109 protein-coding genes, 1 tRNA gene and 1 pseudogene (1 of these 111 only partly in view) are annotated in these 111,525 nt (G+C 60.9%); 68 read left to right on the top strand and 43 right to left on the bottom strand.

Translation table 11 applies throughout. From position 1 onward, the window contains the following. The 6 genes from HGP14_RS20600 to HGP14_RS20575 all read left to right on the top strand — a co-directional run. Positions 1 to 977, top strand: the 3' portion of a protein-coding gene (locus HGP14_RS20600; protein WP_168831750.1) for a lysine-2,3-aminomutase-like protein. The gene continues 76 nt to the left of window position 1, outside the view; only the last 977 of its 1,053 coding nucleotides appear in the window; the start codon falls outside the window, past its left edge; it ends in the stop codon at positions 975 to 977. Positions 978 to 1,245: 268 nt separating this feature from the next. After that, entirely contained in the window at positions 1,246 to 1,497 is a 252-nt protein-coding gene (locus HGP14_RS20595) for an acyl carrier protein (protein ID WP_168831749.1), read from the top strand. Beyond that, positions 1,497 to 2,678, top strand: coding sequence for an acyl-CoA dehydrogenase family protein (locus HGP14_RS20590; protein WP_168831748.1), 1,182 nt, complete (start codon positions 1,497 to 1,499; stop codon positions 2,676 to 2,678). Before HGP14_RS20595 ends, HGP14_RS20590 begins: the two co-directional genes overlap by 1 nt. Positions 2,679 to 2,683: 5 nt before the next feature. Then, positions 2,684 to 3,592, top strand: a complete 909-nt coding sequence (locus tag HGP14_RS20585; RefSeq protein ID WP_168831747.1) for an amino acid--[acyl-carrier-protein] ligase — start codon at positions 2,684 to 2,686, stop codon at positions 3,590 to 3,592. An 8-nt stretch (positions 3,593 to 3,600) separates the two neighbouring features. Next, the gene (locus tag HGP14_RS20580) at positions 3,601 to 4,563 is read left to right on the top strand and encodes a DUF1839 family protein (RefSeq protein ID WP_246704518.1); all 963 of its coding nucleotides are present in this window, start codon (positions 3,601 to 3,603) and stop codon (positions 4,561 to 4,563) included. A gap of 16 nt (positions 4,564 to 4,579) precedes the next feature. Further along, positions 4,580 to 7,048, top strand: coding sequence for a beta-mannosidase (locus HGP14_RS20575; RefSeq protein ID WP_168831746.1), 2,469 nt, complete (start codon positions 4,580 to 4,582; stop codon positions 7,046 to 7,048). On the opposite strand, the gene HGP14_RS20570 is transcribed toward HGP14_RS20575, so the two are convergent. Continuing rightward, positions 7,011 to 8,864 (bottom strand): serine aminopeptidase domain-containing protein, encoded by a 1,854-nt coding sequence (locus HGP14_RS20570; protein ID WP_246704517.1) that lies wholly within the window; start codon positions 8,862 to 8,864, stop codon positions 7,011 to 7,013. The genes HGP14_RS20575 and HGP14_RS20570 overlap by 38 nt on opposite strands. 14 nt (positions 8,865 to 8,878) lie before the next feature. Beyond that, positions 8,879 to 10,393, bottom strand: a complete 1,515-nt coding sequence (locus tag HGP14_RS20565; protein WP_168831744.1) for a lipopolysaccharide biosynthesis protein — start codon at positions 10,391 to 10,393, stop codon at positions 8,879 to 8,881. Between the two features lie 142 nt (positions 10,394 to 10,535). Between HGP14_RS20565 and HGP14_RS20560 the strand changes: the two genes are divergently transcribed. After that, a complete protein-coding gene (locus tag HGP14_RS20560; protein WP_168831743.1) occupies positions 10,536 to 11,390 on the top strand; it encodes a glycosyltransferase family 2 protein in 855 nt (284 codons plus the stop codon). Here the strand turns inward: HGP14_RS20560 and HGP14_RS20555 are convergent. From HGP14_RS20555 to HGP14_RS20545, 3 genes are all read right to left on the bottom strand, one after another. Beyond that, a complete protein-coding gene (locus HGP14_RS20555) occupies positions 11,357 to 12,559 on the bottom strand; it encodes a glycosyltransferase family 4 protein (protein ID WP_168831742.1) in 1,203 nt (400 codons plus the stop codon). The genes HGP14_RS20560 and HGP14_RS20555 overlap by 34 nt on opposite strands. A gap of 117 nt (positions 12,560 to 12,676) precedes the next feature. Continuing rightward, positions 12,677 to 12,913 carry an Lrp/AsnC ligand binding domain-containing protein gene (locus tag HGP14_RS20550; RefSeq protein WP_168831741.1) on the bottom strand — a complete coding sequence of 79 codons (237 nt, stop codon included), beginning with the start codon at positions 12,911 to 12,913 and terminating at the stop codon, positions 12,677 to 12,679. A 71-nt stretch (positions 12,914 to 12,984) separates the two neighbouring features. Beyond that, positions 12,985 to 13,878, bottom strand: coding sequence for a LysR family transcriptional regulator (locus HGP14_RS20545; protein WP_168831740.1), 894 nt, complete (start codon positions 13,876 to 13,878; stop codon positions 12,985 to 12,987). 108 nt (positions 13,879 to 13,986) lie between these two features. On the opposite strand from HGP14_RS20545, the gene HGP14_RS20540 reads away from it, so the two are divergent. From HGP14_RS20540 to HGP14_RS20515, 6 genes are all read left to right on the top strand, one after another. Next, the gene (locus tag HGP14_RS20540) at positions 13,987 to 15,399 is read left to right on the top strand and encodes a VOC family protein (RefSeq protein ID WP_168831739.1); all 1,413 of its coding nucleotides are present in this window, start codon (positions 13,987 to 13,989) and stop codon (positions 15,397 to 15,399) included. Positions 15,400 to 15,466: 67 nt separating this feature from the next. Then, on the top strand, positions 15,467 to 16,750 hold the full coding sequence (locus HGP14_RS20535) for an NAD(P)/FAD-dependent oxidoreductase (protein ID WP_168831738.1): 1,284 nt from the start codon (positions 15,467 to 15,469) through the stop codon (positions 16,748 to 16,750). Between the two features lie 21 nt (positions 16,751 to 16,771). Further along, on the top strand, positions 16,772 to 18,310 hold the full coding sequence (locus HGP14_RS20530; protein ID WP_168831737.1) for an aldehyde dehydrogenase family protein: 1,539 nt from the start codon (positions 16,772 to 16,774) through the stop codon (positions 18,308 to 18,310). A 215-nt stretch (positions 18,311 to 18,525) separates the two neighbouring features. Beyond that, entirely contained in the window at positions 18,526 to 19,542 is a 1,017-nt protein-coding gene (locus tag HGP14_RS20525; protein WP_168831736.1) for an iron ABC transporter substrate-binding protein, read from the top strand. A gap of 136 nt (positions 19,543 to 19,678) precedes the next feature. Then, positions 19,679 to 21,277, top strand: a complete 1,599-nt coding sequence (locus tag HGP14_RS20520) for an iron ABC transporter permease (RefSeq protein ID WP_168831735.1) — start codon at positions 19,679 to 19,681, stop codon at positions 21,275 to 21,277. Further along, the gene (locus HGP14_RS20515; RefSeq protein ID WP_168831734.1) at positions 21,274 to 22,314 is read left to right on the top strand and encodes an ABC transporter ATP-binding protein; all 1,041 of its coding nucleotides are present in this window, start codon (positions 21,274 to 21,276) and stop codon (positions 22,312 to 22,314) included. Before HGP14_RS20520 ends, HGP14_RS20515 begins: the two co-directional genes overlap by 4 nt. Here the strand turns inward: HGP14_RS20515 and HGP14_RS20510 are convergent. Continuing rightward, on the bottom strand, positions 22,311 to 23,642 hold the full coding sequence (locus HGP14_RS20510) for a glucoamylase family protein (RefSeq protein WP_168831733.1): 1,332 nt from the start codon (positions 23,640 to 23,642) through the stop codon (positions 22,311 to 22,313). The genes HGP14_RS20515 and HGP14_RS20510 overlap by 4 nt on opposite strands. Before the next feature lie 216 nt (positions 23,643 to 23,858). Beyond that, positions 23,859 to 23,933, bottom strand: a tRNA-Gly gene (locus HGP14_RS20505). 258 nt (positions 23,934 to 24,191) lie between these two features. Here HGP14_RS20505 and HGP14_RS20500 point away from each other — a divergent pair. The 4 genes from HGP14_RS20500 to HGP14_RS20485 all read left to right on the top strand — a co-directional run bounded on the left by HGP14_RS20500 (position 24,192) and on the right by HGP14_RS20485 (position 26,704). After that, on the top strand, positions 24,192 to 24,701 hold the full coding sequence (locus HGP14_RS20500) for a prolyl-tRNA synthetase associated domain-containing protein (protein ID WP_168831732.1): 510 nt from the start codon (positions 24,192 to 24,194) through the stop codon (positions 24,699 to 24,701). Positions 24,702 to 24,756: 55 nt separating this feature from the next. Then, positions 24,757 to 25,731 (top strand): thioredoxin, encoded by a 975-nt coding sequence (trxA, locus tag HGP14_RS20495; protein ID WP_168831731.1) that lies wholly within the window; start codon positions 24,757 to 24,759, stop codon positions 25,729 to 25,731. A gap of 103 nt (positions 25,732 to 25,834) precedes the next feature. Further along, positions 25,835 to 26,506, top strand: coding sequence for an LON peptidase substrate-binding domain-containing protein (locus HGP14_RS20490; protein ID WP_168831730.1), 672 nt, complete (start codon positions 25,835 to 25,837; stop codon positions 26,504 to 26,506). 9 nt (positions 26,507 to 26,515) lie between these two features. After that, on the top strand, positions 26,516 to 26,704 hold the full coding sequence (locus HGP14_RS20485) for a Trm112 family protein (RefSeq protein WP_168831729.1): 189 nt from the start codon (positions 26,516 to 26,518) through the stop codon (positions 26,702 to 26,704). A gap of 10 nt (positions 26,705 to 26,714) precedes the next feature. On the opposite strand, the gene HGP14_RS20480 is transcribed toward HGP14_RS20485, so the two are convergent. Continuing rightward, on the bottom strand, positions 26,715 to 27,929 hold the full coding sequence (locus HGP14_RS20480; protein ID WP_168831728.1) for a ubiquinone biosynthesis hydroxylase: 1,215 nt from the start codon (positions 27,927 to 27,929) through the stop codon (positions 26,715 to 26,717). An 86-nt stretch (positions 27,930 to 28,015) separates the two neighbouring features. Here HGP14_RS20480 and tesB point away from each other — a divergent pair, with 86 nt between their 5' ends. The 6 genes from tesB (at position 28,016) to HGP14_RS20450 (ending at position 35,621) form a co-directional block, all read left to right on the top strand. Next, entirely contained in the window at positions 28,016 to 28,900 is an 885-nt protein-coding gene (tesB, locus tag HGP14_RS20475) for an acyl-CoA thioesterase II (RefSeq protein WP_168831727.1), read from the top strand. Between the two features lie 223 nt (positions 28,901 to 29,123). After that, positions 29,124 to 29,462 carry a P-II family nitrogen regulator gene (locus tag HGP14_RS20470; protein WP_113360322.1) on the top strand — a complete coding sequence of 113 codons (339 nt, stop codon included), beginning with the start codon at positions 29,124 to 29,126 and terminating at the stop codon, positions 29,460 to 29,462. A 28-nt stretch (positions 29,463 to 29,490) separates the two neighbouring features. After that, positions 29,491 to 30,927, top strand: coding sequence for an ammonium transporter (locus HGP14_RS20465; RefSeq protein ID WP_168831726.1), 1,437 nt, complete (start codon positions 29,491 to 29,493; stop codon positions 30,925 to 30,927). 233 nt (positions 30,928 to 31,160) lie between these two features. Next, the gene (locus HGP14_RS20460; protein ID WP_168831725.1) at positions 31,161 to 33,830 is read left to right on the top strand and encodes a DNA translocase FtsK; all 2,670 of its coding nucleotides are present in this window, start codon (positions 31,161 to 31,163) and stop codon (positions 33,828 to 33,830) included. Between the two features lie 126 nt (positions 33,831 to 33,956). Further along, the gene (locus HGP14_RS20455) at positions 33,957 to 34,700 is read left to right on the top strand and encodes an outer membrane lipoprotein carrier protein LolA (protein WP_168831724.1); all 744 of its coding nucleotides are present in this window, start codon (positions 33,957 to 33,959) and stop codon (positions 34,698 to 34,700) included. A 117-nt stretch (positions 34,701 to 34,817) separates the two neighbouring features. Further along, on the top strand, positions 34,818 to 35,621 hold the full coding sequence (locus tag HGP14_RS20450) for an exodeoxyribonuclease III (protein WP_168831723.1): 804 nt from the start codon (positions 34,818 to 34,820) through the stop codon (positions 35,619 to 35,621). A gap of 2 nt (positions 35,622 to 35,623) precedes the next feature. Here HGP14_RS20450 and HGP14_RS20445 read toward each other — a convergent pair whose 3' ends face one another. Together HGP14_RS20445 and HGP14_RS20440 are read right to left on the bottom strand one after the other, a co-directional pair. Continuing rightward, positions 35,624 to 36,079: a cyclic nucleotide-binding domain-containing protein gene (locus tag HGP14_RS20445; RefSeq protein ID WP_168831722.1), complete on the bottom strand. Its 456-nt coding sequence runs from the start codon at positions 36,077 to 36,079 to the stop codon at positions 35,624 to 35,626. A gap of 12 nt (positions 36,080 to 36,091) precedes the next feature. Continuing rightward, positions 36,092 to 36,775, bottom strand: a complete 684-nt coding sequence (locus tag HGP14_RS20440; RefSeq protein ID WP_168831721.1) for a response regulator transcription factor — start codon at positions 36,773 to 36,775, stop codon at positions 36,092 to 36,094. A 142-nt stretch (positions 36,776 to 36,917) separates the two neighbouring features. On the opposite strand from HGP14_RS20440, the gene HGP14_RS20435 reads away from it, so the two are divergent. Both HGP14_RS20435 and HGP14_RS20430 read left to right on the top strand, forming a co-directional pair. Then, positions 36,918 to 37,466: a L,D-transpeptidase gene (locus HGP14_RS20435; protein ID WP_168831720.1), complete on the top strand. Its 549-nt coding sequence runs from the start codon at positions 36,918 to 36,920 to the stop codon at positions 37,464 to 37,466. Positions 37,467 to 37,599: 133 nt separating this feature from the next. Continuing rightward, a complete protein-coding gene (locus HGP14_RS20430) occupies positions 37,600 to 38,430 on the top strand; it encodes an aldo/keto reductase (protein ID WP_168831719.1) in 831 nt (276 codons plus the stop codon). A gap of 59 nt (positions 38,431 to 38,489) precedes the next feature. Here HGP14_RS20430 and HGP14_RS20425 read toward each other — a convergent pair whose 3' ends face one another. From HGP14_RS20425 to rplS, 5 genes are all read right to left on the bottom strand, one after another. Next, the gene (locus HGP14_RS20425; RefSeq protein WP_168831718.1) at positions 38,490 to 39,032 is read right to left on the bottom strand and encodes a SixA phosphatase family protein; all 543 of its coding nucleotides are present in this window, start codon (positions 39,030 to 39,032) and stop codon (positions 38,490 to 38,492) included. Positions 39,033 to 39,145: 113 nt separating this feature from the next. Then, on the bottom strand, positions 39,146 to 40,555 hold the full coding sequence (gene leuC, locus HGP14_RS20420; RefSeq protein WP_168831717.1) for a 3-isopropylmalate dehydratase large subunit: 1,410 nt from the start codon (positions 40,553 to 40,555) through the stop codon (positions 39,146 to 39,148). Positions 40,556 to 40,795: 240 nt separating this feature from the next. Further along, complete coding sequence (locus HGP14_RS20415) at positions 40,796 to 41,617, bottom strand: amino acid ABC transporter permease (RefSeq protein ID WP_168831716.1); 822 nt, start codon at positions 41,615 to 41,617, stop codon at positions 40,796 to 40,798. A 16-nt stretch (positions 41,618 to 41,633) separates the two neighbouring features. Continuing rightward, on the bottom strand, positions 41,634 to 42,431 hold the full coding sequence (locus HGP14_RS20410) for a transporter substrate-binding domain-containing protein (RefSeq protein ID WP_168831715.1): 798 nt from the start codon (positions 42,429 to 42,431) through the stop codon (positions 41,634 to 41,636). A 148-nt stretch (positions 42,432 to 42,579) separates the two neighbouring features. Continuing rightward, positions 42,580 to 43,116, bottom strand: a complete 537-nt coding sequence (gene rplS / locus HGP14_RS20405; RefSeq protein ID WP_168831714.1) for a 50S ribosomal protein L19 — start codon at positions 43,114 to 43,116, stop codon at positions 42,580 to 42,582. 345 nt (positions 43,117 to 43,461) lie between these two features. Here rplS and HGP14_RS20400 point away from each other — a divergent pair, with 345 nt between their 5' ends. Then, entirely contained in the window at positions 43,462 to 44,916 is a 1,455-nt protein-coding gene (locus HGP14_RS20400; protein ID WP_168831713.1) for an NCS1 family nucleobase:cation symporter-1, read from the top strand. Between the two features lie 33 nt (positions 44,917 to 44,949). Here HGP14_RS20400 and trmD read toward each other — a convergent pair whose 3' ends face one another. From trmD to ffh, 5 genes are all read right to left on the bottom strand, one after another. Beyond that, positions 44,950 to 45,630 carry a tRNA (guanosine(37)-N1)-methyltransferase TrmD gene (trmD, locus tag HGP14_RS20395; protein WP_168831712.1) on the bottom strand — a complete coding sequence of 227 codons (681 nt, stop codon included), beginning with the start codon at positions 45,628 to 45,630 and terminating at the stop codon, positions 44,950 to 44,952. A gap of 4 nt (positions 45,631 to 45,634) precedes the next feature. Next, positions 45,635 to 46,204, bottom strand: coding sequence for a ribosome maturation factor RimM (gene rimM / locus HGP14_RS20390; RefSeq protein ID WP_168831711.1), 570 nt, complete (start codon positions 46,202 to 46,204; stop codon positions 45,635 to 45,637). Positions 46,205 to 46,322: 118 nt separating this feature from the next. Beyond that, positions 46,323 to 46,691 carry a 30S ribosomal protein S16 gene (gene rpsP, locus HGP14_RS20385; protein WP_168831710.1) on the bottom strand — a complete coding sequence of 123 codons (369 nt, stop codon included), beginning with the start codon at positions 46,689 to 46,691 and terminating at the stop codon, positions 46,323 to 46,325. Between the two features lie 48 nt (positions 46,692 to 46,739). Further along, entirely contained in the window at positions 46,740 to 47,060 is a 321-nt protein-coding gene (locus HGP14_RS20380) for a chorismate mutase (RefSeq protein WP_168831709.1), read from the bottom strand. Between the two features lie 16 nt (positions 47,061 to 47,076). After that, the gene (gene ffh / locus HGP14_RS20375; protein WP_168831708.1) at positions 47,077 to 48,657 is read right to left on the bottom strand and encodes a signal recognition particle protein; all 1,581 of its coding nucleotides are present in this window, start codon (positions 48,655 to 48,657) and stop codon (positions 47,077 to 47,079) included. Positions 48,658 to 48,974: 317 nt separating this feature from the next. Here ffh and HGP14_RS20370 point away from each other — a divergent pair, with 317 nt between their 5' ends. After that, on the top strand, positions 48,975 to 49,979 hold the full coding sequence (locus HGP14_RS20370) for an MBL fold metallo-hydrolase (RefSeq protein ID WP_168831707.1): 1,005 nt from the start codon (positions 48,975 to 48,977) through the stop codon (positions 49,977 to 49,979). Here HGP14_RS20370 and HGP14_RS20365 read toward each other — a convergent pair whose 3' ends face one another. Then, positions 49,980 to 51,938: an elongation factor G gene (locus tag HGP14_RS20365; RefSeq protein ID WP_168831706.1), complete on the bottom strand. Its 1,959-nt coding sequence runs from the start codon at positions 51,936 to 51,938 to the stop codon at positions 49,980 to 49,982. It abuts the gene before it with no gap. Positions 51,939 to 52,161: 223 nt separating this feature from the next. Here HGP14_RS20365 and dapF point away from each other — a divergent pair, with 223 nt between their 5' ends. From dapF to HGP14_RS20340, 5 genes are all read left to right on the top strand, one after another. Then, positions 52,162 to 53,067: a diaminopimelate epimerase gene (gene dapF, locus HGP14_RS20360; protein ID WP_168831705.1), complete on the top strand. Its 906-nt coding sequence runs from the start codon at positions 52,162 to 52,164 to the stop codon at positions 53,065 to 53,067. Next, positions 53,064 to 54,338: a tRNA (N(6)-L-threonylcarbamoyladenosine(37)-C(2))-methylthiotransferase MtaB gene (mtaB, locus tag HGP14_RS20355; RefSeq protein ID WP_168831704.1), complete on the top strand. Its 1,275-nt coding sequence runs from the start codon at positions 53,064 to 53,066 to the stop codon at positions 54,336 to 54,338. Before dapF ends, mtaB begins: the two co-directional genes overlap by 4 nt. 16 nt (positions 54,339 to 54,354) lie before the next feature. Then, positions 54,355 to 55,989, top strand: a complete 1,635-nt coding sequence (gene ftsY, locus HGP14_RS20350) for a signal recognition particle-docking protein FtsY (protein WP_168831703.1) — start codon at positions 54,355 to 54,357, stop codon at positions 55,987 to 55,989. 63 nt (positions 55,990 to 56,052) lie between these two features. After that, on the top strand, positions 56,053 to 56,697 hold the full coding sequence (locus tag HGP14_RS20345) for a septation protein A (protein WP_168831921.1): 645 nt from the start codon (positions 56,053 to 56,055) through the stop codon (positions 56,695 to 56,697). Next, positions 56,694 to 57,281, top strand: coding sequence for a DUF2585 domain-containing protein (locus HGP14_RS20340; protein ID WP_168831702.1), 588 nt, complete (start codon positions 56,694 to 56,696; stop codon positions 57,279 to 57,281). The genes HGP14_RS20345 and HGP14_RS20340 overlap by 4 nt, the downstream gene beginning before the upstream one ends. On the opposite strand, the gene HGP14_RS20335 is transcribed toward HGP14_RS20340, so the two are convergent. The 5 genes from HGP14_RS20335 to ccmA all read right to left on the bottom strand — a co-directional run bounded on the left by HGP14_RS20335 (position 57,278) and on the right by ccmA (position 60,371). Beyond that, on the bottom strand, positions 57,278 to 57,883 hold the full coding sequence (locus HGP14_RS20335) for a DsbE family thiol:disulfide interchange protein (RefSeq protein ID WP_168831701.1): 606 nt from the start codon (positions 57,881 to 57,883) through the stop codon (positions 57,278 to 57,280). The genes HGP14_RS20340 and HGP14_RS20335 overlap by 4 nt on opposite strands. Next, positions 57,880 to 58,047 carry a heme exporter protein CcmD gene (gene ccmD, locus HGP14_RS20330; RefSeq protein ID WP_168831700.1) on the bottom strand — a complete coding sequence of 56 codons (168 nt, stop codon included), beginning with the start codon at positions 58,045 to 58,047 and terminating at the stop codon, positions 57,880 to 57,882. The genes HGP14_RS20335 and ccmD overlap by 4 nt, the downstream gene beginning before the upstream one ends. Before the next feature lie 3 nt (positions 58,048 to 58,050). After that, entirely contained in the window at positions 58,051 to 58,812 is a 762-nt protein-coding gene (locus tag HGP14_RS20325; RefSeq protein WP_168831699.1) for a heme ABC transporter permease, read from the bottom strand. 58 nt (positions 58,813 to 58,870) lie between these two features. Beyond that, positions 58,871 to 59,530, bottom strand: coding sequence for a heme exporter protein CcmB (gene ccmB, locus HGP14_RS20320; RefSeq protein ID WP_168831698.1), 660 nt, complete (start codon positions 59,528 to 59,530; stop codon positions 58,871 to 58,873). Positions 59,531 to 59,723: 193 nt separating this feature from the next. Then, complete coding sequence (ccmA, locus tag HGP14_RS20315; protein WP_168831920.1) at positions 59,724 to 60,371, bottom strand: heme ABC exporter ATP-binding protein CcmA; 648 nt, start codon at positions 60,369 to 60,371, stop codon at positions 59,724 to 59,726. Between the two features lie 259 nt (positions 60,372 to 60,630). On the opposite strand from ccmA, the gene acnA reads away from it, so the two are divergent. The 3 genes from acnA (at position 60,631) to HGP14_RS20300 (ending at position 64,960) form a co-directional block, all read left to right on the top strand. Further along, entirely contained in the window at positions 60,631 to 63,321 is a 2,691-nt protein-coding gene (gene acnA / locus HGP14_RS20310) for an aconitate hydratase AcnA (RefSeq protein WP_168831697.1), read from the top strand. Between the two features lie 225 nt (positions 63,322 to 63,546). Further along, a complete protein-coding gene (locus tag HGP14_RS20305) occupies positions 63,547 to 64,287 on the top strand; it encodes a DUF1223 domain-containing protein (protein WP_168831696.1) in 741 nt (246 codons plus the stop codon). Between the two features lie 277 nt (positions 64,288 to 64,564). Next, on the top strand, positions 64,565 to 64,960 hold the full coding sequence (locus HGP14_RS20300) for a DUF2794 domain-containing protein (protein ID WP_168831695.1): 396 nt from the start codon (positions 64,565 to 64,567) through the stop codon (positions 64,958 to 64,960). A gap of 5 nt (positions 64,961 to 64,965) precedes the next feature. Here HGP14_RS20300 and HGP14_RS20295 read toward each other — a convergent pair whose 3' ends face one another. The 4 genes from HGP14_RS20295 to HGP14_RS20280 all read right to left on the bottom strand — a co-directional run bounded on the left by HGP14_RS20295 (position 64,966) and on the right by HGP14_RS20280 (position 69,786). Beyond that, positions 64,966 to 65,523, bottom strand: a complete 558-nt coding sequence (locus tag HGP14_RS20295; protein WP_168831694.1) for a GNAT family N-acetyltransferase — start codon at positions 65,521 to 65,523, stop codon at positions 64,966 to 64,968. 104 nt (positions 65,524 to 65,627) lie between these two features. Further along, a complete protein-coding gene (locus tag HGP14_RS20290) occupies positions 65,628 to 66,359 on the bottom strand; it encodes a Bax inhibitor-1/YccA family protein (RefSeq protein ID WP_168831693.1) in 732 nt (243 codons plus the stop codon). A 179-nt stretch (positions 66,360 to 66,538) separates the two neighbouring features. Continuing rightward, on the bottom strand, positions 66,539 to 69,082 hold the full coding sequence (locus HGP14_RS20285) for an ABC transporter permease (RefSeq protein WP_168831692.1): 2,544 nt from the start codon (positions 69,080 to 69,082) through the stop codon (positions 66,539 to 66,541). Beyond that, positions 69,079 to 69,786, bottom strand: coding sequence for an ABC transporter ATP-binding protein (locus HGP14_RS20280; RefSeq protein ID WP_168831691.1), 708 nt, complete (start codon positions 69,784 to 69,786; stop codon positions 69,079 to 69,081). Before HGP14_RS20280 ends, HGP14_RS20285 begins: the two co-directional genes overlap by 4 nt. 54 nt (positions 69,787 to 69,840) lie before the next feature. Here HGP14_RS20280 and HGP14_RS20275 point away from each other — a divergent pair, with 54 nt between their 5' ends. Together HGP14_RS20275 and thpR are read left to right on the top strand one after the other, a co-directional pair. Next, positions 69,841 to 70,485, top strand: coding sequence for an arylesterase (locus HGP14_RS20275; protein ID WP_168831919.1), 645 nt, complete (start codon positions 69,841 to 69,843; stop codon positions 70,483 to 70,485). Positions 70,486 to 70,553: 68 nt separating this feature from the next. Then, complete coding sequence (gene thpR, locus HGP14_RS20270; RefSeq protein WP_168831690.1) at positions 70,554 to 71,147, top strand: RNA 2',3'-cyclic phosphodiesterase; 594 nt, start codon at positions 70,554 to 70,556, stop codon at positions 71,145 to 71,147. On the opposite strand, the gene HGP14_RS20265 is transcribed toward thpR, so the two are convergent. After that, positions 71,054 to 71,554 (bottom strand): low molecular weight protein-tyrosine-phosphatase, encoded by a 501-nt coding sequence (locus HGP14_RS20265; protein ID WP_168831689.1) that lies wholly within the window; start codon positions 71,552 to 71,554, stop codon positions 71,054 to 71,056. The genes thpR and HGP14_RS20265 overlap by 94 nt on opposite strands. A 36-nt stretch (positions 71,555 to 71,590) precedes the next feature. Between HGP14_RS20265 and HGP14_RS20260 the strand changes: the two genes are divergently transcribed. The 9 genes from HGP14_RS20260 to HGP14_RS20220 all read left to right on the top strand — a co-directional run bounded on the left by HGP14_RS20260 (position 71,591) and on the right by HGP14_RS20220 (position 79,192). After that, a complete protein-coding gene (locus HGP14_RS20260) occupies positions 71,591 to 71,893 on the top strand; it encodes a 4a-hydroxytetrahydrobiopterin dehydratase (RefSeq protein ID WP_168831688.1) in 303 nt (100 codons plus the stop codon). Between the two features lie 51 nt (positions 71,894 to 71,944). Continuing rightward, positions 71,945 to 72,334, top strand: coding sequence for a YkvA family protein (locus HGP14_RS20255; protein ID WP_168831687.1), 390 nt, complete (start codon positions 71,945 to 71,947; stop codon positions 72,332 to 72,334). Positions 72,335 to 72,675: 341 nt separating this feature from the next. Then, positions 72,676 to 73,194 carry an invasion associated locus B family protein gene (locus tag HGP14_RS20250; protein WP_168831686.1) on the top strand — a complete coding sequence of 173 codons (519 nt, stop codon included), beginning with the start codon at positions 72,676 to 72,678 and terminating at the stop codon, positions 73,192 to 73,194. A 228-nt stretch (positions 73,195 to 73,422) separates the two neighbouring features. Next, entirely contained in the window at positions 73,423 to 74,652 is a 1,230-nt protein-coding gene (gene rlmN / locus HGP14_RS20245) for a 23S rRNA (adenine(2503)-C(2))-methyltransferase RlmN (protein WP_168831685.1), read from the top strand. Positions 74,653 to 74,741: 89 nt separating this feature from the next. After that, positions 74,742 to 75,695 carry an ABC transporter substrate-binding protein gene (locus HGP14_RS20240; protein ID WP_168831684.1) on the top strand — a complete coding sequence of 318 codons (954 nt, stop codon included), beginning with the start codon at positions 74,742 to 74,744 and terminating at the stop codon, positions 75,693 to 75,695. A gap of 111 nt (positions 75,696 to 75,806) precedes the next feature. Further along, on the top strand, positions 75,807 to 76,688 hold the full coding sequence (locus HGP14_RS20235) for an ABC transporter permease (RefSeq protein ID WP_168831683.1): 882 nt from the start codon (positions 75,807 to 75,809) through the stop codon (positions 76,686 to 76,688). Further along, on the top strand, positions 76,685 to 77,479 hold the full coding sequence (locus HGP14_RS20230) for an ABC transporter ATP-binding protein (protein WP_168831682.1): 795 nt from the start codon (positions 76,685 to 76,687) through the stop codon (positions 77,477 to 77,479). Before HGP14_RS20235 ends, HGP14_RS20230 begins: the two co-directional genes overlap by 4 nt. Positions 77,480 to 77,585: 106 nt before the next feature. Further along, entirely contained in the window at positions 77,586 to 77,939 is a 354-nt protein-coding gene (locus tag HGP14_RS20225; RefSeq protein ID WP_168831681.1) for a YciI family protein, read from the top strand. Beyond that, on the top strand, positions 77,939 to 79,192 hold the full coding sequence (locus HGP14_RS20220) for an RNA polymerase sigma factor (RefSeq protein ID WP_168831680.1): 1,254 nt from the start codon (positions 77,939 to 77,941) through the stop codon (positions 79,190 to 79,192). The genes HGP14_RS20225 and HGP14_RS20220 overlap by 1 nt, the downstream gene beginning before the upstream one ends. Positions 79,193 to 79,195: 3 nt before the next feature. Here HGP14_RS20220 and HGP14_RS20215 read toward each other — a convergent pair whose 3' ends face one another. Then, the gene (locus HGP14_RS20215; protein WP_168831679.1) at positions 79,196 to 79,837 is read right to left on the bottom strand and encodes a LysE family translocator; all 642 of its coding nucleotides are present in this window, start codon (positions 79,835 to 79,837) and stop codon (positions 79,196 to 79,198) included. A gap of 82 nt (positions 79,838 to 79,919) precedes the next feature. After that, positions 79,920 to 80,774 (bottom strand): SDR family NAD(P)-dependent oxidoreductase, encoded by an 855-nt coding sequence (locus HGP14_RS20210; protein WP_168831678.1) that lies wholly within the window; start codon positions 80,772 to 80,774, stop codon positions 79,920 to 79,922. Positions 80,775 to 80,961: 187 nt separating this feature from the next. On the opposite strand from HGP14_RS20210, the gene HGP14_RS20205 reads away from it, so the two are divergent. Together HGP14_RS20205 and HGP14_RS20200 are read left to right on the top strand one after the other, a co-directional pair. Beyond that, on the top strand, positions 80,962 to 82,185 hold the full coding sequence (locus HGP14_RS20205; RefSeq protein ID WP_168831677.1) for an argininosuccinate synthase: 1,224 nt from the start codon (positions 80,962 to 80,964) through the stop codon (positions 82,183 to 82,185). Between the two features lie 128 nt (positions 82,186 to 82,313). Continuing rightward, positions 82,314 to 82,955 (top strand): LysE family translocator, encoded by a 642-nt coding sequence (locus HGP14_RS20200; RefSeq protein ID WP_168831676.1) that lies wholly within the window; start codon positions 82,314 to 82,316, stop codon positions 82,953 to 82,955. Between the two features lie 89 nt (positions 82,956 to 83,044). Here HGP14_RS20200 and HGP14_RS20195 read toward each other — a convergent pair whose 3' ends face one another. Then, the gene (locus HGP14_RS20195) at positions 83,045 to 83,479 is read right to left on the bottom strand and encodes a hypothetical protein (protein WP_168831675.1); all 435 of its coding nucleotides are present in this window, start codon (positions 83,477 to 83,479) and stop codon (positions 83,045 to 83,047) included. 204 nt (positions 83,480 to 83,683) lie between these two features. Here HGP14_RS20195 and HGP14_RS20190 point away from each other — a divergent pair, with 204 nt between their 5' ends. From HGP14_RS20190 to ppa, 8 genes are all read left to right on the top strand, one after another. Then, entirely contained in the window at positions 83,684 to 85,771 is a 2,088-nt protein-coding gene (locus HGP14_RS20190) for a M3 family metallopeptidase (protein ID WP_168831674.1), read from the top strand. A gap of 127 nt (positions 85,772 to 85,898) precedes the next feature. Further along, a complete protein-coding gene (locus HGP14_RS20185) occupies positions 85,899 to 87,014 on the top strand; it encodes an ABC transporter ATP-binding protein (RefSeq protein WP_168831673.1) in 1,116 nt (371 codons plus the stop codon). After that, on the top strand, positions 87,007 to 87,966 hold the full coding sequence (locus tag HGP14_RS20180) for an ABC transporter substrate-binding protein (RefSeq protein ID WP_205927251.1): 960 nt from the start codon (positions 87,007 to 87,009) through the stop codon (positions 87,964 to 87,966). The genes HGP14_RS20185 and HGP14_RS20180 overlap by 8 nt, the downstream gene beginning before the upstream one ends. Before the next feature lie 10 nt (positions 87,967 to 87,976). Further along, positions 87,977 to 89,656: an ABC transporter permease gene (locus HGP14_RS20175; RefSeq protein ID WP_168831672.1), complete on the top strand. Its 1,680-nt coding sequence runs from the start codon at positions 87,977 to 87,979 to the stop codon at positions 89,654 to 89,656. 167 nt (positions 89,657 to 89,823) lie between these two features. Continuing rightward, a complete protein-coding gene (locus HGP14_RS20170) occupies positions 89,824 to 91,401 on the top strand; it encodes an alkaline phosphatase (RefSeq protein WP_168831671.1) in 1,578 nt (525 codons plus the stop codon). A 123-nt stretch (positions 91,402 to 91,524) separates the two neighbouring features. Beyond that, complete coding sequence (gene typA / locus HGP14_RS20165; RefSeq protein WP_168831670.1) at positions 91,525 to 93,345, top strand: translational GTPase TypA; 1,821 nt, start codon at positions 91,525 to 91,527, stop codon at positions 93,343 to 93,345. Between the two features lie 204 nt (positions 93,346 to 93,549). Next, entirely contained in the window at positions 93,550 to 94,056 is a 507-nt protein-coding gene (locus HGP14_RS20160) for a GNAT family N-acetyltransferase (RefSeq protein ID WP_168831669.1), read from the top strand. Between the two features lie 190 nt (positions 94,057 to 94,246). Further along, positions 94,247 to 94,780 (top strand): inorganic diphosphatase, encoded by a 534-nt coding sequence (ppa, locus tag HGP14_RS20155; protein ID WP_168831668.1) that lies wholly within the window; start codon positions 94,247 to 94,249, stop codon positions 94,778 to 94,780. Between the two features lie 5 nt (positions 94,781 to 94,785). Here the strand turns inward: ppa and HGP14_RS20150 are convergent, their stop codons facing one another. The 8 genes and pseudogenes from HGP14_RS20150 to hemC form a co-directional block, all read right to left on the bottom strand. Beyond that, entirely contained in the window at positions 94,786 to 95,100 is a 315-nt protein-coding gene (locus tag HGP14_RS20150; RefSeq protein ID WP_168831667.1) for a DUF167 domain-containing protein, read from the bottom strand. After that, positions 95,097 to 95,387: a YggT family protein gene (locus HGP14_RS20145; protein WP_168831917.1), complete on the bottom strand. Its 291-nt coding sequence runs from the start codon at positions 95,385 to 95,387 to the stop codon at positions 95,097 to 95,099. The genes HGP14_RS20150 and HGP14_RS20145 overlap by 4 nt, the downstream gene beginning before the upstream one ends. Positions 95,388 to 95,580: 193 nt before the next feature. Continuing rightward, positions 95,581 to 96,343 (bottom strand): annotated as a pseudogene (locus HGP14_RS20140) (glutamine amidotransferase). Further along, positions 96,330 to 96,815 (bottom strand): TerB family tellurite resistance protein, encoded by a 486-nt coding sequence (locus tag HGP14_RS20135; RefSeq protein WP_168831666.1) that lies wholly within the window; start codon positions 96,813 to 96,815, stop codon positions 96,330 to 96,332. The pseudogene HGP14_RS20140 and the gene HGP14_RS20135 overlap by 14 nt, the downstream one beginning before the upstream one ends. A gap of 17 nt (positions 96,816 to 96,832) precedes the next feature. Then, a complete protein-coding gene (locus HGP14_RS20130; protein ID WP_168831665.1) occupies positions 96,833 to 98,422 on the bottom strand; it encodes a heme biosynthesis protein HemY in 1,590 nt (529 codons plus the stop codon). A 3-nt stretch (positions 98,423 to 98,425) separates the two neighbouring features. Further along, positions 98,426 to 99,679 carry a COG4223 family protein gene (locus HGP14_RS20125; RefSeq protein ID WP_168831664.1) on the bottom strand — a complete coding sequence of 418 codons (1,254 nt, stop codon included), beginning with the start codon at positions 99,677 to 99,679 and terminating at the stop codon, positions 98,426 to 98,428. Positions 99,680 to 99,768: 89 nt separating this feature from the next. Then, complete coding sequence (locus HGP14_RS20120; RefSeq protein ID WP_168831663.1) at positions 99,769 to 100,473, bottom strand: uroporphyrinogen-III synthase; 705 nt, start codon at positions 100,471 to 100,473, stop codon at positions 99,769 to 99,771. A gap of 6 nt (positions 100,474 to 100,479) precedes the next feature. Continuing rightward, positions 100,480 to 101,409: a hydroxymethylbilane synthase gene (hemC, locus tag HGP14_RS20115; RefSeq protein ID WP_168831662.1), complete on the bottom strand. Its 930-nt coding sequence runs from the start codon at positions 101,407 to 101,409 to the stop codon at positions 100,480 to 100,482. 72 nt (positions 101,410 to 101,481) lie between these two features. On the opposite strand from hemC, the gene tsaD reads away from it, so the two are divergent. From tsaD to HGP14_RS20090, 5 genes are read left to right on the top strand one after another with little or no spacing between them, the layout of a single operon-like run. Further along, entirely contained in the window at positions 101,482 to 102,579 is a 1,098-nt protein-coding gene (tsaD, locus tag HGP14_RS20110) for a tRNA (adenosine(37)-N6)-threonylcarbamoyltransferase complex transferase subunit TsaD (RefSeq protein ID WP_168831661.1), read from the top strand. Continuing rightward, the gene (locus tag HGP14_RS20105) at positions 102,576 to 103,559 is read left to right on the top strand and encodes an NAD(P)H-dependent glycerol-3-phosphate dehydrogenase (RefSeq protein WP_168831660.1); all 984 of its coding nucleotides are present in this window, start codon (positions 102,576 to 102,578) and stop codon (positions 103,557 to 103,559) included. Before tsaD ends, HGP14_RS20105 begins: the two co-directional genes overlap by 4 nt. Before the next feature lie 9 nt (positions 103,560 to 103,568). Beyond that, the gene (locus HGP14_RS20100; RefSeq protein WP_168831659.1) at positions 103,569 to 103,862 is read left to right on the top strand and encodes a YciI-like protein; all 294 of its coding nucleotides are present in this window, start codon (positions 103,569 to 103,571) and stop codon (positions 103,860 to 103,862) included. A gap of 1 nt (position 103,863) precedes the next feature. Beyond that, a complete protein-coding gene (locus tag HGP14_RS20095; protein WP_168831658.1) occupies positions 103,864 to 104,295 on the top strand; it encodes an EVE domain-containing protein in 432 nt (143 codons plus the stop codon). Between the two features lie 6 nt (positions 104,296 to 104,301). Continuing rightward, the gene (locus tag HGP14_RS20090) at positions 104,302 to 104,946 is read left to right on the top strand and encodes a class I SAM-dependent methyltransferase (RefSeq protein ID WP_168831657.1); all 645 of its coding nucleotides are present in this window, start codon (positions 104,302 to 104,304) and stop codon (positions 104,944 to 104,946) included. Here HGP14_RS20090 and HGP14_RS20085 read toward each other — a convergent pair. After that, the gene (locus HGP14_RS20085; RefSeq protein WP_168831656.1) at positions 104,936 to 105,439 is read right to left on the bottom strand and encodes a hypothetical protein; all 504 of its coding nucleotides are present in this window, start codon (positions 105,437 to 105,439) and stop codon (positions 104,936 to 104,938) included. The two genes, HGP14_RS20090 and HGP14_RS20085, sit on opposite strands and share 11 nt — an antisense overlap. Positions 105,440 to 105,753: 314 nt before the next feature. Between HGP14_RS20085 and sdhC the strand changes: the two genes are divergently transcribed. The 7 genes from sdhC to HGP14_RS20050 form a co-directional block, all read left to right on the top strand. After that, the gene (gene sdhC, locus HGP14_RS20080) at positions 105,754 to 106,149 is read left to right on the top strand and encodes a succinate dehydrogenase, cytochrome b556 subunit (protein WP_168831655.1); all 396 of its coding nucleotides are present in this window, start codon (positions 105,754 to 105,756) and stop codon (positions 106,147 to 106,149) included. 11 nt (positions 106,150 to 106,160) lie between these two features. Next, on the top strand, positions 106,161 to 106,541 hold the full coding sequence (gene sdhD, locus HGP14_RS20075) for a succinate dehydrogenase, hydrophobic membrane anchor protein (protein WP_168831654.1): 381 nt from the start codon (positions 106,161 to 106,163) through the stop codon (positions 106,539 to 106,541). Positions 106,542 to 106,548: 7 nt separating this feature from the next. Continuing rightward, positions 106,549 to 108,390, top strand: coding sequence for a succinate dehydrogenase flavoprotein subunit (sdhA, locus tag HGP14_RS20070; RefSeq protein WP_168831653.1), 1,842 nt, complete (start codon positions 106,549 to 106,551; stop codon positions 108,388 to 108,390). Positions 108,391 to 108,402: 12 nt separating this feature from the next. Further along, positions 108,403 to 109,182: a succinate dehydrogenase iron-sulfur subunit gene (locus tag HGP14_RS20065; protein ID WP_168831652.1), complete on the top strand. Its 780-nt coding sequence runs from the start codon at positions 108,403 to 108,405 to the stop codon at positions 109,180 to 109,182. Positions 109,183 to 109,476: 294 nt separating this feature from the next. Next, entirely contained in the window at positions 109,477 to 109,980 is a 504-nt protein-coding gene (locus tag HGP14_RS20060) for a protease inhibitor Inh/omp19 family protein (RefSeq protein ID WP_168831651.1), read from the top strand. A 47-nt stretch (positions 109,981 to 110,027) separates the two neighbouring features. Continuing rightward, positions 110,028 to 111,191: a cell division protein ZapE gene (zapE, locus tag HGP14_RS20055; RefSeq protein WP_168831650.1), complete on the top strand. Its 1,164-nt coding sequence runs from the start codon at positions 110,028 to 110,030 to the stop codon at positions 111,189 to 111,191. Positions 111,192 to 111,368: 177 nt separating this feature from the next. Further along, the coding region (locus HGP14_RS20050; RefSeq protein ID WP_409527092.1) for a lactate/malate family dehydrogenase at positions 111,369 to 111,525 on the top strand (157 nt) is incomplete at its 3' end.

Raw genomic sequence — 111,525 nt, 5'->3', positions numbered from 1 at the left:
CCCTGGAAGAGGTCGCCGCCCGATATGCGATCGGCCTGACGCCAACCGTTGCCAAGCTGATCGATCGCGCCGATCCGGCTGACCCGATAGCGCGTCAGTTCATTCCGGATGCCGCCGAACTTGCCATGACCCCTGAAGAACGCGCCGACCCGATTGGAGATCATGCGCACAGTCCGGTGGAAGGCATTGTGCATCGCTATCCGGACCGCGTGCTCCTGAAGGCCGTGCATGTGTGTCCGGTCTATTGCCGCTTCTGCTTCAGGCGGGAGATGGTTGGCCCCCAGGGGCTCGGGACGCTGGATCCGGCGGCAATGAAGGCGGCTTTCGAGTACATTCGCAGCCACTCCGAAATCTGGGAAGTCATCCTCACCGGCGGCGATCCGCTGATCCTTTCGCCCCGCCGCCTCGAAGAGATCATGTGCCAGCTCGCCGCCATCGATCATGTGAAGATCATCCGCTTCCACACGCGCGTGCCCGTCGTCGATCCGCAGAGGATCGATGCGGCCTTGATCGCATCGCTGAAGGCGAGCGGCAAGACGACGTATATAGCCCTCCATGCCAACCACCCGCGCGAGATGACGAGCGAGGCGCGCGCAGCCTGCGGACGGCTGGTCGATGCCGGAATCGTCATGATCAGCCAGTCCGTGCTTCTGAAGGGCGTCAACGACGATGCGGCCGTTCTTGCGGATTTGATGAAGACCTTTGTCGAGACGCGCATCAAGCCTTACTATTTGCATCATCCCGACCTTGCGCCTGGCACCAGCCATTTCCGGCTGACGATCGAAGAGGGCCAGAGGATCGTCGCTTCGCTGCGCGGCCGTATCTCCGGCCTTTGCCAGCCGACCTATATCCTCGACATCCCCGGTGGTTACGGGAAGGCGGTGATCGGAGAGAGTTCTATCCGCAAGACGGCGGACGGCTGCTTTTCGGTGTCGGATTACGCCGGCGGAGAGCATGTCTATCCGCCCGCCGAATAGCAAGATTCGAGACGGAAACGTATCATTTCCGTACTTTCAGCTCGCAACGGAATCTCGTCGTCTACGGCAGGAGCTAAAGCTAAGTATCTGTAGATCAAAAAATAAAAGCCATCGCCGCCAAGTGCTTGCTACAATTTTAAGCGCGAATCTTCCTCATATTTAACCAGACCAATTAGCGGAATGTTTTGTTTTCCGGCCTAAGAGAATGCCCATGATGAAGGCGAGTCCTCGCCGGCTCGGGATCATGACAATCTTGGAGGTTTTAAGGATGAACAAGACAATCCGCGAACTGCTAGCCAAATTTGGCAAGCTTCCTGTTTCCATCGACCAGGTTGCCGACGATGCCGATCTTTACGCGGCCGGTCTTACTTCCTTTGCCTCTGTGCAGCTCATGCTCGGCATCGAAGAAGCCTTCGATATCGAATTTCCCGACAATCTCCTGAACCGCAAATCCTTTGCCAGCATCTCCGCCATCGAAAAGACGGTCGATCTGATCAAGGATAGCCGGAAGGTCGCGTGATGAACTTCCAGGTCAAGATCAAGGAAGAAAGCTTCGCGGCGAGAGCCGTGCGCGTCGCCGAGATTGCGGCCAAATACGCCGATATCGTCGACGCCGAAGGCCGTTTCCCGCGCGAAGCGGTCGATGCGATGAAGGCCGAACGCTTGCTCGGCATTCAGGTTCCCCGCCACCTGGACGGCGAGGGTGCGACGACAACGGAAATCGCCGAACTCTGCTCCATTCTTGGCCAGGCCTGCGCCGCGAGCGCCATGGTATTCGCCATGCATCACATCAAGCTTTCAAGCCTCGTCGAGCACGGGGTCGAGAGCGCATGGCACGCGAGCTTCATGCAGCGCATCGCGACAGAACAGCTGCTGATCGCCTCGGCAACGACGGAAGGTGGTATCGGCGGCAATCTGCGCAACAGCATCTGCGCTATCGAAGTCGACGGTGACACCTGCCGCCTCGAAAAGGACGCAACGGTCATTTCCTACGGCTCGCATGCCGACGCGATCCTGATCACCTCGCGCAGCCATCCGGAGGCCGCATCCTCGGATCAGGTTTTGACTGCGTTCTTGAAGGACCAGTACACGCTCGAGCGCACGCATGTCTGGAATACGCTCGGCATGCGCGGCACCTGCTCCGATGGCTTCCTGTTCAAGGGCGAGGCGCCTGCTGTTCAGATCCTGCCGAAGCCTTTTGCGGAAATCGCCGCGCAGTCGATGCTTGCTTCTTCGCATCTCCTCTGGAGCGGGGTCTGGTATGGCATTGCTGTCGATGCCGTCTCTCGCGCGCAGGCTTTCGTCCGCGCCGCGGCGCGGAAATCTCCGGGTGCTCCGCCGCCGGGGGCGCTGCGTCTCGCAGAAGTTTCCAACCTGCTGCAGATGGTGAAGTCGAACGTCGTTGCCGGCCTCAAGGCCTATGAAGACGCCAAGACCGATCCCGACAAGTTGTCGTCGATGGGCTTTGCGGTCGCCATGAACAACGTGAAGATCGCCTCGTCGGAAACGATCCTTGAGATCGTCAACCACGTCATGCTGATCTGCGGCATCATGGGCTACAAGAATGGCACGCCCTTCAGCGTCGGCCGCCATCTGCGCGACGCCCATTCCGCGCAGCTGATGATCTCGAATGACCGCATCCTCGGCAACACGTCGAGCATGCTTCTCGTCCACAAGCAGGACACTAGCCTACTGGGGTGACTCACATGGATATGCAGACCTCGTTTCTGGACCGGCTTTTCGAATCCGGCCTGCTGATTGATACCGGCGTTGACGGGCTTTACGGCCGCAGCGGCCAGTTCGAAGACGTGATCACCGCCTTCGAGCGCCTGATCGATAAATTCGGCGGCGCCGATGGCGCGGAAGCCATGCGTTTCCCGCCCGGCATGAACCGCGCGATTTTTGAAAAGAGCGGCTACATGAAGAGCTTCCCGCAGCTCGCAGGGACGGTGCACAGCTTCTGCGGCAGCGAACTCGATCACATGAGCCTGCTGCAGTGCATGGAAGTCGGAGACGACTGGACGAAGGGCCAGGAAGCGACCGAGATCGTGCTGACGCCGGCGGCCTGCTATCCGCTTTATCCGACGATCGCCAAGCGCGGCAACCTGCCGGCCAAGGGCGGTCTCTTCGACCTGCAATCCTATTGCTTCCGCCATGAGCCCTCGAAAGATCCGGCCCGCCAGCAACTCTTCCGCATGCGCGAATATGTCTGCATGGGCACGGAAGGCCACGTCACCGAATTCCGCCAGCGCTGGATGGACCGCGGCGTCGAGATGATGAAACAGGTCGGCCTCGAGGTCATCATCGATGTCGCCAACGACCCGTTCTTCGGCCGCGCCGGCAAGATGATGGTCAACAACCAGCGCGACCAGAACCTGAAGTTCGAGCTCTTGATCCCGATCACCTCGACGGCCAAACCGACCGCCTGCATGAGCTTCAACTATCATCAGGACTCCTTCGGCCAGAAGTGGGGTCTCAATCTCGAAGACGGCAGCGTCGCGCATACGGCCTGCGTCGGCTTCGGCCTCGAGCGCATCGCGCTTGCGCTCTTCCACCATCATGGCCTCGACGTGAAGGAATGGCCGGCCAGCGTGCGCAAGGCGCTCTGGGGCTGAGTCGTTCGATGTCATCCGTCTTCCCGGCCGTCCGTCCCGATGGCTACCGCCAGCATGCGCTCCATTCCAGCGAGCGCATGTGGCCTGAAACCAACTGTTATGCCGATCTCTGGATCGAAGTCCTGAATACGCTCGGGCTGCCGCCGGAAGCGATACTGGGCTTTACGCTGACGCAGGATTTCGAAGGGGATCAGTTCACCTTCTTCAAGGTGCCGCTCGAAGACCTCGAGGCGCTTTACGGCATTCGCGTCAGCGAACTTGCGATCTTTGATCGCGTTGAGCGTCACGTCGAAACGCAGATTGCGCGCGGCCGTCTCTGCCTGATCGAGATGGATTCGTTTTATATGCCCGACACGCAGGGCACGGCGTATCGTAGCGAGCACGGCAAGACGACGGTTGCGATCAACCGTCTGGATGTGGCGGGCAAGCGGGTCGAGTATTTCCACAACGCCGGCTATTTTCAGCTTGAGGGGGAAGATTTCGACGGCCTCTTCCAGATGCATCTGGAAAGGGAAAATCCGCCTTTCCTGCCCTATACCGAATTCGCGAAATTTCCGGAGAGATTTTCTGGCGAGAAGCATATCCGCGACGTGTCGGACCGGCTTTTCAAAGTGCATTTTTCGCGCCGGCCGGCTGAAAATCCAATCCGCGCTTTCGCCAAGCAGTTTCCGCAGCAGGTGGAGGCTATCGCTGATCGCCCCTTCGGTTTCTTCCACAAGTATGCCTTCAACACGCTGCGCCAGTTCGGCGCCAATTTCGAGCTGGCCGCGGACCATCTTGCCTGGCTGTCGTCGGGAAAATTCACCAGGGCGGAGGAAGATGCGCGGCGGATTTCCGAAGTGGCGAAGTCTGTGCAGTTCCAGCTGGCTCGCGCAGTGACGCGCAGAAAGTTCGAGCCGTTGCAGACGGCACTTGATCCCGCGGCGGATGCATGGGATTCCATGATGACTTCGATTTCCGAGCGGCTTTGATACCGGGGGCTTGAGCATGCGGGGGCGATTGGCGAGCGTGGGCGCGGAAGAGGCCCCGCTCACCGAAGGTTGGAATTTGGTTCTGACGGAACCTGGGGCGTGCGCAACTCCGCGCGACATTCCGCCGTCTTCCCAGTTCATTGCCGCGCCCGTTCCGGGAACCGTGGCCGAAGCGCTGGAGCGCGCCGGTCTCTTTGATCGCGAAAATCCCGAATCCCTGGAGACGAAAGATGCCTGGTACGTCTGCAGGCTCTTCGACGCCGAGCCCGGTGATGCCATTCTTCGTTTCGATGGGCTTGCGACGCTCTGCCATGTCTTTCTGAACGGCCAAGAAATCCTCTCTTCCGAGAGCATGTTCACCGCCCATGAAATCCCGGTCACGCTGGCGGGCGGCGATGATCTGGCCCTCTGCTTCCGCGCGCTCGGTCCTCATCTGGCCGATTCTGGCGCTCGCGCTCGCTGGCGTCCGCAGATGATCACGCCACAAGGCCTCAAGAATTTTCGCACGACACTGCTCGGCCATATGCCTGGCTGGTGCCCAGAAATTCATGCCGTCGGTCCATGGAGGCCGATTACGCTCGTCCGCCGCAACGCGGTTTCGATCGACAATGTTTCGATCCGGGCCGTGCTGGAAGAGAGCGGAATTGGCCGACTCAGCGTGTCGCTGCACACGGATGCGGAAGACCCCGTGATGCTGCTTCGCTGCGGCGGGGTCGAGCAGGGCTTCGAGAAAGTCGGTGACAACCACTATTCGGCGATCATCAAGTTGCCGGAAGTTCAGCGGTGGTGGCCGCATACGCATGGCACTCCGCATCTTTACGAGCTGACGCTTGTTTCAGACGGCGTTGAGTATCCGCTCGGAAAGACCGGCTTCCGGTGTATCGAAATCGATCGGGGTGCCGATGGCGAGGGTTTCGGCCTGCTGGTGAATGGCGAGCCCGTCTTCTGCCGAGGTGCGGTCTGGACGACGGCTGATATCGTGCGCCTACCGGGCACGCGGGCAGACTACGAACCCTTCCTGCGTCTCGCCGCCGACGCCGGCATGAACATGATCCGCATCGGCGGGACGATGACATACGAAACGCCTGAGTTCTTCGAGCTTTGCGACGAACTCGGCATCCTCGTGTGGCAGGACTTCATGTTCGCGAATTTCGACTATCCGCGAAACGACAAGGCGTTCACCAGCCATGTCCATGCAGAGGTCGAGCAGTTTCTTCATAGCGTCCAGGCTTGCCCGTCTCTGGCGGTCCTTTGCGGCGGCAGCGAGATCTACCAGCAGGCGGCGATGCTTGGACTGCCGCGGGAATTCTGGAATGGGCCGCTCACGGAGGACGTCATCCCGGCGATCGCGGGGCGCATGCGACCGGACGTTCCTTACGTGCCGAACTCGCCCTGTGGTGGCCCGATGCCGTTCTCGCCGAATGCCGGTGTGACGCATTATTACGGCGTCGGCGCCTATATGCGTCCGCTGGAAGATGCGCGACGTGCCGATATCCGCTTTGCCGCCGAAAGCCTCGCCTTCGCGCATGTGCCGCAACAGAAGACGCTGCAACGGCATCTGGATGTTCCGGCGGTCCATAGTCCGCTATGGAAGGCCCGTGTTCCGCGAGACCGCGGCGCCTCCTGGGATTTCGAGGATGTCCGCGATTTCTATCTGAAGGAACTTTACGACGCCGATCCGGCAGCGTTGCGCCGCGAAAATTCGGAGGGCTATCTCGATCTGTCCCGGGCCGTCACAGGTGAGGTGCTGACGGAGACCTTCGCCGAGTGGCGGCGCAAGGCTTCCAGCTGCAACGGCGCGCTTGTCTGGACGCTGCAAGATCTGCTGCCCGGAGCCGGTTGGGGCGTCATCGATTCCACCGGAGAGCCCAAGCCGGTGTGGTATGCCATGCGCCGGGCCTTCCGTCCGGTCCAGGTGCTGTTGACCGATGAGGGCACGAACGGCCTCGACATCCATGTCATCAATGAAACCCGCGGAACCTTGGAGGTCGAGCTCGAAGTCGTCTGCCTGCGGGACGGCAAGCAGAGGGCTGTCGGCGGTAGCCGCGCGATGAACCTTGCGCCGAGGTCGAACGAAAGGATTCCGGCAACCGACCTCTTCGGTGCTTTCTTCGATACGACCTACGCCTTTCGTTTCGGTCCGCCGTCGCATGACGTGACCGTAGCACGGTTGCGCTCGGCTGACGGCCTGCTTGCCGACGCCTTCCACTTTCCGCTCGGACGATCAAAGGCGTTCCATGACGCGACCGTCGAGGCGAGGGCGGTAGTGGAGGGCGGCCATTGGATACTTGAACTGCAGGCCGATCATTTTGCGCAGTCCGTGCACCTCGATGTGCCGCACTATCGCGCCGCCGATGACTGGTTTCACCTAGCGCCAGGCATGGTCAAGCGCGTCAGATTGCATGCGCTTGCGAGTGCAACGGATGGTGAGGCACCATCCGGCGAAATCAGGACGTTGGGGAGTTCGCGTATTTTCGCGATATGACAGCGCGGCCGCGTTCCTCTTTTGGCGCCGTCTGGCGTGTGCCGACCTTCAGCGACACGGAGCGGACTTCCTGCAGGTAGAAGGTCTGTGCGTGCGCTTGGGTGAGATTATGATCGGCTTCCGGTATGATGCTCAGCCGCACGTTGCTGTAGCGCTTCAGATGCGAGCCTTCCTTGCCAAAGTGATCATTGAACTGCTCAAGTCCGGTATCACGGGCGGTATAGATCAGCGATACATCGACCTTGCGGGCTTTCAGGGACTGGAAAAGCTCGAGAATCGCATTCCTCTCTGGGGAGCGGAAAGGCAAGAAATCCAAGAGGGGGCGGCTGTGACGGATCGCCCGCCGTATGACAGACGTCGTGAAATTCTTGATTGCCCGTGGGCCGTCGATGTCGCCGCGCAGCAACCGCCTCAAGGTCTCAAGCTGCAGCAGCTTTAGGCCATATGTTTCAAGCGAACGCGGCACGTGGCGGAGCGACGCATCGACCGTGAGGCTGCCGTCCCAGTGAAGGACATAGGGGTTGGCGGCAACGAGACCACGGGAGCGTTTGTCCGAAAGGCTTGCCTGGAAAGCGAGATAGCCGCCGCTGCAACGGCCGACGAGCACGGCCGGCAGCAGTTTGCATGATTCGAGGAGATCAAGAGCCGCAGTGATTTCATCGTTCTGGCCCTTGAAATAAAGCACCTGCTCCGGCGCGCCCGGAGTGGGAGGACTATCGGCAACATTCGCGTTGTCGAAGCGCAGCGAGGGGATGCCGTCGCGGGCAAGTTCGCGTGCCATTTTCACGGAGGTGCGGCCCCAGCCCGCAGTCCGGTCGTAAGCGGTCGTCAGGATGATTGCTGTTGCACCGCGCCGCGGAGCCGTTGGCTCGCACAGGATGCCGTAGAGTTCGTTGGCCTTGCCGAAGCGCAGCGGCATCTCGCGGAATTCGGCGGTCGCCAGCGGCACTGGGGCCGGGCGCTGCGGTAGCTTCGACGCGCCGGCAATCGGCTTGGAGATCGATTCAACCCATTCGACAAGAGCATCGCCGGTCTCGGCGGGCATCGTTGCGATCGTCGGATTGAAGACGAGTTCGTCATAGCCGCGATAGACGACTTCCCGTGTGGCCGGCTGCAGTTCTCTTATATGAGCGGCAAAATCCTCGTCGGCGGAACGGTTCGGGCGCGTGAGCACGAGGCAGTTCGCGGCCTCGACCTTCGCGAGGTTCATGAGGTTGAGCTTTCGAACCTCGGCCGCGATCTCCTCCGGCATGCGAAGGCCGGCAATCGATACTCCCTGCGTTTCGCGCTGGCTCTCGGGAACGCCCATTCCATCGTCGATCATCTTCGACCAGACCGAGAGCTCACGCAGATAGAGCCGGCCCGAGATCGCCGGAGCCATCAATGCAACGCCGTCGACGCCGCCGAGCCTTTGCGCGAGCTCGAGAGCGACCGCGCTGCCGAGACCCTGGCTTACAAGAATGATGCTGTCGCAGCGGGAAAGCGACTTCAGCTGGGACGCAGCCTGCTCTGCCGTTTCGAGCCACACGGCCATGCCGCGGCTATGGTCCGTCACATCCAGTGCATCGCCGGTTCCCGCATAGTCGAACCGCAGGTTCGCGACCCCAGCTTCGGCAAACCCTTCCGCCAGGATGCGGAAAAACTTGCGGGTGCACATCTCCTCGAAACCCCAAGGGCTGACGAAGAGAACGGCGGTGGCCTTGCGGGCGGCCTGTCTGGCAGGAGTGTAAAGGCCGATCGTGCCGGCAAAGGTCACCGGCTCGGCTGCGAACACGGCAAGGTGGGTATTGGAGGGATTTTGCTCATTGAAATTCATCGTCATATCCCTCCTCAAGCTCGCCGTGGTGTCAGCAGGGCAAGAGCCTGCAGGACCAAGGGGTGCACGAGTCTTGGCAAACGGCCAGAAAGTTGTTCCATAATAATAATATCTTCTTTCGGCACCGCATTCAGCAGCCTGAGCGCGGCGACATATACAAGAACGGCAAAAGCAATTGCGAGAATAAGACCAGTTGTGCCGCTGATATGATCAACGATCAGATAGGCGGCGGCGGCGCACGCCGCGGAAGCAGCCGCGACCCGCAAGACGTTGATGAACATTCCGCGCATCGAACCATCGAGATCCATTCGCCGCATCATTAGCAGGCACATCAGCGAAAAGGCGACCAAGCGGACGAGAGCTGCCCCTTCTCCGCCATACGCAGGCACAAGGACGAAGCAGCCGGCTACCATCAGCGCGCTTGCAAAGCCGCCGATCATCAGCCTCTCGCGGATACGGTCGACCGAATAAAGGTATTGGGTGCAAATCTGCATGAAGACATAGGGTGTCGCAGTCAATGCCAGCAGCGCGACGGTGCCGCCCGCGGGCCTGAAGGGCTCACCGAAGACAGCCACGATCAGTGGTTCGGAAATCGCGGCAAGCCCGAAGCTCATCGGAAGGGTGATGTAGGAAATGCCGCGCACAACGCCTTCGAATACGCTCACCGGCAGCTTACCGCCGGCGTTCGAATGAATCCGCTCCGAGTAATAGGGGAGAAGGCTGCCGCTTAGCTGGACGGGAAGCTGAAGCGCCAGATTCGCAAGCGTCAGGCCAACCGCATAAAAGCCAACCGCCTCGATACCCCAAAAACGCTGCAGGAACAGAAGCTCGATGCGGTTCAGGAAAATGGAGCTGTTGATGTATTCAAACGACAGCATCAGGGACGAGCTTGCGAGATAACCGACGCTTATGCCGCAAGCGTTCTTCGGAGCGGCGGCAATTCTCAGGGTGTAGAGGAACATCGGCAGCTGGCCGGCCACATAACCAGCCAGGGCGCCGCTAACCCCGAAGAAGATCGCGCCAAGCGTAACGACGGCCAGCTGTATTGCTGAACTGACGATCGTGAGGCGGAAAAACCGGGTGAGATCCTGCTCGCCAATCAAATAGTTCTTCGTATATGCGCCAATCGACTGAAACAGAAACAGGACGCCGGTGACCGCAACAACGGCGGGGGCGCTGTCGATCCAGTGCAGATCCTCGGCCTCCCGGAAAAACAGGCAGTAGCCGACAAGAAGCAGGATGGTGGAGAGAATTGTCGGCCGCACGAGGAAGGCCGCAAAACCGCGCCGCTGGAGCGGGCTGTAGCCCTGGGCAGCGAGCTGCGGCAGAAGCCGCAGGAGAGTGACGCCGGTCCCGAGCTCGGCGACAAGCGCGCCCGTCGTCACGAGCCACAACGAAAAAGCGATCGCACCGCTCGCTTCCGGACCGAGAAGGCGGGCGGCGACGATGGAGCAGGCAAAACCGGTCGCGAGCAGGGACAGCCCCGCCGCCGCGTTGAGTGCCGAATTCGCCATGATGCCCTTCGCCATGAAGACGCTTTCCCCTTTGCGCCGAACCGCCGGACGGCTTCGCGACGGCGCCCAGCCTATTTTTGAACCCTTAACATTTGGCCTTTAGAGTGCGGTTAACGTCGCCTTACGCGGCGCCTTTCCCGATTTGCGGAGGTATCGCTTGTTCAGCCTCGTCGTCTGCACGGTGGATCGTTTCGATCAGCTGGAGCGGCTGTTTTCATCGCTGACGCGGCAGGAGGAGCGCCGCTTTGAGGTGATCCTCGTCGACCAGAACGAGGACGACCGGCTCGGCCCGCTCGTCGACGGCTTCGCCGGCCGGCTGGCGATCCGACGCATCCGCTCGCCGCGCGGCCTTTCGCGGGCGCGCAACCGCGGGATCGATGCGGCGGCCGGCGACATCGTCTGCTTTCCCGACGACGACTGCTGGTACCGGTCCGGCACGTTGAAGACGGCGGCGGCGCTCCTTGCCGCCGATGCGCGGCTTGCGATCGTGACCGGCCGGACGCTCGATGCGGACGGGGCGCCGTCCGTCAGCCCGACGGGCGAGCAGCCGGTGACGATCACCCGGCGCAATTACCTTTCCTGCGGCAATTCCAACGGCATCTTCGTGCGCCGGCAGGCGCTTGCCGCCATCGGCGGCTTCGACGAGGCGCTCGGTGTGGGGGCGGCCTCGCCTTTCCAGAGCGGAGAGGAGGCCGACCTGCTGCTGCGCGCCATCGCCGCCGGGAAGACGCTCGGCTATTTTCCGGAGCTCATCGTCCACCACGACCAGGTGACGGCGGAAATCGGACCGCGGCAGATCGAGCGGGCGCGCAAATACGGGCGGGGCTTTGGGGCGCTTCTGCGCAAGCACCGCTTTCCCTTCGCTTACGTCCTGTGGCGGCTGGCGCGGCCGCTCGCCGGCTGGACTATTGCCGCTCTTCGCCGCGATCGGGCAGCGGCCGACTACAAGCGTGCCTGGCTTGCCGGCATCGCCGAGGGCTACCGCAGTTGGCCGCGCTGGGACGGAGCCTGATCCGGCAGGGCGATGATGCCGGCATAGACCTCGAAATAGCGCTCGGCCGCCGTTTCCCAGGAATAGGCTGAAGCCTCGCGCATCAAGCGGGCGCGCAACACGTCCGCCTCCTGCGTCAGCGCCGCATGGGCGTCCGCGAGCGCCGCCGCAGCAGCCTCAGGGCGAGAGAAATCCGCAATCCGCAGCATGCCGTGCCGCTTGCCCAGCGTGACGAAAGCCTCGTTGGCGTTCAGGACGGGCAGCAGGCCGGCGCTCATCGCCTCGACCGCGACGATGCCGAAGCCTTCGTATTCCGAGGCAGAGGCGAAGAGCGAAGCGCGAGAGAGGATCTCGCGGATCGCGGCGTTTTCCGGCGAGACGTGCAACGTGACGGCCTTGGCGAGGCCGCGTGCCGCGATCTCGCGCTCGAGGTCCGCTCCGCTAAGATCGGACGGCGCGCCGACGATATCGAGGTGCCAGCCGCCACCGTGCGCCTGCAGGGCTGCGACCGCATCGAGAAGCCGGTCGAGCCGCTTGTTCAACGAGAAGCGACCGATGGTGACGATGCGCCGGAGGGGTTCGCGTGCTGCCGCGCCAGCGAATTTGCCGATATCGGCGCCGTTCTCGATCAGCGGCGCGCGCTGTGGCGCGATTTCAGCGAACTGGCGTAGATCCGAGGCGCTGCAGCAGACGACGGTGCGATAGGCGCTGGCGGAAAGGCGCGTCAGCGTACGGAACCAGATCTTTTTGAGGGTTGCGAATTTGCGCGTGTGGAAGAAGCCGCCGTGGGTGGTGGCGACCATCGGCCGGCCGTGCAGCAGCCTGCCCCAGGCGAGCGCGTCGAAGAAGAAATCGACAGCGTGGACATGGACAAGATCGGCATCGGCGACGTGGCGGAAGACCTGCGGGGCGAACGGATATCGCGTGCTGCCCGACCAGGGAATGCGCACGATCTCGATGCCCTCGACGATTTCGCGGGCCGCGAGCTTTTGGCCCGGCGCGGAAAAGAGCGAATCGCAGGTGACGACGCGCACCCGCAGGCCGCGCTTCAGCGACTGCCGGCAGAGATTGGCGACGACATCCTCCAGACCGCCACGATTCGGCAGGAATTGGCGAACGACATGGACGATCAGCGGCGCGGCATCCGCGTGCCGCTCAAATGGGACGGTCTCTGTTTCGACTGCTGACATCTTCCACCTACCGGCCGCACGGCGGCAACTCGCCTAGACCAGATAGTGGATGGCGTTAAGGCGCGGTATACGCGCGAGGCAGGCAGAGCAAATTGTTGCGGAAGAAGGTTAACCGGATCAAAAGGCCCTGAAGGTCAACGTCGTCAGCGAGCGCACGATGCCGGGTATATTGGCGATGTTGTCGTTGATGAACTTACCGATATCCTGGCCTTCCTCGATGTAGACCTTGAGCAGCAGGTCATAGTCACCGCTGGTCGAATAAAGCTCCGAGACCAGTTCGGTCTGATAGATGGCGTCCGCGACCTCGTAGGTCTTGCCGGGGGCGCACTGGAGCTGGACGAAGATCGTCTTCATGGGAATTTCCTGCATCGAATTCTGATGGCGCGCATAATGCGCGAAAGCGCTCTTCCGATGCAAGCGCTCCTTCACTGTGCTTTTGCTTCAGCGACGATCCAGTCGCGAAAGGCGGAAAGGGGCGCATAGTCCGCCCGCTCAGGCGGATAGGCGAGGTAGTAGCGTTCGCTGCTTTCCAATTCCAGGCCGGTCGCGGTCACAAGGTCGCCGCGCTTCAGCTCGTCCTGAATGAGGAACGTCGGCAGAAGTGCGACGCCGAGACCGGCGATCGCAGCCTGTGCCGCTGTGGCAAACTGGTCGAAGAGCATGCCGTGCACGCTCTGGAAGACGACACCATTATCCGCAAACCACCGCTCCCAGGCGTCGGGACGGGTCGTCAGATGCAGGAGCGGAACACCAAGCAGATCGTCAGCTTTCAGGATGCCGTGTTGTTTCAGGAAATCCGGACTGCAGGCGGGAACCGTCGTTTCGGACATGAGGAATGTGAGTTCGGCCCCAGGCCAGTGAGGATGACCGAAATGGATTGCAGCATCGATGGAATCCAGCCGGAAATCGAAGGAGGAGAGCCGGGTGACAAGATTGATGGTAACGCCGGGGTTCCGGCTCAGAAAGCGGCCGAGACGCGGTGCCAGCCAGCGGGTCCCAAAGGTCGGCAGGATCGCGAGGTTCAACGTGCCGCCATGCGGGTTGGCTCGCAGGTTCAGTGATGCGCTGGAGATGCGGCGCAACGCTTCGCGGATCTCACGCGCATAGCTGTCGCCTGCGAGCGTCAGACGCACCGTCTGCCGCTCGCGAACGAAGAGCTCGACATCGAGTTGCTCCTCGAGTGCCTTGATTTGGCGGCTGACGGCGCTCTGCGTCAGGTCCAGTTCGCGCGCGGCAGCCGTCACGCTGCCGGTCCGAGCAACGGCTTCGAAGGCGGCGAGCAATGAAATGGACGGCAGAAGACGTCGGGACGGCAGCATAGTTCATTCCGTTTTAGAATGATCTGTTTCCAAAAGGTCGATATTCATAGCGTGGGTGGCTTTGTAAAGGACATTATCCTGCCAAAGCGGAATGACCCGGAGTTCCTGATGTCGAGCGCCTTCGTTTCCACCGACCGCATCCGTTCGCTTTTCACCGAAGCGATGTCGCAGATGTACCGCACCGAGGTGCCGCAATACGGCACGCTGATCGAGCTTGTGGCGGACGTGAACAGGGAGGTGCTGGCGGCGAACCCCGAATTGCGCGAACGTCTCAACCGTGCAGGTGAACTCGCCCGCATCGATGTCGAACGCCACGGCGCGATCCGCCTCGGAACCGCGGAAGAGCTTTTCACCATCCGCCGTCTCTTCGCGGTCATGGGCATGCAGGCGGTCGGATATTACGATCTTTCGGTTGCCGGCGTACCGGTGCATTCCACCTGTTTCCGGCCGATCGATGAGGCGGCGCTGAGCGTCAATCCGTTCCGCGTCTTCACCTCCCTGCTACGGCTTGAGCTGATCGAGGACGAAACGCTTCGCGCCGAGGCGGAAGCGATCCTGGCGAAGCGCCGGATCTATACGCCGCGCGCCCTTGCGCTGATCGAGCGGCATGAGCAGGCCGGTGGCCTGACGGAGGCCGAAGCGATCGAATTCGTCGGCCAGGCACTCGAGACCTTCCGCTGGCACGGTGAAGCGACCGTCAGCGCCGAAACCTACAAGCGCCTGCATGAAGCCCATCGTTTGATTGCCGACGTCGTCAGCTTCAAGGGGCCGCATATCAACCATTTGACGCCGCGCACGCTCGACATCGATGAAGTCCAGCGCCGCATGCCGGAACGCGGCATCACGCCGAAGGCCGTGATCGAAGGTCCGCCGCGCCGCGACTGCGACATCCTGCTGCGCCAGACGAGCTTCAAGGCGCTGGAAGAGCCGATCGCCTTTGCCGATGAAGCGGGAAGGAAGCAGGGCACGCATACGGCCCGCTTCGGCGAAATCGAGCAGCGCGGCGTTGCGCTGACGGCGAAGGGCCGCGCGCGTTATGATCAGTTGCTTGCTTCTGTTCGCGGCGAGGTGCAGGTGGGCGCCGCAGGCGCCAAGGCAACAGACTACGACAACGAGCTTGCCGAACGCTTCAAGGCCCTGCCGGACAGTTGGGACGCTATGCGCCGCGAAGGTCTTGCCTTCTTCCGCTATTCCGCCGCGCCCGCAGGTCTTGCGGCCGCCGTTCGCGGCAAGTTGCCGAGCGACGTCGAGGCGTTGATCGCTACCGGTTACCTGACGTCCGATCCCATCGTCTATGAAGATTTTCTGCCGGTCAGCGCGGCGGGCATCTTCCAGTCCAACCTCGGCATGGACCAGCAGCAGAACTATGCGACGCGCTCCAACCGGGCGGCTTTCGAAGACGCGCTGGGTGCAAGCGTGCAGGATGAGCTGGAACTTTATGCCGAGCTTCAATCGGGCTCTCTCGACGCCGCCATGACCATGCTGGGCATTGCCGGGCCGCAATTGAAAACCGTCGCTTGATGTCGCTTCCGCAATGCCCTCGGCGGCGCTAAAGTGCCCGCCATATTTGCCCAGAATGGACTGACCGATGCTGGATGATCCCCGCTCCCACGGGCTTTGGGAAAGGACCGCTCCGCAGCCGCCGGAAACACCGGCGCTGGACGGCGCGGTATTGGCCGATGTCGTGGTCGTCGGCGGTGGTTACACAGGGCTTTCGTCCAGTCTTCATCTTGCCGAGGCCGGGTCGAAGGTCGTGCTGCTCGAGGCCAAGGAAATCGGCTTTGGCGGGGCTGGGCGCAATGTCGGGCTTATCAATGCCGGTATGTGGGTGATGCCGGACGATCTGCCGGGCGTGCTCGGTCCGGTCTATGGAGAGCGCCTGCTTGAGCTTCTGGGCAATGCGCCAAGCCTCGTCATGGAGCTCATCGAAAAGCACGGCATTGCATGCGAGCTTGAAAAGAACGGCACGCTCCATTGCGCCGTGGGCGCGGAGGGGCTGAAGGAAATCGAGGCGCGTGCGGCGCAATGGTCGGCGCGCGGAGCCCCGGTCAAGCTTCTGGACGCTGCCGAGACCGCGCGCCGTATCGGCAGCACTGCTTACGCCGGTTCGCTGCTCGATATGCGCGCCGGAACGCTGCAGCCGCTCGCCTATGCCCGCGGCCTGGCGCATGCGGCCGTCAAGGCAGGCGTTTCCATCCATACATCGAGCCCGGTCATCGCGACCGAGCGAAATGGTAGCCGATGGATAGTGAAGACGGCCAAGGGCCAGGTGACCGCCGAGTGGATCATCGTCGCCACCGATGCCTATAGCACCGGGCCTTGGGAGCAGGTGCGCAGCGAGCAGGTGCATCTTCCCTATTTCAATCTAGCGACCGCACCACTCGGTCACAACCTGCAACAGTCCATCCTTCCCGGCCGCGAAGGCGTATGGGACACAAAGGAAATCCTCTCCTCGTTCCGGATGGACCAGGCTGGGCGCCTTGTCTTCGGCAGCGTCGGGGCGCTGCGCAACACCGGCGCCTCGGTTCATAAAGGCTGGGCGAAGCGCTCCCTCAAAAAACTCTTTCCGCAGATCGGCGACGTAGAGTTCGAATACGAGTGGTACGGCAAGATCGGCATGACCGACAATGCACTGCCGCGTTTTCACAAATTCGCGCCGAATGTCGTGGGCTTCTCTGGCTATAATGGCCGCGGCATAGCGCCCGGCACAGTCTTCGGCCGTACGCTGGCGGAGCATATTCTCGGCAAGATCGGTGAAGCCGATCTGCCCTTGCCGTTGACGGACCCGCGCGAGCCAGGGTTCCGCGCCCTCAAGGAAATGTGGTACGAAGCCGGCGCCCAGGTCGCGCACTTCGCCGATGCACGCTTTTAAGAACAAGAAGGTTGGAAACACATGACCATCGCTAGCCTCGATCTCGCAGCTGAAACGAAGAAGCTGCTTTCCGAACTCGGCGTCGATGCCGCCCGCTACACCGGCGGCACGCTGCGCGTCACCTCGCCGGTCACGGGCAAGGAAATCGGCCTGCTCAAGGAGCATTCCGTCGCCGATGCCAAAAAGGCAATTGACGAGGCACACAGGGCTTTCGCCGCATGGCTCGCCGTGCCGGCGCCGAAGCGCGGCGAACTCGTCCGTCTGCTGGGCGAAGAGCTTCGTGCGGCGAAGTCGGCGCTCGGCCGTCTCGTTTCGATCGAAGTTGGGAAGATCACCTCGGAGGGCCTCGGCGAGGTCCAGGAGATGATCGACATCTGCGATTTCGCCGTCGGCCTTTCGCGCCAGCTCTACGGTCTGACGATCGCCACCGAGCGCTCCGAACATCGCATGATGGAAAGCTGGCATCCGCTCGGCGTCGTCGGCATCATTTCCGCCTTCAATTTCCCGGTTGCCGTCTGGTCATGGAATGCGGCGCTGGCGCTCGTCTGCGGCAACTCCACCGTCTGGAAGCCATCGGAAAAGACGCCGCTCACGGCCCTTGCCGTGCAGGCGCTGTTCGAGAAGGCGCTGAAGCGTTTCGTCGCCGAAGGCGGCCAGGCGCCGGCAAACCTCTCGACGCTCTTGATCGGCGGCCGCGATGTCGGTGAAGTGCTCGTCGATCACCCGAAGGTGCCGCTGGTTTCCGCCACCGGCTCCACGGCCATGGGCCGCGCTGTCGGTCCACGGCTGTCGCAGCGTTTCGCGCGCGCAATCCTCGAACTTGGTGGTAACAATGCCGCGATCATCTGCCCGACGGCCGATCTCGATCTGACCCTTCGCGGCGTCGCCTTTTCGGCCATGGGGACTGCCGGCCAGCGCTGCACGACGCTTCGCCGCCTCTTCGTGCACGAGAGCGTCTACGATCAGCTCGTTCCGCGCCTGCAGAAAGCCTATGGATCGGTCACGATCGGCAACCCGCTGGAGAACGGCACGCTGGTTGGTCCGCTGATCGACAAGGCGGCTTTCGACAAGATGCAGTCGGCGCTTTCCGAAGCGAAGTCGTCAGGCGGCAAGGTCACCGGCGGCGACCGTGTTGAGAACGGTTCTGCCGATGCCTTCTATGTGCGTCCGGCGCTGGTCGAAATGCCGTCGCAGACGGGTCCGGTCGAGCACGAGACCTTCGCGCCGATCCTCTATGTCATGAAGTATGCGGATTTCGATGAGGTGCTCGAGCTGCACAATGCCGTGCCGCAGGGCCTTTCATCCTCAATCTTCACGAACGACATGCGCGAAGCCGAAACCTTCGTTTCCGCGCGCGGATCGGACTGCGGTATCGCGAACGTGAACCTTGGGCCGTCGGGCGCTGAAATCGGTGGTGCCTTCGGTGGCGAAAAGGAAACCGGCGGCGGCCGCGAGTCGGGCTCGGATGCGTGGAAGGCCTACATGCGCCGCACGACGAACACGATCAACTACGGCAAGACGCTGCCCCTCGCTCAGGGCGTCAAATTCGACGTTGAGTGATCGATAATCGCATGGAACCTGAAAGGGACGATGGCGTGACGCCGTCGTGCCTTTTTTTGTTCATGGCATTCCTCAATGGAATCGTTCTAAAGTTGATGCGTTTATTCAAGTATTTTTGATCACTTTGCTCTCCTGTAAACTTGAAAAAACCAATCAAGAAAAATATAGGGGGTGCGCGTCACCGAAATGGGGTGACACCGCCATGGAGGGTATCAATGAAAATTTCTCTTTCGCGCTTTTCCGCGCTTGCTTTTGCCGCCTCGCTCCTTGCAGCGACGTCGCTGGCTTCCAGCGCGAATGCGCAGGATTCCGAAGGTATCGTCGTCTACAACGCCCAGCATGAAGGCCTCGGCCGTGAATGGATCGATGCCTTCACCAAGGAAACGGGCATCAAGGTGACCATGCGCCAGGGCAGCGACATGCAGTTCGCCAACCAGATCATCCAGGAAGGCGACGCTTCTCCGGCTGACGTATTCCTGACGGAAAACTCCCCGGCTATGACGCTCGTCGACGGCGCCGGTCTCTTCGCTCCGGTCGACAAGGAAACGCTCGACCTGGTCCCGGCGCAGTACCGCCCGGCCGACGGCATGTGGACGGGCATCGCCGCACGCACCACCGTCTTCGCCTACGACAAGAGCAAGCTGACGGAAGACAAGCTGCCGAAGTCCATGCTTGACCTCGCAGACCCAGCCTGGAAGGGCCGCTGGGGTGCGGCGCCGGCCGGCGCCGATTTCCAGGCGATCGTCGGTGCGCTGCTGCAGCTGAAGGGCGAAGACGCAACGGCCGCCTGGCTGAAGGCGCTCAAGGAAAACGCAACGCCCTACAAGGGTAACAGCGTTGCCATGAAGGCCGTCAATGCCGGTGAAGTCGAAGGTGCGATCATCTATCACTACTACTGGTTCGGCGATCAGGCGAAGACCGGCGAGAACAGCAAGAATGTCGGCCTGCACTACTTCAAGAACCAGGATCCGGGCGCGTTCGTCAGCGTCTCCGGCGGCGGCGTCCTCAAGTCGACGCAGCACATGAAGGAAGCCCAGGCGTTTCTGAAGTTCATCGCCGGCAAGGCCGGTCAGGACATCCTGAAGAACGGCACGTCCTATGAATATGCGGTAAGCGGCGACTCCAACCCGGAGCTCGTTCCGCTCAAGGACCTGAACGCGCCGAAGGTCGAAGCGTCCGAGCTCGACAGCAAGAAGGTGGTCGAGCTGATGACGGCCGCGGGTCTCATCTAAGGCTTTCTGCCGCAGGCTATGTGAGTCAAAACCATTGCTTTTAACTCAAGAAAACCTTAGGGCATGACCCGATCCCTGCCAACCGCTTGAAACAGAAGCGGTTGGCTTCCTTTTTCAGCGACAAAAGGCGTGTGCCTTGCTGCAAGATAACAGACCATTTGCTTCTGAGTTCGCGCCTGTTAATGGCGCGCAGATTGGCGGTGGTTTGCTGCGAAGGCGCATTCCCCACCTCTCCGTCGTTGCCTTTGCCACGCTGATTGCCGCCCTGAGCCTTGTGCCGCTCGGCTTTATCGGCTGGGTCACTGTCGAGGTCGGCTGGCATACCGTCGAGGAGCTGGTGTTCCGGCCGCGCGTCGGCGAACTGCTCGTCAATACCGTCCTCCTCGAAGCGCTTACCATCCCCTTGTCGCTCGCTCTTGCGGTGACGCTCGCTTGGCTGACGGAGCGGACCGACATTCCCTTTCCGCGCATATGGTCGTGGCTCGCCGTGGCACCGCTTGCCGTTCCGGCGTTCGTGCACAGCTATGCCTGGGTCAGCCTCGTTCCCGGCATGCGCGGCCTGCAAAGCGGCGTCTTCGTTTCCGTGCTTGCCTATTATCCTTTTCTCTATCTGCCGGTTGCCGCTGCCCTTCGCCGCCTCGATCCGGCGATCGAGGATGCGGCGGCATCGCTCGGCCTCGGTCCCTGGGGCGTCTTTTTCCGCACGGTGCTGCCGCAGCTGCGGCTTGCGGTCTGCGGGGGCTCGCTGCTGATCGCACTGCACCTGCTTTCCGAATACGGCCTGTTCGTGATGATCCGCTTCGACACGTTTGCGACGGCGATCGTCGATCAGTTCCAGTCGGCCTATAACAGCCCTGCTGCCAATATGCTCGGCGGCGTGCTCGTCGCTTGCTGCCTCTTCCTGCTCGGCCTCGAAATCCTGCTTCGCGGCAACGAGCGGTATGCCCGTGTCGGCTCCGGTTCCGCGCGCCCCGCCGATCGCCGCCGTCTCGGCTGGTTCGTGGTCCCTGCGATCCTGTTGCCGGTCGCGCTTGCGGTCCTGACGCTCGGAGTGCCGCTGGTAACGCTCGGACGGTGGCTCTATCTTGGCGGTGCGGACATCTGGCGGCTGGATACAGTCGGAAATGCTTTCCTACAGACGATTGTCCTTGCGGTCGCAGGCGGCGTGCTGGCGACGATTGCGGCTGCCCCGATGGCCTGGCTTTCGGTTCGCGCACCTGGCCGTTTCCAACGGGTGCTGGAAGCCTGCCACTATTACGTCGGCTCGCTTCCGGGCGTCGTCGTAGCGCTGGCGCTGGTCACGATCACCGTGCGGGTGGCGTTGCCGCTCTACCAGACCTTTGCGACGCTCCTCGTCGCTTATGTCCTGCTCTTCCTGCCGCGCGCCATGGTCGGTCTTCGCGCCAGCATCGCACAGGCGCCGGTGGAGCTGGAGCGGGCGGCGATGGGCCTTGGACGGACCCCAGCGCAGGCCGTGCGCCAGATTACCATGCGGCTTGCCGCCCCCGGCTTTGCTGCGAGCGTTGCGCTATCGGCCCTCGGCATTACCAACGAATTGACGGCAACGCTGATGCTGTCGCCGAATGGGGTCGAGACGCTGGCCACGAAATTCTGGTCTCTTACCAGCGAAATCGACTATGTGTCGGCCGCTCCCTATGCGGTGATGATGATCGTGTTGTCGCTGCCGCTGACGCTTCTTCTCTATGTCCAATCGAAACGGACCGCCGGCCAATGACCCTGCTTACGATCCAGTCCGCCAGCAAACGCTATGGGCCGGTGAAAGCCCTGAACAATGTAACGCTGGAGGTTGCGGCCGGCAGCCGCACCGCGGTCGTCGGTCCCTCGGGCTCCGGCAAGACAACGCTGCTCCGCCTCATTGCCGGCTTCGAGTGGCCGGATGAAGGCCGGATCGTTCTGGATGGCCAGGCGCTCGCCGAAGGTTCGGCAGCGGTTCCCGCCCATAAGCGCGGCATCGGCATCGTTTCGCAGGACGGTTCGCTTTTCCCGCACCTGAGCGTTGCCGACAACATCGGCTTCGGCTTCGAGCGCGGCGCGCCCGATCGCGAAAAGCGGATCATCGAATTGCTGGATATGGTCGAGCTCGACCGCAACATGCTGACGCGCCGCCCTCATCAGCTCTCCGGCGGTCAGCAGCAGCGCGTGGCGTTGGCGAGGGCGCTCGGCCGCAAGCCGCGCCTCATGCTGCTCGACGAGCCTTTTTCAGCGCTCGACACCGGCCTTCGCGAGAATATGCGCAAGGCGGTTGCCCGCGTGCTGCAGGCGGCGGGCATCACGACGATTCTCGTAACCCATGACCAGGCGGAAGCTCTTTCCTTTGCGGATCAGGTCGCGGTGCTGCGGGAAGGCAAGCTGATCCAGGCAGGCACACCGCAATCGCTCTATCTGCATCCGAAGGATCGCGAGACCGCACTGTTCCTCGGCGATGCCGTCATGCTGCCGGCGATCATTCGCAATGGCATTGCCGATTGCGCGCTCGGCCGCGTAGCCGTCGAGGGGCAGCATCAGGGCAAGGCTGAAATCATGCTGCGGCCGGAGCAGATCCGCGTTGTTCGCGACGAAAGCGAACCGGTTCATGGCGGCCGCGTCGTTGAGGTAGAGTTCGGGGGCGCGACCTGCACGGTCGCGGTGTCGCTCGAAGGTGTGGCTCTGCCGCCGATCGTCATCAAGACGTCGAGCGTCGCCCTGCCTGCACGCGGCGATCGCGTTCGCCTCGATATCGCTGGAAAGGCGCATGTCTTCGCCGGCCGTTAAGCCGTCTTTCGCGAGACGCTTGGCGCTTCCTCTTGCTCCAGCCAGCCGCCTGTGAAACCGGCGCGCTCCAGGCCGCGACGGATTATCGGCGATTGCCGCATCAGGTTCCAGATGAAATCCGACCGGTCGTTTTCGATCGTCATCACCAGCAATCCCTGATCGATGCCGACGCAGCGATCGTCCACCCAGCCCTCCGGCCGCGCCGTCTTGACCGTGGGGTTGAAGCCGCCGGGGAAGCGGCCCTCGTAAAGCAGGCTGGGGTAGGTCGCAAGCAGCGCCTCCACGCCATCGAGCGCAGCCTGCCGGTCGTAAGGTAGCGAGGCGAGCGCCGCCCAGGGCGCAATCGTGCCGTCGTCCGGGCCAAGCGGTGCTCCGCGCGCAGCGTAGCCGAGGACCTTTGGATGGCGGCCGCCGCGCATCCGCCGTGTGGGCGGTGGACCATCGGAAGCGGAAAACCCCCAGATATCCTTGTTATAGCCGACGAAATGACCCGGATTGCGCTCGGCATAATCGCGCTGCACAGCGATCGAAACCTGCGTGTTGCGGAAATAATCCCAGTTGTGCGCCACCATCTCCTTGTCCTGGATTCCGCGGAAATCGATCCAGGCATGCGAAAAGAGGTGAATGAAGAGCGGTCCGGCGTAAAGATAGGGCTGCTTGCCGAAGAGCATCCACGAATAGCTTGAGACGAAGGCATCGTAGCTCGACTGTGGAATCGGATGCGTCGGCGAAGCAAGCGCCAGCGTATAGAGCAGGATCGCCTCGTCATAGCCCTGGTAGCGCCAGCGCAGAAAGCCGCTGCCGGGCTTCCAGCCCATGGATACGGCCTGCCCCTTGTTCAGTGCCCAGTGCCAATCGATCCGCTCGTAGATGAGCTTCGCAAGCTCGCGGATTTCTGTCTCGGCCTCGCCGGCACCATCGAAATAGGCGGCAGCCGTCAACATACCGGCGACGAGCAGGGTGGTGTCGATCGTCGAGAGCTCGCTGTTCCATGCACGATGGCCGGTGTCCATGTGCAGAAAATGATAATAGAAGCCGCGATAGCCCGTCGCGTGGCGTTCGCGCCCCTGACGGCTTTCGGCAAAGAAGCGGAGTGTCGCAAGCGTCCTGTCTGCGGCTTCGGCCCGCCGCATCCATCCGCGTTCGACGGCAACCGGATAGCTTGAAAGTGCAAAGCCGACGGCGGCGATGCTGGCCGGAACTCCAGCTATGGATGTATCCGCCACCAGGCCGTTTTCAGTGTTGGAATGTTTCAGAAAATACTCGAATGCGGATCTTTGCAGCCTGTCAATCAGGGCCGCGTCCGTCTCACCAATTCGTTGCAGCATACATCAAACCAACTGTTGCGCCCCGTCTCAACATGGCGATGCGTTGCGCACAAATCAATTGGTTTTCAGACGGCGCGACAAAAAGGCTGCAGCCGGGCACCGGTAAACGCCAGGATACAACACCTGCGAGGTCAACGAAAAAAATGCTGGAGAGCCGAAGAAGACAGCATCGCGCGCATGATCGCATGTGACGGCGCTTCTTCTTTTGAGAGAAACTGGAGCGGGCGAAGGGATTTGAACCCTCGACCCCAACCTTGGCAAGGTTGTGCTCTACCCCTGAGCTACACCCGCTCAATCCGCATCGGTCCGGGGTAGTTGGTGGACCGTGGGCTGCCGCCTTGCGGCGACGGGCGCTATATGGCCTAACCGATTTTCAAATGCAACAGGGAAATGACGGAAAGGCCAAGAAAAATTCGAAGGCTTCGGGAGCGGCTTCCTAAAACGCCGTATTTCCAAGGAAAAGCGCCTAGGGTGAACATTGCAAAACATGTTGCGCCGACTTAATCAGGGCGTCTAACCTCTTTCTTCCAGAGCAAGACGGATGCCGCGATGACCGAAGCCCAGCCGAAAAACAGAGACGATCTTTTTGCCTTTCTCGATGGTCTCGGCATCACGCATAGCACGCAGGATCATGTGCCGGTCTTCACCGTGGCTGAATCGGTATCGCTGCGCGACGCGATGCCGGGCGGCCACACAAAGAACCTTTTCGTGAAAGACAAGAAGGATCAGTTCTACCTTTTGACGGTCGAGGAACACGCCGTCGTCGATCTCAAGACGGTGCATACGCTGATCGGTGCTGCAAGCAAGGTTTCGTTCGGCAAGCCGGAGAAGCTGATGGAATACCTCGGCGTCGTCCCCGGGGCGGTCACTGCCTTCGGCGCCATCAACGACACGGGCAACAATGTGACGTTCGTGCTCGATGCCGACTTGATGAAAGACGAGATCATCAATTGCCATCCGTTGTCCAACGATGCGACCACGTCGATCGCGAGCGCCGATCTTATTCGATTCATGGAAGCGACCGGGCATAAGCCGCTTGTCTTGAAAGTGACAGCCTGAGATACGATTTTAACGCTAGAAAAGAGCCGGGAGACCGGCATGGCGGGAGATAACAATGAGCGGTAGCGACAATCCTTACGCAAATTCCTTCGGCGCACAGATGTCGGCAAAGGCGAGCTTTGGCTCGGCGGCGCCGCAGCCTGCGGCAGCCGGAGACCTCATCAAGGACACGACGACCGCCAACTTTGCGAAGGACGTCATCGAGGAATCGCGCAATCAGCCCGTGCTTGTCGATTTCTGGGCGCCCTGGTGCGGCCCGTGCAAGCAGTTGACGCCGGTGCTGGAAAAGGTGGTCAACGAAGCTCAGGGCCGCGTGAAGCTTGTGAAGATGAATATCGACGACCATCCGTCGATCGCAGGCCAACTCGGGATCCAGTCGATCCCCGCCGTCATCGCCTTCGCGGGCGGCCGTCCCGCCGATGGCTTCATGGGTGCCGTCCCGGAAAGCCAGGTTCGCCAGTTCATCGACCGCCTTGCCGGTCCTGCCGGTGCCGATCAGGCGGCGGAAATCGAAGCGGTGCTCGAGGAGGCAGCCGGGCTTCTGGCGGCGGGCGATGTCAACGGTGCTGCGCAGCTTTATGGGGCTGTGATGCAAGCCGAACCGGAGAATGCCAAGGCGCTTGCCGGCATGGCCGAATGCATGATTGCAGCCAACCAGCATCAGCGCGCTCGGGAAGCGCTGACCGGTCTGCCGGAGGAGCTTGCCAAGGACGCGGCCATTCAGGCGGTCCTCACCAAGCTCGACCAGATCGAAGAGGCCCGCAAGCTTGGCGATCCCGTTCTCCTGGAACAGGATCTCGCACGTGATCCGGACAACCACGAAGCCCGCATGAAGCTTGCGAAGATCCTCAACGTGGAAGGCAAGCGCGACGAGGCGGCCGACCACCTGCTGTACATCATGCGCAAGGACCGCACGTTCGACGACGACGGTGCACGCCGGCAGCTTTTGCAGTTCTTCGATGTCTGGGGTTTCAAGGATCCGGCGACGGTGGCAGCGCGCCGCAAGCTTTCTGCGATGTTGTTCTCATAACTTTACAAGCCCTGCCCTTGCGTTTTTGGGGAAGGGCCCCACATTTCAGAGCCAGGGCAGGAGGATCGTTCCTCCCGGGCGGGCGAATGCGGGACGAGTTTTGATGCAAGTCGGGAATGCCAGATATTTAAAGCCCGGCGATCTGCCAGATTCGATCGCCGTGTTTCCGCTGTCGGGTGCTCTTCTCCTTCCTACGGGGCAGCTTCCGCTGAATATTTTCGAGCCGCGTTACCTGACGATGATCGACGCTGCGCTCGCCGGCAACCGGCTGATCGGAATGGTTCAGCCTGCGCTCAGCGAAGGCGAGGTGAAGGTCAGCGACCCCCAGCTTGCTCCCGTCGGCTGCATCGGCCGGATCACCTCTTTCGCGGAGACGGGCGATGGGCGCTATATCATTTCGCTGACGGGCGTCTGCCGTTTCCGGTTGCTTGGCGAGAAGGTGACGCATGAGCCCTTTAGATGCTTCCGGATCGCTCCCTTCATTTCCGACCTTTCCGCACGCGATGAGGAGGATGCCGTCGATCGCGCCGCTTTGCTGTCGGCTTTCAGGGCTTACCTCGATGCCAACAAGCTGGAAGCCGATTGGGATAGCGTCGAGCGCGCCAGCAATCTGACGCTCGTCAACTCTCTTGCGATGATGTCGCCATTCGGCTCGGCGGAGAAACAGGCGCTGCTCGAGGCTCCGGATCTCAAGACCAGGGCCGAAACACTGATCGCCATTACGGAAATCGTGCTCGCGCGCGTTTTCGGTGACTCCGATACGGTTCTGCAGTAATCATCGGGCATGGACGAAAAACTCAGCCACGTTGATCCCAAACTGCTTGAGCTTTTGGTGTGCCCGCTGACCAAGGGCAGGCTCAGTTATGATCGCGAGCACAATGAGCTTGTCTCGGAAAAGGCGCGCCTTGCCTATCCGATCCGCGACGGCATCCCGATCATGTTGGTGTCAGAGGCCCGGCGGCTGGACGACTAGGTCGCGATTCTTAGATCGCTTCGCCCGCCAGAAGCCGGGGATTGTTCTTCGCCGTCGTGCCGGCTGCCTGGCCGATGAAGAAGGACTTGAGATTTGGCAGCCTGTCGACGATGCCGAGGCCGATGTCACGGACAACGCGCACCGGCGTTATGTCGTTGGAGAACAGCCGGTTCAGCACGTCGGTCGTCACTCCCATGCGAAAGGTGTCGAACCGGCGCCAGGACTGGTAGCGCTCGAGAATGTTGATCGAGCCGATGTCGAGGCCAAGGCGATCGGCCTCGACAATCGTTTCAGCCAGCGCCGCGACGTCCTTGAAGCCGAGATTAAGGCCCTGGCCGGAAATCGGATGAATGCCGTGTGCCGCATCGCCTGCGAGTGCGAAGCGCGGCGCCACGAAGGCGCGGGCGAGCGTAAGGCCCAGCGGAAAGGCGCGCCTTTCGCCGATGACCTTCAGCGCGCCAAGCTTGTGGCCAAAGCGGCGCTCCAGTTCCTCATCGAAGATCAGGTCATCGCCGGCGACAAGCCGGTCGGCATCGTTGGTGAATTCGGTCCACACGAGCGAAGAACGGTTGTTGGTGAGCGGCAGGATCGCAAAGGGGCCGGAGGGAAGGAAGTGTTCTTCGGCGCAGCCGTTGTGGGACCGCTCGTGCTCGACGGTCACCACGATGCCGGACTGGCCATAATTCCAGCTCACCGTTTTTATGCCTGCCAGATCGCGGAGCTTCGACCGCACGCCGTCGCAGGCAACGAGCAGGCGTGACTCCAGCGTACTGCCATCGGACAACGTGACGGAGATATGATTTTCTTCCGTTGTCAGTCCCGTGGCGCTCAGCCCATGCCGGATTTCGACGCCAAGCCGCTGGCAGACGCCGCGAAGCGCGCGAACCATGACGGCATTCGGGATCATGTGCGCAAAGGGACGGCCTTCTTCCACCTCGCCATCGAAGGTGAGAAAAACCGGACGAACCGGGTCGGATGTCCTGGAGTCGGTGACGATCATCTTGGTGATCGGCTGGGCATCCGGCAAGATTTCGTCCCAGATACCAAAGACTTCCAGCATCTTTGACGCCGCGGCAATGATCGCGGAGGCGCGCATATCCTTTTGCCAGATATGCTCGGGCGCTGCCTCAACGACGGTCACATTGAGGTGGGGTGCTGCCTGCTTGACCGCGACCGCTGCTGAAAGGCCGACGTAACCTCCGCCAACAATCAGCATGTCCAGCATCGCCTATTTCCCCGCGCCTTGTGATGACAATCGTGATCTATATAGACCATCGCCTTCTCACTTCCTACAGCCGGGAGCCGAACAAAATGATGAAAGACGCGGCAAAGCCGACCGCCATGGAGACACTGCTCGCCACTCTCGATCTCGAACCGATCGAAGTGGATATTTTTCGCGGCCGCAGTCCGCAGGTCGGCTGGCAACGCGTTTTCGGCGGCCAGGTGATCAGTCAGGCGCTGATGGCGGCCCAGCGAACGATCGAGGCTGAGCGCTTCGTTCACTCGCTGCATGCCTATTTCATGCGTCCGGGGGATCCTTCCGTGCCGATCATCTATCAGGTGGAGCGCATCCGCGACGGATCGAGCTTCAACACGCGCCGGGTTGTCGCGATCCAGCACGGTGAGGCAATTTTCGCCCTCTCATGTTCCTTCCAGGTCGAGGAATCGGGTTTCGACCATCAGATCGTAGTGCCCGAGGTGCCGATGCCGGAAAAGCTGCTTGGCGAGCAGCAGATCAAGGAGCAGTACCTGGCGCACGCGCCGGCGGCCATGCGTAAATATTGGGAACGCGAGCGGCCGATCGAGATCCGGCCTGTTTCGCTGACGCACTACTTTTCCGACAGGAAGCTCGACCCGCGCCAAGACGTCTGGGTGCGCGCGACGGGGCCGGTTCCCGAGGACCGACGCTATCAAGCTGCAGTGCTTGCCTATCTCTCCGACATGACGTTACTCGGTACCTCGCTCTACGCCCATGGAACCTCGATCTTTGACCAGACCCTCCAGGTGGCCAGTCTCGACCATGCGATGTGGTTCCACCGTCCGGACAAACTCGACGACTGGCTGCTTTATACGCAAGACAGCCCGTCCGCTTCCGGCGCTCGCGGTTTAACCCGCGGTAGTCTGTTTACGCGATCCGGTATTCTGGTTGCGTCAGTGGCGCAGGAAGGACTGATCCGGAAAAAGGCAAATGAATAAATAATGTGCATATTTATAAAATTGCGCATTATTTGTTCATTTGCTCGCCGATTATTTGCGGGTTTGTTCGTGCCTTCGATTATAGCTGTTACATTTCAATAGCTTATAAACTGTCGCGAATCTGGCACATCCTTTGAATGTCTATCTTCGGTCGCTGCCCGTGAACGTCAGCGGCAAGGAGAGTCGGCTCCGGGCCGAGGATAACGAAGGATGGGAAAACCAGATGAAAATTGTGATGGCCATTATCAAGCCGTTCAAGCTCGATGAGGTCCGCGAAGCGCTTACGGCGATCGGCATACAGGGCCTGACCGTGACCGAAGTGAAGGGCTACGGGCGCCAAAAGGGACATACCGAAATCTACCGCGGCACGGAATATGCGGTCAGCTTCCTGCCGAAGCTCAAGATCGAAATCGCAGTCGCCTCCGAGCTCGTCGACAAGGCGGTCGAAGCCATCGCGTCGTCGGCCAAGACCGGCCAGATCGGCGACGGCAAGATTTTCGTCTACTCGATCGACCATGCCGTTCGCATCCGCACGGGCGAAACCGATTCAGAAGCGCTCTAAGAACCGCTGAGCAAGGAGCATTATTCCAATGTCAATCTCGAAGTTTTCCTCCATCTTTGCGCGGTTCGGCACTGCGTCGGCTGCGCTTCTTGCGCCTGTCGCCGCCTTCGCACAGGACGCGGCAACGACGGCCGCTCCGGCCGCCGCTGCAGCTGCCTCTGCCATGACCATGGACAAGGGCGACAACACCTGGATGCTGATCTCCACGGTTCTCGTCCTGATGATGACGATTCCGGGCCTCGCGCTGTTCTACGGCGGCCTCGTTCGCGCCAAGAACATGCTTTCGGTTCTCATGCAGGTCTTCATGATCACGTCCGTCGTCATGATCATCTGGGTCACCTACGGCTACTCGCTGGCCTTCACCGATGGCGGCTCGCTGAACAGCTTCGTCGGCGGCTTCTCCAAGGCCTTCCTCGCCGGCGTCGACACCACGTCGCTCTCCGAAACCTTCACGAAGGGCGTTGCCATTCCGGAGCTGACCTTCGTCTGCTTCCAGATGACCTTCGCCTGCATCACGCCTGCCCTGATCGTCGGCGCATTCGCCGAGCGTATCAAGTTCTCGGCTGTCATGCTCTTCGTCGTCCTCTGGGTCACGTTCGTCTACTTCCCGATGGCGCACATGGTCTGGTTCTGGGGCGGCCCGAGCGCATATGACGGTCCGTCGGGTCTCATCTTCTCGTATGGCGCGATCGACTTTGCTGGCGGCACGGTCGTTCACATCAACGCCGGTATCGCCGGTCTCGTCGGCGCGATCATGCTCGGCAAGCGCACGGGCTATAAGAAGGAGATCATGGCTCCACACTCGATGACGCTCACCATGGTCGGCGCATCGCTTCTGTGGGTCGGCTGGTTCGGCTTCAACGCCGGTTCGAACCTCGAAGCAAACTCCTACGCATCGCTCGCAATGATCAACACCTTCGTTGCAACGGCTGCTGCCGCTGTGTCCTGGTGCATCGTTGAAACCGTCGCCCGCGGCAAGGCTTCGATGCTCGGTGCCGCTTCCGGTGCCGTCGCCGGTCTCGTTGCCGTTACCCCGGCAGCTGGCTTCGCAGGTCCGATGGGGTCGATCGTTCTCGGCCTAATCGTCTCGCCGGTCTGCTACTTCTTCGTCGACGTCGTGAAGAACAAGTTCAACTACGACGACAGCCTTGACGTTTTCGGCGTCCATTGCGTCGGCGGTATCCTCGGCGCAATCGGCACCGGCATTCTCGTCAACCCGGCTCTCGGCGGTGCAGGTATCGTCGACTACTCGACGCCGGACTTCGCCGCTTCCTATGCCGGTACGGCAACTCAGGTCTGGGCTCAGTTCAAGGGCGTCCTGACGACGATCGTCTGGTCCGGCGTAGGTTCCGCGATCCTCTACAAGATCGTTGATGTCATCGTTGGCCTGCGCGTGACCGTCGAAGCAGAGCGCCAAGGTCTCGACCTGTCGACCCACGGCGAAGCCGCTTACCACTCTTCTTGATTGGCGTAATTGCGGCGCCCGGCGAGGGCGCCGCTGAACAGCCCGTCGCGGCTTATTGATATGTAAGCCGCATTTGGCCCGGACCTTGAAGGTTCGGGCCCTTTTATTTTCGCCCCGCATCGCCCGCGCATGGTTAACATCGCTTTAACCCTCCTCTGGTTAGGTGGAGCGGACGCACATTGCGCAGCGACGCATCGGCGATTCGCGCGCTCAGCATTGGACGGGTTGGGTACATGGCAAGAAGCACGTCGCCGGCGATCGATAACCGGCCGGACCGGTTCTCTCTTTCCGGGTTCCTGTTCAGGCAGGCGCAAGCCCTCGCGGGTTTTGCGATCTTTCTGCTCTTGGCTCTCGTGGTCGCAGCGCTTGCGACCTGGAATGTCACAGATCCGAGCTATTCCTACGCGACCGGCAATCCGCCTACCAATATTCTGGGTTATGGCGGTGCCGCCTTTGCCGACATCGCGATGCAGTTCTTAGGGCTTTCAAGCGTGGTCGCGCTGCTACCCGTTGTTGCCTGGGCCCTGGCGCTGATTTCCGGCCGTCACATCAGCCGCATTCCAGCGCGGGCAGGTGCCTGGGCCCTCGGTTCGATCCTTTCCTCTGCCGTCGTCGGATGCTTTCCGCCGCCGCTCACCTGGCCGCTTCCGAACGGCATCGGCGGTGTTGTCGGCGATATGATCCTTCGGTTCCCGGCGCTCTTCGTCGGCGCCTATCCCAGCGGCACATTTGCAACGGCCGTCGGCTGCGTGTTTGCGCTGCCGACCGCCTGGATGATGCTCTTCGCCGCCGGCATTATCGGCCGCACGGAAGCCGACGAGGATGACGCTGACGATCTCGTCGATACACGTTCCAAGGCACGCTCGGTTGGCGATGCCGATGACGGTGATGACGAAGAAGAGGGCGGCTGGCTGGCGTTCGGGGCGCTGACGCATGCCTGGTACATGAGCCAGGCGCGCATGCGCCGCATCTTCGGCATGGGGCCGCGCAAGCGTCGCCAGAGTGATTTTGAATCGCCCTACGACTTCAACGATGATGAATTCGGAACGCTCAACGAGCCTATCCGGGCCAAGGCACCGGCAAGCCGTGGTCTTCGTCTCGATCCCTCCATGGAGCAAGGTGCCTCACAGCGCCGCGTTGTTTCCGCGCCGTCGATCTCGCTCAATGATGACGACGATGATGACGATGTGCCGTTTGACAGCGACATGCCTCCGCGCCCGGCCGGTATCCTGCCGGATGAGGATGGCGACGACTGGATGATCCGTGCACCAAGGGCTTCAGGCGGAAAGCCCGAGCCGCGCGTTGTGCCGCAGATATCGCGTCCGAAACCGGGGACCCGCATCGAACGCGAATCGCAGGGTTCCTTCATTCGGCCGGAGGGCTTTCAGATCCCCTCCGTGCATCTGCTCGCCGAGCCAAAGAACGTCGTTCGTGACTCGTCGCTTTCCGCTGATGCGCTGGAGCAGAATGCGCGCATGCTCGAAGGCGTTCTTGAAGACTTCGGCGTCAAGGGTGAGATCATCCATGTCCGTCCCGGCCCGGTCGTGACGCTCTACGAACTTGAGCCGGCCCCCGGTATCAAGTCCTCCCGTGTCATCGGCCTTGCCGACGACATCGCCCGCTCCATGAGCGCGATCGCCGCCCGCGTCGCCGTCGTCCCGGGCCGTAACGCGATCGGTATCGAGTTGCCGAACTCGACGCGCGAGACCGTCTTCCTGCGCGAACTGATCGCCTCGCGTGATTTCGAAGGGTCCAAGGCGAAGCTTGCGATGGCGCTCGGCAAGACGATCGGCGGCGAGGCCGTCATTGCCGATCTCGCGAAGATGCCGCACCTGCTGGTGGCCGGCACCACCGGCTCCGGCAAATCCGTCGCCATCAACACGATGATCCTTTCACTGCTCTACCGCATGACGCCCGAGCAGTGCCGCCTTATCATGATCGATCCGAAAATGCTGGAACTCTCCGTCTATGACGGTATCCCGCATCTGCTCTCGCCTGTTGTCACCGATCCGAAGAAGGCCGTCGTTGCGCTCAAGTGGACCGTCCGCGAGATGGAAGAGCGCTACAAGAAGATGTCGAAGATCGGCGTGCGCAATATCGACGGCTTCAATGCGCGTGTCGAGCAGGCGCTTGCCAAGGGCGAGGCGATCTCGCGAACCGTGCAGACAGGCTTTGACCGCCACACCGGCGAAGCAATGTACGAGACCGAGGAATTCGACCTGCAGCCAATGCCCTACATCGTCGTCATCATCGACGAAATGGCGGACCTGATGATGGTCGCGGGCAAGGATATCGAAGGTGCCGTCCAGCGTCTCGCGCAAATGGCGCGTGCGGCTGGCATTCACGTCATCATGGCAACGCAACGCCCGTCCGTGGACGTCATCACCGGCACCATCAAGGCGAACTTCCCGACGCGCATTTCCTTCCAGGTCACGTCGAAGATCGACAGCCGCACCATCCTTGGGGAGCAGGGCGCCGAACAGCTGCTCGGCATGGGCGATATGCTCTATATGGCGGGCGGCGGGCGCATTCAGCGCGTCCATGGTCCCTTCGTTGCCGATATGGAAGTCGAAGAGATCGTTTCCTATCTCAAGACCCAGGGAGCGCCGCAATATCTCGACGCGATCACCGCCGATGACGATGAGGACGGCGATTACGGCGGCGGTCCGGCGGGTACGGCCAACCTGTCGGACTCCGAGGATCCCTATGATCAGGCGGTGGCAATCGTGCTCAGGGACGGCAAGGCTTCGACCTCCTACATCCAGCGCCGCCTCGGCATTGGTTACAATCGTGCCGCTTCATTGATCGAGCGAATGGAGCAGGAAGGCATCATCGGTCCTGCAAATCACGCCGGCAAACGAGAAATTCTCGTTCCGACGGAAGGTGATATACTCGATCGCTAGCGCCGGAACGGGGCAATGGCTTCACGGAAACCTGATAGCCCCGAAAACGTTACTTTCTGCAGCGATGCTTCTGCGCCATGAAGACGCCGCGTTTCGGCAGCATGCAGGGCATCAAAGGAGACCTAGATGACCAACTCCGAACTCTATTTCAACGGCTTCTCGCTGACACGCCGGCACCTTCTCGGTGCGATGGGGCTGGCTGCCGTTTCGATTGCGGCTCCCGCCAATGCCTTCGCACAGGCTGCGCCGGACGGTTCTGCCGTGGCACCGGCTGCGCCAGACGGTTCAGCGGCGACACAGACTGCCGCTCGCGGTTCCACCGCCGGCGGTTCCGCAGCGGCGCAGGCGATCGCGGATCATTTTTCCGGAGTCGCCACCATGCAGGGCGAATTCGTGCAATTCGGCCCGCGTGGCGAACAGACGGGCGGAAAATTCTACATCCAGCGTCCAGGCAAGCTGCGGTTCAATTATGACAATCCGTCGCCGATCCGCGTCATTTCCGACGGCAGGAATGTTGCGGTCGGCAATTTGAAGCTGAAGACCTGGAGCCTTTATCCGCTTTCCAAGACGCCGCTCAGCTTGCTGCTTGCACGCAGGATCGACCTGTCGGACGGCTCGGTGAAGAGCGTGAAGGAAGAATCAGACCTGACGACGATTGCGCTCGGCAACAGGACGATCTTTGGTAGTTCGACGATTACCATGATGTTCGACCCAAAGACCTACGATTTGCGTCAGTGGACGATTACCGACAATCAGGGCAAGAACACCTCTGTGATGGTCTTCAATGTGAAGACCGGCGCCCAGTTTGACGACAAGGTCTTCAGGGTGCCTTACGAAAGCATCCAGGGCACTGCGGCTTCCCGCGATTGATGCCGAACGACATTCTGTGAAAAATGCCCGGTGAAAGCCGGGCGTTTTGCTTGTGGACGTTCCATCGGCACCCCCTTTCCTCTAAGGGCTTTCTAGTCCTGTTGGAAAGGCAATGGCATGAGCTTCTCGATCACTACCTGGAACATCAATTCCCTGCGGCTGCGCATGCCGATCGTCGAGCAGTTCGTTCTCCGGCACAGACCGGACATCCTATGCCTTCAGGAGACCAAGGTTCCGAACGAGCTCTTCCCGGCAGCTCCCCTGCGCGCCATGGGCTATGACCACATCATCATACACGGCCAGAAAGGATACCACGGCGTTGCCATTGCCTCGCGCATTCCGCTTCTGGAAGACCATCGCCTGGACTATGGCAACGTCGGCCATGCGCGTCATATCTCGGCCGTCTTCGAGCGTGGAGGACGCCGTGTCCGGCTGCATAACTTCTATGTTCCGGCCGGCGGCGACGAGCCGGATCCGGCCGTCAATCCGAAGTTTGCCCACAAGCTCGACTTCGTCGAGGAAATGAAGCTGTTGAAGGCCAACGGCGAAGCGAATACTTCGGCGATCCTCGTCGGCGACCTGAACATCGCGCCGCTTGAGCATGACGTCTGGTCACACAAGCAGCTGTTGAAGATCGTCAGCCATACGCCCGTCGAAACCGAAGGTCTGCTGGAGGTCATGAAGCGCGGGGCGTGGCTCGATCTGATGCGCCAGCACGTACCGCCGAGCGAAAAGCTCTACACCTGGTGGAGCTATCGCGCCAAGGATTGGCAGGCTGCCGATCGCGGCCGCCGCCTCGACCATGTGTGGTCATCCTCCGACCTCGGGCCGCTGCTTCAGCGCATCGAAGTCCTGAAGGAAGCGCGCGGCTGGGACCGGCCATCCGATCATGTGCCGGTGACGGCGTTCTTCAATCTCTGAGATTACGAAAAGCGGTGAAGCTGCGCGGTCGCTCGCGCCGCCAATCGCGCGATGTTGTCGCGGATACGGTTTTCTATCACGCGGGCTGCGTCCGGATATTCTTCGATCAGTCTGTGGAACAGCGCTCGGGTGATGCGGATCACGCTGGAATCTTCCCGCGCGACTGCTGTGAATTTGCGCTCCACGAGCGTTACCAGTGCGAGCTCGGACAACAATGTGCCTGGGCCTGCGATATGCTGGACCTTCGGCTGACCATCCGCGCCTGTTGTGCTGAGCTCCAGCGCGCCGCTGACGACGACGTAGGCGCTCTCCGCAGGCGACCCCTCGCGGAACAGCATCTGCCCGGTGGAGATCAAACGCCGGTCGGAGCCGAAGGCGATCAACCGCAGTTGGTCAGAAGACATGCCTCCGAAGAGCGGCTGCTGTGCCAGCAGGTCAATATCGTCTGTCAGCGCCATGCGGCTTTTGCCTTACGGTATGATCTTGTATCCGCCATTTTCCGTCACCAGGATTTCAGCATTCGATGGGTCGCGCTCGATCTTCTGGCGCAGTCGGTAGACGTGCGTTTCAAGGGTATGGGTCGTCACGCCGGAATTGTATCCCCATACCTCTTCGAGAAGAACGTCACGTGTGACCACTCTCTGCTCGGCACGATAAAGATAACGGATAATCGCCGCTTCCTTCTCCGTGAGGCGGATCTTCTGGCCGTTCTGAGTGGTCAGAAGCTTCTGGCTCGGTTTGAAGAGATAAGGTCCGACGGTGAAGGTTGCATCCTCGCTCTGTTCGTGTTGCCGAAGCTGAACGCGGATGCGCGCCAGAAGCACGGCGAAACGGAACGGCTTGGTGACGTAGTCGTTGGCACCCGCCTCCAGGCCAAGAATAGTATCCGAATCCGTGTCGTGCCCGGTCAGCATGATGATTGGAGCCTTGAAGCCGCCCTTGCGCAGCAGCTTCACTGCTTCTCGTCCGTCCATATCCGGCAGCCCGACATCCATGATCAGCAGGTCGACAGGCGTATTGCGGGCGACTTGTAAGCCCTTGCCTGCTGTCGGCTCCTGCAGCACCGTGAACTCGTCATAGAGCGAAAGCTGCTCCGTCAATGTTTCGCGGAGGTCGTTATCATCATCCACCAGTAGAATGGTGCGTGCGGTCATGCGGTTCTGTTCCTCAGATTCCGTCCAATCAAGTCCTACGCCATATTCGATCATTGGCAAAGACCAGAGACGCGCTGTTGCCGGGTCTCGCCCGATGTGATTTCAATTGAACTCACAAGCAAAACAACAACATGTGAGAAAGATGGAGAAAAAAAGGCGAACCCGAAGAACGGTGCCATCCACCATTATCGTCCGCCCGGCACCCGGCAAGAAGAGTCGCGCACTGGTTCAATGTGGTCCTGTCGTCGTCTCAGCGGCCATTGGCCGCTCCGGCAGGGCACTCTTAAAGCGGGAGGGCGATGGCGCAACCCCGGTCGCATCGATGAAGCTGCTTTGCGGCTTCCGCCGCGGCGAGCATCCGCGCCGCCTGGAAACCGCGCTTCCGATCCGCCGCATCCGCGAGGACATGCTCTGGTGCGACCAGCCGAACGACCCGAACTACAACCGCCTCGTCAGGGCGCCGTTCCGTCCGAGCCACGAAGAGATGAAGCGCAAGGACGGGCTCTACGACATCTGTCTCGTCATGGACTGGAACATCACCTCCCGTGCGCGCAATCGCGGATCGGCCATCTTTTTTCACCTGATAAAGCCGGGCTACCAGCCCACCGCCGGTTGCGTGGCCGTCAGCCCGCGCGACATGCGCCGGCTTTTGCCGCATATGCGCAGGGGAACAATCGTGCGTGTTCTCTGAGCCGCCAGGGGTGATAATCTGCCCGCCGTGTCCTATATCCGTTTGACCGGCGTTGGGCTGAAACGCGTTCCGGGAGTCCGCTTTTGGACTCAGATCATGCCCGCCCCATGTTTTAAACTTACGGAGATATATTGTGGCCAATCAACCGATCGTCACCTTCCACGACGGACATTCCATTCCCCAGGTCGGCCTCGGCGTATGGCAAACGCCGCAAGAGATTGCAGCGCCGACGGTCCGCAAGGCCCTCGAAGTCGGTTACCGCCATATCGATACGGCCTCGGGCTATGACAACGAAGAGGGCGTCGGCGAAGGCGTGCGCGCATCGGGCCTCGACCGCAAGGATGTTTTCATTACGACGAAGCTTCGCAACACCGATCAGGGCTACGACAACACGATGCGGGCCTTCGAAGGCAGCTTGAAGAAGCTCGGCACGGATTACGTCGATCTCTACCTGATCCACTGGCCGTCGCCGCACCGCGGCCTGTGTCGCGAAACCTGGAAGGCTTTCGTCAAGATCAGGGAGGAAGGCCGCGCCCGTTCGATCGGTGTTTCCAATTTCTATCCCGACCATCTGGATCATATCATCGGTGACACCGGCGTGGTTCCGGTCATCAACCAGATCGAACTGCACCCGGATTTCCAGCAGAAAGCCGCGCAGGATGCGCACAAGAAGCTGAACATCATCACCGAGTCCTGGAGCCCGCTCGGCCAGGGTAAGTTCATCGCGAACCCGGCCATCGGCCAGATCGCCCGGAAGCACGGCAAGACGCCGGCGCAGGTCATCATTCGCTGGCACATCGATAGCGGCCTGGTCGTGATCCCCAAGTCGGTGACGCCGTCGCGCATCGAGGAAAACTTCAAGGTCTTCGATTTCAAACTCGATGCAGAGGATATGGCCGCGATCGCCAAGCTCGACGACAGGAGCGCTCGGATGGGACCGGATCCCTATACGGCAACGTTCTGAGCTGTCGATGGGAGGGCGGCGTCGGAACCGTTCTCCCGCGCCTCACCGATGCCGCTTACTCAGGCGAGCGCCCGTGGCCTGACGAAGCGCTCGAGATGCCCGCTTTCCGGCGTGATGTCCTCCCAGCGATCCGCCTTGAAATCGATGATCGCCATCCCGGCCGTCACGAACTTTTCCTTCAGGCGTGCCCAATCCTCTGAGTCGCCGCTGCCGATGAGGCCGTTCGCGAAATCCTGAAAGCCGGGGTTATGTCCAACAAGCATGACCGTCTGCACCGTTGGCTCAATCCCGCGGAGAATGCCAGCAATCCGCGCCGCCGGGGCTTCATACAAATCCGGCACATCGCGTTTGACGGCCGAACGCGGCAACTCCTTGGCCAGCAACTTCCACGTCTCCTGCGCGCGACGCGCTGTGGATACGAGAACGAGGTCGGGGAGGAGTTTCTCGCGCGCCATATAGCTACCGATCAGCGGCGCGGCTTTGCGCCCGCGATCAGCAAGCGGGCGGTCATGATCTGCAACATCGCCCGGCCAGGCGGACTTTCCGTGCCGCAGAAGAAAAAGGCGCCGGTGCTTTGGCAAAGGCTTGTGTGACGCATTCATGTTGCTCACCCAAGGGCAACGAAGCATTCGAGAAGACTATTGTCTCACTGAATGCACGCCTTGTCTTGCGGAGATGATTTGCCTCCCTCGGAGTGGGAGGGAGGCAAATGTCGTTAGTTCCAGTCGCGGATATCGATGAAGTGACCTGCGATCGCAGCGGCTGCCGCCATTGCCGGCGAGACGAGATGCGTACGGCCCTTGAAGCCCTGGCGGCCTTCGAAGTTGCGGTTGGAGGTCGAGGCGCAGCGCTCACCCGGTTTCAGGCGGTCGTCGTTCATGGCAAGGCACATGGAGCAGCCCGGTTCGCGCCAGTCGAAGCCGGCGGCCTTGAAGATCTTGTCGAGGCCTTCGGCTTCCGCCTGCTCCTTCACGAGGCCGGAACCCGGTACGATCATGGCGTTGACGGTGGAAGCCACCGTCTTGCCCTCGACGACCTTGGCGGCAGCGCGCAGGTCTTCAATGCGGCCGTTGGTGCAGGAGCCGATGAAGACGCGGTCGACGGCGATGTCGGTCATCTTCGTGCCCGGCTTCAGGCCCATGTAATCAAGCGCACGCCACTTGGAGGCACGCTTAGTCTCGTCCTGGATTTCATCCGGGTTGGGAACGACGCCCTGGACCGAGACCACGTCTTCCGGCGAGGAGCCCCAGGACACGATCGGCGGCAGTTCGGCGGCGTTGAGCTTCACGACGCGGTCGAAATGTGCGCCTTCGTCGGTCTTCAGCGTCTTCCAGTAGGCGATCGCCTGCTCCAGATGCTCGCCCTTCGGCGCGCGCGGCTTGCCTTTGATGTATTCGAAGGTGATCTCGTCCGGCGCAATCAGGCCGGCGCGGGCGCCGCCTTCGATCGACATGTTGCAGATCGTCATGCGACCTTCCATCGACAGCGCGCGGATCGCTTCGCCGGCATATTCGATGACGTAGCCGGTGCCGCCGGCGGTGCCGATCTCGCCGATGATGGCAAGCACGATGTCCTTGGCGGTAACGCCGGGCGGCAGCTGGCCGTCGACCTGCACCAGCATGTTCTTGGCCTTCTTCTGGATCAGCGTCTGCGTCGCCAGAACGTGCTCGACTTCGGACGTCCCGATGCCATGGGCGAGCGAGCCGAAGGCGCCGTGGGTCGAAGTGTGGCTGTCGCCACAGACGATCGTCATGCCCGGCAGAGTGAAGCCCTGTTCCGGCCCGATGATGTGCACGATGCCCTGGCGCTTGTCGTTCTCGGAGTAGTACTCGACACCGAATTCGGCGGCGTTCTTGGCGAGCTGCTCGACCTGGATGCGGCTTTCCTCGTTCTTGATGCCGAGATGCCGGTCGGCCGAAGTCGGAACGTTATGGTCGACGACGGCAAGCGTCTTTTCGGGTGCGCGAACCTGGCGGTTCGACATGCGCAGACCTTCAAAAGCCTGCGGCGAGGTAACTTCGTGGACCAGATGACGGTCGATGTAGAGAAGACAGGTGCCGTCTGCCTGTTGGTCGACCAAGTGATCGTCCCAGATCTTGTCGTAAAGGGTACGCGGTGCGCTCATGGCGTTATATCCGTATTGAAGCGTATGGAGAAAATGGAGTTTGGCGGATAGGCCCGCCGGCCGTCATTCGATCAACGAAGTCGGCTGTTGAGCGCACCGGATACGGACGCAAAGAAACGTGCCGGCAGGCGATAATGGTCCTGCAGCACGAAGACATGCGCGCCAATGCACTTGAACTTGCTTTCCATGGTGCTGGATATAGCGATTTTTCTCGGCAACGGCAATTTGAATCGTGCAGTGCTATCGCCGCTGGACCTCGCGCATCCTCATCTCCACTTGTCTCAAGGCCAGCGATAATCCGATCGTCAAGATCAGATAGATGTAGGTGACGATCGAATAGGTCTCGAAGAACCGGAACGAGCCGGAAGCATAGACCTTGCCCATCTGCGTGATGTCGGACACGCCGAGAACCGAGACGAGGGAGCTGTCCTTGACCATGGACACGAAATCGTTGGACAGCGGCGGGAAGATGACGCGGATCGCCTGCGGAAAGACGACGAGCCGGAAACGGTGATAGCGCGACAGACCGAGCGCCTTGGCGGCTTCGATCTGGCCGGGATCGACGGACTGAATGCCGGCGCGGAAGATTTCGGCGATGAAGGAGGAATAGCCGATCATCAGCGCAATGATCGCGCGCCAGATCAGCGGAAGATCGCGCACGAGGATCGGTTCGGCAAAACCGGCTTTTACAAGCGGCGTGATCAGGAAATTGTAGGCGGCGACAATGCCCGGTGCGCCGACGAAGGCGACATAGAAGAGCAGCACCAGCATCGGGATGCCGCGGATGATCTCGATATAGAAGCGTGCCGTCTGTCGCAGGAGAAGGCTATCTGAAAGCCCGAGCAGGGCGATGCCAAGTCCGAGCAAGGTCGCGAGCGCAAAAGCCACCAGCGTCACGAAGATGGTGATCCATACGCCGTTGACGACCGTCCGGAAGACCTGTGCATAGATATCGTTGATGACGATGACGACGGCCAGGATGATGCCGAGCGCGGCAAGGGCGACCAGCCACAAGGGATAGTCGCCCTTGAGATTTCCGGCAGGAGAGGGCTGCAGCGCCATCAGACGCTTGCCCGCGTCATTCGCCCATCTTGTAGTCGAGGAACCATTTCTTGTTCAGGGCATCCAATGTGCCATCGGTCTTGAGCGCGGCGATTGCGGCGTTGACCGGGGCGACCAGATCGGAGCCTTTCGGGAAGATGAAGCCGAAATCTTCCGTGCCCAGCGGGCCGCCGATAACTTTCAGGCCACCCTTCGAGGCATCCACATAGCCTTTTGCGGCAACGCCATCCGTCAGCACGAGATCGACGTCGCCGGTCTTCAGGGCTTGAACCGTGGCGCCGAAGGTTTCGAAAAGCTTGACGCGCGGGTTCTGCTCGTTGCCGTCCAGAATTTCATAGACGGCCGTATAGAAGGGCGAGGTGCCCGGCTGCGCGCCGATGAGGCCATCCTTGAATTCGCCGAAGGTCTTGGCATCCGTGAAGCGGTTTTCATCGCCACGCACGAGCATGAATTGCTGCGAGCGCATGTAGGGATCGGAGAAATCCACCTTCTGTTTGCGGTCGTCCTTGATGGTGATGCCGGTCATGCCGATGTTGTACTGATTGTCGGACACCGCCTGGATCATCGCGTCCCAGCTGGTGTTCTGGTACTCGACCTTGAAGTTCAGCCGTTTGGCAATCTCGTTCATCGCGTCATATTCCCAGCCGATCTGCTTGCCTGTCTTCGGATCGACGAATTGCAGCGGCGGATAGGCGTTCTCCGTAACGACGACCACCGTTTTGCCTCCGAGGTCCGGCAGATCCGCCGCAAACGCTGCAAGCGGCGAAAGAACGAGAGCGGCGATGCCTGCAAGAACAGTTCGGCGGAACGGCATGAAAGTTCTCCGGTGAAATGCGTTTCGTCGAAAATTGTCATAGTTGCAAAGGCGATGGCAAGAGCATTGCAAGGTGTGGCCGGGGCAAAAACAGAAAAGGCGGTCCGAAGACCGCCTTTTCATGCAAGAATTTTGCGTTGAGCAGAACTTATTCTGCTGCCGGTTCCGCAGCGGCTGCCGCTTCTGCAGCTGCCTTTGCTTCCGCGGCTTCGGCTGCTGCCTTTTCGGCTGCGAGAGCCTGAGCGGCTGCAACCTTTTCAGCTTCGATACGTGCCTTTTCCTCGGCAACGGCCTGACGCTCTGCGTCGTTGAGCTTGCGGGCGCGGGTGCCGGTGTTTTCGACGATACGGGCAGACTTGCCGCGACGGTCGCGCAGGTAGTAGAGCTTCGCGCGACGGACCTTACCGCGGCGAACGACTTCTACGCTTTCGATCATCGGGGAATAGATCGGGAATACGCGCTCGACGCCTTCGCCGTAGGAAATCTTGCGGACGGTGAAGTTTTCCTGCAGGCCGCCGCCGGAGCGGGCGATGCAGACGCCTTCATAAGCCTGGACACGGGTACGGGTGCCTTCCGTGACCTTGACGTTGACGCGGAGCGTGTCGCCCGGCGAAAATTCGGGAAGCGTGCGCTTGGCTTCGATCTTGGCGGCCTGTTCGGCCTCAAGCTGCTGAATGATGTTCATTGTCTTAACCTTTGGTTCTTCTGAAACAGCCAGAGCGCTCGACAGGTGATCCTTTGGACTTGCCTCGGGATTTTGCCCTTCGCGGGCGGGAGCGGATTCGCCATTCTTTGTTGCTGGTCGACAGGGCTAGCCCCATTTCCGCGTGCGCCAATACACGAAAGCGGTAGGCTTGTCACCCCTTGCCGGGAAAAAACGGCACCGAAGCGCCTTGGCGGCGAGGCGATATCGATCAATGCCGAATAATTAAGCGCATTCGCGCTGCGATTAAATATTTGTCAAATTCCCATTCCTGCGGCACATTCACCACGGGCCTCGATTTGCCCAGGGGAACTTAGAGGGGTAATCATGACAATAACGAATCCGTCTGCCTCGCTCCACAATGAAGATCTTGCACCAGCAGAAGAAAGAAAGTGGGGAGCTTTCAGCATCTTCAACGTCTGGACATCGGACGTTCATAGCCTTTGGGGATATTATTTAGCCGCCAGCCTTTTTCTACTGTGCGGCAGCTTCATCAACTTCGTGATCGCTATCGGCATCGGATCGCTGGTGATCTTCTTCCTGATGAGCCTGGTGGGCAATGCCGGCGTCAAGACGGGCGTTCCGTTTCCGGTACTGGCGCGGGCCTCGTTCGGCACTTTCGGGGCAAACGTGCCGGCGCTGGTGCGCGCCGTGGTCGCCTGCTTCTGGTACGGCGCCCAGACGGCGGCCGCATCCGGCGCGATCGTCGCGCTTCTCGTCCGCAACGAGAACATGTTGGCGTTCCACCAGAACAGCCATATGCTCGGCCATTCGACCCTCGAAGTCATCTGCTATGTCGTCGTGTGGGCCTTGCAGCTGCTCATCATCCAGCGCGGCATGGAGACGGTGCGCAAGTTCCAAGATCTGGCCGGTCCGGCCGTCTGGATCATGATGCTCATCCTCGCCGTTTATCTCGTGGTGAAGGCTGGCACCTTCTCCTTTGGCAGTGAAATTCCGCGCGACGTGCTGCTGGAGAAAACGAAGGATGCGGGGGTTCCCGGCGAGCCCGGTTCCTTCCCGGCGCTTGCGGCCGTCGCCGCCACCTGGATCACCTATTTCGCAGCGCTTTACCTGAACTTCTGCGACTTCTCCCGCTACGCCAAGGACACCAAAACCTTGCGCAAGGGCAATCTCTGGGGTCTGCCGATCAATCTGCTGGCCTTCTGCCTTGTGGCAGGCGTGACGACCACGGCGGCGTTCATCGTCTACGGCGAGGTGCTGCTGCATCCGGAAGCGATCTCGGCGAAGTTCGACAGCTGGTTCCTGGCCTTGCTTGCGGCCCTCACCTTTGCCGTCGCAACGCTCGGCATCAATGTGGTCGCAAACTTCGTCTCGCCGGCGTTTGATTTCTCGAACGTCTTCCCGCGGCAGATCAGCTTCAAGCGGGGCGGCTACATCGCCGCACTGATTGCGCTGGTGCTCTATCCGTTCGCGCCGTGGGAGACGGGGGCGGTGCACTTCGTCAATTTCATCGGTTCGACGATGGGCCCGATCTTCGGGATCATGATGGTGGACTACTATCTGATCAGGAAGGGCGAGCTGAACGTGGCGGCGCTCTATCAAGAAGACGGCGAATTCCGCTTCCAGGGTGGCTGGCATACGAATGCCTTCATCGCCTTCGTGATCGGCGCGCTGTTTTCGTCGATCCTGCCGACCTTCACGTCGATCCTGCCGGAATGGTGGGGAACCTACGGCTGGTTTTTCGGCGTCGGCATCGGTGGCGTGGTCTATTATGTGCTGCGCATGAGCGCACGCGGCTCTGCTGTTGGCGCCGCTACCTGACCGATAATGCGCGCCCGGTTTCGGCCGGGCGTCCTATTCTTCCAGCATGTCGGGCCGTCGTTGCTTCGTCAGAGCGACGGCCTGTTCATGGCGCCACTTTTCGATGGCGCCATGATTGCCCGAAGTGAGGACTGCCGGAATTTCACGGCCCTCCCATGCCTGCGGGCGCGTATAGTGCGGATGCTCGAGCAGGCCGCCTTCGAAACTCTCATGCAGACCGGACAGATCATTGCCCATCACGCCAGGCAGGATACGTACGATTGCGTCGAGAACGATCAGGGCTGCGGGCTCGCCACCGGAAAGCACATAGTCGCCGATCGAAACCTCTTCGAGGTCACGCGCCTCGATCACCCGCTGGTCGACGCCTTCGAAGCGGCCGCAGACGATGATGACGCCTTCACCCGCCGCAAGCTCACGCACGCGCTCTTGCGTCAGCGGCTTGCCGCGCGGGCTCATCAGGAGCTTGGGGCGGTTGCCGGCTTCCGGGACGCTGTCGATCGCACGTGCCAGCACATCGGGTTTCAGCACCATGCCCGCGCCGCCGCCGGCCGGCGTGTCGTCGACCGTGCGGTGTTTATCCGTCGCAAAATCGCGGATCTGAACTGTATCCAGAGACCACTGCCCGCGCTCGATTGCCTTGCCGGCCAGCGAGACGCCGAGATGTCCCGGAAACATCTCCGGGTAGAGTGTGAGCACGGTCGCCCGGAAAGCCATGGCCCTACTTCTTTTTCTTCGGCTTGCCGGAGGCAAGCCCTGATATGTCTTCCGGGTCTTCGACGAGGCCTGCGGCCAGCGGATCGATCAGGATCGTGCCGCCTTCGAGATCGATTTCGAGAACCGAAGCCTCTGAGAAGGGGATGAGGACGGGCCGTTTGCCAGGGCCTTTCAGCTCCAGCAGGTCGCCCGCACCGAAATCGAAAACGCCGGTAATGGTGCCATAGCTGACGCCCTTGTCGTCCAAGGCTTCCAGCCCTTCGAGATCGGCGTAGAAGAATTCGTCTTCTTCCAGCTCGTCGTCGGGTAGATTGTCGCGCTCGATGTAAAGTTCCAGGCCGTTGAGCGCCTCGGCAGCATTGCGATCATTGATGCCACGGAAACGAACGACGACGACATTCTTCATCTCGCGGATTTCGAGGATCTCGAAGCTCCGTCCGTCCATGCTGTGGAGATGGCCATAATCGCCGAGCGCCGTGGGATCGGCGGTATAAGCCTTGGCACGCACTTCGCCCCGGATGCCCTGCGCACCGCCAATCGTCGCCATCAGCACGGGGTTTTCAAGCTTTGTCATGGGACCCTTCATGTGAAGCCGGAAATCTGGCTTCTCATAAACGAAGTCCGCCAGAATGAAAACGAAAACGGGCGGCATGTCGCCATGCCACCCGTCCGATCAGGATATGATCCCGAAATTACTCTGCGGAAGCTGCAGCTTCAGCGGCGTCAGCAGCCTTCTGAGCCTTTTCAGCAGCGCGCTCCTGAGCCTTCTTGCCCGGCTTTGCCTTTTCCGGGTTGTTCTTGGAGTCGCGCTTTGCAAGGCCGGCTTCGTTGAGGAAGCGCAGAACGCGGTCGGTCGGCTGTGCGCCCTGCTCAAGCCAATGCTTGATGCGGTCGTTGTCGAGCTTGATGCGAGCGTCGTTGTCCTTGGCGAGCATCGGGTTCCAGGAGCCGAGGGTTTCCAGGAAGCGGCCGTCGCGCGGCGAACGGGCGTCGGCGAGAACGATGTGGTAGTACGGGCGCTTCTTGGAGCCACCGCGGGCGAGACGAATTTTCAGTGCCATTCATTTACTCCTTAGGCTTTTCTTGACCGCTTCGTAGGGCGGTATGGTTCATTTTGCCGCAGCGCTCTGTTCAGCGTGATCCGCAGCGATCTGCTCATGATGCCGGATGACTTCCTTAATGACGAAGTTCAGGAACTTCTCGGCGAAATCCGGATCCAGATGCGCGTCTTCGGCAAGCTGCCGAAGACGGGCGATCTGGTATTCTTCGCGCGCCGGATCAGCCGGCGGCAGCTTGTATTTGGCCTTCAGTACGCCGACCTCTTTGGTGCAGCGGAAACGTTCGGCCAGAATGTGAACGAGCGCGGCGTCGATATTGTCGATCGACTGGCGATAGCTCGAAAGCTGGGCTTTGACTTCTGGATCAATCATGGGACAGGCGATCCTTTCACTTCTTCTTCGGCAATCCGGGCAGGCCCGGGAAACCACCGCCGAGGCCCGGCAGCTTCGCGCCGCCAAGGCCCGGTAACCCCCCCGGCATACCACCGAGACCGGGCATGCCCCCGCCCGGCTTTCCAAGACCCGCAGCCTCAGCCTGCTTCTGAAGCGCTTCGAGCTGCTTCGGGTCGATATTCGAAAGATCGGGCATGCCGCCCATGCCGCCAGGGCCACCCAGGCCCATCTTGCCGGCAAGGCCGCCCATCAGCTGCTTCATCATGCCGCCTTTGCCCTTGCCGCCCATCATCTTCATCATGTCCGCCATCTGGCGATGCATCTTGAGAAGCTTGTTGATGTCGGAGGCGTCAGTGCCGGAGCCGGCGGCGATGCGCTTTTTGCGGGAATGCTTGAGCAGGTCCGGATTGGCGCGCTCGGCCTTGGTCATCGACGAGATGATGGCGAGCTGCCGGCCGAACAGGCTGTCGTTCAAGCCGGCCGAAGCCATCTTGTCCTTCATGCCGGCCATGCCCGGCATCATGCTCATGATGCCACCCATACCGCCCATCTTCTGCATCTGGCGCAGCTGGTCGGCGAGGTCGTTCAGGTCGAACTTGCCCTTGGCCATCTTGGCGGCCATGGCGGCCGCCTTTTCGGCGTCGATGTTTTCGGCGGCGCGCTCGACGAGCGAAACGATGTCGCCCATGCCGAGGATACGGTCGGCGATGCGGCGGGGATGGAATTCTTCGAGCTCGCCCATCCTCTCGCCGACGCCGATCAGCTTGATCGGCTTGCCGGTGACGGCGCGCATCGAAAGAGCGGCGCCACCGCGTCCGTCGCCATCCATGCGGGTGAGCACCAGGCCGGTGATGCCGACGCGCTCGTCGAAATTACGCGCCAGATTGACGGCATCCTGACCGGTCAGCGAGTCGGCGACCAGGAGGATTTCATGCGGGTTCGACTTCTTCTTGATGTCGGCCATTTCGACCATCAAGGGTTCGTCGATATGCGTGCGGCCGGCGGTATCGAGGATAACGACGTCATGACCGCCGAGCTTGGCTGCCTGCACGGCGCGCGCGGCAATATCGGTCGGCGACTGGCCGGCGATAACAGGCAGCGTGTCGATATTGGCCTGGGCGCCGAGCTGGCGAAGCTGCTCCTGCGCGGCCGGACGGCGCGTGTCGAGCGATGCCATCAGCACCTTCTTCTTCTCGCGCGTCGTCAGCCGGTTGGCGATCTTCGCCGTCGTCGTCGTCTTACCGGAGCCCTGCAGGCCGACCATCATGATGACAACCGGGGCAACCGCATGAAGGTCGACGCCCACGCCTTCACCGCCGAGCATCTCGATCAGCTCGTCATGGACGATCTTGACGACCATCTGACCGGGTTTGATCGACTTCAGAATCTCGGCGCCGACGGCCTTTTCGCGCACACGATCGGTAAAGGAGCGCACGACATCGAGGGCGACGTCAGCTTCCAGCAACGCACGGCGAACCTCGCGCAGCGCTGCGGAAACATCGGCTTCCGAAAGCGCGCCACGGCCTGTCAGTCCATTCAGGATGGATCCAAGACGGTCCTGGAGGTTTTCAAACATCGGCTCTTCCTTGATACGTTTCGGGCGGGTGGAATACGCCCGGAAACGTCGTGCTTTTCCTTGACGAAAACAAGACGCAAAGCCAAAAAGCACCCGAGGGCGCATCGCGCTGTCGGGTGTGGACCTCCGGGATCTGTTTATACCTTTGCGGGTCCCGGTCGGTGGCTCGAGGCTTGTGCTCGTCGCAGGTTGAGCGGCGGTAAACAGGAAAACGCGGCTGGTGTCAAGGGAAAGCCCTAGAAAAGACCGCGCCCTGGACTTTCAAAAGCACGCGCGCGAACCCAGATCCTTCTTCCATTCAAATGGAACGCTTCCGCATGCGCAATGCCAAAAGACCCAATCCTTATTACCAAGGCCCTGTTTCCGATCACTTCGACGGTACGCACTTCTTCAATCCGGATGGCATCGAGCCCCTTGGCTTCCGCGATTTGCTGCGATGGCAGTTCGGCGGTCGCCGTGACCAATGGCCGAGGTCGGTTCCAAGTCCGTTTGCATCGGCCAAACCGGACCTACGCGTGGAAGGTGACAATCTGCGGGTGACCATGGTCGGCCATGCGACGATGCTGATCCAGGTCGCGGGCCTTAATATCCTCACCGATCCGGTTTGGTCGGAGCGCGCCAGCCCCTTCACCTTTGCCGGCCCGAAGCGCGTCGTCGCACCAGGCATCGCATTCGACGATCTGCCGCCGATCGATCTCGTGCTTGTTTCACATAACCATTACGATCATCTCGATATCGCAACGCTCAAGCGCCTGCAGGTGAAGCATCGGCCGCATGTCGTCACCCCGCTCGGCAACGATACAATCGTTCGCCGTGCCATTCCTGACATGCCGGTGACGGCGATGGATTGGAGCGAGCGCATCTCGCTTGCCGGCATAAGCATCGATGCCGAGCCTGCACACCATTGGTCGGCGCGCAGCACCGGCGATCGCCGGATGGCGTTGTGGGCGGCCTTCGTCCTATCGACGCCGGCTGGCAAGATCTATCACATCGGGGATACCGGTTTTCACGGCGGCGTCAATTACGGGGCGGCACAGCAGAAGCACGGCGCCTTCCGGCTTGCCGTCCTGCCCTTCGGCGCATACGAACCGCGCTGGTTCATGAAGGGGCAGCATCAGAATCCGCTGGAGGCCGTGATCGGCATGAAGTTGGCCAATGCCGCTTACGTGGCAGGGCATCACTTCGCCACGTTCCAGCTGACTGATGAGCCGATCGATGCGCCGGTCACAGCATTGAAATTAGCCATGAGCGAGCACGGCGTTTCTCCGGAGCGATTCCGGCCGCTCAGGGCAGGCGAGGTCTTCGACGTGCCGGCGGCCTGATCAGTGCGCTTGCGTTCCGGAACCGTGCGTATTGATGATCGTGTCAGCCTCCTTGCCGTAGATCTCTTCAAAATGGTCGAACGCTTTGGAGAAATATCCGATCCCTTGCGTGGCGGAGCGCAGAGCCCGCGCCAGCTCGTCGAGTGCTGCACCCGGAACCAGCGCGCGGAAGAGGTCCCATCCTTTGGCGTTCTCGTCCCGATCGAAGCCGAGCACCTGGCCCTTGAGCGCGGAGACGATCGCCACCATGCTGCCGGAGAAGACAGAGGGTATGTGGATCTCGACACGGGCAACCGGCTGCATCAGCACGGCAGACGCCTGCGACAAGGCTTGCCGGACGCCCATCCTTGCGGCTGCCCGGAAGGCGAAATCGGAACTGTCGACGGAGTGGTACTGGCCGTCCGTCAGCGTGACCGCCACGTCGATCACCTGAAAGCCGAGCGGCCCTTTTTCCATGGCCTCGCGAGCACCAGCCTCCACGGCCGGTATGTAGTTTCGGGGAACGGTGCCGCCCTTGACGGTCTCGTCGAAGGTGAAACCCTGTCCCCGTTCGTTGGGACGTACGATGAGCTGTACGTCCGCGAACTGCCCAGCACCACCGGTCTGCTTGCGATGACGGTAATGGACGTTGGAGGGCTTCGAGATCGTTTCCCGGTAGATCGGGTTCGGAGAGCGTTCGCTCACCTCGACGCGGAAGACCTCTGAAAGGGTCTTGCATAGATCGCGCAGATGCACGGGCCCCTGCGTACAGATGAGCTGTGCGCCCGTGCCCTCTTCCTGCATCACCTTCAGGCCGCGATCGGTTTCAGCCAGCTTTGCCAGCGTCGCCGAGAGCTTGGTCTCATCGCGCTCGCTGCCCGGCACGAGAATGCGCTCGAGCATCGGCGTCGGTGGGGCCGCCCAGGCGGGCGGCTCCAGTACGTCGGCAGAGGTCAGCAGGGCGGGAGCGGGTAGATGGTCCGACTTGACGGCCATGAAAACGGCGCCACGCGCTACGCCGCCGGCAAGCGGGCGGCCGTTTCCCGCCTCCTGAACCGAGCCGAGCCCTGAGCCGCCGAGCGTCGTACCCTGTTTCAGACCGTCAGTGAGCGCACGGGCGAGGATCGTCTTTCCGATGTTTGCCCGGTAATACGCATGAAGGCTAACGGTAGCCAATGCCGCTTCGTCGGCGCCGGCGCCGCCAGCCAGCCGGCTCTTCAGCGCTTCGACCGGCGGCGCCTCGTGGCGCAGTGCCTTCATCAATCTCATGATGCCGTTGCTGTGAGACGCCGAACCGAACAGCACCGGAATGATCCTGTTTTCCTTGAGCGTGCGGGAGGCAATGGCAAAGAGTGCGTCGCTTGCCGGTTCGCGATCTTCGATGATTTCTTCCAGGAGCCAGTCGTCGAATTCGGAAAGCTGTTCGAGCAGTTCGGAGCGTGCTTCGTGCTCGCGTTCGGCGGCACTCGCGGGTAGTTCTATGAGGGCGGATGGCTGTCCCTCGCGGTAGCGCCAGGCGCGCTCCGAAATCAGGTCACAGTGGCCGACGATCGTTTCTCCTTCGCGGATCGGCACTTGCCGGAGTACAAGCGGATGGCTCGAATAGGCCTGCAAGGAGGCGATGATGTCGCGCAGCCGCCCGCGCGGTTCGTCGATCCGGTTGACGAAGAGGATGCAGGGCGTTCCCGAGGCTTCGATAGCGCGAAGATAGGGTGCCGCCAGCACGGCCTCCTCCGGCGCCGGCGACACGCAGAGTATGCAAGCGTCACTCGCCAGCAACGAATCCTGTGCAAGCGCCAGCGACTCGTTCGTGCCGGGCGTGTCCAGCGCGCACCACGCTTCGCCTCCGAATTCGAATTCCGTCAAGCTCAATCCGTAAGGAGAAACGGACTTCTTCGGAGTCCCTTCGAGCGAAGCCAGCTTTGTGACGAGCGTTGACTTCCCCGTCTGCGAGGGCCCAAGTACCGTGACGCAGCGCATCGGCGATCCTCCCATGCCAAAAACACGCATTCGATCGCCAAGAATGCCTTCAACCGAGGAAAAGCGCTAGATAGTTGTGATCATTCTTAAATATGAAGGCCGTCCAGCCGCCATGGAATTCTCCGGCGGCGAGGCTCCAGGGGAGAGTTTGGCATCCGCCGCACCCACTGGTAATTCCCCCGCATTTCCGTCATATACAGCCGATGACAGAGGAATGGTTCCCATGAGCGCAACGGTCGAATTCGCGAAGATGAACGGGCTTGGCAACAAGATCCTGGTCGTCGATATGCGCGGCCGTCCGGACAAGGTGACCCCGGATGCGGCGATTGCACTCAATGCCAATCCGGATACCGCCTTCGACCAGATCATGGCGATCCACGATCCGAAGGCTCAGGGGACCGATGCCTGGATCGATATCGTGAATTCCGACGGATCAAAGGCGCAAGCCTGCGGCAACGGCACGCGTTGCGTGGTGCAGGCGCTCGCCGCTGAAACCGGCAAGAAGGTCTTCACCTTCCAGACCGTCGCCGGCATCCTCAATGCCGTCGAGCATGAGGACGGCACGATCTCCGTCGACATGGGCAAGCCTGTTTTCGACTGGGACAAGATCCCGCTTGCCGAGGAATTCCACGATACAAGCCGCGTCGAGCTGCAGATTGGGCCGATCGACAATCCGGTGCTGCACTCGCCCTCGACGATGTCCATGGGCAACCCGCATGCGATCTTCTGGGTGGACAAGGACGTGATGTCCTTCGATCTCGGCCGGTTCGGCCCGCTGCTCGAGAACCATCCGATGTTTCCGGAGCGCGCCAATATCACTTTGGCGCAGGTTAACTCGCCGGAGTCGATCACCACGCGCACCTGGGAACGCGGCGCCGGCCTGACGCTGGCCTGCGGTTCTGCCGCTTGCGCCACCGCAGTTTCGGCTGCCCGCACCGGCCGTACCGGTCGCAAGGTCGCGATCAAGGTTGCCAGCAGCCCGGGCGGCGGCTCGCTTTCCATCGAATGGCGCGAACGCGACGATCACGTCATCATGACGGGTCCGGCCGAGTGGGAATGGTCGGGGCACGTCGATCCTTCCACCGGCTCATGGTCGCGTGATCAGGCGCAGGGAGCCGAGGCGCGGTGAGCGGCGTCGAGGTGATCACCTTCGGATGCCGTCTCAATACCTACGAATCCGAAGTGATGCGGGCAGAGGCGGAAAAGGCCGGGCTCAACAACGCCATTGTGGTCAATACTTGTGCCGTCACCGGTGAGGCCGTGCGCCAGGCGCGCCAAGCTGTCCGCCGCGCGCGCCGCGAAAATCCGCATGCGCGTATCATCGTCACCGGTTGCGCGGCCCAGACGGAAAAAGAGGCCTTTGCGGGCATGCCGGAGGTGGATGCCGTGCTCGGCAACGAGGAGAAGCTGAAAAGCGCCTCGTATCGCGCGCTACCCGACTTCGGGGTTTCGGCGGAAGAGAAGCTCCGCGTCAACGACATCATGAGCGTCAGGGCGACGGCGCCGCAGATGGTCAAGCATATCGATGGCCATGTGCGCGCCTTCATCCAGGTGCAGAACGGCTGCGATCATCGCTGTACCTTCTGCATCATCCCGTACGGCCGCGGCAATTCCCGTTCGGTGCCCATGGGCGCTGTCGTCGATCAGGCTCGCAATCTCGTCGAAAGCGGTTATCGCGAAATCGTGCTGACCGGCGTGGACGCCACGAGCTATGGTGCCGATCTGCCGGGACAGCCAACTCTGGGTCTGCTTGCGAAGACGCTTCTGACGCAGGTTCCGGAGATCCGCCGCCTCCGGCTCTCGTCCATAGACAGTATCGAGGCCGACAGCCATCTCTTCGCCCTGATTGCCGATGAGCCGCGTTTCATGCCGCATCTGCATCTGTCCTTGCAGCACGGCGACGACATGATCCTGAAGCGCATGAAACGGAGGCATTCTCGCGCCGATGCGCTGGCGTTTGTCGATCAGGTCCGCCGTCTGCGGCCCGACATCAGCCTTGGGGCCGATATGATTGCCGGTTTCCCGACGGAGACAGAGGAAATGTTTGCCAATGCCGCCCGGCTGGCGGAAGAGGCCCGTATCGCGCATCTGCACGTCTTCCCCTATAGTCCGCGACCGGGAACACCCGCCGCGCGCATGCCGCAGCTCGATCGCGGGCTGATAAAGGACCGCGCCGCGCGTCTGCGGGCCACTGGACATCGGCTACATCAGTCCCATCTGGATCAGATGGTCGGAACGCGGCAATGGCTGCTGGTGGAAAATAACGGGCTGGCGCATACCGAAAACTTCACGCTTGTCGCAGCCCCAGGTCTTCGCCCGCGTTCGTTCGTAGAGGCAAATATCACCGGCCACAATGGCAAGCACCTCGACATGCAATTGACGGCCGCCCACGCGGCCTGACTTTTACGGAATTCTCATGGCGCTCAGTTTCATCAAAAAGGTCTTCACCTTCGGCAAGGAAAAGCCGGTGGAAGAGCAGGTGCCGGAGACCGTAGAGACGAAAGCTCTCGACGCCGAACTGGAGCCGCATTCGCGCGAGGAGAACCTGCCGCTCGCGAACGATCCCGTATTGGCGGAGGAGATGGATACGGCGGGTGGGCCGACCGGCGATCTGGGCGACAACGCCTCCGTGGAGGAGCTCGCCGAGAAGGCCGACGCGCTCGCACCGGAAGAGGACGATGTTTCCGAGGTCCTTCCGCCCGAGGTGCAGGCGGGCGATATGGGCCTTGTGCCGCTGTCTCTCCTTGAGGCGGAGGCGGAGGCCGAAGTCGTTGCGGCCGAGGATTCCCCCCCTACCTTGCCGGGCATCCCCCCCACGGGTGGGGAGACTGAGGCGCGGGATGCTCCCCACCAGGCGACTGAGGTCGAGGGTGAGCCGACCGCCGCCGACGTTGAAAGAGATGACACGACCGCTACGCAGGAAACTGCGGATTACGGGCAAGACGCTGCCACGAGTCTCGCCCCACTTGTGGGGGGGATGCCCGGCAGGGTAGGGGGGGAGATCCCGGAAAGTGACGTTTCGGCCGAAACTCCTTTGGAGCCGCCATCCCCGCCGTTGGCGCCTATCCTCCCGAGAGGCTTTGCCACCGGCTCGGCCGCGCCGGAACCGGCGCCGCTTGTTCCGCAGCCGAAGCTCAGCTGGTTCCAGCGCCTGCGCGCCGGTCTCGCGCGCACCTCCTCACAGCTTACCGGTCAGATTTCGGCGCTTTTCACCAAGCGCAAGCTGGACGACGATACGCTGCAGGACCTCGAAGACCTGTTGATCCAGGCCGATCTCGGTGTCGAGACTGCCATGCGCGTCACCGATACGCTGGCTTCCGAGCGTTACGGCAAGGATGTCACCGGCGAGGATGTGAGCCGCATCATGGCGTCGGAAATCGCCAAGGTGCTGAAGCCGGTTGCAAAGCCGTTGCAGCTCGATCTCAGCCACAAGCCGCATGTCATTCTCGTCGTCGGCGTCAACGGCACCGGCAAGACGACGACGATCGGCAAGCTCGCGGCGAAGCTGTCGGGTGCCGGCTTGAAAGTCATGGTGGCGGCGGGCGACACTTTCCGCGCGGCGGCGATCGAGCAGCTGAAGATCTGGGCTGACCGCACCAAGTCGGAATTCATCGGTACCAAGCTCGGCGCCGATGCGGCAGGGCTTGCCTATGACGCCTTCGAACAGGCGAAGGCCAAGAAATGCGATGTGCTGATCATCGATACCGCCGGCCGGCTGCAAAACAAGGCGGAGCTGATGGCCGAGCTCGAAAAGATCGTGCGCGTGCTCGGCAGGCTCGATCCCGATGCGCCGCACACCGTGCTGCAGACGCTGGATGCGACCACCGGCCAGAACGCCCTGAATCAGGTCGAGATCTTCCGCAACGTTGCCGGCGTCAACGGCCTCATCATGACCAAGCTCGACGGTACGGCGCGGGGCGGCATCCTCGTCGCGATCTCCGCCAAGCACAAGCTGCCGGTCTATTTCATCGGCGTCGGCGAAGGGGTGGACGATCTGGAGCCCTTCGAAGCCGAGGATTTCGCCCATGCCATTGCCGGTCTTGGGCAATGATGCCACAGATAAGCCGATAACAGCGCGCAAGCCGCGCGAATGACGAACAGGTTTGACGAACGCATGACCACCGAAAGCGATGTTACGCCCAGCGCTGCCGACCGCCACCATCCGATGCTGAAGATGGCTCTGGAACTCGGCCCGCTGTTGATTTTCTTCTTCGCCAACCTGCGTGGCGCCTGGCTGGTGGAGAAATTCCCGGCGTTGGCCGAGCTCGGCGGCCCGCTCTTCGTGGCGACCGGTCTTTTCATGGCGGCGACGATCGTCTCGCTCGTCGTCTCCAAGTTCATCCTTGGGCATCTGCCGGTCATGCCCTTCGTGTCGGGCATCGTCGTTCTGGTCTTCGGTTCGCTATCGATCTATCTCCAGAACGAGACCTTTATCAAAATGAAGCCGACGATCGTCAATACGCTGTTCGGCGTGGCGCTCTTGGGCGGGCTTGCCTTCGGCAAGTCGCTGCTCGGCTATGTCTTTAACGCCGCTTTCCAGCTCGATGCCGAAGGTTGGCGGAAGCTTACGGTCCGCTGGGGCATCTTTTTCCTGTTCCTCGCGGTGCTCAACGAAGTCGTCTGGCGCAATTTTTCGGATGATTTCTGGATCGCCTTCAAGGTCTGGGGGACGATGCCGATCACCATCATCTTCACCATGGCGCAGATGCCGCTCATCCTGAAGCATACCATTACGCCTGCAGGAGAGACCGAGAAGTGACGGTAGCCGGCGCGGCGGAAAGATCGAGACGTCAGAATTTCTGGTTCGCCGCCTGCGTGGCGGTCTTGGTCATCCAGATCGCCGCCGAATATCTGATGGGCCGCACGCCGATCTGCACCTGCGGTTACGTCAAGCTCTGGGAGGGCGTCGTCAAATCGAGCGGCAATTCCCAGCACCTCTCGGACTGGTACACGCCGTCGCACATCATCCACGGTTTCCTGTTCTATGGGCTGACGCATCTTCTGCTGCGCGGCAAGCCGATCGCAATGCGACTGCTTTTGGCGCTCGTCATCGAATCCGGCTGGGAGCTGCTCGAAAACTCGCCGATTATTATCGACCGCTACCGTACGGCGACGATCTCGCTCGACTATTACGGCGACAGCATCCTGAACTCCGCGATGGACACCGTCTTTATGGTCGTCGGCTTCTTCTTCGCCGCACGCGCTCCGGTCGCGCTGACGGTTGCGATCGCGATTTTCTTCGAGATCTTCACGGGCTACATGATCCGCGACAACCTGACGCTCAACGTGCTGATGTTGATCTGGCCGGTCGAGGCGATCAAGACTTGGCAAGGGGCGCTTTAAGAAAGCGGCTTCCCAAGCGCTTTCTCCATCGCTGGAAAAAGCCCTTCCTTCAGGCTGATATCGTCGAAGGGGCCGACGCGCTTGTAGAGGATCGTGCCGTCGGGCGCGACCAGATAACTCTCCGGGATACCATAGACGCCCCAGTCGATTGCCGCCTTGCCGTTCGGATCGATGCCGATTGCGGCATAGGGATTGCCGAGCTCGCCGAGGAAGCGGAGGGCGTTGTCGTTCTTATCCTTGTAATTGATCGCCACAATGTTGAGCCGGCTATCCTTTGCCAGCTCCTTGAGGATCGCGTGTTCTTCGCGGCAAGGAATGCACCAGGACGCAAAGACATTGACGAGCGTCAGCTTGCCCTTGATGGCGGCATCGGTCAGCGGCGGTAGGTTGGACCCTTCAAGCGGGGGAAGGTTCAGCGCCGGAGCCTTTGTGCCGATCAAAGCCGAAGGAATGTCCGCAATGTTCTTGCCGTGGAAATCCTGATCGTAGAGCATCTTCGCCGCCGTAGCGGCAATGCCGCCGAAAACGACAAGCGGGATCAGCGCCAGGACGTAGCGGCTGAAGGGACGCGGTTTCGGCCGATCTGCTTCCGGCATGCTCATGTATTATCCTTAGGGCGGGCCGAGCGCCGCCGGATGCCCGAAGCTTCAAGCGCTGCCAATTCCTTCTGCCGCGAACGCCCGTCGGCCCAGACCCAGAGTGTCACGACGATCGTGATGAAGGCTGCGAATGCATAGGCACTGTAAACGTAGAAGGCGTGGGTCATCGGCTATTCCTCGCGGCCTGCCATCCGGGCGGCAAGGCGGCGTTGGGCTGCCACGCGGCGGCGCCAGATCTCGTTGCGCATCGCCATGATGTGCAGCGTGAAGAAGAGCAGCGTAAAGCCGATCGCCATCGTAAAGAGCGGGCGCAGAAATTCCGGGTCGATCGCCGGGCCGTCGAGGCGCATCACGCTCGCCGACTGGTGCAGCGTATTCCACCAGTCGACGGAAAACTTGATGATCGGGATATTGACGAAGCCGACGAGGATGAGAACCGCCGTAACACGCGCGGCCCTGGACGGATCGTCGATGGCCCGGGTCAACGCGATAAGGCCGAGATACATCAGGAAGAGAATGAAAACGGATGTCAGCCGAGCATCCCAGACCCACCAGGTGCCCCACATCGGCTTGCCCCAGAGCGAGCCGGTGACGAGCGCCAGCAGCGTAAAGGCCGCGCCAAGCGGCGCGGCAGCCTTTGCCGAAACATCGGCGAGCGGATGGCGCCAGACGAGGGTGCCGATCGCCGAAATGCTCATGACAGTGTAGCACATCATCGCAAGCCAGGCCGATGGCACATGGATGTACATGATGCGGACGGTTTCGCCCTGCTGGTAATCGCCTTCGGTGGAGAAGCTGAGATAAAGGCCCGCGATCAGACAGAGCGCGGTGGCTCCCGCCATCCACGGGATGATGCGCTGCGCCAGAGCCAGAAATCGCGTCGGGTTCGCAAGGTCGCTGAATTTGCTGATGACAAGGCTCGTTTCGCTCATGAACGGTTCTTTACCTTGAACGGCGTGCTGCCGCAATTGATCGTGACAACGGGCTCGATCAATCCGATGTGTTTCGCAGTGCAAGCGCCGCGCCTGCCGGGCCAATGACAGCAAAGAACAGCGTCAATGCGATGAGAATAAGGAAGGGCGGCAGGAAAGGTGCTGGATCCTCGACGGCGGCATAAGTGGCGCTGACGCCGAAGATCAGCACCGGGATCGTCAGGGGCAGAACGAGGATCGAGACCAGCAGCCCGCCCCGGGGGAGCGCGACGGCAACCCCTGCGCCGACGGCGCCGATAAAGGTAAGGGCGGGCGAGCCGACCAGCAGCGTCAACATCGTCGCGCCGATTGCAACCTCACTCATGTTCATGAAGAGCCCAAGCAGCGGCGAGGCGATCACCAGCGGAAGGCTGGTCGCCGCCCAATGGGCGAAGCATTTGACGAGGACGGTCAGCACCAGCGGCGTTTCCTGCATCAGCATCAGATCCAGCGAGCCGTCGTCGCGGTCGGCCTGAAAAAGCCGGTCGAGACCGAGAAGAGCCGAAAGCAGGGCGCCGATCCAGACGATGGCGGGACCGATCCGCGAAAGCAGGTTCAAGTCCGGTCCGACGCCAACCGGAATGATGGCGGCAACCGTCAGGAAGAACAATACCCCGATCAACGCGCCGCCGCCGGCGCGGATCGAAAGTTTTAGATCGCGGAAGAAGAGGGCGGTCATTGTGGCGAGCCCTGATGAAGTTGAGATGAAGACCCCTCCCCAACCCCTCCCCACAAGGGGGAGGGGCTCAACTTGCCACCCCTGTCACGGGTTATAGAGTGCGTTGTCGTATAGGAAGAGCAGAGGCGTCGCGAGGAGCCCCTCCCCCTTGTGGGGAGGGGTTGGGGAGGGGTCTTTGCCAAGTACGCATTCATCATCCCCAAACTCCCTGCGATACACCCGCAAAACCAGTCATCCGCAACTCTCGCGCATTTTCCAGTCCGAGCGGCTGGTGCGTCGCTGCTAGAACGATTCCGCCCTTTTTCTGGTGTTGTCCGATCAGCTCTGCAAACAACCGGTCGGCGCTGGCGTCGAGTGCGGCGGTTGGCTCGTCGAGAATCCAGACCGGACGATAGGAGACGAGCAGTTTCGCAAAGGCAAACCGGCGTTGCTGCCCGGCGGAGAGATAGCCGAAGGGAAGATGCGTAATGCCTCCGAGGCCGACGGCCTCGGCTGCGTCTTCGATCGACAGGTCCGAAGAGCCGAGCACGTCACCGAGAAAGCTTTGCCAGAAGGCCAGATTTTCCGAAACAGTGAGCTCGCTTTTCATCGCATTTCGGTGGCCGAGATAATGGCTCACTTCGCGCGCGCGGCGCTCCCCCGAGCCGTGCGAATCAGTGAAGCGGACGCTGCCTTTTTCGGGGCGGAGCAGACCGGCGATGACGCGCAGTAAAGTGGACTTTCCCGATCCATTTTTACCAGTCAAAACCAGAGCTTCGCCTGCTTCCAGGCGAAAGGAAATGCCTTCGAAAATCAGGTCTTCGCCCCGCCTGGCAGCGAGGTTGACGGCGTCGAGATGCATAGGCGTTCCGTTCAAAAATATTTTAATCACCGCGACGCAAAAAATATCCAAATGGGCCAAACCCGGTCTGGCACCTTCCGGAGAAATTATCTATAAGACCGCAACCACGCCAGCGGTCGGCGTGAATATCATCCTTGCGCCGAACATGGAATATTTCTTCCACGTGCGGACAGCGGAAATGGCCGTACCCGCATCCTGATGTGCATCAAGTGCATAGGCGTTCGCACGACTGTGTTGGCTATCAGAAACGGGGTCTCTCGTGTCTAAATCTCTTGACAGTTTCAACTGCCGGTCCACGCTTTCCGTGAACGGGAAGGATTATGTCTATTACAGCCTCCCCAAGGCTGAGGCGAACGGTCTGCCTGGCGTGTCGAAACTTCCTTACTCGATGAAAGTTCTTCTCGAGAATCTGCTGCGCTTCGAAGACGGCCAGTCCGTCACCAAAGAGCACATCCTGGCCGTTGCCGAATGGCTGAACAACAAGGGTACCGTTGAGAACGAAATCGCCTATCGTCCGGCGCGCGTTCTGATGCAGGACTTTACCGGTGTTCCAGCCGTCGTCGACCTCGCCGCCATGCGCGACGCGATGGTGTCTCTCGGTGGCGACCCGGAAAAGATCAACCCGCTTGTTCCGGTCGACCTCGTCATCGACCACTCGGTCATCGTCGATGAATTCGGCACGCCGCAGGCCTTCGCCAAGAACGTCGAGCTCGAATACCAGCGCAACGGCGAACGCTACCGCTTCCTGAAGTGGGGCCAGCAGGCATTCAAGAACTTCCGCGTCGTCCCTCCGGGCACCGGCATCTGTCACCAGGTCAACCTCGAATACCTCGGCCAGACCGTCTGGACGAAGGAAGAGGATGGCGAAACGATTGCTTATCCGGATACCTGCGTCGGCACCGATTCGCACACGACGATGATCAACGGCCTCGGCGTTCTCGGCTGGGGTGTTGGTGGTATCGAAGCTGAAGCCGCCATGCTCGGCCAGCCGGTGTCGATGCTGTTGCCTGAGGTCATCGGCTTCAAGCTGACCGGCAAGCTGAAGGAAGGCGTCACCGCAACCGACCTCGTTCTGACCGTCGTTCAGATGCTGCGCAAGAAGGGCGTCGTTTCCAAGTTCGTGGAATTCTTCGGCCCGGGCATGGACAACATGCCGCTCGCCGACCGCGCGACCATCGGCAACATGGGTCCGGAATACGGCGCCACCTGCGGCTTCTTCCCGGTCGACAGTGAGACCGTCAACTATCTGAACATGTCGGGCCGCTCCAAGGATCGCATCGCGCTCGTCGAAGCCTATTCCAAGGCGCAAGGCATGTGGCGCGACGGCGACGGCTCGGACCTCGTCTTCACCGACACCCTGGAACTCGACCTCGGCGACGTCGTTCCGTCGATGGCCGGCCCCAAGCGTCCGGAAGGCCGTATCGCTCTCGAGAACATCGCCTCCGGTTTCGCGACCTCGATGGATGCCGACTATAAGAAGCCGGGCCAGCTTTCCAACCGCTATGCGGTCGAAGGCACCGATTTCGACCTCGGTCACGGCGACGTCGCGATTGCCGCCATCACCTCCTGCACCAACACCTCCAACCCGTCGGTGCTGATCGCTGCCGGCCTTCTCGCCCGCAACGCCGTTGCTAAGGGCCTGAAGACCAAGCCGTGGGTCAAGACCTCGCTGGCGCCGGGATCGCAGGTCGTCGGTGAATACCTTGCCAAGTCCGGCCTGCAGGCCGACCTCGACATGCTCGGCTTCAACCTCGTCGGCTTCGGCTGCACCACCTGCATCGGCAACTCCGGCCCGCTGCCGCCACCGATCTCCAAGACGATCAACGACAAGGGCCTGATCGTTTCCGGCGTGCTCTCCGGCAACCGCAACTTCGAAGGCCGCATCTCGCCGGACGTTCAGGCGAACTACCTGGCATCCCCGCCGCTCGTCGTCGCCTACGCGCTCGCCGGTACGGTCCAGAAGGATCTGACCAAGGAGCCGCTCGGCGAAGACAAGGACGGCAAGCCGGTCTACCTCAAGGACATCTGGCCGACTTCCGCGGAAGTTCAGGAATTCATCCTGAAGTACGTGACCCGCGAGCTCTACGAAACGAAATACGCGGACGTCTTCAAGGGCGATGCCAACTGGCAGGCCGTCGATATTCCGGCCGGCAAGACCTATGCCTGGGACGACAAGTCGACCTACGTGCAGAACCCGCCGTACTTCGTCGGTATGGGCAAGAAGGGCTCCGGCACTTCGGACATCAAGGGCGCTCGCGTTCTCGGCCTATTCGGCGACAAGATCACGACCGACCACATTTCTCCGGCCGGTTCGATCAAGGCGGCGTCTCCGGCAGGCTCCTACCTCATCGGCAACGGCGTCGGCGTTGCGGACTTCAACCAGTACGGCACGCGCCGCGGCAACCACGAAGTCATGATGCGCGGCACCTTCGCCAACATCCGTATCCGGAACCACATGCTGGGGCCGAACGGCAAGGAAGGCGGCTACACCATCCACTATCCGTCGAAGGAAGAGGAATCGATCTACGACGCTGCCATGAAGTACAAGGCAGAGGGTGTTCCGCTGGTGATCTTCGCTGGTGTCGAGTACGGCAACGGCTCATCGCGCGATTGGGCGGCGAAGGGCACGAACCTTCTCGGCGTCAAGGCCGTCATCGCCCAGTCGTTCGAGCGCATCCACCGCTCGAACCTGGTCGGCATGGGTGTCATCCCCTTCGTCTTCGAAGACGGCACGACCTGGCAGAGCCTCAACCTCAAGGGTGACGAAATCGTCACCATCGAGGGCCTGGAGAACATCAAGCCGCGCGAGAAGAAGATCGCCAAGATCACCTATAGTGACGGTACGGTGAAGGACGTTCCGCTGCTGTCGCGCGTCGATACGCTTGATGAGGTCGTCTACCTCAACAACGGCGGTATCCTGCAGACCGTTCTGCGCGACCTCGCTGCCTAATTATTAAGGCGCATTGCAGATAGTGGCCGCCGGAGAGGGCTCTCCGGCGGCTTTTTCTTTGTGGCAAGGAGGTTCACGCCGTTGTGTCCCGGCTGTGGGAGCGGCGGGGGATGTCTCACCCCTTCGTGACTTTTCGTTTGTAGCCGGAAAGACTATTCGTACGGTGATAAGACAGAACCTGCGCCTCGAATTGGCTGCCGGGCTCTGAAGAAGGGGTGCAGGTGAATGTCCGCGCGTTTTTTGATTTCGCTGGTTGCCAGCGTGGTGCTCGCCACGCCGCTTTATGCACAGGACGGCAAGCCGAAAGGCGTGATTGAGCTGTTTACATCCCAGGGATGTTCTTCCTGCCCTCCCGCCGATGCCGTGTTCCGCAAACTTATAGGCCAGGACAACGTGATCGCGCTCGCCTATCATGTGGACTACTGGAATTATCTCGGCTGGACGGACACGCTGAGCTCCAAGCAAAACACCGACCGCCAATACGGTTACGCGCGAATGCTGGGACGCAGCAACGTCTATACGCCGCAGGTGATAGTGAACGGCCGCGACCATCTGGCGGGGGCGGATCTCTCTGCCATAAACAATAAGATCGATACCTTTTCAACGGAAGGCAAAGGCCTGACGGTGCCGGTCGAGGCGCAGATGCGCGGCGACCAACTGGAGATCAAAGTCGGCGCAGGCGAGGGTAAGGCCAACGTGGTCCTCGTCTATTTCGACAAGGAAAAGACGATCGACGTCGAAAAAGGCGAAAACAGCGGCCAGAAGATCTCCTATCTCCACAGTGTCAGCGATATCGAAACCGTGGGAATGTGGAACGGCAAGGCGACGAGCATGACGCTGCCTGCAACGGTCATGGAGAAGGCGGGACTGGAAGGTTGCGCGATCCTGCTTCAGTCCGCAACGGCGGACGGCGATCCAGCCGCGATTCTTGGCGCGACAGTCATCATGGCAGGCAAGAATATCTGATTGTTTTCTTCTGCTCGGAAGCGGTTGAAAACAGGGCGGCCCGGCTGGTCGTATTCGGGGCTGGGGTTAAGGTCGATACGCTCAGCCGGGCCTTTTGGCGCTGGCGCCAAATCAATTGAGTGAACTTCTCCCGGAAATGAGGCGCTGTTTTGACTGAAATACGGCGTTCGGGAGATTGCACAGCATATGTTGAATGTGATGGGGCTCCACACTTGCAATTTGAGATGGCTCGGGCAAACTGTCGTCTCCCTGTCACAACCGGAGGCCTGGGAGACTGATGGCAGATCAGCCGGATTTGCGGCATGGCGACGCCCATGCCGCCGATAACAGGGTCGTCGTCGATCTAAGGGAATACAGGCAGAGCAAAGACCCGTTGCCGGTGACTTTTAATCGTCGGGAGCTGGATGCCATTTTGTGGATTTACGGAAGAATGGTCGGCGAGGGCGAGTGGAAAGACTACGCGATCGACCATTTGAAGGAAAAAGCCGTCTTTGCCGTCTTCAAGCGTTCAGGCGAGATGCCGCTTTTCCGAATCGAAAAAGACCCGAAGCTTGCCGCCAAGCAGGGTGCCTATTCGGTGATCAACACGAACGGTATGATCCTGAAGCGCGGCCATGACCTGCAGCAGGTCCTGAAGGTCTTCGACAAGGTGCTCAAACTCGTCGAGAAGTGACCGTATCAACCTTTGAACAACGCTCCTGGGTAGACTGACGGATCGGGATCACTGTCTTTGCCATCGCCGAGCGGCAGCTGCATGATCATCGTATCCAGCCAGCGGCCATGTTTGTACCCGGTGCCCTCCAGCAATCCCTTGTCTTCAAAGCCCAATGCGCGATGGAGCGCGATCGAAGCAGGGTGGGCGCCGCCAATGACCGCGATCATCTGGCGGAAGCCGAGTCCGGTGCAGCGTGAGATCAGTTCGCTGAGCAATGCCCTGCCGATGCCGATGCCACGGGCGGCAGGAGCGAGATAGATCGAATCCTCCACCATCCAGCGATAGGCTGGCCGGGTCCGGAAGGCTGAAGCGTAGGCATAGCCGAGCAGCGCTCCGCCCTCGTCGATTGCCGCGATATAGGGGTATCCAAGGCCGGTATTGGCGAGGAAACGGGATGCCATCTCATCTTCCGAGGGCGGCGTGATCTCGTAGCTCGCGACACCATGGAGGACGGAGTCGCGATAGATTTCGGTGATTGCGGGAAGGTCGGAAGATGTCGCGTCACGAAGGGAGAAGGGCATTGCGTCGACCGGTGATTGAGAGGCGCTCCTAGAAACCATTCCACCGATCGAGCCGCAACAAAAAAAGGCGGCTAAAGCCGCCTTTTCCGATATGTCATTGCCTCTTACTTGCGGTCGCCCATGAACTGCAGGAGGAACATGAAGAGGTTGAGGAAGTCGAGGTAGAGCGTCAGCGCGCCGATAATCGCCTTGCGGCCGGCAACGGCAGCGCCGTCGGCTTCGTAGTACATTTCCTTGATCCGCTGCGTATCATAGGCGGTAAGGCCTGCGAAAATCAGAACGCCGATCACGGAGATCGCAAACTGCATCGCGGAGGAGGCCAGGAAGATGTTCACGATCGACGCGATGATCAGACCGAAGAGACCCATGATCAGGAACGAGCCCATCGCCGACAGGTCACGCTTGGTCGTGTACCCATAGAGCGACAGCGCGCCGAAGGAAGCGGCGGTCACGAAGAAGGTCTGCGTGATGCTCGACTGGGTATAGACCAGGAAGATCGACGACAGAGACAGACCGACCAGTGCGGCGTAGACCCAGAAGGTCGTCTGCGCGGCGCCCACGCTCATGCTGTTAATGCGGAAGCTCAGGAAGAAGACGACCGCAAGAGGCGCAAGGATCACGACCCAGCGCAGGGGAGACTGGAACAGGAGCACGCCGAACTGCGTGAGCTGGTTGTCCTGAACAGCAAAGTTGAATCCGAGATAAGCGGCCACACCCGTGATCGCCAGACCCAGCGCCATCAGGTTGTAGACCTTGAGCATATAAGAGCGCAGGCCCTGGTCGATCATCTCGCCAGTTTGCACTCGGCTTTGGTAGTTATTACGAAGGTCAGCCATAGTTTCCTCTTAAAAGCTCCGATGGAATACGGTGTCGGGCTGTACCGCCCAGGCGCCGCTGCGGAGCTCCAGCTTGCCTGGCTACAATATGAGCCTTTCGCGCTTTCCAAACAAGTGTCTTGCAACCCCGGATCGGGTTAAATCAGCGTAACGTGAAGGGATTTCGTCAATCGTCTGTTTCAGAGTTCGCGCAAAACGGGTGCCGCCTTCTGACCGAGAATTCGCCAGGTGCCGATCAGCCCTATGCCGACGGTCAGGACCAGCGCGGTCACCAGCGTGAGGACGGCAACATCCGGCAGGAAGGTCGAAGGCATGTGCATGATGCGGCTGACGATGAACCAGGCAGCGATTCCCCCGGCAATCAACGCGAAAACGGCGGTTGCCATGCCGAGGATGAGATATTCATAGCTGAAGGCGCGAATGAGCATTGCCCGCGTCGCGCCGAGCGTCTTCAGGACGACCGCATCATGTGTCCGTGCCCGGTTGCCGGCGGCAAGCGCGCCGGCAAGCACGAGAATGGAGGAGATGAGCGCAACGGAGGCCGCCGCGCGGATTGCAGTCGCAAGCTGGGCGACGAGCGTATTGACGATGTCGATCGCATCCTTGACGCGTACCGTCGTAATCGTCGGGTAGGTATTGGTGACGGACTTGAGGATTGCCGCTTCTTCGGCAGAAGTCGCCGAGGGGTCGGTGAGCGTCGCCAGCCACGCATGGGGAGCGCCGCGGAACGTATTCGGCGAGAACACCATGACAAAATTCATCGAAAGGGATTCCCAATCGACTTTCCGAAGATTTGCAATCTTCGCCGTGAGACTGCGCCCCAATACGTTGACGGTGACGGTATCCCCAATCTTTAAGCCAAGTTCCTTGGCTTCCTCCGAGGAAAATGAGACGAGCGGCTCACCGCTGTAATCCTTGGGCCACCAATTCCCCTCTGTGAGCAAAGCGTTCTCCGGTATGGACTCGGAATAGGTGATGCCGCGGTCGCCGCGCAGCACCCACTGGCCGCCCGGCGGCACCTGTATCTTGGCCACGTCCCTGCCGTTCAACGCCAGAATACGGCCGCGCATCATCGGAACTTCGACGAGCTTGCCTTCCGGCGCCTGCCTGCCAACCAGATTGCGGAAGTTCTCGACCTCGGAACCTTGAATGTCGACGAAGAAGAAGTTTGGCGCGCCTTCCGCCATGCGTCCGGTCAATTGCCGGCGGAAATTGCCGTCGATGAGCGTCAAGGTAACCAGTAGCGCGAGACCGAGGCCCAGCGAGAGAACGACGGATGGCGTCAACGCTCCGGGGCGATGGATGTTGCCGATCGCCAGTCTCAATGCGGGCGAATTGACGCGCGGGCTGCGCTTGGCGAGCCAGGCGATCAGCGCTGCCACGCCACGCAGGATCACGAAGGCGAAGACGATTGCGCCGACGAAGATCACGGCGATGAACCGGTCGTAGGCGGTGATGATGGCAAGACCGGCCAGCGCTGCCATGAACAGCGCGGCAAGCAGAATATAAGGCCACGAAGGCAGGTGCCGCGCCTCGAAACCCTGTTCGCGGAAGAGCGCCGTAGCGGGCACTTCGCGGGCATGACCGAGCGGCAAGATGGCGAAGGCGAGCATCGTCAGCAAGCCGAAGACCGCAGCAAGCAGCAGCGCGCCCGGATAGAGCGTTGGCTCCGTGGAAACCGGCAGGAATTGCGCGAGGAATTGTGCCGCGAGCATTGGCGACAAGGCGCCAAGCACGAGGCCGATGAGAATGCCGGCGAAGGCGATGATCGCAATCTGGAACAGATAGACAAGCACCACGACGACCGCAGGCGCCCCGAGGCATTTCAAAGTCGCAATCGTCGTGCGTTTGGAATCGAGAAAGGCACGGACGGCGTTGGCGACGCCGACGCCGCCCACGATGAGCGCGGTGAGGCCGACGAGTGTGAGGAATTGGGAGAAGCGGGTAATGTTCTCGGTGAGAGAGGGCGCCGCGCGATCGCTGGTCCGGATCGACCAGCCCGCCGATGGGAATTCCTGGTCGGCGCGTGCGCGGATGCCATTGCGCTCGGCGGTATCGTCGAGCTTGATCTTGTAGACATGCTCGACCAGACTGCCGGTCTGGATGAGCCCCGAGGCAATCAGCGCCTGGCGGCTGACCACCAGTCGTGGTGCGAATCCGAAACCTTCCGAAATTGCATCCGGCTCAGTCTTTACCGTACCGGTGATGTTGAGCGTCGCATTGCCGAGCAGGATCTCATCGCCGACCGAAAGGCCAAGCCGCTCCAGCAGCAAAGGTGCTGCAACGGCGCCATAGGTTCCGTTCTGGTCCGCAAGAAGGGCGGGAAGCGGATAGTTCGGTTCGGCTATGAACTTGCCGTAGAGCGGATAGGCATCATCCACCGCTTTGACCTCGACGAGGGCCTGATCCGAGCCATCGGGTTTTCGCGCCATGGAGCGGAGCCCGGTCGAGACCGCGACCTCGCCAAGGCCCCGGAGGAAATTCATTTCCGGCTGGGTTGCCTCGCGATTGTTCAGCTCGATGCGCACGTCGCCCGCCAGCAGCTCCTGGCCCTGAGATGCGATCGTATCGGTGATCGACTGGGAGACGGAGTTGACTGCAGCGATGGCGCCCGTGCCGAGCGCGATGCAGGCAAGGAAGATGTAAAAGCCCTTGAGGCCGCCGCGAAGCTCGCGAAGGGCGAGTCGAAGGGCCAACAATGCGCGGGGTGTGACGAGCTTCATGCTATGGCCGCTTCGGACCGGCGATCGGCGCTGTCGCCTTCGATCTGGCCGGAACGGACCTTGATTTGCCGTGAGCAGCGGCTGGCAAGCGAGACATCGTGAGTGACGAGCAGCAGAGTCATGCCGCGTTCGGCCTGCTTGGAAAACAGCAGATCGGCGATCTGGCGGCCGGTATCGGTGTCAAGATTGCCGGTCGGTTCGTCGGCTATGAGCAAAGCGGGTGAGGGTGCAAGGGCTCGGGCGATGGCGACACGTTGCTGCTCACCGCCGGACAGCTGTCCGGGATAGTGGTTCAAACGCTCGCCGAGGCCGACGGCTTTCAACTCGCGTTGCGCGATTTCGAAGGGCGTCGGCACGTTCGCCAGCTCGAGCGGAACGGCGACGTTTTCGAGTGCCGTCATATTGGCGATCAGATGGAACGACTGGAAGACGATGCCGACATTTCGGCCGCGAAAGTCTGCGACTTCATCTTCGCTCAGGGCATGCAACGGTGTCCCGTTGACATTGATCTCGCCGCTATCGAGCTTTTCGAGACCTGCAAGCACCATCAGCAACGTGGACTTGCCCGAACCGGACGGTCCGACGATGCCGACGGATTCGCCGGCCGCAACCGAAAGGTCGATGCCTTTCAGTACATGGACGGAGGCTGCGGCACTGCCCAGCGTCAAATCCGCTTGCTTGAGCTCAATGATGGTTTTTGCCAACAGAAAATCGCCCTATATGAACGTCAACGACTTTGCCAATCTAGGGAAGGCAGCATGAGATTTAAAGTTGCCGCGTTTCACATCGCCGTCATTGTTTCGTCGTTGATCTTCGGGACGACAGCCAATGCTTCCACAATCAATCTTGTCGGTTTCGGCGACAGCCTGATGGCAGGCTATCAGCTGCCGCCTGGTGACGGTTTTCCGGAGAAGCTGCAGGTTGCTTTGAAAGAGAAGGGGGTCGATGTTTCGATCGCCAATGCCGGGGTTTCCGGCGACACGACGACCGGCGGGCTGGCGCGCATCGACTGGTCCGTTCCCGATGGCACGAACGGCGTAATCCTAGAGCTCGGGGCCAATGACGCGCTGCGCGGCATTCCGCCGGAGGAGACCGAAAAAAATCTGGATGCGATGATTGCCCGGCTAAAGGAACGCGGGATTGGGGTACTGCTTGTGGGCATGCTGGCGCCGCCGAACATGGGAGCGGACTATGCTGCACGGTTCAATCCGATCTACCAAAAGCTCGCGGAAAAATACCAGGTCCCGCTTTACGCCTTTTTTCTCGATGGTGTCGTGACCGACGCCAGTTTGAAGCTTGAGGACGGAATGCATCCGAACGCCAAGGGCATCGATGTGATGGTTCAGAAGATCGAGCCGGCGGTCACGCAATTCATCGGGACGATTTCTTCTTTGAAGAAATAGGGGCTTGCGCGTCTCCCGAATGCGTGATTCCGTGTGAGCACCTGCAAAAGATTCGGGGAGTGCTCGTTATGCCGAGACTGTTTACCGCCCTCGAAATTCCGCGCAATGCGGCAATGAGCCTTTCCTTGCTGCGCGGTGGTCTCCCTGGTGCAAGATGGATCGATGTGGAGAATTACCACATCACGCTGCGTTTCATCGGCGACGTCGACGGCCGCACCGCGGACGAGGTCGTTGAGCGCCTGGACCGGATCGACCGATCCGAATTCCAGATCCGCCTCGACGGCATCGGCTCCTTTGGCTCGAAGAAGCCGCATTCGGTCTGGGCCGGCGTTTCCTCTTCGCCGGAGATGTACGCCCTTCAGGCTGAGATTGAGCGCATGTGCCAGCGGATCGGCCTGGCCCCGGATCCACGGAAGTTCACGCCGCATGTTACGCTCGCGCGGCTGAAATCTTCGCGTGTTGATGATGTCGTGCATTACCTTTCCGGCCGCGGTAACTTCCAGACGTCATCCTTCACCGTTTCGCGGTTCGTGCTGCTTTCGTCGCGGGAATCGGTCGGCGGCGGGCCTTATCTGACCGAGGAAGTATTCCCGCTGAGCGAGGCCTGGTCCGTGCCAAGCTTACCCACCAGCGCGATGCAGCCGGTCAAGAGCCTCGCATAGACCTGCTCGAAACCGTCCAGGCCACCGTAGTAGGGGTCTTGAATGTCTTCGCCGGTCTGAAGCGCGAACTCGCCGAAAAGCTCGATGTTGCTTGCTTCCGGCGCCATTGCGTGAAGCGCGGCCATATTGCTTCGATCCATTGCAAGGATAAGATCGGCTTCTTCGAAATCCTCGAGACGGATACGGCGTGCACGCTGCCCGGTGATGTCGATGCCGCGGGCCTTTGCGATTGCTATTGAGCGCTTGTCGGGCTGGGCGCCCTGGTGCCAGCCACCGAGCCCCGCTGAATCAATCTTGAGACGATCGGCAAGACGGGCTTGCCTTGCGACATGCGCGAAGATTCCCTCGGCGAGAGGAGAGCGGCAGATATTGCCCATGCAAACAAAGAGAATACTGAAGCGTTTCATGAAGAGACCTGAAGGAAGAGATAGGAGAATGATGCCATGAAACCGGAAAAACTGGAACGGAATGCGATCGAAGCGCAGCTTGCCGGATTGACGGGGTGGTCCCTGGACGAGCAAGCCGCATCGATTTCGAAAACCTTCAATTTCAAGAATTTCGTCGAAGCCTTCGGCTTCATGACGAAGGCTGCGTTCGCGGCGGAAAAGCTTAATCACCATCCGGAATGGTTCAATGTCTATTCCAGGGTCGAGGTAAAGCTGAACACCCATGATGCTGGAGGGCTGTCGGAATTCGACTTCAAGCTGGCCAAGGCGATGGACAAGGCAGCCGGACAGATCGATTGAATCCGATGACACCATCACCATATCTTCGCTTGTACGTGAAGGGAGACCGGAATGGACGATGTGAAGTTCGGTGAGATCCTGCTGCCCGGGGATGAAGATACCCAGAGCCGCCGCGAGAGAGCTGTGCGGAAGAAATTCTGGCCGACCTTTAAGCGGGCGGTGCGGCAGATTCCGTTTTCGCGCGATGTCGTCGCGGGCTTCTATTGCGCACTCGATCCTGAATCGCCGGCGCGCGTCCGCGGTATTCTGCTTGCGGCTTTCGCCTATTTCATCCTGCCTTTCGACGCGATCCCCGACGTTTTTGCGCTCGTCGGCTTTTCGGACGACATTGCCGTGCTCTCAGCAGCTTTGGCGATGGTCAACAGCCATATGAAGCCGAAGCATTACCATGCGGCGGATCGGGCGCTTGCCGACCCGCCGGAAGGCATGAAAACGGTCTGAGGCCGTTCGGTTCTGCGTTGCCTTTGACGCTCAATTCTTCCCCGGGTTTCCAGTGCTTTAATGACCCGGTGCGGTATTTTTGAAAGGTCAAACTCTTGCCCGAATCTTTATGTCTTAAATTTTCTCGAAAGGATGGCATCACGCCATCCGGGCAAACTATCGTTGCGGGGCGAAAACGCGTCGATTGTTGGATGGTCAGGCCAGGAATGGCACAGCTGGGGACGGTTCGCAGCCTCCGTTGACGCTTTAGTAACCTGACTTAAGTCAAAATAGACCACATCGTGACGAAGATGCCGCTCGCTCCGACAGGGCGCTGAATCGCAAGAACCGGCAGGAAATCCATGTTAGTAAAACGTATCGTACCCGCTCTCGCACTCGTTGTTATTACGGCCGGAGCCGCAGGAGCGCAGCAGCAGGCTGCTGCTGCACCTACGCGCATTCAACAATTCCAGGCTTGGGGCGCCTATTCCTACAAGCAAGGCAACGGTAACGTGTGCTACGTGCTTTCGGTGCCGACGACCAAGCAGCCGGCCGGCGTCGACCATGGCGACAACTTCTTCATCGTGTCGCAGCGGCCGGGCCAGAACATCTCCTACGAGCCGCAGGCGATGATGGGCTATACCGTCAAGGAAAACTCGAAGATCAACGTGACGATCGACAACAAGACCTTCGTGATGTTCACCAAGGACAAGGCCGGTTGGGTCGAGAATGCCGCGCAGGAGCCTGCCCTCGTCGCCGCCATGAAGGGCGGCCATTCGATGACGGTAACGGCGGTTTCGCGCAAGGGCACCGGCACGTCCTACAGCTATTCGCTGTCGGGCATCTCGGCCGCGCTGAAGCAGATTGAAAGCTGCAAGTAAGCCGTCTTATTCTCTCTATCAAAGTCAAAGGCCGGCCTTGCGCCGGCCTTTGCCGTTTCCATCTATGGTGACGCGCGGCAAAAATGATGATAAAGCGGCGCGCAACAGCGGAACGAATGCGGCCTTGATCGCAGCTCCGCATTCAACTTTCTGCGAACTGCCGATGCCGCCCGCCAAGTCTTCCGGCTTACCGGGATGCGTCCAGTTTTGATTTCGGGATAAGAGACTATGTCCGTCATGGATGCTATGGCCGTTACCAAGCCGCAGGCGCCCCGTGTGCCGCTGGGCGACGAGAAGCCCTCGCTGATCGGGCTTTCGCGCGAGCAGATGGGCAATGCGCTCCGCGAAAAGGGCGTGGTTGAGAAGCAGATCAAGATGCGCGTCAGCCAGCTGTGGAACTGGATCTATGTGCGCGGCGTCTCCGACTTCGACCACATGACGAATGTCGCCAAGGACATGCGCGAGATGCTGAAGCAGCATTTCACCATCGCCCGCCCCGAGATCGTCGAAGAGCAGGTGTCCAACGACGGCACCCGCAAGTGGCTGCTGCGCTTCCCGGCGCGCGGTGCGGGGCGTCCCGTCGAAATCGAAGCGGTCTATATTCCGGAAGAGGGTCGCGGCACGCTCTGCATTTCGAGCCAGGTCGGCTGCACGCTGACCTGTTCCTTCTGTCACACCGGCACGCAGCGCCTCGTCCGCAACCTGACGGCCGAGGAAATTCTCTCGCAGCTCCTGCTTGCCCGCGACCGGCTTGGCGATTTCCCGGACCGCGAAGCGCCGCAGGGTACGATCATGCCGGCCGAAGGCCGCAAGGTCAGCAACATCGTGATGATGGGCATGGGCGAGCCGCTCTACAATTTCGATGCCGTGAAGCAGGCGCTGTTGATCGCTACCGATGGTGACGGTTTGTCGTTGTCGAAGCGCCGCGTGACGCTCTCGACCTCCGGCGTCGTGCCCGAAATCTTCCGCACTGGCGAGGAGATCGGCGTCATGCTTGCAATCTCCCTGCATGCCGTGCGCGACGACCTGCGCGATATCCTGGTGCCGATCAACAAGAAGTATCCGCTGAAGGAACTGATCGAAGCCTGCCGGAACTATCCGGGGCTTTCGAATGCCCGCCGCATCACCTTCGAATACGTCATGCTGAAGGACATCAACGACAGCCTGGAAGATGCCAAGGGGCTCGTTCAGCTGCTGAAGGGGGTTCCGGCGAAGATCAATCTGATCCCGTTCAATCCATGGCCGGGCACCAACTATCAATGCTCCGACTGGGCGCAGATCGAAAAGTTTGCCGATTTCATCAATTCTGCGGGCTATGCCTCGCCGATCCGCACGCCGCGCGGCCGCGACATCCTCGCCGCTTGCGGGCAGCTGAAATCGGAATCCGAACGGATGCGCAAGACGGAGCGGCTGGCCTTCGAGGCAATGATGATCGCCAATCACGGCGCGGATGACTGATCAGGAAGTTTGATCCTTCCAGCAGTTCTTTGCGGTTGATAAGGCGGTTCGCTTTTCCTAGAAGCGCCTATCATCGATGGAGGACTGACATGCGCTCGATTTTGCTCGCCGTTGCGGCGACCCTTGCCCTCACCCTGCCTGCCAAGGCCGAAGACGCGACCGTCGCCGTGACGGCAATCGTCGAACATCCGGCGCTCGACGCCGTTCGCAAGGGCGTCCAGGACACGCTGGCGGCTGCCGGCTACAAGGAAGGCGAGAACCTCAAGTTCCTTTTTGAATCGGCCCAGGGCAACCCGGCGACCGCCGCCCAGATCGCCCGCCAGTTCGCCGGTGAAGATCCTGATGTCATCGTGCCGATCTCCACGCCTTCGGCGCAGGCTGTCGTTTCGGCAACGCGCGACATTCCGGTCGTGTTCACCGCCGTTTCCGATCCGCTCGGCGCGCAGCTCGTCAAGGACATGGACAAGCCCGGCGGTAATGTCACCGGCCTCTCCGACATGTCGCCGGTTGCCGAGCATATCGGGCTCATCAAGGAAATCCTGCCGAACGTGAAGTCGATTGGCTATCTCTACAATTCCGGTGAAGCGAACTCCGTTTCCCTTCTTGCCGTCCTCAAGCAGGAAGCCGAGAAGGCTGGCCTTACGGTGGTGGAATCCGCGGCGACCAAATCGGCCGAGGTCCAGGGAGCTGCGCGCGCGCTCGTCGGCCGTGCAGACGCAATCTACGTGCCGACCGACAACACGATCATCTCGGCCCTTGAAGGCGCAGTCGCCGTTGCCGAGGAAAGCAAGCTGCCGCTCTTTACCGCGGATACGGACTCCGTCTCCCGCGGCGCGATCGCAGCGCTCGGCTTCAACTATTACGACGTCGGCAAGCAGACCGGTGACATTGTCGTTCGTATCCTGAAGGGTGAAAATCCGGGCGACATCGCGGTCAAGGTTGCGGCAGGTAGCGACCTCGTCGTCAACAAGAAGGCGGCGGAGAAGATGGGCGTCACGTTGCCGGAAGGCGTACTGAAGCGCGCCAACCGCGTCATCGAATAACTGCAGAGTCTGCGCTTTAATATTGCGCTCGGCCGCTCCTGTTTCTAAACGGGGGCGGTTTGATATTTTAAGACCCGTTAAAATACGGGCAAAAGGAAGAAAGGCGGGGCCTTGAGTCAGATTGCTTTTTGGGGAGCCGTGGAGCTGGGGCTGGTTTATGCCTTCGTCGCCCTTGGCGTCTATCTCGCCTTCCGCGTCCTCGATTTCCCGGACCTGACCGTGGACGGTTCCTTTCCGCTCGGAGCGGCGGTGACCGCTGTGCTGATCATCGCCGGCCTTAATCCCTGGCTTGCGGGTTTGGTCGCGATGGTGGCGGGGGCGGCCGCGGGTCTCGTGACGGCCATGCTCAACGTCCGCTTTAAGATCCTCAATCTGCTTGCCTCGATTCTCACCATGATCGGGCTTTTCTCGGTGAACCTGCGCGTCATGGGTAAGCCGAACGTGGCGCTGATCAATGCCGATACGATGATCAGCCCGTTCTTCGGCCACGGCCTGCGTGATTTCTACGTGCGTCCGCTTTTCGTCGGCGTGCTGGTGATCGTTGCCGTGATCGTCGTCTGGCGTTTCCTCGAGAGCGACGCCGGGCTTGCGATGCGTGCGACCGGAGCCAACGCCCGGATGGCTCGCGCCCAGGGCGTCGATACCAACCGTCAGATCTATCTCGGCATGGCGATCTCCAATGCACTCGTGGCTTTCGGCGGCGCGCTGTTTGCCCAGACCAACGGTTTTGCGGACGTCACCTCCGGCGTCGGCACGATCGTCGTGGGTCTCGCGGCGGTCATCATCGGCGAGACATTGCTTGGCCGCCGTGGGTTGCTGATCGCTCTGATCGGCTGCGTCTTCGGTTCGATCATCTATCGGATCGCCATTCAGCTTGCGCTCTCGACCGATTTCATCGGCCTGCAGGCTTCCGACCTCAATTTCGTGACGGCGGTTCTCGTGACCATCGCGCTTATCCTGCCCCGTCTTCGCCGTGGAGGAGCCGCATCGTGATCAGCGTCAAGGATATCAAGGTTGTCTTCGGCAAGGGAACGCCGCTCGAAAAGAAGGCGCTCAACGGCATCAGTCTGACGATCGAGCAGGGCTCCTTCGTCACCGTCATCGGTTCGAATGGCGCGGGCAAGTCGACGCTTCTGGGCGTGCTTGCAGGCGACGTGCTTCCGAGTGAAGGCAAGGTGACGATCGGCTCTACCGATGTGACGCGCAAGCCAACGGCCGCGCGTGCCGGTCTCGTCGCGCGCGTGTTCCAGGATCCGCTCACCGGGAGCTGTGGCTCGCTGTCGATCGAAGAGAATCTTGCTCTCGCCGCCCGGCGCGGCGAGCGCCGCGGCCTTGTCGCAGCACTCGGCCCGAAGCGCCGCGAGCATTTCCGTGAACGCATCGGCGAGCTCAATCTCGGCCTCGAAAACCGCATGGCCGACCGCATGGACCTGCTGTCCGGCGGCCAGCGTCAGGCGGTTTCCCTTGTCATGGCGACGCTTGCCGGTTCGGAGGTACTGCTGCTGGACGAGCATACGGCAGCACTCGACCCCGGCATGGCGGAATTCGTCATGGGCCTCACGGACAAGATCGTGTCTGAGCGCAAGCTGACGACGCTGATGGTAACGCATTCCATGCGCCAGGCACTCGACTATGGTCACCGTACGGTCATGCTGCACGGCGGCGAGATCGTCCTCGACGTCAGCGGCGACAGCCGCAAGGACCTGCAGGTCGAGGATCTGATCGCGATGTTCCGCAAGATGCGCGGCCAGACGCTGGACGACGACGCGCTGTTGATCGGCTGAGTTCAGCTTCAACGAAATATTTTCGGGGCCGTGTCGATCCGCTTGCATCCCGTTCGTTATCGGTCACCATCGCAATCAAGCGATGGATGACCCGAGGAGACGGACAATGAAATATATCGCGCTGATCTATATGGACCCGAACACGCGCACGCCGCCGGATTCGCCGGAATTCGGCAAGATGATGAGCGGTTATGCGGTCGCGACCGAAACCTACAAGAAGGACGGCGTCTGGGTTGCCGGCGATGCACTGCAGCCGGTGACCACGGCCACGACCGTGCGGGTGCGAAACGGCAGGACCGAAACCATGGACGGCCCCTTCGCCGACACCAAGGAGCAGCTCGGCGGGTTTTATATTTTTGACTGCTCCAATCTCGACGAGGCGATCAAGTATGCTGCGATGATCCCGCATGCCGCCATGGGCAGTGTCGAGGTGCGGCCGATCATGGTCTTCGACCGCTGATGAGCGAGTTTTCGGCGACGGCCCCGGTTGCCGTGGCGATCGACAGGATCGCCCGGCAGGACGGCGGTCGTCTCCTCTCCAGCCTGGTGGGCTCGTTCCGGGATTTCCAGCTGGCCGAGGACAGCCTTCAGGACGCGCTGGAATCGGCGCTTGTTCACTGGCACCGGAACGGCCTGCCGGCCTCGCCGAACGCCTGGCTGATGCAGGTCGCCCGCCGCAAGGCGATCGACCGGCTGCGGCGTTCGGCCAATTTCCAGGCGAAGTCGGCCGAGATCACCCATCTTATCGAACTCGAAAACACATCGCCCGTGGCGGACGAGCCCGATCCGATTGGCGACGAGCGGCTGAAGCTGATTTTCGCCTGCTGCCATCCGGCGCTTGACCGGAAGACCTGCGTGGCCCTGACTTTGCGCTCCGTCTGCGGGCTGAAGACCGAGGAGATCGCCGATGCCTTCCTCGACCGGCATGAGGCCATGGCGCAGCGGCTGGTGCGCGCCCGCGACAAGATCGCCAAGGCCGGCATCGCCTATGAAGTGCCGGGGGCGGATGACTGGGCGGCCCGGCTCGAAAGTGTGCTTGCCGTCGTCTATCTCATCTTCAACGAAGGATATGCGTCGGGGGGCGACAGCCATATCCGCGCCGATCTTTGCGACGAGGCGATCCGGCTCGGGCGGCTACTGACAATGCTCCGGCCGGGCGAGCCGGAAATCGAGGGGCTGCTGTCGCTGATGCTCCTCCACCATGCCCGCCGGGCGGCGCGGATCGGTGACGGTGGCGAGGTTCTGACGCTCGAAACGCAGGACCGCAGTCTCTGGGACCGGGAGGGGATCGCGGAGGGCGTCGCGCTGATCGAAGGGGCGCTCAAGCGCGGCCGGCCCGGACCATACCAGTTACAGGCGGCGATCATTGCCGTGCATGCGGAAGCGCCGAACTTCGCCGGGACGGACTGGCAGGAGATCGCCTGGCTCTACGCCGAGCTTGCCCGCACCGCCGACAACCCGGTCTACGAACTCAACCGTATCGTTGCGCTCTCCTATGTTGAAGGCCCCGCCTCGGCGCTTGCCTGTCTCAAGCCCATCGCCATGGCTCTGGTGGAATACCAGCCCTTCTACGCCGTGCAGGCGGATCTTCTGGCGCGCGCCGGTCAGCTCGATCAGGCAAGGCTCGCCTATGTCAGGGCGATCGAGCTGTCGCAGTCCGATGCGGAGAAGCTGTTCCTGTCGCAGCGGCTCGAGGCGCTTGCCAGCGGATAGGCTCTAACGTCCCTGTGTCATGAAGATCTTCAAGGCGAAGATCGAGAAGACGCCGGCGAAGGTGTAGTCCATGCCACGCAGCACCTTCCTGTTCTTCTGCAGCCAGGAGGCTAGCCAATCGGCGGCGAAGACGACGCTGGCATTGACCGGCATGCCGATGAGGATGAAGCAGAAGCCGAGGAAGAGCAGCTTGTGCGTGACCGCCGGATCGCCGGCGCTAACGAACTGCGGCAGGAAGGTCATGAAGAAGATGATGACCTTGGGGTTCAGAAGGTTGACCCAGAAGCCCGAGGAGACGTTCGAGAGTGCCGTGCCTTTCGGTTCTTCGACCTTCGCGACCGTCAGCTTCGAACCGAAGCGGATCGCCTGAACGGCAAGCCAAAGAAGATAGGCCGCGCCCCCGGTCTTCAGGATGAGGAAGGCCGTCGGAGAGGCAGTGATCAGTGCCGAGATGCCGAAGGCGACCAGCATCGTGTGGACAACGATGCCGAGGCTCGTGCCGAGGACGACGAACAGCGCAGCCTTCTTTCCCTGCGCCAGCGCGCGACTGATGGACAGGGTCATATCGGGGCCGGGTGTCGCTGCGAGTAGAAGGGTTGCGGCAGCAAAGGCGAGAAGCGTGGCAAAGCTCGGCAGGAAGTCCATGGTATACACTCTGAAAGCCGGAAAACGTCGATTGCTTTTATCCGGCTTCCAGAAAATGTCTAATCAAACCTTCTAATACGACCTATTCCTTCCGTTCGAGATAGGCCTTGAACTTGTCGGCATAATCCTTGTGCCAGCGCGACAGCGGCGGGCGGTTCTCGATGATGTCCCCCATCGCCCAGGCCATGCGGCGCTCGTCGAGCGGGCGAGGAACGTCGTTGTCGGGGCACAGGATGTAGAAATCGCCGCGGCCCAGGCTTTCCACCATGAAATCGACGGTCTGTTCAGGAGTCCAGGCGGCGGCTGGCTTCTCTGCGCGATCGCCCTTGGTCAGGCCGGTGAAGACAAAGCCGGGGATCAAGAGGTGGGCCGAAATCTTCGAGCCCTCGGTATTGCGCAGCTCGTGTTGCAGCGCTTCCGTGAAGACCTTTACCCCTGCCTTGGAGACGTTGTAGGCGGGATTTCCCGGAGGCGTCGTAATGCCCTGCTTGGAGCCGGTGTTGATGATGAGCCCCGGCTCGCCGAGGGCGACCATGCCTGGTCCGAAGACACGCGTCCCATTGATAATACCGAGAAGATTGACGCCGAGGATATTGTCCCAGCTCGCCTGATTGCTGAAGATCGAGGTCTCGGGACCGATACCGGCGTTGTTCATGAGCACGTGGACGCGGCCGAAGCGTTGAATGACGGCGCGTTCGAGGGCTTCCAGCGAAGTCTTGTCGGAAACGTCCGTTTCGACAGCCATCACGTGTTCCTGCCCTGCAATGGCTTCAAGCTCGCCGCGAGCCTTCGCAAGCCTGTCGCCGCCGAGATCGGCAATGACGACGTTCATGCCTGCCTTGGCGCAATGTTTCGCCGCTGCAAGGCCGATGCCGGATGCGCCACCGGTAATAACGGCAACATTGGACTTCCTGAAAATCTCTTGAATATTCGTCATGGGACGGACCCTTCCTCAATCGTGGTCGTATGTTGCCTGATATGGGTGAGCGTGTCGCGCTGTCAAACGCAATGCGCTTCGGCAGCGGCAATCCTTGCCCTTGCGTCGTGTGACAATCTCGCTAAAAGTGCCCGCGACACCGGGCTATGCGGGTTCGCCGCCGCCCATATGCAACGGACTCATCATCATGGCACCTTACAAAGACGTGAAGAAAGTCGTGCTCGCCTATTCGGGCGGCCTCGACACCTCGATCATCCTGAAGTGGCTGCAGACCGAGCTCGGCGCCGAAGTCGTGACCTTCACGGCCGACCTCGGCCAGGGCGAAGAGCTCGAGCCGGCGCGCAAGAAGGCCGAAATGCTCGGCATCAAGGAAATCTATATCGAGGACGTCCGCGAAGAGTTCGTGAAGGACTTCGTCTTCCCGATGTTCCGCGCCAATGCCGTCTATGAAGGGGTGTATCTGCTCGGCACCTCGATCGCCCGTCCGCTGATCTCCAAGCACCTGATCGACATTGCCCGCAAGACCGGCGCCGACGCGATTGCCCACGGCGCCACCGGCAAGGGCAACGACCAGGTTCGCTTCGAGCTTTCAGCTTACGCGCTGAACCCGGACATCAAGATCATCGCGCCGTGGCGCGACTGGTCGTTCAAGAGCCGTACGGACCTGCTCGAATTCGCGGAGAAGCATCAGATCCCGGTCGCCAAGGACAAGAAGGGTGAAGCGCCGTTCTCCGTCGACGCCAACCTGCTGCACTCCTCCTCCGAGGGTAAGGTTCTGGAAGACCCGGCGCAGGAGGCTCCCGAATACGTGCATATGCGGACCATCTCGCCGGAAGCCGCGCCGGACAAGGCGACCGTTATCAAGGTCGGCTTCGAGAAGGGTGATGCGGTTTCGATCAACGGTGTTCGCATGAGCCCGGCGACACTGCTGGCGGCGCTCAACAATTACGGCCGCGACAACGGCATCGGCCGTCTCGACCTCGTCGAGAACCGCTATGTCGGCATGAAGTCGCGCGGCGTCTATGAAACGCCCGGCGGCACGATCCTGCTTGCCGCGCACCGCGCAATCGAGTCCATCACGCTCGACCGCGGCGCAGCCCATCTGAAGGATGAGCTGATGCCGCGCTACGCCGAGCTCATCTATTACGGCTTCTGGTTCTCGCCGGAGCGCGAAATGCTGCAGGCGCTGATCGACAAGAGCCAGGAGCATGTCGAGGGCGAAGTGACGCTGAAGCTCTACAAGGGCAACGTCATGGTCATCGGTCGCGAGAGCCCGAAGTCGCTCTATTCGGACAAGCTGGTCACCTTCGAGGACGACCAGGGCGCCTACGACCAAAAGGACGCGGCCGGTTTCATCAAACTGAACGCCCTGCGGCTGCGCACCCTCGGCAAGCGCAACCTCAAGAGCTGACTGCGTTTACCTGCTTAACAAAGAGGCCCGCCGGCAGTGCCGCGCGGGCCTTTCTTTTGGCTACGGTGGCGCTTGACGGATTGCAGGGCTAGCATAGTCTGCGGCCATAGTCCCTCGGAGCATTTTCCATGACGCAATCCCTGCTGCTCGGTGCCTTTCTGGCGGCCCTTTTCTATGTGCTCATCCCCGGTCCGGCGTTCCTGCAGCTGCTCGGTATTGGTGCCGGGCAGGGGCGCAAGGCCGGTGCATTCTTCATGATGGGCCATCTGGTCGGCGATATCCTCTGGTCGGCGCTCGCCTTGATCGCAATCGTTGGCGCCAGGACCATCGGCACTTTCGTCTTTGATCTGCTCGGGCTGCTCTGTGGCTTCTATCTCGCCTGGATCGGCTGGAGTGCCGTCACGGCAAAACCCAAAGGCGACGGGCAGGCTCTGGTAAAGGTGGAGCGGCCTTTCCGACGCGGGCTGGTCTTCGGCGTGACGAATCCGAAAGGCTATCCGGTGGCACTTGCGACTTTCACTGCGTTGGTTGCCGGTTCGGCCGGGGCGCTCGACTTCGAGGCTTTACCGCTGCTGCTCAGCGTCTCTTTCGTCGGTTTCGTAACCGCCGACATCATTCTGATCGCGATTATCGGGGCAGGCACCGTGCGACGCTTCTACCGCGCCCATGAGCGGCTGATCGTCCGCTGCTCCGGTGTTCTCTTCATGGGATTTGCGGTCCAGGCACTCTGGCACGCAACGCCCGGCCTGCTTGGATGGCGACGGGCCTAGAGCATCCTGCACTCTGGCGGACTCGTCTAAGTGCAGAACAGACGCTCTAGGAGAGCGCCTTTTATGCGTCCATTCTGACACCCGGTGCTCTAGGCGGCATCGCTTAGGAAATCGACGACGGACTGCATCGTCCTTGCTGCTGCCGGATCGCCAATCGATGTCTCGATCTCCAGCTGATTCCGGAAATAATCGAGAAAATCGAAGCTCGTCCCATCCGTGACGTGCGACAGATCAATGAGATTGCCGCGGGCATCGATGGCATGCATCGGCAGCGGTTCGGAGAGCGCGGCAAAGGTGTCCTGGTTGATCATACCGCTATCGAAGCTCTGGCGGGCAAAGCTGCGTAATTCGCCAGGACTGATCGATGCGAAATTCGGTCCGCCGGCAGCTTCTTCTATCTGGAATGGCGCGGAATGGCCGGAGGCTGGCGCAACTGCAAAATCAGCGGTCTTCGAGTTTTTCGCATTATTGGCATTATTCTTATAGAGCAAATTCTGAGAAGACCGCAGAGAAAAGATTTCCATGCGAATGCCCTTTGTTACTATGGCGCAAAAACTATCGCCATGGTTGCGGGGGGCGTCAATCGCGGACACACGCCAAAATATCGTCTGCCGGCCTTCATCCCCAACTTACCGCGATGCAACATATGCCGGTAGTCGTGACGCGCCATACCAATCGGCCAAGCCTTTGCCTATATAGGCAGGCGCAACAGTTTCAGAGGATCTGCGATGCCTTCCACACCAGAGTTCAACCCGGCGCTCGTCAACTGGAATGGGCTTCATGGCCTGCCGCGCTTCGACGCGCTGAACGACGGCGACTTTGCCGCAGCCTTCGATGCCGCCCTCGGATCCCATGACAAGGAGATCGATGCGATCGCCGGGAATCCGGAAGAGCCGACATTCGACAATACGATCGTCGCGCTGGAAGTCGCAGGTGACGAGCTTTCGCGCATTTCCGCCCTGTTCTGGAATCGCGCCGGTGCCCACACCAACGATACGATCCAGGCGCTGGAACGCGATATCTCGCCGAAAATGTCCCGCCACTATTCCAAGATCGGGATGAACGCCCCGCTCTTTGCGCGCATCGATACGCTCTGGGAGAAGCGGGAGAGCCTCGGGTTGACCCTCGAGCAGACGCGCGTGCTGGAGCGGCGCTGGAAGAGTTTCGTGAAATCGGGTGCCAAGCTGCCGAAAGAGGAGCAGGAGAAGCTCGCGGCCATCGACGAGAAGCTTGCGGCTTTCAGCACGCAGTTCGGCCAGAACGTGCTGGCCGACGAGAAGAGCTGGGCACTGGTCCTTTCCGAAGGGCCGGAGCTCGAAGGCATTCCGGACTTTCTGAAGGACGCCATGGCGGCGGCGGCGCGCGAAAGAGGCGAAGAGGGGAAATTTGCGGTCACCCTGTCTCGCTCGATCATCGAGCCGTTCCTAACCTTTTCCGGGCGGCGCGATCTGCGCGAGCAGGCCTTCAAGGCTTGGGTCGCTCGCGGCGAGAACGAGGGCGAGACGGATAATCGCGGCATCATCCGCGAGATGCTGGCCCTTCGCGGCGAGGTGGCGCAGCTCCTCGGTTATGGCAATTTCGCCGAGCTGAAGCTCGACAATACGATGGCAAAGACACCGGCCGCGGTGAATGGTCTGCTGCGTTCGGTCTGGGCAAGGGCCGTCATCCGGGCACATCAGGAGGAGGACGATATCGCCGCGCAGATCGCCGAAGAAGGCAAGAATCACGAGGTCATGCCCTGGGACTGGCGCCACTATGCCGAGAAGATTCGCGCGCAGCGTTTTAATTTCTCCGAAGCGGAGCTGAAGCCCTACCTGCAGCTCGAAAAGATCATCGAGGCCTGCTTCGACGTCGCCGGCCGTCTGTTCGGCATTCGCGCCGTCGAGAAGAAAGGCGTTGCCGCCTATCATCCGGATGTGCGTGTTTTCGAAATTCGCGATCGTGAAGACAAGTTGATTGCGCTTTTCATGGGCGACTATTTCGCCCGTAGTTCCAAGCGCTCCGGTGCCTGGATGAGCGCGTTCCAGTCGCAGCACAAGCTCATGATGAAGAATGGGCAAAAGGGCGAACTGCCGATCATCTACAACGTCTGCAACTTCGCAAAACCAGCAGAGGGCAAGCCGGCGCTGCTTTCGCTGGACGATGCTCGCACGCTTTTCCACGAATTCGGCCATGCGCTGCATGGCATGCTGTCCAACGTGACCTATCCGTCGGTGTCGGGCACGAGCGTCTCGCGCGACTTCGTCGAACTGCCGTCGCAACTCTACGAGCACTGGCTGACGGTGCCGGCGATCCTCAAGCAATATGCCGTGCATTTCGAAACCGGCGAACCCATGCCGCAGGAGCTGCTTGGCAAGGTGCTTGCCGCGCGCACCTTCAACGCCGGTTTCAACACCGTCGAGTTCACGTCGTCTACCATCGTCGACATGGAATTCCATACGCGCGATACCGTGGAGGACCCGATGGCGCTGCAAAAGCAGGTGCTTGCCGAACTCGGGATGCCGAAGTCCCTGGTGATGCGTCACGCCTCGCCGCACTTCCAGCACATCTTCTCCGGCGGTTATTCAGCCGGATATTACTCCTACATGTGGTCCGAGGTGCTCGATGCGGACGCATTCGCGGCTTTCGAGGAAACCGGCGACGCGTTCAACGGTGGGATGGCGCAGAAGCTCAAGGATAACATCTATTCCGTCGGCGGCTCGATCGATCCGGAAGATACCTACAAGGCCTTCCGCGGCAAGCTGCCGAGCCCGGATGCGATGCTCGTCAAGAAAGGCCTTGCGACATTCGAAGAACTATCCGGCAGCGATGCTTGATAGCGCATGTATCGCGCATTTTAGATGAGTAACGGCTAAAGTATTGGCGGGCGGCAACGTTGTCACATGACTGTCATTAAACCTTAATAAGCAACCGGCATCGATTTCAACCGATGCCGGTTTTTTCATGACTCCACAACCTTCAGAGCTTTGTGCCGCCGTTTCGACGGCCGGCGTCGAGTTGCACTATGGGGCTACGCCCGTTCTGAAGGGCATCGACATTTCGCTCTCCAGGGGCAAGACACTTGCGCTCCTCGGCCCGTCCGGCTGCGGAAAGACAACCTTGCTGAGGCTCGTCGCCGGGCTGCTCGCGCCGACGAAGGGCTCCGTCTCCATCGCCGGCCGGATCGTCGCGAATGCAGCAAGCGGGGCTTTCTCGCCGCCTGAAAAGCGCAATCTCGGCATGGTCTTCCAGGACTATGCGCTCTGGCCGCATCTGACGGTGGGCGGGAACGTCTCCTTCCCCCTCGAAATGCGCGGTATCGGCAAGGCAGAACGGCAGGAGCGGACGATGCGTGCGCTGGAGCGCGTCGGCCTCGCTGCCCTTGCCGATCGGCGGCCGAGCGATCTTTCCGGCGGCCAGCAGCAGCGCGTCGCGATTGCCCGCGCCATCGTCGCCGAGCCGCAGCTCATCCTATTCGACGAGCCGCTGTCCAATCTCGACCGGGAACTGCGCGAGAACATGGTCGGCGAACTCGCCGAACTGATCGCCACACTCGGTCTGACGGCAATCTACGTTACCCATGATCATAGCGAAGCGCTGACGCTCGCCGATGATGTCGCCGTCATGCGCGGCGGCTTGATCGAGCAGCTGGCATCGCCGGATATGCTGATCGAGAAGCCCGCTACGCCTGAGGTCGCCGACTTCCTGCGCCTCGGGGGTGTAGCCGAGCTCGAATATCGCGATGGACATTGGTTCTTCAAAGGAAGCGGCGTTGCGCTGTTGCGCGGTGCGGATGGCGTCGATTGCTCGGTGCGCGTCCTCATTCCCACTGCGTCGATCACACCAGGCGAGATCCTGCCGGGAACGCTTGCCGCGACAGTGCTGCGCTCGCAGTTCCGCGGCGACGGACATCTTGCGACCGTCTCGCTGGTGGGCGCGGAAGCCATCGAATTGCAGGTTTTAAGCCGCGCCAAGCTGCGATCCGGCGAGAGCATCGGTCTATCGATCGATCCTAGCCAGATCCGCTGGTTCGGCACCCAGGTTTATTTGTCCAAAAAGGAGAAATTGGAGCATGTTTAAGTCGTTGAAGAGCATCACTTTTGGCGTTGTTGCTGCCGCCCTGATGGCCGGCGTTGCCCATGCCGATGTCACCGTTTATACCGCTGGCCCGCAGAGCCTGATCGACAAGCTGTCTGCCGGCTTCACCAAGCAGACAGGCGTCAAGATCAACGTCTTCCAGGCAACGACTGGCAAGGTCATGGCCCGCATTGAAGCCGAAGCCGCAAACCCGGTCGTTGACGTCGTGATCTCGGCTTCGTGGGATACGGCCAATGACTTCGCCAAGCGCGGCTGGCTCGTCAACTATACGAGCCCGAATGCCGCCAAGGTTCCGGACTTCCTGAAGTCCGAAGGCGCCGTTGCCCAGGGCATCTCGGCTCTCGGCATCGTCTGGAACTCCAAGAGCGGCACGCCGAAGCCGGCCGAATGGGCCGATCTGACGAAGCCGGAATACAAGGACCTCGTCAACATCCCGGATCCGGCCCAGTCCGGCTCGTCCTTCGAACTGACCGCGGCTCTCGCTGGCCAGGACGACTGGAAGCTCTTCAAGGACCTGCAGGCCAACGGCGCAATCATCGCCGGCGCAAACGCCGACGCCCTGAACCCAGTTCTGCAGGGTGCAAAGGCCGTCGTCTTCGGTGCTGTCGACTACATCGCTCTGGCCGCCCAGAAGAAGGGCGAGAACATCGAAGTCGTGTTCCCGAAGTCCGGCACGGTCATCGCGCCGCGTCCGGCCATGATCATGAACTGGTCCAAGAACCAGGACGACGCCAAGAAGTTCATCGACTACATGCTGTCCGACGAAGGCCAGAAGCTGGTTGCCGATGAAATGCTGATGCCATCCCGCACGGACGTCGCCGCCAGCCGCCCGCTGATCAGCGACCTCACGCTCCTGAAGTACGACACGGCTGCTGTCTACGGCAAGCGCAAGGAAACGCTGAAGGCCTTCGCCGGTCTCTACGGCGCCAAGTAAGGCCAGGTAGATGAGAGGAAACGGCATCGGCGGCACGGCTCCGGCCGCCTGGCTGGCAACAGCGGGTCTTGTCCTCGTCGTTGCCGTTCCCTTCGTCGCGGTGATGCTGCAAGGCATCTTCCCGGAACTCGGACAGGGCTCCTTCGCGAGCCCTTTCTCTTCGCTTTATGCAACGCTTGCCGACAGTTCGCTCATCCGCATGGGCGGCAACACCATCCTGCTCGGCGGCTGCGTGGTGCTTGCCTCGGCGCTGGTCGCCGTACCGCTCGGCGTGTTTCGCGCCCTTTATAGAATTCCATTTGCGCCTCTCTGGGACGTGCTGCTGCTCGTGCCCTTCATGATCCCGCCTTATATTGCGACGCTCGGCTGGATCATGACCCTGCAGCCGCGCGGCTACCTGCAGCAGCTCGTTGGCTTCAATCTCGCGCCCTTCCTCTTTTCGCTGTTCGGCATGACGCTGGTCATGGCCTTCAACACGTTCCCGGTCGTTTATTTCGCGGTGTCGCGCACGGTGGAAGCCGTGGGCGCCCGCTATGCCGATGTCGGCCGCGTCTTCGGCGCGAGCCCGGCGCGCGCCTTCTGGCGCATCACGCTGCCGCTCTCGGCTCCGGGTCTCACGGCAAGCCTGATGCTGGTCTTTGCCGCTGCGATCGAGGAATACGGCACGCCGGCCGCGCTTGGCCGCCGTGCCGGCTTCCAGGTGCTGGTCACCGGCATCGACCTGCGCGTCACCGACTGGCCGATCGACCTGCCGGGGGCGGCGATCCTGTCGCTCGTGCTGGTCGCAATGTCGCTGGTGACCTTCCTGCTGCAGCGCTGGATCCTGTCGCGCCGCTCCTATCAGACGGTCGGCGGCAAGCCGACGGCGAAGGACAAGCGGCCGCTCGGCGCACTGAAGATCCCCGTCATGGTCGCTTTTGCGGTCGTTGCCTTCCTGGCGACCGGCGTGCCGCTGCTTGCGATTCTGGCGACCGCGCTGGCGCGCACCATTTCCGGCGGGCTTGCCTTCGACAATGTCAGCCCCGACAGCTTCATCGCGGTGTTCAGCAACAGCGCAGGCGCGGTCACAGCGCTCATCAACAGCTTCTCGCTCGGCATCGGCACGGCGCTGATCACCGGCCTGATCGGTGTCACGGCTGCCTATACGGTGGTCAAGACGAAGATCTCCGGCCGCATGGCCATCGACGTCATGACCATCCTGCCGAACGCACTGCCGGGCATCGTCGTGGCTGTCGGGCTGATCCTTGCCTGGAACATGCCATGGTTGCCGGCAACACCCTACAACACTGCCTTTATCCTGCTGCTTGCCTATTGCTGCATCCTGCTGCCGCAGCCGGTGCGTTACACGACGGCGGCCTTCCAGCAGATCGGCGACAATCTGGAGGCTGCCGCCCGCGTCTGCGGCGCCAGCGGCGTCACGGCCTTCCGGCGGATCCTTCTGCCGCTTGTCTTCCCGAGCCTTGCCTCTTCCATGTTGCTGGTCTTTGCGCTTGCCTCGCGAGAGCTCGTCGCTTCGGTCGTCGTCGCTCCGGTCGGCATGCAGACGATCGCCACCTTCATCTGGCGCCAGTTCGAGCAGGGATCGATCGGGCTCGGCATGGCCATGGCCTTCATCGCCATCTGCATCACCACGCTGCTGCCGCTTCTTCTTCTCACTCTTCTGCGCCGTAGCGGACTGGTGGCGGAATGACCGGCAGAGCAGCATCCCGGCAGCGGCGCCCAAGGCCATCACTTAACAAAACTGTCGTTGAAGTTTCGAAAAACCGTCATGCCGCCTTCAAGAGGATGACATCACGGCGGCCATAGGTTCGGCGCGGGAGGCTCGCTCCCGCTCTCACAAGCCGGACACATCTTTGCATGAAATTGACTGAAACGACCCGTCGACGCTTTCTCGCATCCATGGGAGCGGTGGGGGGATTTGCGGCGGCAGGGTTGGCTATGCCCTACTATGCGCGTGGTTCCTCAAGTCGTCCTATGTTCACGTCAGGCGTCCAGTCCGGCGATATTGATGCCAGCTCCGGCATGATTTGGACGCAGGTAGACCGGCCCGCGCGTCTCTACATCGAGTACTCGACGAGCAACAGGTTCGCCAATGCCGTGCGGGTGGCGCCCATCGACGTCACGCCGCAAACTGGCCTGGCTGGAAAGCTGCTGCTTCAAGATCTCCCGCCCGATCAGGATATTTTCTATCGCTTCCAAGCGGCGGACCTACAGGACGTCAACGACCTTTCGGAACCCATCTTGGGCCAGTTTCGCACCGCGCCCTCGCAGAAGCGCAGTATTCGCTTCGCGTGGTCGGGCGATACGGCGGGCCAGGGCTGGGGTATCGATGACGACGGCATGCGAACCTATGCGACGATCGCCTATCATCGTCCGGATTTCATGGTCCACTCGGGCGACACGATCTATGCCGACAACCCGATGCCCGACGAGATCAAGCTGCGAGACGGCGGTGTCTGGAAGAACAAGATCGTCACGGAGGCGAAGCGGGACATTGCCCAGACGCTCGATCAGTTTCGCGGACAGTGGAAATACAATCTGCTCGATGATCACGTGAAGGAGCTGAACGCGGTCTGTCCCGTCTTTTATCAGTGGGACGACCATGAGGTCCTGAACAACTGGTCGCCATCGACCAACCTCCGCGATGACAATCGCTACACCGAAAAGTCCATTTCGACGCTGGCAGCACGCGCAAGCCGCGCCTTCCACGAGATGACGCCGATCCGCTATGTCGCCGAAGAGCCTGGCCGCATCTACCGCAGGGTGTCCTATGGCCCTCTGCTTGACATCTTCTTCGCGGATTTGCGCTCCTATCGCGGGCCGAACAGCCATGGCGTTGATCCCACCGCTTCTGACGGTTCGCGTCTGCTGGGCGAGCGTCAGGTGGCATGGCTGAAGCGGGAGCTGGTTCGTTCGACGGCGACCTGGAAGGTGATTGCCTGCGACCTGCCGATCGGGTTGGTGATCTGGGACGACTACGGCCATCGGCGTGGAAGCGAGTCGATCTCGAACGGCGAGAATGGCGCGCCGCTCGGTCGAGAGTTGGAGTTTGCCGATTTGCTGCGGTTCATCCGCGATGCCGGCCTATCCAACATCGTTTGGCTCACAGCCGACGTGCACTACGCCGCGGCCCACTACTACGATCCCGGCAAGGCGAAGTTCAAGGAGTTCCTGCCATTCTGGGAGTTTGTGGCTGGGCCGCTCCATTCGGGAACCTACGGCCCGCAGCAACTGGACATGACGTTTGGGCCAGAGGTGAGATTCATGAAGGCAGCGCCTGGCGGTGCAGAGCAGAATCTTCCGCCATCGGCCGGCATGCAATTCTTCGGCTTGGTCGATATCGATGGGCAGACCGAGCAACTGACGGTACGGCTGATGGACCGGAACGATACCGAGCTGTGGCGGACGGTTATCGACCCGCAATATCTGAGCTAGGCTTGCGCATGGCACCTATCCGTTGCCCCCCCTTTCGCAAACGCGAAAAACCCTGTATGAGCGCGCCAAACGTAATTGGCGCATTCTCCCAACGTAGCGCCTTAGCCTCAGAGATCTAAACATATGGCACTTCGCAACATCGCGATCATCGCGCACGTTGACCATGGCAAGACCACCCTGGTGGATGAGCTTCTGAAACAATCCGGTTCGTTCCGCGAGAACCAGCGCGTTGCAGAACGCGTCATGGACTCCAATGACCTGGAAAAGGAACGCGGCATCACCATTCTCGCCAAGGCGACCTCGGTCGAGTGGAAGGGTGTTCGCATCAACATCGTCGATACCCCCGGCCACGCCGATTTCGGCGGCGAAGTCGAGCGTATCCTCTCGATGGTGGACGGCGCGATCGTTCTCGTTGACGCCTCCGAAGGCCCGATGCCGCAGACGAAGTTCGTTGTCGGCAAGGCGCTGAAGGTCGGCCTTCGTCCGATCGTCGCGATCAACAAGATCGACCGCCCCGACGGCCGCCACGAGGAAGTCATCAATGAAGTGTTCGACCTCTTCGCCAACCTTGACGCCACCGACGAACAGCTCGACTTCCCGATCCTCTACGGTTCGGGCCGCGATGGCTGGATGAACGTCAACCCGGAAGGCCCGAAGGACCAGGGTCTCGCACCACTTCTCGACCTCGTGCTCGAGCATGTTCCGGAGCCTACCGTCCACGAAGGTCCGTTCACGATGATCGGCACGATCCTCGAAGCCAACCCCTTCCTCGGCCGCATTATCACCGGCCGCATCAACTCCGGTTCGATCAAGCCGAACCAGGCCGTCAAGGTTCTGCATGCCGACGGCAAGACCATCGAAACCGGCCGTATCTCCAAGATCCTCGCCTTCCGCGGCATCGAGCGTCAGCCGATCGAAGAAGCGCATCAGGGCGACATCGTCGCGATTGCCGGCCTCTCCAAAGGCACGGTCGCCGATACCTTCTGCGACCCCGCCGTGACTCAGCCGCTGCAGGCGCAGCCAATCGATCCGCCGACCGTCACCATGTCCTTCATCGTCAACGACAGCCCCTATGCAGGCACCGAAGGCGACAAGGTCACTTCACGCGTCATTCGCGACCGGCTGTTCAAGGAAGCGGAAGGCAACGTCGCACTGAAGATCGAAGAATCCTCGGAAAAGGATTCATTCTTCGTCTCCGGCCGCGGCGAATTGCAGCTTGCCGTTCTGATCGAAACGATGCGCCGTGAGGGCTTCGAACTGGCCGTGTCGCGTCCGCGCGTCGTCATGCACAAGGATGAAGCGACCGGCGACATGATGGAGCCGATCGAGGAAGTCGTCATCGACGTCGATGAAGAGCATTCCGGTATCGTCGTCCAGAAGATGTCGGAGCGTAAGGCCGAAATGGTCGAGCTGCGTCCGTCGGGCGGCAACCGCATCCGTCTGAAGTTCTTCGCGCCGACACGCGGCCTGATCGGTTACCAGTCGGAACTGCTGACGGATACGCGCGGCACCGCCGTGATGAACCGCCTGTTCCATGACTACCAGCCGTACAAGGGTGAAATCGGCGGCCGCGTCAACGGCGTGCTGCTGTCCAACGACAATGGCGAAGCCGTTGCCTACGCCCTGTTCAACCTGGAAGACCGCGGCCCGATGATCATCGACGCCGGCGAGAAGGTCTATGCGGGCATGATCATCGGCATCCACAGCCGTGACAACGACCTCGAGGTCAACGTGCTGAAGGGCAAGAAGCTGACCAACATCCGCGCCGCCGGCAAGGACGAAGCCGTCAAGCTGACGCCGCCGATCCGCATGACGCTCGACCGCGCGCTCTCCTGGATCCAGGACGACGAACTGGTCGAAGTGACGCCGAAATCGATCCGTCTGCGCAAGATGTACCTGGACCCGAACGAGCGCAAGCGTTTCGAAAAGGCCAAGTACGCTTAAGCAACTGAAGTCCTTCAGGCTTTAACGACCCCGGCCATCGCGCCGGGGTTTTTTATTTGTGCGCTTCACCGAATCTTGCTTGTCGCAATAGTTAAAAAAGCGTTAAATTTTGCTCCATCGTCCACATGTTAAGTCTGTGGGCAACCGGCCGAAACGCATGATCGCGTATGGTTAATTGCCCGCTGGAAGACCAGAGTAAGCGTTATGAAGACGTTGTCGATCGATGTCCGGCGGGCAGAACCGCACGATGCACGCGCCATATCAGAGGTGCATCGCCTCGCCTGGCAGCATACCTATGCCGGGATCATTCCGCATCGCGCGTTGACGCAGATGATTGAACGCCGCGGCGAGAACTGGTGGCGCAAGGCGACGCGGGGGCCGGCAACGCTTCTCGTTCTCGACGTTGCAGGCACGGTCGCCGGCTATGCCACGCTCGGCCTTAACCGGGCGCGCGCATTGCCGCAGGAAGGCGAGATCTACGAACTCTATCTTCGTCCGGAGTATCAGGGGATTGGTCTCGGCCGAATGTTGTTCGGCGAGGCACGGCGGCTTCTGAAATCGCTCGGCTGCAAGGGGCTCGTTGTCTGGTGCCTGGAGGAAAACGAGAATGCCAGCCAGTTCTATCGCGGCCATGGCGGCATCGACTTCTGTGAAGGCATCGAAAACTTCGATCACAGGCAGCTGAAGAAAATCGGCTTTATCTGGAACTGAGAAGCGCAGGCGTCGCGCCTTTTAAAAACGTCTTTCAAAAACAATGTAACACATTGAAGTGGTTGGGCAAATGCCTTGCCCGTTTTTCAACGTTGCAGAATGCATCTTACAGAAGACGGGCGCGTCGTGTTGCGCTGCGGAATGAAACAGACTATTTGGCTGCGAACCGTTCACTTTGTTGGAGTTTCGAATGCGCATAGACGCTGTTTCAATCGGCAAGAATCCACCTGAGGACGTTAACGTCATCGTTGAGGTCCCGGTCGGCGGTCACCCCATCAAGTACGAGATGGACAAGGAAGCCGGCACGCTGGTTGTTGACCGCTTCCTCTATACGCCGATGACCTATCCCGGCAATTACGGCTTCGTGCCGCACACGCTCTCGGAAGACGGCGATCCGATCGACGTGCTGATCGCCAGCACGCGCCCGCTGGTCCCGGGCTGCGTCATCAACGTCCGCCCGATCGGCGTTCTGAAGATGGAAGACAATTCCGGCAAGGACGAGAAGATCATCGCTGTTCCTTCGCCGAAGCTGACGCTGCGCTACGAGAAGGTGAACGACTATACCGACCTTCCGGAAATCACGCTGAAGCAGATCGAGCACTTCTTCGCGCACTACAAGGACCTGGAACCCGGCAAATGGGTGAAGATCTTCGGCTGGGGCGATTCGAAGGAAGCAGGCCAGCTGATCCTCGAAGCCGTCGAGCGCGCCAAGAAGGCGAAGTAAGCCGATTACGGCTTGAGAAGCATTTCGAGCCTTTCGACCAAATCCTTCGGATCACCTTCGATCCGGAGGATTTTTTTGCGCGATGTATCGCCGGAGATCAGTTCGATCGAGGATTTCGGAATGCCGAGCGCTTTGGAGAGAAGCGCAATCAGCGCCTTGTTGGCTTTTCCCTTTTCGGGGACTGCCGTGACGCGGGCCTTCAGATGACTCGCGCCGTCTCCCTCGGTCTCGATACCATCGATCGCATCGCGCCCGCCGTTCGGCGTGAGCCGTATGGCGAGGCGGACGTGGTCATCGAAAATCTTCCAGGCGGAGGTCACGCCACCAGCGGGAAAATCGTGTTCCACATGAAGGAGCGCAGGAAGAAGATGATCAGCAGCAGGATGATTGGCGAGATGTCTATGCCGCCCAGATTGGGCAGCAAACGGCGGATCGGCCGGAGCAGCGGTTCGGTGACATTATAGAGGAACATGCCGACCGAATTGACGAACTGATTGCTGGAGTTGATGACGTTGAAGGCGTAGAGCCACGAGAAAATGGCGCTCGCAATCAGCACCCAAGTGTAAAGATTCAAAGCCAAATCAATGGTTTGAAAGAGGGCAATCATCGTCGTCTCCAGTTCGTTGCTGACAGACATGTAGCCATTGGCGGCTAAACGGGCAAGTGCCGCGTAAAAACGGGTGGTGAATCGCGCTTTCCGGTGTGCCAGAGGCTCGTCGAACGCATCGTTCAGCAGAAGAGCAGATTGACGGCCGGATCTTGTTCGTTGGGGATCAAAAGGGGAGCGAGCGGGGGTGCGTTTAAGCGGAGAGCGCAGCCATTGAGCTCGGTGCGGTCTTTGCCGTCTTGCCTTCGAAGACGATATCGAGAAATTCGTTGAGCCATGCCTTGAAGTGGCGCGTCGAAAAGCATGCGCCCTTCGAGATGCTCACGCCCCTGCTGCGCATTGGGCAGGATGAAGCGATGGGCGCCATGGACGACCCAGCGGTGCATCATTACGCGAGTGAGCTCCGCATGGAACTGCAGCGCCCAGGCATTGCGGTTGTAGCAAAAGGCCTGGTTGGGATAGGTATCGCCTTCTGCGAGCAGGTGAGCGCCGTGCGGCAGATCGAAGCCTTCACGATGGAAGTGATAGACCATCTTCGGCCAATGCATCAGCAGCCGGCCCTTTTCGGTCGGTCGCAGCGGATACCAGCCGATCTCGGTCGAGCCGTCGGCATTTGGCTGGACCTTGCCGCCGAGATGGCGCACGAGCATCTGTGCTCCAAGGCAGATACCGAGCAGCGGCCGGTTCTCTTTGAGCGGAATGTCCATCCAGTTGATCTCTGTCTTGACGAAATCGTCGGGATCGTTTGCGCTCATAGGTCCGCCGAACACCACCGCTCCGGCATGGCCTTCGAGCGTGGTCGGCAGCTTGTCGCCGAGAGCAGGGCGGCGTATGTCGAGGCGATAACCCTTCTCGACCAGGAGCTGACCGACGCGACCGGGGCTGGAGTGCTCCTGGTGCAGAACGATCAGGACCGGGCGTTTGTCGCGGCTGAGCGGGCGGTCAATCGGCGTCATCTTGCTGTACCACCGCATGGGTCACGCGGGCGGCGGCCTCCTGACGCTTCTGGATGCGCTCGCGGGAGGAGACGCCGAGCAGGTCGGCGATCCGCCAGATGACGTGGTCCTCCATCTCGCTGCGCTCGCCATCGGCATAGACGATGTCCCAAAGGATGCCGATGAGTTCCAGCCGCTGCTCGGTGTTGAGATGGCGCTTCAGATCCGATGTGAAGTGATAATAGTCAACAGCGGTGCTTTCTGCTGCCTGCGCTGCTGCGATCACGCCGTCCAGCTGCTTTCCGTCGAGACGATATTGCTCCTTCAGCAGTTTGCGCAGCCGCTTCTTTTCGCTGTCTTTGATTTTGCCGTCAGCTTCCATCACCTGCATGCAGAGAGCGGCAACGGCGACGCGCGGATCGTCAGGATCGAAACCCTTCTTGGGATTGTCGGCAGTGATGTTGTGGAGGAATGCCTGAAAACGTTCGAACATGCGGATTTTCGTTCCATTCAGAAAAGGCGAAGCCGTGTCTTGGGTTCCGGTTCCGCGCTTGTATTGTGAACGCCAGGATCATCCGGCATTCCATAATAGGGCTGTGGTTGTGGCTGCTCATGAACCACGGCCGCGTTGGCCGGCTTCGGCACGGAAGCCGGTGCCGGGCGCGCTGCCTCGGCAATCGTTGCGGCGCGCTCCAGTTCGATGATTCGATGGTCGTTAGCCGCGCTTTCCGACCGTGTCCCGCGCACGGGCGGCAGGGTTTTCAGCGCGGTATCGATGGAGACGGTGGAACCTTCCTCGACCGGTCCCTCGAGTTGGCCAAAGGGCGCCTTCCACTCGAAGGCGTCGAGACGGCCGGTGACGGGTGAGACAGGAAGCCATTTATCCGAAACGAAACCGTCTGCGACCCAGGCCGGATCGCGTGGAGCCTTGAGCGCTTGCGCCAGCCAGTGGCGGACGCGACCCTGGTCGCCGGTGTCGGCTTCCTCGATATCGGCAAGCAGCAGGAAGGCTGCTTCCCGCGGCTGCATGCGGGCAGCGGCTTCGGCCTTGACCCGCGCCTTGGTGAAGTCCCTCGCATCGAGCGCCGCCTGCGCCACGACGAGGAGCGATTCGACGTTGTTTGGGCGCAAGGCCTCCAGCCGCTCAGCGCGTTTCAGGCGATCAACCGTGGAGTCACCGCTTCGGGCGAGAACATAGGCCCGGCCGACTTCGGGATGCGGTTCTGCCCTCCATGCCTGCTCGAGGATCGAGGCAGCCTTGCGCACTTTGTCTTCGCGGAAAAGCGCCTTGGCAGCAATAAGGGCGGCCGGCTGGAAATCCGGGATGAGCTTCAGCGCGTATGTCGCGTCGTCGCGCGCGCCGGCAGGGTCGCTTTCCAGCTTGTCGTCGGCACGAGCCGTGAGCAGGACCCCTCGCAGGCGGTCCGCCTCCTGTTTTTCGATGACACGGGCAGCTTTCTGCCGGTCGAGAAGGCGAATGGCATCGTCCCAGTGGCCGGCCTGGCTGCGATACTCCAGCGTCGCCTGAGCTGCCCAGGGCAGATAGGGCGCGGTGTCGGCCGCCTTTTCGGCATATTGGCGAGCGGCCTCTTTGGCGCCAAGGCGTTTGGCTTCGAGATAAAGCCCGCGAAGGCCGAGTTCACGCGTTTCCGGATCGTTGGCCATGGCCTCGAATTTGGCGCGCGCCTCGTCATGCCGTCCCTCGATCAAGGCCGCCTGTGCTTCGAGGAGGTTGATCAGCGGTTCCTGATCAGCGCGGATGAGCCCTCGGGATCTGGCTGCCATCTTGCGTGCCAGCAGGGCATTGCCGGCGCCGGCAGCGATAAGACCGGTCGACAGCGCCTGATAGCCGCGGTCCCGCTTGCGGGCGCGAAAATAGCGGGTGACGGAATGGGGCGAGGTCCAAATCGTGCGGACCAGCCACCAACCGACCATGACGATGGCAAGCAGCGCTATGAGGCCGCTTGCCGCGACAATCAGCTTTGTTTGATAGAGCTGACCTTCCCAGACCAGCGACAGATCGCCTGGGCGGTCTGCAAGCCAGGAAAAGCCATAGCCGAGAACGAGAACGAGGACGGCGAAGACCACGAGACGGATCATCGGTCAGCCCTCCTTGCCAGTGCCGGAGATGGCATTGGAGAGCGTGCCCGCGACAAGTTCCTCGACGCGGATGCGAGCTTCCAGCGACTGCTTGAAGGCCGCAGAAGCCTGTTTTGCGTTCGCGGGCAAATTGTTCCACTCGTCGGAGGCACCCGGGAGGTCGCCATTCTTCACCTTATCTTCCATGCGGGCGGCGACTGCCTCAACGCTGTCGCCTTCGATGTTTCCGACAGGGCGCACTATGACCAGCGACTTGGCGCTCGCCATCAGCCGGTCGGACCAGCTCTGGTTCGGATACTGCTGGTCGGCGGAATGGACGATGGCGGTCGCGACATCGGGAATTTGGCGGATCAGCTCGGTGCGCGACGGTACGCCGGTTTCGGCAAAGTTGCGAAGATCGGCGACGGCGGGGTCGTCGGGAGAAACGCCGGCAAAGGTGTCGAGCTCGGCCATGAAGGGACCGCCACGGTCGATTGCCGCCTTGAGTGCAGCTGCCGCAATGGCCTTGGCGACGGCGACATCCTGACGCGGCTCGTTCAGCTTCTTCTCGGCTTCCTCGAGGCGCTTGGCGATATCGGCGTCGCTCGACGCCTCTTGTTGGGAGGATTGCGACAGCGAAGCTTGCAGCTGCTCCACCTGAGAGGTCAAATCCGCGACCTTCTGGTTCAGTGCGTCCACTGCTGCGGTATCTGCCGGCGCGGCGGTAGCGGGCGTCTTTGCGGCCGTTTCGAGGGTAGAGATGCGATCCTCAAGCGCGGCATTAGCCGTGTCGGGGGCTGCAGCGAGACTGGCGACGGATTGCTTGAGGCCGTCGATCTCAGCAGAAAGGTTGGCTGTTTCGGGCGACGTCTCCTGCAGCGGCGCCGAGGGTGCCGGAAGATAGCCTGCATATTGGATCACGCCAGCGCCGAGCAGGGCAACAAGGCCACCGAATATGCCGGCGGCGATAAGGCCGGAGGTCGTCCCGCCACGCTGTGGCTGCCGGACCGGTTCGGACGCCGCTCGCATCTCGGGCTGGGCGGGCTCCTCGGGAGTCGAGAGAGACTCGTCGGTGTCCCTTACCTGCGGCTCTTCGTTCGGGACAACAGTCTCGGCCTGATCGGCTGCGATCTCCCCGGGACCTGCAGCTTCTGCCTCAGTTGCGGGCTCTTCGGGCTTCTCGGTACCGGCTGCGTTGGCAATTTCCTGCGCCTCCAAATCGATCGTCACCGGCTCGTCGGTATTCTTCGAATGGCGTGGCGGCTTTCCCGATACCATGAGGATCCTCATTTTCCTGCATTGCAACGAAACTAGTCAGTGATGCCAGTGAAGAAAAGAGGCCACCTCAAATTTGGTGGGCTAACCCTTCAAAGAAGCGAGAGAAGGCTGGTTTCGTCAGGCGATGCTGCAATGCGAAGTTTTTTACCGAGCGCGGCCGGAATGGCCGTCGCAACTGATTTGCTGAGACATAAGATGAGGGCATCGTCAATCCAGGCCGATTCCGATTGGATTTCAGCGAGATGAAAAAAGCTCTCCGCAGTCTGACGGGAGTAGAGAAGTATGGCCTGTGGAGGCGGTGTCAGTGCCGTTCGCAGAGTGTCCGGATCGGGTGTTGCGGGCTGCATGCGATAGCATTCGATGACGTCGAGCTTCAGATCAAGTGCGCGTGACCTGAGTTCAAATGTCTCAGCGCGCGGCCGCCCGGCAAGATAGGTGACTGTCCCCCGCGTCTGACGTGCGATCAGTTCGGCCAGTTGCGCCCCGTCACCGGATGAAGCGGCGACCGAATTGAAGCCGATGGCTTGAGCTTCCGTCGCACTGGCGCCTCCGACCGCAAACAGAGGCCGCAGGAGATGGGGTTTGATATCTTCACCCGACAAAGAAAGCACGCGAACAGCCTCGGCGCTCGTGATTGCAATCGGGCCGTTGCTCTTCGTCAGCCCGTCTATTGCGGCCCTGCTATCATGCACCGGCCGCGAGAGCGGCAACAGCACCGGCTCGTGCCCCATGTCGCGCAAGCTGTTGGCGGTTCGTTCCCCCGAAGGCAGTGGGCGGGTGACGAGCACGCGCATCGTGCATCAGCTCCAGTCGTCGAAGAAGCTGCTGCCGGCGCGCGCCCGGATGTCCTGACCGGCACGCGTGCCAAGCGCTGCGGCATCGCGCCGGTGTCCGTCGATGGTAACCGAATGCTGGTTACGGCCGTCCGGCGTGATGATCAGGCCGGAGAATTTGATCAGATCGCCTTCGCAGATGGCGTAGCCGCCGATTGGCGTGCGGCAGGAACCATCGAGTGCGCCAAGGAAAGCGCGCTCGCAGGATACGGCATCGAAGGTTATCGGGTCGTTGATCGGAACAATCAGATCGTCGGTTCTCTGATCGCCGATGCGGCTTTCGATGCAGATTGCGCCCTGTGCGGGCGCAGGCGGGAAAGTGTCGGGGTCAAGGATGTCGGTAATGACGCTGACCTTGCCGAGACGCTTCAGCCCCGCGAGCGCCAGCAGCGTCGCATCGACCTGGCCTTCGTCCAGCTTGCGCAGGCGGGTTTCGACGGCGCCCCGGAAGACAACGACCTTGATGTCCGGGCGCATGCGGCGGACCAGTGCCTGCCGGCGGAGCGAGGCCGATCCGACGGTTGCGCCGTGCGGCAGCTCCATCAGTTTCGGCGCCGTGCGGCCGATCACTGCATCGCGAATGTCTTCGCGCGGCAGAAACGCGGAAAGATAGAGTCCTTCCGGCAGCACCGTCGGCATGTCCTTGGCGGAGTGGACGGCGAGGTCGAGGTCGCCGCTGGCGAGCTTTTCTTCCAGTTCCTGTGTAAAAAGCCCCTTACCGCCGATTGCGGCGAGCGAGCGGTCGGTGATGCGATCGCCTGTCGTCGTCAGCACGACGATTTCGAACATTTCCTCCGGCAGGCCGTGCGCTGCCATCAGCCGGTCGCGCGCTTCGTGGGCCTGGGCTAGCGCCAGCGGGCTGCCTCGCGTGCCGATCCGGAAAGGTTTTGTTTGCATCCGCTTTGATCCGTTGTTACCGGAAGGTCTCGTAACCGGGTTTATCAACCATCGCAATCAACGATAGGCTTCATGGCTCCCTTTCTCCGCATCCTCGGCATCGAAACAAGCTGCGACGAGACCGCTGCGGCTGTTGTCGAGCGCGATGCCGACGGGCGCTCGAACGTGCTCTCCGACGTCGTTCTGAGTCAGCTCGACGAGCATAGCGCCTATGGCGGCGTCGTACCAGAGATCGCCGCGCGCGCCCATGTCGAGGCGCTCGACACGCTGATCGACGAAGCCTTGCAGCGCGCCAATCTGTCGCTCTCCGACGTCGATGCGATTGCCGCAACCTCCGGGCCGGGGCTGATCGGCGGACTGCTGGTGGGGCTGATGACCGGCAAGGCGATCGCCAAGGCCGCCGGCAAGCCACTCTATGCCGTGAACCATCTCGAAGGCCATGCGCTGACGGCGCGGCTGACGGATGGGCTCGCCTTTCCCTATCTGATGCTGCTGGTGTCCGGCGGGCATACGCAGCTCATCCTCGTTCGCGGCATCGGTCGATACGAGCGCTGGGGAACGACGATCGACGATGCGCTTGGCGAGGCATTCGACAAGACCGCGAAGCTGCTGGGGCTGCCCTATCCAGGCGGGCCGCAGGTGGAAGAGGCAGCAAAGGACGGCAATCCGGACCGCTTCGACTTCCCGCGGCCACTGGTCGGAGAAGCGCGCCTCGATTTCTCCTTCTCGGGGTTGAAAACGGCGGTAAGGCAGGCAGCGACGGATATCGCGCCGCTGACCGACAAGGATGTCGCCGATATCTGCGCCTCGTTCCAGAAGGCGATTTCGCGGACGTTGAAAGATCGCATCGGCCGCGGATTGCCGCGGTTCAAAGCGGAGTTTCCGCATCTGAACGAGAAGCCGGCTTTGGTCGTCGCGGGAGGGGTCGCGGCCAATCTGGAAGTGCGCGGTACGCTGCAGGCGCTTTGCGACAAACACGGGTTTCGCTTCGTCGCGCCGCCGCTGAGATTGTGCACCGACAATGCTGTCATGATCGCCTGGGCGGGGCTCGAGCGCATGGCCACGGGTGTTGCGCCGGATGACCTCGATGTCCAGCCACGCTCGCGCTGGCCACTGGATTCGAATGCGGAAGCGCTGATCAGCTACGGAAAGCGGGGAGCAAAGGCATGAGTGAGCGGATTGCTGTCGTTGGCGCCGGTGCGTTCGGAACGGCGCTTGCAGCCGTTATTACCCTGACCGGCCGCAGTCAGGTCACGCTTGTCGGCCGCGATCCTTCGCTGATCGCCGACCTGAAGGAGGAACGCATCCACGATGCCGTTCTTCCCGGGATTGTGCTGCCGGAAGCGCTTGCCTTTTCGGCGGAGCCTGACGCGATCACTGATGCGGATATCGTGCTCTTCGCCATGCCGTCGCAGGCGCAGGCGGATGCGGCCCGGCAATATGGCCGCTATCTTGCCAAGGACGCGATCGTTGTTACCTGCGCCAAGGGCATCGAGCGGGCGACCGGCAACCTGCTGACCGATATGCTCGAACGCGAGTTGCCGCAGCATCACATTGCGGTGTTGTCCGGGCCGGGCTTTGCATCTGATATCGCGAAGGGGCTGCCGACAGCGATGGCAATTGCGGCGTCGGATATGGCTGTCGCCGACCGGCTTGCGCAGGCAATTTCCGGCCGGACCTTCCGGCTTTACGCATCGGTCGACCGCATCGGAGTGCAGCTCGGCGGCGCCCTGAAAAACGTTCTGGCGATTGCCTGCGGCATTGTTGAAGGCTGCGGCATCGGCGATTCCGCGCGTGCGGCCCTCATTGCACGCGGACTGGCGGAGATGTCGCGCCTCGTGGTCGCCAAGGGCGGGCAGGCGGATACGGTGCGCGGGCTTTCCGGGCTGGGCGACCTGGTCTTGACGGCAACGAGCCATCAGTCGCGCAACCTGCGCTTCGGCATTGCGCTCGGACGCGGCGAAAAGGCCGATCCCTCGCATGGCGATCTGGTGGAAGGCGCATTTGCCGCGGCCGTCGCCTCGCGGTTGGCACAAGAGGTCGGCGTCGAAATGCCGATCACCGACGCCGTCTCGGCCATTATCGACGGCAAGCTCGGGATTGCAGAGGCCATCGAACAATTGATGACACGTCCGATTACGACCGAATAGGAGACAGACATGTTTTTCGCCCTTCTTTGCAAGGATAAGCCGGAGCATCTCAATCTGCGTATGGAAGTGCGCCCCGTGCATGTGGAATACTTGAACAAGCTGAATGCCGACGGCGCGCTCGGCATGGCCGGACCGTTCCTCGACGGCGACGGCAAGCCTTGCGGCAGCCTGGTGATCGTGAAGGCTGAGACGGCCGAAGCAGCCAAGGCGCTTGCCGATGCCGACCCCTATGCGAAAGCCGGCCTGTTCGAGAGCGTCGAGATTAAGCCGTTCAACTGGGTCTTCAACAAACCGGAGGCGTGAAATGGCGCATTGGCTCTATAAATCCGAACCGTCTTCCTGGTCCTGGGAGCAGCAGAAGGCTGCGGGCAAGAAGGGTACCGAGTGGACGGGCGTTCGCAACTACCTTGCCCGCAATAACATGCGCGCCATGCAGATCGGCGACAAAGGCTTCTTCTACCATTCCAACGACGGTCTGGAGATCGTCGGCATTGTCGAGGTCTGCGCGCTGTCGCATCCGGATTCCACGGCAAAGGGCGATCCGAAATGGGATTGCGTCGATATCCGCGCCGTGCGCGATATGCCGAATCCCGTGACGCTGAAGGACATCAAGGCGAACGAGAAGCTTTCGAAGATGTCTCTGGTGACCTCGATGCGGCTTTCGGTCCAGCCGGTGACCGACGATGAGTGGCTCGAAGTCTGCCGCATGGGCGGCCTCGACAATCCGCCGCGCTGACCGACTTTGAAGACCGATCCGGAAGTCTTCATCCGCGCCAATACGAGCCTGATCACGCCGCCGCATGTGCCGGAGATCAGGCTGCACCTCGCGAGCGAAGCGCACGAACTCTGGCTCAAGACCGAGGAAGAACTGGCGGAGATCGGTCTGCCGCCGCCGTTCTGGGCCTTCGCCTGGGCAGGCGGGAAGGGACTTGCACGCTATATCCTCGATCATCCGCAGACGGTGCGGGGCAAGCGCGTTTTCGACTTTGCAACGGGCTCAGGCCTCGTCGCGATCGCGGCGAAACTGGCAGGTGCGGCGGCGGTGAGGGCTGCGGACATCGATCCCTGGGCCGAAACTGCCGTGCGGCTCAATGCAGCCGCAAACGGTGTCTCGGTTGATTTCGATGGCGCCGATCTCATCGGTCAGGACGTCGATGCCGATGTCGTGCTGGCGGGCGACGTTTTCTATGACCGCGCTTTCGCGGAGGCGCTCGTTCCGTGGTTCGAGCAGCTCTCCGGTGAAGGCAAGGAGGTGGTCGGCGATCCGGGACGCGCCTATGTGCCGAAAGAACGGCTGGAGTTTTGCGCGATCTACGAAGTCCCCGTGACGCGGGCGCTCGAGGATAGCGAGATCAAGAAAACGACTGTCTGGCGGTTCAGGGCCTGATTACGCAGACGTTGGCCTCATAGCTGCAAGGGTCACCCTGCTGGGCGACATCAATCACCTTGGCTATAGGCGCGAGGGATGCGGCCTGCGGTGCGCCGTAGGGCGCATAACCCTCGGCGCCGAAATAGGTGTTGCCTTCCGTCTCATAGGCGTAGGAGCCGCCGTACACGCCATTGTGACCGTCGTAAGCGCCATTGTAGAAGTTCGGTGCCAGTTGCGGCGATACGGCAATGACACTGCGGACGCGATAGCCGTTCCATGACGGTGAGAAATGCCTGAGGCGAACAAAGCGCTTGTGGAAGTGCCGGCGATCGCCGAACTCGTGATTGAAGAACCTTTGATTGCCGAACAAGGGCTTGCCGAACAAGGGCTTGGCGCTGTTTACCCTGTGAAACATGCCGGGATGATGCGAGTGGCGCTCGCCTGCGCTGGCAGGAAGCGCAATCAACGCGCATAGCACCAGCGGAACGACTTTCGACATACGCTGCAACATGGACGCTGGCCTCCGGAAATCCGACATTAACAAATCGTTAACGCCAGCTTGCGTCAAAAGCGTCCTTAAGTCCACTTGAGCGATGAAAAATCAGGATAAAATGTAAGTGGCAGCGGGTGAGTTTTTGTTTCAGACCACCTTGCGGGGGCGCGAATCGATTAAAATAAGGCGCGACAAGAATTGCACTTGTCCTCAGGGGTTTCGAAGATTAAACGTCGCCATGATGCAACGCACACAGACAAATTTGTCATTCCTGTGGTTGCCTTGGATGCTCCGAACATACAGGAGCGCAGAGAAGACGCCGCGAGGTTCTGATGGCGAATGTAACAAGTAACCGGCCCCTGTCGCCGCATTTGCAAATTTATAAGCCTATTCCCACAATGGTTATGTCGATTGTCCACCGAATTACCGGTGCGGCGCTCTATTTCGGCACGATCCTGGTTGCCTGGTGGCTGATCGCCGCGGCGACCGGCCAGGCCTCTTTCGACCTGGTCAATTGGATATTCGGCAGCATCATCGGCAAGATTGTCCTGCTCGGCTATACCTGGGCGTTGCTGCACCACATGCTCGGCGGCTTCCGCCACCTGATGTGGGATCTCGGCCATGGTTTCGAAAAAGAGCTCTCCACCAAGCTCGCCATCGCCAACATCATCGGATCGCTCTGTCTGACCGTCCTGGTCTGGGTGATCGGCTTCCTCATTCGCTTCTGAAGGTCGCTCTCATGGATATGCGCACCCCTCTGGGTAAGGTTCGCGGCCTCGGCTCCGCCAAGGAAGGCACCGACCACTTCTGGCGCCAGCGCCTGACGGCCGTCGCCAACATCCCGCTCATCGTCTTCTTCGTCATCTTCATGATCGTCTATGCCGGCGCTCCATACGCGGATGTCGTGCATGCGCTGTCGAACCCCTTCGTGGCGGTCATCATGGGCCTGATGGTGATCTCGGGCATCATCCACATGCGCCTCGGCATGCAGGTGATCATCGAGGACTACGTGCATGGTGAGATCTGCAAGCTTGTCCTGCTGATGCTGAACACGTTTTTCGCGCTCCTGGTCGCAGGGTTCTGTCTCTTCGCCATTCTGAAAATTGCATTTGTAGGATAACCGTATCATGGCACCGACTTCACCCGCCCAGAATGGGAAGGCCTACAAGTATGTCGATCACTCCTACGACGTGATCGTCGTTGGCGCCGGCGGCGCCGGTCTTCGCGCCACGCTCGGCATGGCCGAGCAGGGCTTCCGCACCGCCTGCATCACCAAGGTATTCCCCACCCGTTCGCACACGGTTGCGGCGCAGGGCGGCATTGCCGCATCGCTGCAGAACATGACGCCGGACAGCTGGCAGTGGCACCTCTACGACACCGTCAAGGGCTCCGACTGGCTCGGCGACGTCGACGCCATGCAGTACATGGTCATGGAAGCGCCGAAGGCCGTCTACGAGCTCGAACATTACGGCGTGCCCTTCTCGCGCAATGAGGAAGGCAAGATCTACCAGCGTCCATTTGGCGGCCACATGCAGAATTTTGGCGACGGCCCGCCGGTGCAGCGCACTTGCGCCGTTGCCGACCGTACCGGCCACGCCATCCTGCACACGCTCTATGGCCAGTCGCTGCGCAACAACGCCGAATTCTTCATCGAGTATTTTGCCCTCGACCTCATCATGTCGGAAGACGGCAGCCGTTGCACCGGCGTCGTCGCCTGGAATCTCGACGACGGTACGATCCATCGCTTCGCCGCCAAGATGGTCGTACTGGCGACCGGCGGTTACGGCCGCGCCTATTTCTCTGCGACATCGGCCCATACGTGCACCGGCGACGGCGGCGGCATGGTTGCCCGCGCAGGGCTGCCGCTGGAGGATATGGAATTCGTGCAGTTCCATCCGACCGGCATCTACGGCTCGGGCTGTCTGATCACGGAAGGCGCGCGCGGCGAAGGCGGCTATCTCGTCAATGCCGAAGGCGAGCGTTTCATGGAGCGCTACGCGCCGTCCGCCAAGGACCTCGCCTCGCGCGACGTGGTTTCCCGCTGCATGACGCTGGAAATCCGCGAAGGCCGCGGCGTCGGCAAGAACAAGGACCACATCTTCCTGCATCTCGACCATCTTGACCCGGCCGTTCTGCACGAGCGCCTGCCGGGCATCTCCGAGAGCGCCAAGATCTTTGCCGGCGTCGACGTGACCCGCGAGCCGATCCCGGTCCTGCCGACCGTCCACTACAACATGGGCGGCATTCCGACGAACTTCTGGGGCGAAGTGCTGAACGCCGACAGCGCCAATCCGGACCGTGTCATCCCCGGTCTGATGGCCGTCGGCGAAGCGGGCTGTGCCTCGGTGCATGGTGCCAACCGCCTCGGCTCCAACTCGCTGATCGACCTGGTCGTCTTCGGCCGTGCCGCGGCGATCCGCGCCGCCGAGGTCATCGATCGTGCAGCACCGGTGCCGCATCTGAATGTCGCCGCCTGCGACAAGATCATGGACCGCTTCGACGGTTTGCGCCACGCCAGCGGCAGCACGCCTACAGCGCATCTGCGTGAAAAGATGCAGCGCGCCATGCAGGAAGACGCAGCGGTCTTCCGCACACAGGAATCGCTGGAATCCGGCTGCCGCCGCCTTTCGGAGATCTGGGGCGAGATGAAGGACATCAAGGTCAGCGACCACTCGATGATCTGGAATTCCGACCTCGTCGAAACGCTGGAACTGCAGAACCTCATGGCCAACGCGATCACGACGATCTACAGCGCCGAGGCCCGCAAGGAGAGCCGCGGCTCTCACGCGCGCGAGGACTACACCAGCGGTCCGTTCGGCGGCCGCGACGACGAGAACTGGCGCAAGCACACGCTCGCCTGGGTCAACGAGGCCGGCGACGTCAAGCTCGACTACCGCCCGGTTCACACCGAGCTCATCGCAGAAGGCATCGATCCCAAGAAGATCGCGCCGAAGGCTCGCGTGTATTAAGAGGAACTGGACATGGTTGAACTCGCTCTCCCCAAGAACTCCCAGATGCGCGAAGGCAAGGTATGGCCGAAGCCCGCGGGTGCCAAGAACACCCGTGAGTTCCGTGTCTACCGCTGGAACCCGGATGACGGCCAGAACCCGTCGATCGACACCTTCTATATCGATGTCGACGATTGCGGTCCGATGGTTCTCGACGGCTTGCTCTACATCAAGAACAACATCGATCCGACGCTGACGCTGCGCCGTTCCTGTCGCGAAGGCATTTGCGGTTCGTGCGCGATGAATATCGATGGCACCAATACGCTTGCCTGCACCAAGGGTCTGGATGACATCAAAGGCACGGTGAAGATCTATCCGCTGCCGCACATGCCGGTGGTGAAGGATCTGGTTCCCGATCTCACCAACTTTTATGCCCAGCACCGTTCGATCGAGCCGTGGCTGAAGACGGTTTCGCCGACGCCGGCCAAGGAATGGAAGCAGAGCCACGAGGATCGCCAGAAGCTCGATGGCCTCTACGAGTGCATTCTCTGCGCCTGCTGCTCGACCTCCTGTCCGAGCTACTGGTGGAACGGCGACCGCTATCTCGGCCCGGCCGTCCTGCTGCAGGCCTATCGCTGGCTCATCGATTCAAGAGATGAAGCGACCGGCGAACGTCTCGACAATCTCGAGGACCCGTTCCGCCTCTATCGCTGCCATACGATCATGAACTGCGCGCAGACCTGCCCGAAGGGTCTCAACCCTGCCAAGGCGATCGCCGAAATCAAGAAGATGATGGTCGAACGCCGGGTCTGATTCCCGAATGTTTTCCAGGTACCCGGCGCCGGCCAATCGCGGCGCCTGGTACTTCACCGCTTACCCACCGGCGGGAATACGCATAAAGATCGCACACTCCATCACCTTGCTGACAAATTCTGCCTGCAGGAAGTCCGAAAGGCTTCAGCTGAGTTGTCCCGGTTCGGGTACAGAAATCATCACGGGCAATTTATGGCTGTGCCGACTTGATTAACCAAAGTGAAATACGGTAATTCGAAAATCGGTCTGATGGCTAATACTGCCCTGCAAGAGCGGACAATCAGGAGCATTATGATGCAGTTGCGATATGTGTTGACAGGTGTAACGGTTGTTCTGTCGTTGGCTGGCTGCCAGCGGACGGCATATGACAGTGCGAGTTACTCGCCGGCTCCTCTCGCAGCGCAGCCTGTTCCTTCCGTCCAGGGCGGCCAACTTCCACCGCCGGGGGGTGCTTCCCAGTTTCCGGCTGCTCCCACGGCAGCGCCGACCACTCCGGGCCAGACGGGCGCGATGGCGGCAAACGCGCTCGACGTGACAAAGGAATCGATGGTCGGCAGCTGGCGGGTCAACGGCAGCTGCGACATGTTCCTGACCCTGACCAATCTCGGCAGCGGCTCGCGCGGTGGCACACGCGGCTGTGTCGGCGAACTGACGACGATGGGATCCTGGGAAGTCTCCGGCAAGCAGGTCCTGCTGAAGGATCGCGGCGGCAACCAGATCGGCAGCGTTTATAAGACGGCCGACAACAGCTTCTCCGGCCAGACCAACAGCGGACAGCCGATCACTCTCAGCCGGTAAGGCAACCGGCGGTCGCGCCGCCAACGACGCATAGGCGACTGATCCTCATGCAGCCCATCCCCGAATACACTTCGAGCGTCAGCGAGCACCTGAAATCGCTGACAGCTTCCGGTTCGCTTCAGATTGATGCCGCGCAGATGGACGTGGCGAAATGCCTTGACCGGGTGCTTTTTGAACTGAAGCGCCGCCGCCCGGCCGCGAAATCGAGCTCGCTCGGCTGGCTCTTTGCTCCTAAGAAGAAAGCGGCAGATCACATCAAAGGGCTCTACATTCACGGCAGCGTCGGCCGCGGCAAGACGATGCTGATGGATCTCTTTTATGGCATGGCGCCTTGTTCGAAGAAGCGCCGCGCGCATTTCCATGAATTCATGGCCGATGTCCATAATCGCATCGCCGCACATCGCCACAAGCTGAAAAATGGCGAAACCAAACAGGCCGATCCGGTTCCGCCTGTTGCGGCGGCGTTGTACGCGGAAGCCGAACTTCTCTGCTTCGATGAGTTTACGGTGACGGACATCGCCGACGCGATGATCCTCTCTCGGCTGTTCTCGGAGCTTTTCGCGCGCGGTTGCGTGCTCATCGCGACATCGAATGTCGAGCCCGACAATCTTTACAGGGACGGCCTCAATCGCGGCCTTTTCCTGCCGTTCATCGGACTCCTGAAAAAGAACATCGAGGTAGTGACGCTCGACTCGCCGACTGACTACCGCATGGAGAAGCTGAACAGCCAGCCGGTTTACTTGACGCCGATAGACAAGCGGACGGATATGGCTATGGATGCCTCGTGGACACAGGCGCTGCACGGGCGCAAGGCCCAGCCGCTCGATATACCGATGAAGGGCAGGTCGATCCACGTGCCGCTCGCCGTCGATCGCATGGCGCGGTTTTCCTTCGCCGATCTTTGTGACAAGGCGATGGGTGCCGCAGACTTCCTCGCCATCGCCAAACGGTTCGATACAATTTTTATTGATCGCATCCCGTTGCTTAGTGCGGACAAGCGGAACCAGGCCAAGCGTTTCATCATTCTTGTCGATACGCTCTACGACCATGGAGTTCGGCTTCATGCGTCCGCCGCCGCCATGCCGGAAGATTTGCTCGTCGAGCGGCGGGGGACGGAAGGCTTCGAATTCGACCGCACCGTCTCGCGTCTTTTCGAGATGCGGAGCTCGGAATATCTCGCACTGCATCGTGAAAGACGAGCCGCCGAGTAACATTTTGGTGACGAAATATCTTACGTTTACGTAAGATATTTTTGATCTAAACGTTTGAAATTGCTGTGTACAAAATAACACGTTGCCATTTTTTCGCTTTGGGTCTATGCGATTGCGGCATTGGACGACGCTTGGACGCGCCGCCCGCCTGATTTTGATCGCAAAGGAAACAGCGAAATGGCGCGTAACAAAATCGCACTCATCGGTTCTGGCATGATTGGTGGCACGCTGGCGCATCTCGCCGGCCTGAAAGAGCTCGGCGACATCGTCCTCTTCGATATCGCCGACGGCATTCCTCAGGGTAAGGGTCTCGACATTGCCCAATCGTCGCCGG

It is taken from the genome of Rhizobium sp. P32RR-XVIII (assembly GCF_012641395.1).
GTDB lineage: Bacteria > Pseudomonadota > Alphaproteobacteria > Rhizobiales > Rhizobiaceae > Rhizobium.
The sequence above is the reverse complement of the archived record's forward strand: the minus strand, read 5'-3'. Positions and strand labels throughout refer to the sequence as shown.

What these genes read in the sequence shown, in the direction of transcription:
- HGP14_RS20105 (WP_168831660.1), top strand. Translation starts at nt 102,576, where the DNA reads ATGAGTGAGCGGATTGCTGTCGTTGGCGCCGGTGCGTTCGGAACGGCG.
- HGP14_RS20455 (WP_168831724.1), top strand. Translation starts at nt 33,957, where the DNA reads ATGACCAACTCCGAACTCTATTTCAACGGCTTCTCGCTGACACGCCGG.
- HGP14_RS20365 (WP_168831706.1), bottom strand. Translation starts at nt 51,938, where the DNA reads ATGCGCTGCGTCACGGTACTTGGGCCCTCGCAGACGGGGAAGTCAACG.
- HGP14_RS20195 (WP_168831675.1), bottom strand. Translation starts at nt 83,479, where the DNA reads ATGGAAATCTTTTCTCTGCGGTCTTCTCAGAATTTGCTCTATAAGAAT.
- HGP14_RS20065 (WP_168831652.1), top strand. Translation starts at nt 108,403, where the DNA reads ATGGTTGAACTCGCTCTCCCCAAGAACTCCCAGATGCGCGAAGGCAAG.
- tsaD (WP_168831661.1), top strand. Translation starts at nt 101,482, where the DNA reads ATGGCTCCCTTTCTCCGCATCCTCGGCATCGAAACAAGCTGCGACGAG.
- tesB (WP_168831727.1), top strand. Translation starts at nt 28,016, where the DNA reads ATGATGAAAGACGCGGCAAAGCCGACCGCCATGGAGACACTGCTCGCC.
- HGP14_RS20440 (WP_168831721.1), bottom strand. Translation starts at nt 36,775, where the DNA reads ATGACCGCACGCACCATTCTACTGGTGGATGATGATAACGACCTCCGC.
- HGP14_RS20300 (WP_168831695.1), top strand. Translation starts at nt 64,565, where the DNA reads ATGGCAGATCAGCCGGATTTGCGGCATGGCGACGCCCATGCCGCCGAT.
- HGP14_RS20215 (WP_168831679.1), bottom strand. Translation starts at nt 79,837, where the DNA reads ATGGACTTCCTGCCGAGCTTTGCCACGCTTCTCGCCTTTGCTGCCGCA.
- HGP14_RS20190 (WP_168831674.1), top strand. Translation starts at nt 83,684, where the DNA reads ATGCCTTCCACACCAGAGTTCAACCCGGCGCTCGTCAACTGGAATGGG.
- HGP14_RS20135 (WP_168831666.1), bottom strand. Translation starts at nt 96,815, where the DNA reads ATGTTCGAACGTTTTCAGGCATTCCTCCACAACATCACTGCCGACAAT.
- HGP14_RS20250 (WP_168831686.1), top strand. Translation starts at nt 72,676, where the DNA reads ATGTTAGTAAAACGTATCGTACCCGCTCTCGCACTCGTTGTTATTACG.
- HGP14_RS20535 (WP_168831738.1), top strand. Translation starts at nt 15,467, where the DNA reads ATGCTGGATGATCCCCGCTCCCACGGGCTTTGGGAAAGGACCGCTCCG.
- HGP14_RS20435 (WP_168831720.1), top strand. Translation starts at nt 36,918, where the DNA reads ATGGAGAAAAAAAGGCGAACCCGAAGAACGGTGCCATCCACCATTATC.
- HGP14_RS20425 (WP_168831718.1), bottom strand. Translation starts at nt 39,032, where the DNA reads ATGAATGCGTCACACAAGCCTTTGCCAAAGCACCGGCGCCTTTTTCTT.
- ffh (WP_168831708.1), bottom strand. Translation starts at nt 48,657, where the DNA reads ATGTTTGAAAACCTCCAGGACCGTCTTGGATCCATCCTGAATGGACTG.
- HGP14_RS20465 (WP_168831726.1), top strand. Translation starts at nt 29,491, where the DNA reads ATGTCAATCTCGAAGTTTTCCTCCATCTTTGCGCGGTTCGGCACTGCG.
- HGP14_RS20305 (WP_168831696.1), top strand. Translation starts at nt 63,547, where the DNA reads ATGTCCGCGCGTTTTTTGATTTCGCTGGTTGCCAGCGTGGTGCTCGCC.
- HGP14_RS20265 (WP_168831689.1), bottom strand. Translation starts at nt 71,554, where the DNA reads ATGAAACGCTTCAGTATTCTCTTTGTTTGCATGGGCAATATCTGCCGC.
- sdhA (WP_168831653.1), top strand. Translation starts at nt 106,549, where the DNA reads ATGGCACCGACTTCACCCGCCCAGAATGGGAAGGCCTACAAGTATGTC.
- trmD (WP_168831712.1), bottom strand. Translation starts at nt 45,630, where the DNA reads ATGGCTTTCCGGGCGACCGTGCTCACACTCTACCCGGAGATGTTTCCG.
- HGP14_RS20580 (WP_246704518.1), top strand. Translation starts at nt 3,601, where the DNA reads ATGTCATCCGTCTTCCCGGCCGTCCGTCCCGATGGCTACCGCCAGCAT.
- rlmN (WP_168831685.1), top strand. Translation starts at nt 73,423, where the DNA reads ATGTCCGTCATGGATGCTATGGCCGTTACCAAGCCGCAGGCGCCCCGT.
- rimM (WP_168831711.1), bottom strand. Translation starts at nt 46,204, where the DNA reads ATGACAAAGCTTGAAAACCCCGTGCTGATGGCGACGATTGGCGGTGCG.
- HGP14_RS20400 (WP_168831713.1), top strand. Translation starts at nt 43,462, where the DNA reads ATGACAATAACGAATCCGTCTGCCTCGCTCCACAATGAAGATCTTGCA.
- HGP14_RS20275 (WP_168831919.1), top strand. Translation starts at nt 69,841, where the DNA reads ATGAGATTTAAAGTTGCCGCGTTTCACATCGCCGTCATTGTTTCGTCG.
- HGP14_RS20540 (WP_168831739.1), top strand. Translation starts at nt 13,987, where the DNA reads ATGTCGAGCGCCTTCGTTTCCACCGACCGCATCCGTTCGCTTTTCACC.
- HGP14_RS20410 (WP_168831715.1), bottom strand. Translation starts at nt 42,431, where the DNA reads ATGCCGTTCCGCCGAACTGTTCTTGCAGGCATCGCCGCTCTCGTTCTT.
- rplS (WP_168831714.1), bottom strand. Translation starts at nt 43,116, where the DNA reads ATGAACATCATTCAGCAGCTTGAGGCCGAACAGGCCGCCAAGATCGAA.
- HGP14_RS20285 (WP_168831692.1), bottom strand. Translation starts at nt 69,082, where the DNA reads ATGAAGCTCGTCACACCCCGCGCATTGTTGGCCCTTCGACTCGCCCTT.
- HGP14_RS20575 (WP_168831746.1), top strand. Translation starts at nt 4,580, where the DNA reads ATGCGGGGGCGATTGGCGAGCGTGGGCGCGGAAGAGGCCCCGCTCACC.
- HGP14_RS20485 (WP_168831729.1), top strand. Translation starts at nt 26,516, where the DNA reads ATGGACGAAAAACTCAGCCACGTTGATCCCAAACTGCTTGAGCTTTTG.
- HGP14_RS20555 (WP_168831742.1), bottom strand. Translation starts at nt 12,559, where the DNA reads ATGTCAGCAGTCGAAACAGAGACCGTCCCATTTGAGCGGCACGCGGAT.
- HGP14_RS20550 (WP_168831741.1), bottom strand. Translation starts at nt 12,913, where the DNA reads ATGAAGACGATCTTCGTCCAGCTCCAGTGCGCCCCCGGCAAGACCTAC.
- ccmA (WP_168831920.1), bottom strand. Translation starts at nt 60,371, where the DNA reads ATGCATCTCGACGCCGTCAACCTCGCTGCCAGGCGGGGCGAAGACCTG.
- HGP14_RS20335 (WP_168831701.1), bottom strand. Translation starts at nt 57,883, where the DNA reads ATGAGCATGCCGGAAGCAGATCGGCCGAAACCGCGTCCCTTCAGCCGC.
- HGP14_RS20170 (WP_168831671.1), top strand. Translation starts at nt 89,824, where the DNA reads ATGAAATTGACTGAAACGACCCGTCGACGCTTTCTCGCATCCATGGGA.
- HGP14_RS20260 (WP_168831688.1), top strand. Translation starts at nt 71,591, where the DNA reads ATGAAACCGGAAAAACTGGAACGGAATGCGATCGAAGCGCAGCTTGCC.
- HGP14_RS20325 (WP_168831699.1), bottom strand. Translation starts at nt 58,812, where the DNA reads ATGAGCGAAACGAGCCTTGTCATCAGCAAATTCAGCGACCTTGCGAAC.
- HGP14_RS20240 (WP_168831684.1), top strand. Translation starts at nt 74,742, where the DNA reads ATGCGCTCGATTTTGCTCGCCGTTGCGGCGACCCTTGCCCTCACCCTG.
- HGP14_RS20295 (WP_168831694.1), bottom strand. Translation starts at nt 65,523, where the DNA reads ATGCCCTTCTCCCTTCGTGACGCGACATCTTCCGACCTTCCCGCAATC.
- HGP14_RS20210 (WP_168831678.1), bottom strand. Translation starts at nt 80,774, where the DNA reads ATGACGAATATTCAAGAGATTTTCAGGAAGTCCAATGTTGCCGTTATT.
- HGP14_RS20160 (WP_168831669.1), top strand. Translation starts at nt 93,550, where the DNA reads ATGAAGACGTTGTCGATCGATGTCCGGCGGGCAGAACCGCACGATGCA.
- HGP14_RS20480 (WP_168831728.1), bottom strand. Translation starts at nt 27,929, where the DNA reads ATGCTGGACATGCTGATTGTTGGCGGAGGTTACGTCGGCCTTTCAGCA.
- HGP14_RS20545 (WP_168831740.1), bottom strand. Translation starts at nt 13,878, where the DNA reads ATGCTGCCGTCCCGACGTCTTCTGCCGTCCATTTCATTGCTCGCCGCC.
- HGP14_RS20590 (WP_168831748.1), top strand. Translation starts at nt 1,497, where the DNA reads ATGAACTTCCAGGTCAAGATCAAGGAAGAAAGCTTCGCGGCGAGAGCC.
- leuC (WP_168831717.1), bottom strand. Translation starts at nt 40,555, where the DNA reads ATGAGCGCACCGCGTACCCTTTACGACAAGATCTGGGACGATCACTTG.
- HGP14_RS20470 (WP_113360322.1), top strand. Translation starts at nt 29,124, where the DNA reads ATGAAAATTGTGATGGCCATTATCAAGCCGTTCAAGCTCGATGAGGTC.
- HGP14_RS20380 (WP_168831709.1), bottom strand. Translation starts at nt 47,060, where the DNA reads ATGATTGATCCAGAAGTCAAAGCCCAGCTTTCGAGCTATCGCCAGTCG.
- HGP14_RS20185 (WP_168831673.1), top strand. Translation starts at nt 85,899, where the DNA reads ATGACTCCACAACCTTCAGAGCTTTGTGCCGCCGTTTCGACGGCCGGC.
- HGP14_RS20145 (WP_168831917.1), bottom strand. Translation starts at nt 95,387, where the DNA reads ATGATTGCCCTCTTTCAAACCATTGATTTGGCTTTGAATCTTTACACT.
- HGP14_RS20125 (WP_168831664.1), bottom strand. Translation starts at nt 99,679, where the DNA reads ATGGTATCGGGAAAGCCGCCACGCCATTCGAAGAATACCGACGAGCCG.
- HGP14_RS20205 (WP_168831677.1), top strand. Translation starts at nt 80,962, where the DNA reads ATGGCACCTTACAAAGACGTGAAGAAAGTCGTGCTCGCCTATTCGGGC.
- ftsY (WP_168831703.1), top strand. Translation starts at nt 54,355, where the DNA reads ATGGCGCTCAGTTTCATCAAAAAGGTCTTCACCTTCGGCAAGGAAAAG.
- HGP14_RS20290 (WP_168831693.1), bottom strand. Translation starts at nt 66,359, where the DNA reads ATGGCTGACCTTCGTAATAACTACCAAAGCCGAGTGCAAACTGGCGAG.
- HGP14_RS20415 (WP_168831716.1), bottom strand. Translation starts at nt 41,617, where the DNA reads ATGGCGCTGCAGCCCTCTCCTGCCGGAAATCTCAAGGGCGACTATCCC.
- zapE (WP_168831650.1), top strand. Translation starts at nt 110,028, where the DNA reads ATGCAGCCCATCCCCGAATACACTTCGAGCGTCAGCGAGCACCTGAAA.
- HGP14_RS20370 (WP_168831707.1), top strand. Translation starts at nt 48,975, where the DNA reads ATGCGCAATGCCAAAAGACCCAATCCTTATTACCAAGGCCCTGTTTCC.
- HGP14_RS20100 (WP_168831659.1), top strand. Translation starts at nt 103,569, where the DNA reads ATGTTTTTCGCCCTTCTTTGCAAGGATAAGCCGGAGCATCTCAATCTG.
- ppa (WP_168831668.1), top strand. Translation starts at nt 94,247, where the DNA reads ATGCGCATAGACGCTGTTTCAATCGGCAAGAATCCACCTGAGGACGTT.
- HGP14_RS20595 (WP_168831749.1), top strand. Translation starts at nt 1,246, where the DNA reads ATGAACAAGACAATCCGCGAACTGCTAGCCAAATTTGGCAAGCTTCCT.
- thpR (WP_168831690.1), top strand. Translation starts at nt 70,554, where the DNA reads ATGCCGAGACTGTTTACCGCCCTCGAAATTCCGCGCAATGCGGCAATG.
- HGP14_RS20515 (WP_168831734.1), top strand. Translation starts at nt 21,274, where the DNA reads ATGACCCTGCTTACGATCCAGTCCGCCAGCAAACGCTATGGGCCGGTG.
- dapF (WP_168831705.1), top strand. Translation starts at nt 52,162, where the DNA reads ATGAGCGCAACGGTCGAATTCGCGAAGATGAACGGGCTTGGCAACAAG.
- HGP14_RS20345 (WP_168831921.1), top strand. Translation starts at nt 56,053, where the DNA reads ATGACCACCGAAAGCGATGTTACGCCCAGCGCTGCCGACCGCCACCAT.
- HGP14_RS20060 (WP_168831651.1), top strand. Translation starts at nt 109,477, where the DNA reads ATGCAGTTGCGATATGTGTTGACAGGTGTAACGGTTGTTCTGTCGTTG.
- HGP14_RS20225 (WP_168831681.1), top strand. Translation starts at nt 77,586, where the DNA reads ATGAAATATATCGCGCTGATCTATATGGACCCGAACACGCGCACGCCG.
- ccmB (WP_168831698.1), bottom strand. Translation starts at nt 59,530, where the DNA reads ATGACCGCCCTCTTCTTCCGCGATCTAAAACTTTCGATCCGCGCCGGC.
- hemC (WP_168831662.1), bottom strand. Translation starts at nt 101,409, where the DNA reads ATGCAAACAAAACCTTTCCGGATCGGCACGCGAGGCAGCCCGCTGGCG.
- HGP14_RS20490 (WP_168831730.1), top strand. Translation starts at nt 25,835, where the DNA reads ATGCAAGTCGGGAATGCCAGATATTTAAAGCCCGGCGATCTGCCAGAT.
- HGP14_RS20180 (WP_205927251.1), top strand. Translation starts at nt 87,007, where the DNA reads ATGTTTAAGTCGTTGAAGAGCATCACTTTTGGCGTTGTTGCTGCCGCC.
- HGP14_RS20255 (WP_168831687.1), top strand. Translation starts at nt 71,945, where the DNA reads ATGGACGATGTGAAGTTCGGTGAGATCCTGCTGCCCGGGGATGAAGAT.
- HGP14_RS20120 (WP_168831663.1), bottom strand. Translation starts at nt 100,473, where the DNA reads ATGCGCGTGCTCGTCACCCGCCCACTGCCTTCGGGGGAACGAACCGCC.
- typA (WP_168831670.1), top strand. Translation starts at nt 91,525, where the DNA reads ATGGCACTTCGCAACATCGCGATCATCGCGCACGTTGACCATGGCAAG.
- HGP14_RS20220 (WP_168831680.1), top strand. Translation starts at nt 77,939, where the DNA reads ATGAGCGAGTTTTCGGCGACGGCCCCGGTTGCCGTGGCGATCGACAGG.
- HGP14_RS20200 (WP_168831676.1), top strand. Translation starts at nt 82,314, where the DNA reads ATGACGCAATCCCTGCTGCTCGGTGCCTTTCTGGCGGCCCTTTTCTAT.
- HGP14_RS20175 (WP_168831672.1), top strand. Translation starts at nt 87,977, where the DNA reads ATGAGAGGAAACGGCATCGGCGGCACGGCTCCGGCCGCCTGGCTGGCA.
- trxA (WP_168831731.1), top strand. Translation starts at nt 24,757, where the DNA reads ATGAGCGGTAGCGACAATCCTTACGCAAATTCCTTCGGCGCACAGATG.
- sdhC (WP_168831655.1), top strand. Translation starts at nt 105,754, where the DNA reads ATGGCGAATGTAACAAGTAACCGGCCCCTGTCGCCGCATTTGCAAATT.
- HGP14_RS20585 (WP_168831747.1), top strand. Translation starts at nt 2,684, where the DNA reads ATGGATATGCAGACCTCGTTTCTGGACCGGCTTTTCGAATCCGGCCTG.
- HGP14_RS20445 (WP_168831722.1), bottom strand. Translation starts at nt 36,079, where the DNA reads ATGGCGCTGACAGACGATATTGACCTGCTGGCACAGCAGCCGCTCTTC.
- HGP14_RS20510 (WP_168831733.1), bottom strand. Translation starts at nt 23,642, where the DNA reads ATGCTGCAACGAATTGGTGAGACGGACGCGGCCCTGATTGACAGGCTG.
- HGP14_RS20460 (WP_168831725.1), top strand. Translation starts at nt 31,161, where the DNA reads ATGGCAAGAAGCACGTCGCCGGCGATCGATAACCGGCCGGACCGGTTC.
- ccmD (WP_168831700.1), bottom strand. Translation starts at nt 58,047, where the DNA reads ATGACCCACGCCTTCTACGTTTACAGTGCCTATGCATTCGCAGCCTTC.
- HGP14_RS20500 (WP_168831732.1), top strand. Translation starts at nt 24,192, where the DNA reads ATGACCGAAGCCCAGCCGAAAAACAGAGACGATCTTTTTGCCTTTCTC.
- HGP14_RS20095 (WP_168831658.1), top strand. Translation starts at nt 103,864, where the DNA reads ATGGCGCATTGGCTCTATAAATCCGAACCGTCTTCCTGGTCCTGGGAG.
- HGP14_RS20525 (WP_168831736.1), top strand. Translation starts at nt 18,526, where the DNA reads ATGAAAATTTCTCTTTCGCGCTTTTCCGCGCTTGCTTTTGCCGCCTCG.
- HGP14_RS20450 (WP_168831723.1), top strand. Translation starts at nt 34,818, where the DNA reads ATGAGCTTCTCGATCACTACCTGGAACATCAATTCCCTGCGGCTGCGC.
- sdhD (WP_168831654.1), top strand. Translation starts at nt 106,161, where the DNA reads ATGGATATGCGCACCCCTCTGGGTAAGGTTCGCGGCCTCGGCTCCGCC.
- rpsP (WP_168831710.1), bottom strand. Translation starts at nt 46,691, where the DNA reads ATGGCACTGAAAATTCGTCTCGCCCGCGGTGGCTCCAAGAAGCGCCCG.
- HGP14_RS20570 (WP_246704517.1), bottom strand. Translation starts at nt 8,864, where the DNA reads ATGAATTTCAATGAGCAAAATCCCTCCAATACCCACCTTGCCGTGTTC.
- HGP14_RS20565 (WP_168831744.1), bottom strand. Translation starts at nt 10,393, where the DNA reads ATGGCGAAGGGCATCATGGCGAATTCGGCACTCAACGCGGCGGCGGGG.
- HGP14_RS20130 (WP_168831665.1), bottom strand. Translation starts at nt 98,422, where the DNA reads ATGATCCGTCTCGTGGTCTTCGCCGTCCTCGTTCTCGTTCTCGGCTAT.
- HGP14_RS20085 (WP_168831656.1), bottom strand. Translation starts at nt 105,439, where the DNA reads ATGTTGCAGCGTATGTCGAAAGTCGTTCCGCTGGTGCTATGCGCGTTG.
- HGP14_RS20530 (WP_168831737.1), top strand. Translation starts at nt 16,772, where the DNA reads ATGACCATCGCTAGCCTCGATCTCGCAGCTGAAACGAAGAAGCTGCTT.